Annotated in this window: 120 protein-coding genes and 2 riboswitches (2 of these 122 cut by a window edge); of the genes, 78 read left to right on the forward strand and 42 right to left on the reverse strand. The window is 64.7% G+C overall.

Translation table 11 applies throughout. From position 1 onward, the window contains the following. From clpB to pyrE, 5 genes are all read left to right on the forward strand, one after another. A protein-coding gene (clpB, locus tag CH286_RS12760) for an ATP-dependent chaperone ClpB (RefSeq protein ID WP_032380174.1) crosses the window boundary here: on the forward strand, positions 1 to 2,530 show its 3' portion. 17 nt of this gene lie to the left of the window's left edge; only the last 2,530 of its 2,547 coding nucleotides appear in the window; the start codon falls outside the window, past its left edge; its stop codon occupies positions 2,528 to 2,530. A 91-nt stretch (positions 2,531 to 2,621) separates the two neighbouring features. Continuing rightward, the gene (locus CH286_RS12765) at positions 2,622 to 3,578 is read left to right on the forward strand and encodes a DUF5666 domain-containing protein (RefSeq protein ID WP_094609391.1); all 957 of its coding nucleotides are present in this window, start codon (positions 2,622 to 2,624) and stop codon (positions 3,576 to 3,578) included. Between the two features lie 84 nt (positions 3,579 to 3,662). Continuing rightward, positions 3,663 to 4,679: a hypothetical protein gene (locus CH286_RS12770; protein ID WP_094609392.1), complete on the forward strand. Its 1,017-nt coding sequence runs from the start codon at positions 3,663 to 3,665 to the stop codon at positions 4,677 to 4,679. Between the two features lie 57 nt (positions 4,680 to 4,736). After that, positions 4,737 to 5,315: a LemA family protein gene (locus CH286_RS12775; protein ID WP_032401525.1), complete on the forward strand. Its 579-nt coding sequence runs from the start codon at positions 4,737 to 4,739 to the stop codon at positions 5,313 to 5,315. A 105-nt stretch (positions 5,316 to 5,420) separates the two neighbouring features. Continuing rightward, positions 5,421 to 5,969 carry an orotate phosphoribosyltransferase gene (gene pyrE / locus CH286_RS12780; RefSeq protein ID WP_032401526.1) on the forward strand — a complete coding sequence of 183 codons (549 nt, stop codon included), beginning with the start codon at positions 5,421 to 5,423 and terminating at the stop codon, positions 5,967 to 5,969. A 20-nt stretch (positions 5,970 to 5,989) separates the two neighbouring features. Here pyrE and CH286_RS12785 read toward each other — a convergent pair whose 3' ends face one another. From CH286_RS12785 to CH286_RS12805, 5 genes are all read right to left on the reverse strand, one after another. Then, a complete protein-coding gene (locus tag CH286_RS12785) occupies positions 5,990 to 6,598 on the reverse strand; it encodes a class F sortase (RefSeq protein WP_037148961.1) in 609 nt (202 codons plus the stop codon). Next, a complete protein-coding gene (locus CH286_RS12790; protein ID WP_094609393.1) occupies positions 6,585 to 8,435 on the reverse strand; it encodes a hypothetical protein in 1,851 nt (616 codons plus the stop codon). The genes CH286_RS12785 and CH286_RS12790 overlap by 14 nt, the downstream gene beginning before the upstream one ends. 274 nt (positions 8,436 to 8,709) lie before the next feature. Beyond that, on the reverse strand, positions 8,710 to 9,936 hold the full coding sequence (locus tag CH286_RS12795; protein WP_094609394.1) for an MFS transporter: 1,227 nt from the start codon (positions 9,934 to 9,936) through the stop codon (positions 8,710 to 8,712). Continuing rightward, positions 9,933 to 10,394, reverse strand: a complete 462-nt coding sequence (locus CH286_RS12800) for a MarR family winged helix-turn-helix transcriptional regulator (protein ID WP_052058227.1) — start codon at positions 10,392 to 10,394, stop codon at positions 9,933 to 9,935. The genes CH286_RS12795 and CH286_RS12800 overlap by 4 nt, the downstream gene beginning before the upstream one ends. Before the next feature lie 80 nt (positions 10,395 to 10,474). After that, the gene (locus CH286_RS12805) at positions 10,475 to 11,074 is read right to left on the reverse strand and encodes an Rv1733c family protein (RefSeq protein WP_094609395.1); all 600 of its coding nucleotides are present in this window, start codon (positions 11,072 to 11,074) and stop codon (positions 10,475 to 10,477) included. Between the two features lie 131 nt (positions 11,075 to 11,205). Between CH286_RS12805 and CH286_RS12810 the strand changes: the two genes are divergently transcribed. Continuing rightward, complete coding sequence (locus CH286_RS12810; protein ID WP_094609396.1) at positions 11,206 to 11,844, forward strand: lysoplasmalogenase family protein; 639 nt, start codon at positions 11,206 to 11,208, stop codon at positions 11,842 to 11,844. Here CH286_RS12810 and CH286_RS12815 read toward each other — a convergent pair. Further along, on the reverse strand, positions 11,812 to 12,264 hold the full coding sequence (locus CH286_RS12815; protein WP_032380183.1) for a hypothetical protein: 453 nt from the start codon (positions 12,262 to 12,264) through the stop codon (positions 11,812 to 11,814). The genes CH286_RS12810 and CH286_RS12815 overlap by 33 nt on opposite strands. Positions 12,265 to 12,353: 89 nt before the next feature. Between CH286_RS12815 and CH286_RS12820 the strand changes: the two genes are divergently transcribed. From CH286_RS12820 to CH286_RS12835, 4 genes are all read left to right on the forward strand, one after another. Beyond that, positions 12,354 to 13,142, forward strand: a complete 789-nt coding sequence (locus CH286_RS12820; RefSeq protein ID WP_032380733.1) for an SDR family oxidoreductase — start codon at positions 12,354 to 12,356, stop codon at positions 13,140 to 13,142. A gap of 158 nt (positions 13,143 to 13,300) precedes the next feature. Continuing rightward, positions 13,301 to 13,888, forward strand: coding sequence for a DUF6636 domain-containing protein (locus CH286_RS12825; protein ID WP_176458250.1), 588 nt, complete (start codon positions 13,301 to 13,303; stop codon positions 13,886 to 13,888). Beyond that, complete coding sequence (locus tag CH286_RS12830; protein ID WP_032401532.1) at positions 13,885 to 14,565, forward strand: TrmH family RNA methyltransferase; 681 nt, start codon at positions 13,885 to 13,887, stop codon at positions 14,563 to 14,565. The genes CH286_RS12825 and CH286_RS12830 overlap by 4 nt, the downstream gene beginning before the upstream one ends. A gap of 61 nt (positions 14,566 to 14,626) precedes the next feature. Beyond that, positions 14,627 to 15,763 (forward strand): glycoside hydrolase family 76 protein, encoded by a 1,137-nt coding sequence (locus CH286_RS12835; RefSeq protein ID WP_032401533.1) that lies wholly within the window; start codon positions 14,627 to 14,629, stop codon positions 15,761 to 15,763. A 3-nt stretch (positions 15,764 to 15,766) separates the two neighbouring features. Here CH286_RS12835 and CH286_RS12840 read toward each other — a convergent pair whose 3' ends face one another. Further along, positions 15,767 to 16,432 carry a DedA family protein gene (locus CH286_RS12840; protein ID WP_032380735.1) on the reverse strand — a complete coding sequence of 222 codons (666 nt, stop codon included), beginning with the start codon at positions 16,430 to 16,432 and terminating at the stop codon, positions 15,767 to 15,769. Between the two features lie 73 nt (positions 16,433 to 16,505). Then, positions 16,506 to 17,246 carry a VTT domain-containing protein gene (locus tag CH286_RS12845; protein WP_371828239.1) on the reverse strand — a complete coding sequence of 247 codons (741 nt, stop codon included), beginning with the start codon at positions 17,244 to 17,246 and terminating at the stop codon, positions 16,506 to 16,508. A 152-nt stretch (positions 17,247 to 17,398) separates the two neighbouring features. Here CH286_RS12845 and fbaA point away from each other — a divergent pair, with 152 nt between their 5' ends. Continuing rightward, a complete protein-coding gene (fbaA, locus tag CH286_RS12850) occupies positions 17,399 to 18,439 on the forward strand; it encodes a class II fructose-bisphosphate aldolase (RefSeq protein WP_032380186.1) in 1,041 nt (346 codons plus the stop codon). A gap of 88 nt (positions 18,440 to 18,527) precedes the next feature. On the opposite strand, the gene CH286_RS12855 is transcribed toward fbaA, so the two are convergent. Continuing rightward, a complete protein-coding gene (locus CH286_RS12855) occupies positions 18,528 to 19,349 on the reverse strand; it encodes an Rv0361 family membrane protein (RefSeq protein WP_141215842.1) in 822 nt (273 codons plus the stop codon). Between the two features lie 148 nt (positions 19,350 to 19,497). On the opposite strand from CH286_RS12855, the gene CH286_RS12860 reads away from it, so the two are divergent. From CH286_RS12860 to CH286_RS12870, 3 genes are all read left to right on the forward strand, one after another. Further along, a complete protein-coding gene (locus CH286_RS12860) occupies positions 19,498 to 19,914 on the forward strand; it encodes a DUF3151 domain-containing protein (RefSeq protein WP_032402003.1) in 417 nt (138 codons plus the stop codon). 64 nt (positions 19,915 to 19,978) lie between these two features. Beyond that, positions 19,979 to 21,046, forward strand: coding sequence for an FUSC family protein (locus CH286_RS12865; RefSeq protein WP_170944738.1), 1,068 nt, complete (start codon positions 19,979 to 19,981; stop codon positions 21,044 to 21,046). A 95-nt stretch (positions 21,047 to 21,141) separates the two neighbouring features. Continuing rightward, positions 21,142 to 22,065: a cation diffusion facilitator family transporter gene (locus CH286_RS12870; RefSeq protein ID WP_032380187.1), complete on the forward strand. Its 924-nt coding sequence runs from the start codon at positions 21,142 to 21,144 to the stop codon at positions 22,063 to 22,065. Here CH286_RS12870 and CH286_RS12875 read toward each other — a convergent pair. Further along, a complete protein-coding gene (locus tag CH286_RS12875; protein WP_176458225.1) occupies positions 22,055 to 22,522 on the reverse strand; it encodes a pyridoxamine 5'-phosphate oxidase family protein in 468 nt (155 codons plus the stop codon). The genes CH286_RS12870 and CH286_RS12875 overlap by 11 nt on opposite strands. Positions 22,523 to 22,575: 53 nt before the next feature. Here CH286_RS12875 and CH286_RS12880 point away from each other — a divergent pair, with 53 nt between their 5' ends. Next, positions 22,576 to 23,517: a helix-turn-helix transcriptional regulator gene (locus tag CH286_RS12880; protein ID WP_037148950.1), complete on the forward strand. Its 942-nt coding sequence runs from the start codon at positions 22,576 to 22,578 to the stop codon at positions 23,515 to 23,517. 1 nt (position 23,518) lies between these two features. On the opposite strand, the gene CH286_RS12885 is transcribed toward CH286_RS12880, so the two are convergent. Beyond that, a complete protein-coding gene (locus CH286_RS12885) occupies positions 23,519 to 24,292 on the reverse strand; it encodes a site-2 protease family protein (protein ID WP_094609399.1) in 774 nt (257 codons plus the stop codon). 16 nt (positions 24,293 to 24,308) lie between these two features. After that, positions 24,309 to 25,013, reverse strand: coding sequence for a hypothetical protein (locus tag CH286_RS12890; protein ID WP_094609400.1), 705 nt, complete (start codon positions 25,011 to 25,013; stop codon positions 24,309 to 24,311). A gap of 163 nt (positions 25,014 to 25,176) precedes the next feature. On the opposite strand from CH286_RS12890, the gene CH286_RS12895 reads away from it, so the two are divergent. The 8 genes from CH286_RS12895 to CH286_RS12930 all read left to right on the forward strand — a co-directional run bounded on the left by CH286_RS12895 (position 25,177) and on the right by CH286_RS12930 (position 31,866). Further along, the gene (locus tag CH286_RS12895; RefSeq protein ID WP_032380192.1) at positions 25,177 to 26,466 is read left to right on the forward strand and encodes an adenylosuccinate synthase; all 1,290 of its coding nucleotides are present in this window, start codon (positions 25,177 to 25,179) and stop codon (positions 26,464 to 26,466) included. A gap of 415 nt (positions 26,467 to 26,881) precedes the next feature. Beyond that, the gene (locus tag CH286_RS12900) at positions 26,882 to 27,430 is read left to right on the forward strand and encodes an alternate-type signal peptide domain-containing protein (RefSeq protein WP_032401539.1); all 549 of its coding nucleotides are present in this window, start codon (positions 26,882 to 26,884) and stop codon (positions 27,428 to 27,430) included. A gap of 9 nt (positions 27,431 to 27,439) precedes the next feature. Further along, a complete protein-coding gene (locus tag CH286_RS12905) occupies positions 27,440 to 27,991 on the forward strand; it encodes a hypothetical protein (RefSeq protein WP_032401540.1) in 552 nt (183 codons plus the stop codon). Then, positions 27,988 to 28,590: a signal peptidase I gene (locus tag CH286_RS12910; protein ID WP_094609401.1), complete on the forward strand. Its 603-nt coding sequence runs from the start codon at positions 27,988 to 27,990 to the stop codon at positions 28,588 to 28,590. Before CH286_RS12905 ends, CH286_RS12910 begins: the two co-directional genes overlap by 4 nt. Then, positions 28,587 to 29,096: a hypothetical protein gene (locus CH286_RS12915; RefSeq protein WP_032401542.1), complete on the forward strand. Its 510-nt coding sequence runs from the start codon at positions 28,587 to 28,589 to the stop codon at positions 29,094 to 29,096. The genes CH286_RS12910 and CH286_RS12915 overlap by 4 nt, the downstream gene beginning before the upstream one ends. Next, positions 29,096 to 29,701 (forward strand): SipW-dependent-type signal peptide-containing protein, encoded by a 606-nt coding sequence (locus CH286_RS12920; RefSeq protein ID WP_032401543.1) that lies wholly within the window; start codon positions 29,096 to 29,098, stop codon positions 29,699 to 29,701. Before CH286_RS12915 ends, CH286_RS12920 begins: the two co-directional genes overlap by 1 nt. A gap of 3 nt (positions 29,702 to 29,704) precedes the next feature. Beyond that, on the forward strand, positions 29,705 to 31,336 hold the full coding sequence (locus CH286_RS12925) for a signal peptidase I (RefSeq protein ID WP_094609402.1): 1,632 nt from the start codon (positions 29,705 to 29,707) through the stop codon (positions 31,334 to 31,336). A gap of 56 nt (positions 31,337 to 31,392) precedes the next feature. Continuing rightward, entirely contained in the window at positions 31,393 to 31,866 is a 474-nt protein-coding gene (locus tag CH286_RS12930) for an LGFP repeat-containing protein (protein ID WP_230592296.1), read from the forward strand. A gap of 68 nt (positions 31,867 to 31,934) precedes the next feature. Here CH286_RS12930 and CH286_RS12935 read toward each other — a convergent pair whose 3' ends face one another. Then, the gene (locus CH286_RS12935; protein WP_094609602.1) at positions 31,935 to 32,459 is read right to left on the reverse strand and encodes a methylated-DNA--[protein]-cysteine S-methyltransferase; all 525 of its coding nucleotides are present in this window, start codon (positions 32,457 to 32,459) and stop codon (positions 31,935 to 31,937) included. 91 nt (positions 32,460 to 32,550) lie between these two features. On the opposite strand from CH286_RS12935, the gene yczR reads away from it, so the two are divergent. Then, positions 32,551 to 34,032 (forward strand): MocR-like transcription factor YczR, encoded by a 1,482-nt coding sequence (gene yczR / locus CH286_RS12940; RefSeq protein WP_094609603.1) that lies wholly within the window; start codon positions 32,551 to 32,553, stop codon positions 34,030 to 34,032. An 81-nt stretch (positions 34,033 to 34,113) separates the two neighbouring features. Here the strand turns inward: yczR and CH286_RS12945 are convergent, their stop codons facing one another. Next, positions 34,114 to 35,190, reverse strand: a complete 1,077-nt coding sequence (locus CH286_RS12945; RefSeq protein WP_032402006.1) for a CaiB/BaiF CoA transferase family protein — start codon at positions 35,188 to 35,190, stop codon at positions 34,114 to 34,116. Between the two features lie 96 nt (positions 35,191 to 35,286). Here CH286_RS12945 and purT point away from each other — a divergent pair, with 96 nt between their 5' ends. Further along, on the forward strand, positions 35,287 to 36,483 hold the full coding sequence (gene purT / locus CH286_RS12950) for a formate-dependent phosphoribosylglycinamide formyltransferase (protein ID WP_032401546.1): 1,197 nt from the start codon (positions 35,287 to 35,289) through the stop codon (positions 36,481 to 36,483). Positions 36,484 to 36,507: 24 nt separating this feature from the next. After that, the gene (locus tag CH286_RS12955; RefSeq protein ID WP_094609403.1) at positions 36,508 to 36,990 is read left to right on the forward strand and encodes a DUF456 domain-containing protein; all 483 of its coding nucleotides are present in this window, start codon (positions 36,508 to 36,510) and stop codon (positions 36,988 to 36,990) included. Positions 36,991 to 36,994: 4 nt separating this feature from the next. Here the strand turns inward: CH286_RS12955 and CH286_RS12960 are convergent, their stop codons facing one another. Beyond that, positions 36,995 to 37,741: an amidohydrolase family protein gene (locus tag CH286_RS12960; protein WP_032402007.1), complete on the reverse strand. Its 747-nt coding sequence runs from the start codon at positions 37,739 to 37,741 to the stop codon at positions 36,995 to 36,997. A gap of 55 nt (positions 37,742 to 37,796) precedes the next feature. On the opposite strand from CH286_RS12960, the gene CH286_RS12965 reads away from it, so the two are divergent. Beyond that, on the forward strand, positions 37,797 to 38,666 hold the full coding sequence (locus CH286_RS12965) for an SMP-30/gluconolactonase/LRE family protein (RefSeq protein WP_255182647.1): 870 nt from the start codon (positions 37,797 to 37,799) through the stop codon (positions 38,664 to 38,666). A 100-nt stretch (positions 38,667 to 38,766) separates the two neighbouring features. On the opposite strand, the gene CH286_RS12970 is transcribed toward CH286_RS12965, so the two are convergent. After that, positions 38,767 to 40,152 (reverse strand): FAD-dependent oxidoreductase, encoded by a 1,386-nt coding sequence (locus CH286_RS12970; RefSeq protein ID WP_094609405.1) that lies wholly within the window; start codon positions 40,150 to 40,152, stop codon positions 38,767 to 38,769. Between the two features lie 307 nt (positions 40,153 to 40,459). On the opposite strand from CH286_RS12970, the gene CH286_RS12975 reads away from it, so the two are divergent. From CH286_RS12975 to CH286_RS12990, 4 genes are read left to right on the forward strand one after another with little or no spacing between them, the layout of a single operon-like run. After that, positions 40,460 to 41,320 carry a TauD/TfdA dioxygenase family protein gene (locus CH286_RS12975; protein WP_037148919.1) on the forward strand — a complete coding sequence of 287 codons (861 nt, stop codon included), beginning with the start codon at positions 40,460 to 40,462 and terminating at the stop codon, positions 41,318 to 41,320. A 34-nt stretch (positions 41,321 to 41,354) separates the two neighbouring features. Next, positions 41,355 to 41,882, forward strand: a complete 528-nt coding sequence (locus CH286_RS12980; RefSeq protein ID WP_094609406.1) for an Rv0361 family membrane protein — start codon at positions 41,355 to 41,357, stop codon at positions 41,880 to 41,882. A 45-nt stretch (positions 41,883 to 41,927) separates the two neighbouring features. Beyond that, positions 41,928 to 42,341, forward strand: coding sequence for a rhodanese-like domain-containing protein (locus CH286_RS12985; protein WP_037148903.1), 414 nt, complete (start codon positions 41,928 to 41,930; stop codon positions 42,339 to 42,341). A gap of 41 nt (positions 42,342 to 42,382) precedes the next feature. Further along, positions 42,383 to 43,597 (forward strand): O-succinylhomoserine sulfhydrylase, encoded by a 1,215-nt coding sequence (locus tag CH286_RS12990; RefSeq protein WP_032402008.1) that lies wholly within the window; start codon positions 42,383 to 42,385, stop codon positions 43,595 to 43,597. A gap of 5 nt (positions 43,598 to 43,602) precedes the next feature. Here CH286_RS12990 and CH286_RS12995 read toward each other — a convergent pair whose 3' ends face one another. The 4 genes from CH286_RS12995 to CH286_RS13010 all read right to left on the reverse strand — a co-directional run bounded on the left by CH286_RS12995 (position 43,603) and on the right by CH286_RS13010 (position 46,987). Next, entirely contained in the window at positions 43,603 to 44,544 is a 942-nt protein-coding gene (locus CH286_RS12995) for a TauD/TfdA dioxygenase family protein (protein ID WP_176458227.1), read from the reverse strand. Between the two features lie 152 nt (positions 44,545 to 44,696). Beyond that, positions 44,697 to 45,770: an isochorismate synthase gene (locus CH286_RS13000; protein ID WP_094609407.1), complete on the reverse strand. Its 1,074-nt coding sequence runs from the start codon at positions 45,768 to 45,770 to the stop codon at positions 44,697 to 44,699. Then, positions 45,770 to 46,528 (reverse strand): HAD-IIA family hydrolase, encoded by a 759-nt coding sequence (locus tag CH286_RS13005; RefSeq protein WP_068053998.1) that lies wholly within the window; start codon positions 46,526 to 46,528, stop codon positions 45,770 to 45,772. The genes CH286_RS13000 and CH286_RS13005 overlap by 1 nt, the downstream gene beginning before the upstream one ends. A 120-nt stretch (positions 46,529 to 46,648) precedes the next feature. Next, on the reverse strand, positions 46,649 to 46,987 hold the full coding sequence (locus CH286_RS13010; RefSeq protein ID WP_369597539.1) for a WhiB family transcriptional regulator: 339 nt from the start codon (positions 46,985 to 46,987) through the stop codon (positions 46,649 to 46,651). Between the two features lie 192 nt (positions 46,988 to 47,179). Between CH286_RS13010 and CH286_RS13015 the strand changes: the two genes are divergently transcribed. From CH286_RS13015 to CH286_RS13040, 6 genes are all read left to right on the forward strand, one after another. Then, entirely contained in the window at positions 47,180 to 48,544 is a 1,365-nt protein-coding gene (locus tag CH286_RS13015; protein WP_094609408.1) for an LLM class flavin-dependent oxidoreductase, read from the forward strand. Positions 48,545 to 48,627: 83 nt separating this feature from the next. Then, a riboswitch (SAM riboswitch) is annotated at positions 48,628 to 48,725 on the forward strand. A gap of 188 nt (positions 48,726 to 48,913) precedes the next feature. Then, positions 48,914 to 49,807, forward strand: coding sequence for an amino acid ABC transporter permease (locus CH286_RS13020; RefSeq protein ID WP_242640385.1), 894 nt, complete (start codon positions 48,914 to 48,916; stop codon positions 49,805 to 49,807). Next, a complete protein-coding gene (locus CH286_RS13025; RefSeq protein WP_037148888.1) occupies positions 49,804 to 50,595 on the forward strand; it encodes an amino acid ABC transporter ATP-binding protein in 792 nt (263 codons plus the stop codon). The genes CH286_RS13020 and CH286_RS13025 overlap by 4 nt, the downstream gene beginning before the upstream one ends. A gap of 34 nt (positions 50,596 to 50,629) precedes the next feature. After that, the gene (locus CH286_RS13030) at positions 50,630 to 51,607 is read left to right on the forward strand and encodes an ABC transporter substrate-binding protein (RefSeq protein WP_037148887.1); all 978 of its coding nucleotides are present in this window, start codon (positions 50,630 to 50,632) and stop codon (positions 51,605 to 51,607) included. A 7-nt stretch (positions 51,608 to 51,614) separates the two neighbouring features. Next, on the forward strand, positions 51,615 to 52,643 hold the full coding sequence (locus tag CH286_RS13035; RefSeq protein ID WP_094609410.1) for an FAD-dependent oxidoreductase: 1,029 nt from the start codon (positions 51,615 to 51,617) through the stop codon (positions 52,641 to 52,643). Positions 52,644 to 52,659: 16 nt separating this feature from the next. Then, positions 52,660 to 53,184: a GNAT family N-acetyltransferase gene (locus tag CH286_RS13040; protein ID WP_094609411.1), complete on the forward strand. Its 525-nt coding sequence runs from the start codon at positions 52,660 to 52,662 to the stop codon at positions 53,182 to 53,184. Between the two features lie 71 nt (positions 53,185 to 53,255). Here CH286_RS13040 and CH286_RS13045 read toward each other — a convergent pair whose 3' ends face one another. Next, positions 53,256 to 53,594, reverse strand: a complete 339-nt coding sequence (locus CH286_RS13045) for a TfoX/Sxy family protein (RefSeq protein ID WP_094609412.1) — start codon at positions 53,592 to 53,594, stop codon at positions 53,256 to 53,258. A gap of 150 nt (positions 53,595 to 53,744) precedes the next feature. Beyond that, the gene (locus tag CH286_RS13050) at positions 53,745 to 55,577 is read right to left on the reverse strand and encodes an HNH endonuclease signature motif containing protein (RefSeq protein WP_094609413.1); all 1,833 of its coding nucleotides are present in this window, start codon (positions 55,575 to 55,577) and stop codon (positions 53,745 to 53,747) included. Between the two features lie 311 nt (positions 55,578 to 55,888). Here CH286_RS13050 and CH286_RS13055 point away from each other — a divergent pair, with 311 nt between their 5' ends. Further along, complete coding sequence (locus tag CH286_RS13055; RefSeq protein ID WP_094609414.1) at positions 55,889 to 56,443, forward strand: hypothetical protein; 555 nt, start codon at positions 55,889 to 55,891, stop codon at positions 56,441 to 56,443. Between the two features lie 90 nt (positions 56,444 to 56,533). On the opposite strand, the gene CH286_RS13060 is transcribed toward CH286_RS13055, so the two are convergent. Further along, entirely contained in the window at positions 56,534 to 57,334 is an 801-nt protein-coding gene (locus tag CH286_RS13060; protein WP_094609415.1) for a phosphotransferase, read from the reverse strand. A gap of 78 nt (positions 57,335 to 57,412) precedes the next feature. Further along, positions 57,413 to 57,506, forward strand: a riboswitch (SAM riboswitch). A gap of 243 nt (positions 57,507 to 57,749) precedes the next feature. On the opposite strand from CH286_RS13060, the gene CH286_RS13065 reads away from it, so the two are divergent. The 11 genes from CH286_RS13065 to CH286_RS13120 all read left to right on the forward strand — a co-directional run bounded on the left by CH286_RS13065 (position 57,750) and on the right by CH286_RS13120 (position 68,934). After that, positions 57,750 to 59,342 (forward strand): ABC transporter substrate-binding protein, encoded by a 1,593-nt coding sequence (locus CH286_RS13065; RefSeq protein WP_441347122.1) that lies wholly within the window; start codon positions 57,750 to 57,752, stop codon positions 59,340 to 59,342. A gap of 4 nt (positions 59,343 to 59,346) precedes the next feature. After that, positions 59,347 to 60,327, forward strand: coding sequence for an ABC transporter permease (locus CH286_RS13070; RefSeq protein WP_094609417.1), 981 nt, complete (start codon positions 59,347 to 59,349; stop codon positions 60,325 to 60,327). After that, positions 60,320 to 61,213, forward strand: coding sequence for an ABC transporter permease (locus CH286_RS13075; protein ID WP_094609418.1), 894 nt, complete (start codon positions 60,320 to 60,322; stop codon positions 61,211 to 61,213). The genes CH286_RS13070 and CH286_RS13075 overlap by 8 nt, the downstream gene beginning before the upstream one ends. Continuing rightward, positions 61,210 to 62,808 carry a dipeptide ABC transporter ATP-binding protein gene (locus CH286_RS13080; RefSeq protein ID WP_094609419.1) on the forward strand — a complete coding sequence of 533 codons (1,599 nt, stop codon included), beginning with the start codon at positions 61,210 to 61,212 and terminating at the stop codon, positions 62,806 to 62,808. Before CH286_RS13075 ends, CH286_RS13080 begins: the two co-directional genes overlap by 4 nt. Next, the gene (locus CH286_RS13085) at positions 62,801 to 63,877 is read left to right on the forward strand and encodes an LLM class flavin-dependent oxidoreductase (protein WP_032401703.1); all 1,077 of its coding nucleotides are present in this window, start codon (positions 62,801 to 62,803) and stop codon (positions 63,875 to 63,877) included. The genes CH286_RS13080 and CH286_RS13085 overlap by 8 nt, the downstream gene beginning before the upstream one ends. After that, on the forward strand, positions 63,874 to 65,229 hold the full coding sequence (locus CH286_RS13090; RefSeq protein WP_094609420.1) for an NtaA/DmoA family FMN-dependent monooxygenase: 1,356 nt from the start codon (positions 63,874 to 63,876) through the stop codon (positions 65,227 to 65,229). Before CH286_RS13085 ends, CH286_RS13090 begins: the two co-directional genes overlap by 4 nt. Then, positions 65,226 to 65,966 carry a DUF1684 domain-containing protein gene (locus CH286_RS13095; RefSeq protein ID WP_094609421.1) on the forward strand — a complete coding sequence of 247 codons (741 nt, stop codon included), beginning with the start codon at positions 65,226 to 65,228 and terminating at the stop codon, positions 65,964 to 65,966. The genes CH286_RS13090 and CH286_RS13095 overlap by 4 nt, the downstream gene beginning before the upstream one ends. Further along, a complete protein-coding gene (locus CH286_RS13100; RefSeq protein WP_094609422.1) occupies positions 65,963 to 67,087 on the forward strand; it encodes an LLM class flavin-dependent oxidoreductase in 1,125 nt (374 codons plus the stop codon). The genes CH286_RS13095 and CH286_RS13100 overlap by 4 nt, the downstream gene beginning before the upstream one ends. A gap of 38 nt (positions 67,088 to 67,125) precedes the next feature. After that, complete coding sequence (locus tag CH286_RS13105; RefSeq protein WP_094609423.1) at positions 67,126 to 68,067, forward strand: NADP-dependent oxidoreductase; 942 nt, start codon at positions 67,126 to 67,128, stop codon at positions 68,065 to 68,067. Beyond that, a complete protein-coding gene (locus CH286_RS13110) occupies positions 68,064 to 68,207 on the forward strand; it encodes a nuclear transport factor 2 family protein (protein WP_094609424.1) in 144 nt (47 codons plus the stop codon). The genes CH286_RS13105 and CH286_RS13110 overlap by 4 nt, the downstream gene beginning before the upstream one ends. Before the next feature lie 280 nt (positions 68,208 to 68,487). After that, the gene (locus CH286_RS13120) at positions 68,488 to 68,934 is read left to right on the forward strand and encodes a nuclear transport factor 2 family protein (protein ID WP_176458228.1); all 447 of its coding nucleotides are present in this window, start codon (positions 68,488 to 68,490) and stop codon (positions 68,932 to 68,934) included. A gap of 47 nt (positions 68,935 to 68,981) precedes the next feature. Here CH286_RS13120 and CH286_RS13125 read toward each other — a convergent pair whose 3' ends face one another. From CH286_RS13125 to CH286_RS13145, 5 genes are read right to left on the reverse strand one after another with little or no spacing between them, the layout of a single operon-like run. Next, a complete protein-coding gene (locus CH286_RS13125; protein ID WP_094609427.1) occupies positions 68,982 to 70,310 on the reverse strand; it encodes an LLM class flavin-dependent oxidoreductase in 1,329 nt (442 codons plus the stop codon). Further along, positions 70,307 to 71,065, reverse strand: a complete 759-nt coding sequence (locus CH286_RS13130) for an ABC transporter ATP-binding protein (RefSeq protein WP_441347118.1) — start codon at positions 71,063 to 71,065, stop codon at positions 70,307 to 70,309. Before CH286_RS13130 ends, CH286_RS13125 begins: the two co-directional genes overlap by 4 nt. Next, on the reverse strand, positions 71,041 to 71,898 hold the full coding sequence (locus CH286_RS13135; protein ID WP_094609428.1) for an ABC transporter permease: 858 nt from the start codon (positions 71,896 to 71,898) through the stop codon (positions 71,041 to 71,043). The genes CH286_RS13130 and CH286_RS13135 overlap by 25 nt, the downstream gene beginning before the upstream one ends. Continuing rightward, positions 71,898 to 72,986, reverse strand: a complete 1,089-nt coding sequence (locus tag CH286_RS13140; RefSeq protein ID WP_255182648.1) for an ABC transporter substrate-binding protein — start codon at positions 72,984 to 72,986, stop codon at positions 71,898 to 71,900. Before CH286_RS13140 ends, CH286_RS13135 begins: the two co-directional genes overlap by 1 nt. Positions 72,987 to 73,030: 44 nt before the next feature. Then, a complete protein-coding gene (locus tag CH286_RS13145) occupies positions 73,031 to 74,872 on the reverse strand; it encodes an FAD/NAD(P)-binding protein (protein WP_094609429.1) in 1,842 nt (613 codons plus the stop codon). 166 nt (positions 74,873 to 75,038) lie between these two features. Between CH286_RS13145 and CH286_RS13150 the strand changes: the two genes are divergently transcribed. Next, positions 75,039 to 76,337 (forward strand): NtaA/DmoA family FMN-dependent monooxygenase, encoded by a 1,299-nt coding sequence (locus tag CH286_RS13150; RefSeq protein WP_094609430.1) that lies wholly within the window; start codon positions 75,039 to 75,041, stop codon positions 76,335 to 76,337. A gap of 214 nt (positions 76,338 to 76,551) precedes the next feature. Here CH286_RS13150 and CH286_RS13155 read toward each other — a convergent pair whose 3' ends face one another. After that, positions 76,552 to 77,517, reverse strand: a complete 966-nt coding sequence (locus CH286_RS13155) for a squalene cyclase (RefSeq protein WP_094609431.1) — start codon at positions 77,515 to 77,517, stop codon at positions 76,552 to 76,554. Positions 77,518 to 77,680: 163 nt separating this feature from the next. On the opposite strand from CH286_RS13155, the gene CH286_RS28215 reads away from it, so the two are divergent. The 3 genes from CH286_RS28215 to CH286_RS13165 are packed head-to-tail and all read left to right on the forward strand — an operon-like array spanning position 77,681 to position 80,035. Beyond that, positions 77,681 to 77,809, forward strand: coding sequence for a hypothetical protein (locus tag CH286_RS28215; protein ID WP_255182649.1), 129 nt, complete (start codon positions 77,681 to 77,683; stop codon positions 77,807 to 77,809). Beyond that, positions 77,802 to 78,674: an LLM class flavin-dependent oxidoreductase gene (locus tag CH286_RS13160; protein ID WP_094609432.1), complete on the forward strand. Its 873-nt coding sequence runs from the start codon at positions 77,802 to 77,804 to the stop codon at positions 78,672 to 78,674. Before CH286_RS28215 ends, CH286_RS13160 begins: the two co-directional genes overlap by 8 nt. A 14-nt stretch (positions 78,675 to 78,688) precedes the next feature. Next, on the forward strand, positions 78,689 to 80,035 hold the full coding sequence (locus tag CH286_RS13165; protein WP_094609433.1) for an LLM class flavin-dependent oxidoreductase: 1,347 nt from the start codon (positions 78,689 to 78,691) through the stop codon (positions 80,033 to 80,035). A 45-nt stretch (positions 80,036 to 80,080) separates the two neighbouring features. Here the strand turns inward: CH286_RS13165 and CH286_RS13170 are convergent, their stop codons facing one another. Then, positions 80,081 to 80,557, reverse strand: coding sequence for an OsmC family protein (locus CH286_RS13170; protein ID WP_094609608.1), 477 nt, complete (start codon positions 80,555 to 80,557; stop codon positions 80,081 to 80,083). A 165-nt stretch (positions 80,558 to 80,722) separates the two neighbouring features. On the opposite strand from CH286_RS13170, the gene CH286_RS13175 reads away from it, so the two are divergent. After that, positions 80,723 to 81,247 carry a permease gene (locus CH286_RS13175; protein WP_094609434.1) on the forward strand — a complete coding sequence of 175 codons (525 nt, stop codon included), beginning with the start codon at positions 80,723 to 80,725 and terminating at the stop codon, positions 81,245 to 81,247. A 3-nt stretch (positions 81,248 to 81,250) separates the two neighbouring features. On the opposite strand, the gene CH286_RS13180 is transcribed toward CH286_RS13175, so the two are convergent. Then, complete coding sequence (locus tag CH286_RS13180; protein ID WP_032380229.1) at positions 81,251 to 81,730, reverse strand: winged helix-turn-helix domain-containing protein; 480 nt, start codon at positions 81,728 to 81,730, stop codon at positions 81,251 to 81,253. A gap of 149 nt (positions 81,731 to 81,879) precedes the next feature. Here CH286_RS13180 and CH286_RS13185 point away from each other — a divergent pair, with 149 nt between their 5' ends. Beyond that, positions 81,880 to 82,407 carry a GNAT family N-acetyltransferase gene (locus CH286_RS13185; RefSeq protein ID WP_052058270.1) on the forward strand — a complete coding sequence of 176 codons (528 nt, stop codon included), beginning with the start codon at positions 81,880 to 81,882 and terminating at the stop codon, positions 82,405 to 82,407. Here CH286_RS13185 and map read toward each other — a convergent pair whose 3' ends face one another. Then, positions 82,408 to 83,175, reverse strand: coding sequence for a type I methionyl aminopeptidase (gene map, locus CH286_RS13190; protein ID WP_032401746.1), 768 nt, complete (start codon positions 83,173 to 83,175; stop codon positions 82,408 to 82,410). A gap of 102 nt (positions 83,176 to 83,277) precedes the next feature. Between map and CH286_RS13195 the strand changes: the two genes are divergently transcribed. From CH286_RS13195 to fgd, 4 genes are all read left to right on the forward strand, one after another. Then, positions 83,278 to 83,979: a GNAT family N-acetyltransferase gene (locus tag CH286_RS13195; RefSeq protein WP_094609435.1), complete on the forward strand. Its 702-nt coding sequence runs from the start codon at positions 83,278 to 83,280 to the stop codon at positions 83,977 to 83,979. 8 nt (positions 83,980 to 83,987) lie between these two features. Beyond that, on the forward strand, positions 83,988 to 84,140 hold the full coding sequence (locus tag CH286_RS27840; protein ID WP_176458229.1) for a hypothetical protein: 153 nt from the start codon (positions 83,988 to 83,990) through the stop codon (positions 84,138 to 84,140). Then, a complete protein-coding gene (locus tag CH286_RS13200; protein WP_032380237.1) occupies positions 84,137 to 84,469 on the forward strand; it encodes a YidH family protein in 333 nt (110 codons plus the stop codon). The genes CH286_RS27840 and CH286_RS13200 overlap by 4 nt, the downstream gene beginning before the upstream one ends. 64 nt (positions 84,470 to 84,533) lie before the next feature. Then, positions 84,534 to 85,547 carry a glucose-6-phosphate dehydrogenase (coenzyme-F420) gene (fgd, locus tag CH286_RS13205; RefSeq protein ID WP_094609436.1) on the forward strand — a complete coding sequence of 338 codons (1,014 nt, stop codon included), beginning with the start codon at positions 84,534 to 84,536 and terminating at the stop codon, positions 85,545 to 85,547. Here the strand turns inward: fgd and CH286_RS13210 are convergent, their stop codons facing one another. Next, complete coding sequence (locus CH286_RS13210; protein WP_094609437.1) at positions 85,548 to 86,072, reverse strand: nitroreductase/quinone reductase family protein; 525 nt, start codon at positions 86,070 to 86,072, stop codon at positions 85,548 to 85,550. A gap of 94 nt (positions 86,073 to 86,166) precedes the next feature. Here CH286_RS13210 and pta point away from each other — a divergent pair, with 94 nt between their 5' ends. Both pta and CH286_RS13220 read left to right on the forward strand, forming a co-directional pair. Continuing rightward, positions 86,167 to 88,293, forward strand: coding sequence for a phosphate acetyltransferase (pta, locus tag CH286_RS13215; protein WP_176458230.1), 2,127 nt, complete (start codon positions 86,167 to 86,169; stop codon positions 88,291 to 88,293). Then, positions 88,290 to 89,480: an acetate kinase gene (locus tag CH286_RS13220; protein WP_094609438.1), complete on the forward strand. Its 1,191-nt coding sequence runs from the start codon at positions 88,290 to 88,292 to the stop codon at positions 89,478 to 89,480. Before pta ends, CH286_RS13220 begins: the two co-directional genes overlap by 4 nt. On the opposite strand, the gene CH286_RS13225 is transcribed toward CH286_RS13220, so the two are convergent. From CH286_RS13225 to CH286_RS13235, 3 genes are read right to left on the reverse strand one after another with little or no spacing between them, the layout of a single operon-like run. Next, the gene (locus tag CH286_RS13225; protein ID WP_176458231.1) at positions 89,477 to 91,915 is read right to left on the reverse strand and encodes a serine/threonine-protein kinase; all 2,439 of its coding nucleotides are present in this window, start codon (positions 91,913 to 91,915) and stop codon (positions 89,477 to 89,479) included. The genes CH286_RS13220 and CH286_RS13225 overlap by 4 nt on opposite strands. 7 nt (positions 91,916 to 91,922) lie before the next feature. Beyond that, positions 91,923 to 92,894 carry a glutamate ABC transporter substrate-binding protein gene (locus tag CH286_RS13230; RefSeq protein ID WP_037148850.1) on the reverse strand — a complete coding sequence of 324 codons (972 nt, stop codon included), beginning with the start codon at positions 92,892 to 92,894 and terminating at the stop codon, positions 91,923 to 91,925. Then, entirely contained in the window at positions 92,891 to 94,195 is a 1,305-nt protein-coding gene (locus tag CH286_RS13235) for a hypothetical protein (RefSeq protein ID WP_255182650.1), read from the reverse strand. The genes CH286_RS13230 and CH286_RS13235 overlap by 4 nt, the downstream gene beginning before the upstream one ends. Before the next feature lie 86 nt (positions 94,196 to 94,281). Here CH286_RS13235 and CH286_RS13240 point away from each other — a divergent pair, with 86 nt between their 5' ends. Genes CH286_RS13240 through CH286_RS13255 form a run of 4 tightly spaced genes read left to right on the forward strand, consistent with a single transcriptional unit; the run spans position 94,282 to position 98,038 of the window. Then, positions 94,282 to 95,118, forward strand: a complete 837-nt coding sequence (locus CH286_RS13240; protein WP_094609440.1) for an NUDIX hydrolase — start codon at positions 94,282 to 94,284, stop codon at positions 95,116 to 95,118. 36 nt (positions 95,119 to 95,154) lie between these two features. After that, entirely contained in the window at positions 95,155 to 96,282 is a 1,128-nt protein-coding gene (locus tag CH286_RS13245) for a LolA family protein (protein ID WP_094609441.1), read from the forward strand. Beyond that, positions 96,279 to 97,229, forward strand: a complete 951-nt coding sequence (locus CH286_RS13250) for an ABC transporter ATP-binding protein (protein ID WP_032401756.1) — start codon at positions 96,279 to 96,281, stop codon at positions 97,227 to 97,229. Before CH286_RS13245 ends, CH286_RS13250 begins: the two co-directional genes overlap by 4 nt. Further along, on the forward strand, positions 97,226 to 98,038 hold the full coding sequence (locus CH286_RS13255; protein WP_032401757.1) for an ABC transporter permease: 813 nt from the start codon (positions 97,226 to 97,228) through the stop codon (positions 98,036 to 98,038). The genes CH286_RS13250 and CH286_RS13255 overlap by 4 nt, the downstream gene beginning before the upstream one ends. On the opposite strand, the gene CH286_RS13260 is transcribed toward CH286_RS13255, so the two are convergent. Together CH286_RS13260 and thiE are read right to left on the reverse strand one after the other, a co-directional pair. After that, complete coding sequence (locus CH286_RS13260) at positions 98,031 to 98,837, reverse strand: lipase family alpha/beta hydrolase (protein ID WP_080737136.1); 807 nt, start codon at positions 98,835 to 98,837, stop codon at positions 98,031 to 98,033. The two genes, CH286_RS13255 and CH286_RS13260, sit on opposite strands and share 8 nt — an antisense overlap. Positions 98,838 to 98,856: 19 nt before the next feature. Continuing rightward, positions 98,857 to 99,549: a thiamine phosphate synthase gene (thiE, locus tag CH286_RS13265; protein WP_032401758.1), complete on the reverse strand. Its 693-nt coding sequence runs from the start codon at positions 99,547 to 99,549 to the stop codon at positions 98,857 to 98,859. 158 nt (positions 99,550 to 99,707) lie between these two features. Between thiE and thiO the strand changes: the two genes are divergently transcribed. From thiO to CH286_RS13300, 7 genes are all read left to right on the forward strand, one after another. Further along, positions 99,708 to 100,748, forward strand: a complete 1,041-nt coding sequence (gene thiO, locus CH286_RS13270; protein WP_255182664.1) for a glycine oxidase ThiO — start codon at positions 99,708 to 99,710, stop codon at positions 100,746 to 100,748. A gap of 23 nt (positions 100,749 to 100,771) precedes the next feature. Then, the gene (gene thiS / locus CH286_RS13275; RefSeq protein ID WP_032401759.1) at positions 100,772 to 100,987 is read left to right on the forward strand and encodes a sulfur carrier protein ThiS; all 216 of its coding nucleotides are present in this window, start codon (positions 100,772 to 100,774) and stop codon (positions 100,985 to 100,987) included. 4 nt (positions 100,988 to 100,991) lie between these two features. Beyond that, positions 100,992 to 101,741 carry a thiazole synthase gene (locus CH286_RS13280; RefSeq protein WP_032401760.1) on the forward strand — a complete coding sequence of 250 codons (750 nt, stop codon included), beginning with the start codon at positions 100,992 to 100,994 and terminating at the stop codon, positions 101,739 to 101,741. Between the two features lie 266 nt (positions 101,742 to 102,007). Next, entirely contained in the window at positions 102,008 to 102,970 is a 963-nt protein-coding gene (locus tag CH286_RS13285; protein ID WP_032401761.1) for an ABC transporter ATP-binding protein, read from the forward strand. Beyond that, complete coding sequence (locus CH286_RS13290; RefSeq protein ID WP_032401762.1) at positions 102,970 to 103,740, forward strand: ABC transporter permease; 771 nt, start codon at positions 102,970 to 102,972, stop codon at positions 103,738 to 103,740. The genes CH286_RS13285 and CH286_RS13290 overlap by 1 nt, the downstream gene beginning before the upstream one ends. A 33-nt stretch (positions 103,741 to 103,773) precedes the next feature. Further along, positions 103,774 to 105,231: a M28 family peptidase gene (locus tag CH286_RS13295; RefSeq protein ID WP_032401763.1), complete on the forward strand. Its 1,458-nt coding sequence runs from the start codon at positions 103,774 to 103,776 to the stop codon at positions 105,229 to 105,231. A 37-nt stretch (positions 105,232 to 105,268) separates the two neighbouring features. Continuing rightward, complete coding sequence (locus tag CH286_RS13300; protein ID WP_037148841.1) at positions 105,269 to 106,090, forward strand: adenylate/guanylate cyclase domain-containing protein; 822 nt, start codon at positions 105,269 to 105,271, stop codon at positions 106,088 to 106,090. On the opposite strand, the gene thiD is transcribed toward CH286_RS13300, so the two are convergent. Further along, positions 106,052 to 106,906, reverse strand: a complete 855-nt coding sequence (gene thiD, locus CH286_RS13305) for a bifunctional hydroxymethylpyrimidine kinase/phosphomethylpyrimidine kinase (protein WP_032380254.1) — start codon at positions 106,904 to 106,906, stop codon at positions 106,052 to 106,054. The genes CH286_RS13300 and thiD overlap by 39 nt on opposite strands. 291 nt (positions 106,907 to 107,197) lie before the next feature. Between thiD and CH286_RS13310 the strand changes: the two genes are divergently transcribed. The 3 genes from CH286_RS13310 to CH286_RS13320 all read left to right on the forward strand — a co-directional run bounded on the left by CH286_RS13310 (position 107,198) and on the right by CH286_RS13320 (position 108,671). Then, positions 107,198 to 107,524 (forward strand): GNAT family N-acetyltransferase, encoded by a 327-nt coding sequence (locus tag CH286_RS13310; RefSeq protein ID WP_094609442.1) that lies wholly within the window; start codon positions 107,198 to 107,200, stop codon positions 107,522 to 107,524. A 115-nt stretch (positions 107,525 to 107,639) separates the two neighbouring features. Beyond that, complete coding sequence (locus CH286_RS13315; protein ID WP_094609443.1) at positions 107,640 to 107,990, forward strand: GNAT family N-acetyltransferase; 351 nt, start codon at positions 107,640 to 107,642, stop codon at positions 107,988 to 107,990. Positions 107,991 to 108,074: 84 nt separating this feature from the next. Then, positions 108,075 to 108,671: a hypothetical protein gene (locus CH286_RS13320; RefSeq protein ID WP_094609444.1), complete on the forward strand. Its 597-nt coding sequence runs from the start codon at positions 108,075 to 108,077 to the stop codon at positions 108,669 to 108,671. On the opposite strand, the gene CH286_RS13325 is transcribed toward CH286_RS13320, so the two are convergent. The 3 genes from CH286_RS13325 to CH286_RS13335 are packed head-to-tail and all read right to left on the reverse strand — an operon-like array spanning position 108,641 to position 111,063. After that, entirely contained in the window at positions 108,641 to 109,441 is an 801-nt protein-coding gene (locus tag CH286_RS13325; RefSeq protein WP_094609445.1) for an exodeoxyribonuclease III, read from the reverse strand. The genes CH286_RS13320 and CH286_RS13325 overlap by 31 nt on opposite strands. Positions 109,442 to 109,493: 52 nt before the next feature. Further along, complete coding sequence (locus tag CH286_RS13330; RefSeq protein ID WP_094609612.1) at positions 109,494 to 110,411, reverse strand: N-acetylglutamate synthase, CG3035 family; 918 nt, start codon at positions 110,409 to 110,411, stop codon at positions 109,494 to 109,496. Positions 110,412 to 110,460: 49 nt separating this feature from the next. Next, complete coding sequence (locus CH286_RS13335; protein WP_032401768.1) at positions 110,461 to 111,063, reverse strand: peptide deformylase; 603 nt, start codon at positions 111,061 to 111,063, stop codon at positions 110,461 to 110,463. A gap of 258 nt (positions 111,064 to 111,321) precedes the next feature. Between CH286_RS13335 and CH286_RS13340 the strand changes: the two genes are divergently transcribed. The 3 genes from CH286_RS13340 to sodC all read left to right on the forward strand — a co-directional run. After that, a complete protein-coding gene (locus CH286_RS13340; RefSeq protein ID WP_032380761.1) occupies positions 111,322 to 111,660 on the forward strand; it encodes a DUF3263 domain-containing protein in 339 nt (112 codons plus the stop codon). A 59-nt stretch (positions 111,661 to 111,719) separates the two neighbouring features. Continuing rightward, the gene (locus CH286_RS13345) at positions 111,720 to 112,253 is read left to right on the forward strand and encodes a LytR C-terminal domain-containing protein (RefSeq protein ID WP_242640212.1); all 534 of its coding nucleotides are present in this window, start codon (positions 111,720 to 111,722) and stop codon (positions 112,251 to 112,253) included. A 114-nt stretch (positions 112,254 to 112,367) separates the two neighbouring features. Next, a protein-coding gene (sodC, locus tag CH286_RS13350) for a superoxide dismutase[Cu-Zn] (RefSeq protein ID WP_037171999.1) crosses the window boundary here: on the forward strand, positions 112,368 to 112,372 show its beginning. It continues 712 nt past the right edge of the window; only the first 5 of its 717 coding nucleotides appear in the window; the start codon lies at positions 112,368 to 112,370; its stop codon lies off the right edge, out of view.

Consider the following 112,372-nt stretch of genomic DNA (forward strand, 5'->3'; position numbering starts at 1 on the left):
CACCACGAAGTCGCAGGCAGCGCTCTCTGCTGCTCTGCAGGCCGCATCCGCGGCCGGTAACCCGGATATCCGTCCGGCACATTTGTTGGTGGCGTTGCTCGATCAGACCGACGGCATCGCCACTCCACTGCTGAAGGCCGTCGGCGTCGACCCTGCAACGGTGCGTCGAGAAGCGCAGAACCTCGTCGACCGCCTGCCCTCGGCATCCGGCTCGACCACCACTCCGCAACTCGGCCGTGAAACCCTCGCCGCGATCACCGCAGCGCAGCACCTGGCCACCGAACTCGACGACGAGTTCGTCTCCACCGAGCATCTGATGGTCGGGCTCGCGACTGGTGACTCCGACGTCGCCAAGCTCCTGACCGGCCACGGAGCCGGACCCAACGATTTGCGCGACGCCTTCCAGGCCGTACGGGGCAGCGCTCGGGTGACCAGCGCGGATCCGGAGAACACCTATCAGGCGCTGGAGAAGTACAGCACCGACCTGACCGCGCTGGCCCGAGAAGGCAAGCTCGATCCCGTCATCGGTCGCGATACCGAGATCAGGCGCGTCGTGCAGGTTCTTTCACGCCGCACCAAGAACAACCCGGTGCTCATCGGCGAACCCGGCGTCGGCAAGACGGCCATCGTCGAAGGACTCGCGCAGCGCGTCATCGCCGGCGATGTACCGGAAAGCCTGCGCGGCAAGACCGTCGTCTCGCTCGATCTCGGTTCGATGGTCGCGGGCGCGAAGTTCCGCGGTGAGTTCGAGGAGCGGCTCAAGGCCGTGCTCGACGACATCAAGAACTCCGCAGGCCAGGTCATCACGTTCATCGATGAGCTGCACACCATCGTCGGAGCCGGCGCGACCGGCGAATCCGCCATGGACGCGGGCAACATGATCAAGCCGATGCTCGCCCGCGGCGAACTGCGACTCGTCGGTGCGACGACCCTCGAGGAGTACCGCAAGTACATCGAGAAGGACGCTGCCCTCGAACGCCGCTTTCAGCAGGTCTACGTCGGTGAACCGTCGGTCGAGGACACCGTCGGCATCCTGCGCGGGCTCAAGGAGCGCTACGAGGTGCACCACGGTGTCCGGATCACGGACTCTGCCCTGGTCGCCGCGGCAACCCTGAGTGACCGGTACATCACGGCCAGGTTCCTGCCCGACAAGGCGATCGACCTCGTCGACGAGGCCGCGTCGCGGCTGCGCATGGAGATCGACTCGCGGCCCGTCGAGATCGACGAGGTCGAACGCGCCGTGCGTCGCCTCGAGATCGAGGAGATGGCGCTGGCCAAGGAGACCGACGACGCGTCGAAGGCTCGCCTGGACAAGCTGCGTCAGGAACTCGCCGACCTGCAGGAGAAGCTGGCCGGGCTCAGCACCCGTTGGCAGAACGAGAAGAACGCCATCGACTCGGTGCGAGTGCTCAAGGAAGAGCTCGAGAATCTGCGTGGCGAATCCGACCGCGCCGAACGCGACGGCGATCTCGGCAAGGCAGCCGAGCTTCGATACGGACGCATCCCGACGCTCGAGAAGGAACTCGCCGTCAAGACCGAGGCGTCACCCGCGCAGGGTGACGTGATGCTCAAGGAGGAGGTGGGGCCGGACGACGTCGCCGACGTGGTGGCGGCTTGGACCGGAATCCCGGCAGGCCGGATGCTCGAAGGCGAGACCGCCAAACTGCTCCGCATGGAAGACGAACTCGGCAAGCGAGTCGTCGGACAGAAGGATGCGGTGCAGGCGGTGTCCGATGCCGTCCGTCGAGCGCGCGCAGGTGTGGCCGACCCCAACCGTCCGACGGGATCGTTCCTGTTCCTCGGGCCCACCGGCGTGGGTAAGACCGAGCTCGCGAAAGCGTTGGCGGAGTTCCTCTTCGACGACGAACGCGCGATGGTGCGGATCGACATGAGCGAGTACAGCGAGAAGCATGCCGTCGCTCGCCTGGTCGGGGCACCTCCGGGCTACGTGGGCTACGAGGCAGGCGGACAGCTGACCGAGGCGGTGCGCAGGCGGCCGTACACCGTGGTGCTCTTCGACGAGGTCGAAAAAGCGCACCCCGATGTGTTCGACATCCTGCTCGCAGTGTTGGACGAAGGCCGCCTCACCGACGGCCAGGGCCGGACCGTCGACTTCCGCAACACGATCCTGATCCTCACCTCGAACCTCGGTGCCGGCGGTACCAAGGAGCAGGTCATGGACGCGGTGCGACGCTCGTTCAAGCCCGAGTTCGTCAACCGACTCGACGACGTCGTGGTGTTCGACGCCCTGTCCGAGGACCAGCTCGAGTCGATCGTCGACATCCAGCTCGGCTTCCTCACCAAGCGTCTTGCCGCTCGTCGTCTGACGCTCGAGGTGTCTTCGCCGGCGAAGATGTGGCTCGCGGCCAGAGGCTACGACCCGCTCTACGGCGCTCGGCCGCTGCGGCGACTGATCCAGCAGGCCATCGGCGATCAACTGGCGAAGCTGCTGCTTGCCGGGGACGTCCACGACGGCGACGTGGTGTCGGTCAATGCAAGCCCGGACGGCGAACGCCTCATCCTGGGTTAGCAGGTCTGCGAGACGGGCCCGCACGAGCACTGCTCGTGCGGGCCCGTTCTGTGTCGCCACCTGCGTTCTGCCGGGTAGGTACCCTCGTGGAATGACGAATCCGGACGACCCACGGTCACCGCGGGAGCGCGACCAGGATGCGGCCGAGCGCAACCGACCCGACGACGCTCATCCCACCGAGGCGTATCCGACTCAGGCGTACGGAAGTCCTGGGTACCAGAACCCGGGGTATCAGGACCCGGCCCAGCAGAACCCGGCCCAGCAGAACCCGGCCCAGCAGAACCAAGACCCACAGGCGTATCCGCCGGGGTATCAGCCCACGCAGGCGCTGCCGCCGTACGACCCCGATCAACAGGCAGCAGCAAATCAGGCCTACGGCCAGACCCAGCAGTACGGCCAACCGCAGTACGGCCAACCGCAGTACGGCCAGACTCAGCAGTACGGCCAACCGCAGTACGGCCAGGCCCCGGGTTACGAGACTCAGCAGTTCGGCCAACCCCAGCAGTTCGGCCAACCCCAGCAGTTCGGCGGGCCACCCGCCGAGGAACCCGCCGCCGATTCGGGTGGCAAGGGTCCTCGCCCCTGGGTTCTGGCCCTGATCGGTTTCGTCGTCCTCGCGATCGTCGTAGTTTTCGGAATTTCCTTCCTGAGCGGTGGATCGGACGACTCGAACACCACGGCTGCTGCGCCGTCGACGTCCATTCGGCCCTCGCCGTCGAGTACGCCCACGACCACGCCGCGTCCCGCGGAATCGGGTGCGACGACCACGCCGGAGCTGATCCCCGGTGGAATTCCGGAGATCCTCGGTCAGCTCGGTTCGTCGGTGGGAACGATCAGCGCCAACGATGGTTCGAGTCTGACGATCGACGGACTCGATGGTGCGCCGGTCACGGTGCAGACCACGCCGCAAACCCAGATAATCTCGTTGTCCGGCACCGATGTGGCGTCGCTGAAGGTCGGCGCTTTCGTCGTGGTGCAGGGAGAAGCCGTCGAGGACGGGACCATTCGCGCGAACGTCATCATCGAGACCCCGAATCTCGGCGGTTAGCAACCAGCATTGTCGTAGGGATCGTTCACAGGACCCGGCGGTGGTGGGCGGAGACGGTGTGGATGTCGATTAAGGTGGTTCGCGATGACGGCAATGTGGTTCGGCCTGGCGGCGATTGCACTGGTAGGTGCAGTGGCCCTGCTCTACATCGACAGGTCCAAGCGAGATCAATCCGGGCGGCTGCGGCAGATGTGGGCCAAGGCGCAGGGATACGAGTACCGACCGCACGATGAAGAACTGGTCACCCGGTTCTCCCGTGCGGCCCTGTCCAAGCCCGAGTTCGACGTGGCTCTCGGCGTGGTGACCGGTGTTCGACGGGGTGAGGAGTTCGTTCTCTTCGACGTCGAGGAAACGGGCACCATCGTGGCCGTGCAGCGCTCTGTCGGTTCCGATGTCGACATAGACCTACGGCCTCGCTCGACGCCACCGCCGCGCGACGGGGACATGGAACTGCTCGGGTCCATCGGCCCGCGCGTGGTGTTCGCCACCGATGTCGATATCGCTCGCCGGGTCTGCGATCAGCGAATGGCCGCTTTCACCGAATCCGTTCCCGAAAATCTTCAGTTGCTGTGGAGCGAGAAGGACTGGACACTCGGATCGCTGCCGCTGGGCAGCTCCGGGCGCGATTGGGACGCGGCTATCGATGCGGTCGCACGACTGTCCGGCATGCTGCACGTGCTTCCCCCCGTGCGCGGTAGCGCGGTCTACGGCGCCCGCGCTGGCGAGCCCGGCCGTGATCGAGGCGATCCGGGCCGGCCGTTGGTCAAGGAAGCTCTCCCCCAGCAAGCCCAGCCGCAGCCGCGAGTTGCCGAGCCCACCAGGTCCGAGCCGCGGGTTCGACCTCCCCAGGCGGCTCGTCCCCAGGTAGCGCGTCCCGAGATATCCCGCCCTCAGGAGCCCCGTCCTCAGGAACCCCGTCCTCAGGAACCCCGCGACCACGAGCCGCGTCCTCAGGAACCGGGTCGCAGGCCGCGTCCACCCAGGCCCGATGCGGCGGGTCCGCAGGCCGTACGTTCGGCGAATCCGTCGCGTTCGGTGCCGCGTCCGCCTGCGTCGCGTCCGATTCCCTTCGATTCGGAGCGTCGGCGCAATCAGCCCTGATTTCTTTCGGGCGTGTTTACGGGCTCGGAAGCTCGGACGCGGCTAAATTCGTACCTCGTGACGGTTTTTGTGGTTGTGGCCATCGTGGTTGTCGTAGTCCTGTTGCTGGTCGGTTACGTCGCGAGCACGGTGCGTCGGCTGGGTCGGTACAGCGAGCAGACCGAGCAGAGTCTGCGGCTGGTCGACGTGGAGCTCGAGCGGCGGCACCAGCAATTGGTGCCGTTCATCGAGGCCGCAGACGCTTCCGGGTTGTCCGCCGATGCAGTGCGCCAGCTCGGCGGTGCTCGCTCGTGGTCCAGGGCCGTGCGTGATCGCGACCTGGGACCGTCGGCACAGGCGGCTGCCGAGAATGCGTTGTCCGCCGCCTTTCACGCCGTTCTCGCCGAGGCGGACGCGGGCCGGAACGTGTTGGGCAACTGGGCGTTTCAAGGGCCGGCCGGGGAGCTGGCCGTGACCGAACGCCGAATCGCGGGGGCGGTGCGGGTGTACAACGACACCGCCTACCGACTGTCGCAGGCGATCGGCACCTTCCCGTCGTCCATCGTCGCCAAGTCTCGTTCCCTGACGGCGCCCGAACCGTTCGTGGAGACGAGGGACGTACTCGACGAGCAGTTGTCGGACCAGGTCGCAGCGTAGGGGCGGAGCGGCCGGAGTGGCGAGCCGCCAGGAACGACCCGCTTTGTTGTGGGTAAGTTCGTAGCGACCTTCGAAGATCCGTGGTGCGACGAGAGGAACCCCGACATGGCCGAGAGTGCCGCGAATTCGGACCGGCAGGAACTGGCCGACTTGGTGAAAGAGCTTGCCGTGGTGCACGGGAAGGTCACGTTGTCCTCCGGCAAGGAAGCCGATTATTACGTGGATCTGCGTCGGGCGACGCTGCATCATCGGGCGGGCGCGTTGATCGGCTCGCTGATGCGTGACTTGGTTTCCGATTGGGATTTCGTGTCGGTCGGCGGGCTGACCATGGGCGCAGATCCGGTGGCGATGTCGATCATGCATGCCCAGGGTCGTCCGATCGACGCGTTCGTGGTACGCAAGGCTGCGAAGGCGCACGGCATGCAGCGTCAGATCGAGGGACCGGACATCGTCGGCAAACGCGTTCTGGTAGTGGAAGATACGACAACGACCGGTAACTCACCGCTCACTGCCGTCAAAGCTCTGCGGGACGCGGGCGCGACGGTCGTCGGGGTGGCCACGGTGGTGGACCGGGCGACCGGGGCGGACGAGGTCATTGCTGCAGAGGGGCTCGAATATCGATCCCTGCTCGGCTTGGCAGACCTCGGCCTGTAACCCCGGCCCGAATCGGCTTGCTAGCGAACCAATTGCGCGACGACCACAAAGTTGTCGTCGGTCGGTTCGCCGCCCTGGACGTCGCAGTTGGCCAGGATCAATCGTCCCGGTACCGAACGCCTGAGTTCGTTGTCGGCCAACAGGGATCCCTTCGGCAGGGGACCGACCGATTCGACGGCGTACTCCAGAGTGCCGCTTGCCGTACGCAGCACGACCGTGTCGCCAGGGGTCACCACCCGCAACGCCTTGAACGGAGCGTCCCGCTTCGAATAGTTGTGTCCGGCAACCACTACCGTCTGCTCGGTCGAGGTACCCGGCATGCCGCTCTCGGCCCACCAGGCCGGTAGTTCGTCCACTGGGTTCAGCACCTGGCCGCTCTCGCCGCCGCGGTAGAGCGGATCGGGGTGGATGGGGCTGCTCAGATAGGTGGTGCCGTCCGAAGATCGGAGCTCGATGTACTCGGGCTGGGCAGGAGCGACGTCGCCCGCAGGCGCAGCCACCGAAATCTGTGACTGCACCGGCGAGCGATCGGGTGCGGCGATCCCGACTTCGTCACTCGCACAACCGGATACGAGTAGAACGAAGGTCAGGATCGCCGTCCACAGCCAGCGGGTACTACGAGGTGGCATCGGAAGAGTTGCGGCGACGCAGGTAGAACGCTCCACCCGCTGCCGCTACTACGACCACGCCCACTCCGGCGAGAATCACCGGGGTGTTGGACGAGCTGTCCGATCCGCCCGACGCCTCGTTCGAGGAGTCGCCGAGTGCGAGATCGACCGGCGGCAGATCGCCGGCAACGCTGACGACACCGTTCTCGTCGGTGGTGAAGTAATCCGCGACGGTGAACGATCCGTCCTCGTTCTTGACCCCGACCAGCGAGACGCCGGTCTTGTCGACGACGACGGTGTTCTCGTCGACCTCGGTGACCGGAACATCTTCGCGGACAACACTTCCGAGGTTGATGGTCCAACTGAACTTCGGTCCGCTGGCGGCCAATTCGGCTGCTTCGGCCTTGAGGTCGGCCTCGGCCTTGGCCTTGGCGTCGGAGTTGGCCTTGGCCGTTGCTGCTGCGTCCTGAGCGACCTTCAGCTGTGCCGCGGCATCGGTGGCCTTGGCCTTCGCACTGGCTGCCGCGTCGGCCTTGAGCTGTGCCTCGGCCGCCGTAGTTGTCACGGCGGCCTCAGCGTCCAGCACTGCCTGCGCGGCCTTGTCTGCCTCGGCCTGCAACGCTGCGATGTCGGCACCGGACGGCGCTTCGTCGAGTGCTGCCTGAGCAGCTGCTGCCGCCGCGGCCTTCGCGTCCGAATCGACCTTCGCCGCATCGGCCTTGTCGCGAGCATCTGCCGCTGCCTTGCCTGCCTCGGTGTCTTCACCCGCAGCCGCATCGGCTGCGGCCTTCAGATTCACCGCGTTCTGCTCGGCCATTGCGGCCACTGCAGCGGCGCTCTGGGCCTCGATGTGCAGAGCCAGCGACTTCGCCGCCGTGGCGGCTGCGGCCTGCACCGCTGCCGTCACCTTGGCGAGGTTGAAATTCTTGAACGAATCCTGAACGGCCTGGACCGAGGCTTCGAGCGCCTTCGTCGACGCATCGGCCTCGACCTTGGCTTCGGCGGCAAGCTGGGCCTTTGCATCGGCATCGATGCGGGCTTCAGCCGCTGCCGCCGCAGCTTCGGGGTCGCCCGCTGCGGCCTTGGCTTCCAAATCTTTGGCCGTGGCTTCGGCGGTCGCTGCCGCGGTGGCTGCGCTGTCCGCGGCCGCTTTGGTCTCGTTTGCCTTGGTCTGCAGTTCGGCAGCAGTGTTCTTGGCTGTGGTGACTGCCGCACTGGCAGCCTGGCTCTGGACTTTCGCGGCAGCGGCAGCGGTCACGGCGGCCTTTGCCTTGACGTCGGCCTCGGCGGCAGCAACCTCGGCCTTGGTGGCGTCGGTGCTCGCTGCGGTGTTGTCGGCATTGGCCTTGTCGAGACGTACCTGGGCTGCGGCCGATGCTTCGGCGGCTACCTTGCTTGCCGCCTCGGCGTCGGCGATGGCCTTCTTCTCGGCGTCCGAGAGCTGCGGGATGATATCGAGACTGACCGTCGCGGTGCCGTCGTCGTTCATGACGATGCCGGGCACGATCTGTGGGAGCGGACGGATGTCGGAGGGGGCCGCGGGGGGTGGGACAGCTGCGGCTGCGGCTGCGGCTGCCGCCGCTGCATCCTCGGGGGTGACGGCCGGAGCGGGTGCTTGGATCTGCCCCTCGACCGAGGCTGTGCCCGATCCGTCGACGGTCGCACCCTCTTCGGCTGTGGGGGCTCCGGATTCGGTGCTGCCTTCGGTGGCCGGCTGCTCGACAGCGGAGCTTTCGGGGGTAGTCGGCTCCTGTGCACTGGCAATTCCCGGTGCGGCGATGGAGAGGGACAGTGCCATGGCGGCCCCGGCAGCGGCGAGGCGCGCCTTCTTGGACCTGGCGATCGACTTCTGCGACATGGAGATTGTGGCCCTTCGGTCAGTGGCAGCATCGTGCTGCGCGCACCCGTCCTCCCACGCGGAACGAGTGTTGTTGGTGAGTCACACGAACAACCGTGATGGGGGAACCGTAAACCAACCGTCCGGTCCAGCAAACAGAAAAGGGCTTTACCAGTGGTTTGGTTATAAAAGTGTTACGGATGAGGCTCATGTGACGAAAGGGGCCGCAGATACGACGCGACGGTCGAGATCCGTGATCTCGACCGTCGCGAAAAGGCTTTCGGATGAACGTAATTCAGTCGCCCACCGTCACAGCCCGGGCCTCGTCGATGCTGTGAGGTGCAGGTTCGTGGTCGTCGACGTGAGCGAGCACCTTGCGTCCGGTGGCAAGGACGACGATCGCCAGCGCGGTGCACGCGGCACCCACCCAGAACGGCACGTGCATGTTGGTCTCGCCCAGCTTGCCTGCCAGGTACGGCGCCGCTGCTCCGCCGGTGAAGCGAACGAAGCTGTAGGCAGCCGATGCCGTCGACCGCTCGACCGGTGCAGAGATCATGACCGTCTCGGTGATCAGGGTGTTGTTGACGCCGAGGAACAACCCGGCCACGACGGTGCCCACGATCAGGACCGTCTTGTTCTCGGTGAACATCGCCATGACGGTCAGGTCGACGGCGAACAGCAGGAGCGCGAGCATCATCATGTTCAGCGTTCCGAAGGCCCGCTGCAGCTTCGGTGCGATGAACACCGACGCCACGGCCAGGCACAGGCCCCAGCCGAAGAAGATGAATCCGATCGAGTAGGTGCCCATGTCCAGCGGGAACGGCGTGTAGGCCAGCAAGGTGAAGAAGCCGTAGTTGTAGAGCAGAGCAGTGATCCCGACGGTCAACAGTCCGCGGTGCCGAAGCGCGCGAAAAGGATCGAGGATCGACGTGGTGTGCGCGGGCTTGGGGGTGTCCGGGAGCATGACGATGAGCAGGATGAACGCGACGGCCATCAGTGCCGCGACGCCGAAGAACGGTCCACGCCAGCTGAATCCACCCAGGACGCCGCCGACGAGGGGACCGGTCGCGATGCCGATACCCAGCGCGGCCTCGTAGAGGATGATCGCGCGCGCGACTCCACCCGACGCGGCACCGACGATGGTCGACAGCGCCGTGGCGATGAAGAGCGCGTTGCCCAGTCCCCAGCCGGCGCGGAAGCCGATGATCTCGCCGACCGATCCGGACGTGCCGGCCAGCGCGGCGAAGACGACGATGATCGCCAGGCCCACCAGCAATGTCCGCTTCGGGCCGAAGCGGCTGGACACCACTCCGGTGATCAGCATCGCGACGCCGGTGACGAGCATGTAGCTGGTGAACAGCAGTGACACCTGGGACGGCGAGGCATCGAGTTGCTCACCGATGGGCTTGAGAATGGGATCGACGAGGCCGATGCCCATGAAGGCGATGACGCTGGCGAATGCGACTGCCCATACCGCGCGCGGCTGCTTCAGCAGGCTGTCGGGGGAGGTGCTGGTGGTCACGAAAGAGTTCCTCTCATTCCGTGATCGACGGGCTCGAGGATGCTACGAAGCTCGCCCAAGCCGTCGGTCAGTTTCTGGATCTGTTCTGGGTCGAGGTCGGACAGGTAGGGGACCAGTCCGTCGACGAGGTGACGTCGACCGTCGGCGAGCCAACGGTGGCCGGCCTCGGTCATCTCGACGAGCACGGCGCGCGAGTCGTCGGGGTCGGATCGTCTGGTGACGAGGTCGGCGTTGCTCAGCTTGGCGAGCAACGCCGTCGCCGATGGTTGGGAGCATCGATCCAGCTCGGCGAAGGTGCTGATGCGCAGTGGCTGATACTCCTCGAGCAACGACAGGGCCCGCATCCATGCTCGCGGCCATTCGTCGCTGCCGAACCGGGCGGCCAGTCGGACGAAGCGCGACGAACTGGTGACCAGCTGCGAGAGGAGGTCCCGGATGTCTTCGTCGGAGTGGCTCACCGATTTATTGTTACATACACTAACTATCTATCGCAACGCGGGGCTGACCCCGGGGATAACGGGGGAGCCAGGGGGGCGAGTCAGTGTCGGCTCAGGAGATCGGCGATGTCGCGATCCCACTCGGCATTCCGCCGACCGTCGTACCGGAAGCACATCACGTGGTAGAAGCCGATGAGAACTACCGCGACCAGCACCCAGCTACCGACTGCTTTGAAGATGGATGCGGCGACGACGTCCGCCGACGTCAGTGGTCGCAAGCTCAGGTTGCCGCTGTTGTCGACCCAGATCTCGGTGGTGGTGCCCGCCGGAGAACCGGTGTCGACGCTGACGCGCCCGGTGTGCTCGACGCCCCGATAGACCCAGCGCGAGTCGACGGCAGTGGCAGCGGCGGCCCCGGACGAGCCGAACTCGGTCGAGGCAACGGACGTCGTCTCCGCGGTTGCCGTAGTGGTTGCGGTGACCTGGTGGATCGAGCTGCTCTGATTCTCGAGGCGTTGTTGCTGATCGGCGTGGGCGCTCAGCCCGAGCCACAGCGACACCGGAATCATGACGATCAGCAACGCGGTGACCCAGTGCTTGATGCGGGCCTGACGGACGTCGCAGTCCCGGAGCAACGGGTTGGGGTAGCCGGAGAAGTCGGTGTGTGCCGAGCGGGCCTGCCCGGTGAGTTTACGGCGCATGATGGTCCCCACTACTTCGAAATGATTCCGACCGACTTTTCCACGATGACGAGCCGACCTGCGAGTATCAAGCAGGAGGGGTCAGCGTCACATGTGATGTCCGTTGTGATGGGCTCGGTGAAAGGAGTGGAATGACTGTCGACCGGGTGCGTCGTGCCCGCGGTGCTGCTCTGGTTGCCGGGGCCGTGACGGTGGTCGGAGCCTGGACCGGCTCGACGCCGTTGCAACGCATCGCCAAGCCGCTGATCGTGCCTGCGCTGGCGACCGGGCTCGATCCGGCTCGCGATCGAGTGCTGTTGGCCGGTCTCGCCGCGGCGACGGCGGGTGATGTTCTGTTGATCGATCCCGACGACGATTCCGCGCTGGAATGGGGCGCGCGTGCATTCGCGGTGATGCAAGGAAGTTATGCGTGTCTGCTTCTTCGCCGGGGTGCACGACCGGCACCGATCGACGCGATTCCGAGGTACGCCGGATGGGCGGCCGCGGCGGTACTGCTGGCCCGACGGCAGCCGGCGGTGGCGTCGACCCTGTCGGCGTACGGAGCGGTGCTGGCGACCACGTCGACGCTCTCTGCCGTTTCCCCGGCGCGCGGCGGCGATCGACGGCTGATGATCGGCGGCGCGCTGTTCACCGCATCCGATGCGCTGATCGTGTTCCGGCGACTGTTCCTGTCCGAGGAACGTCATCGCAGGACGGCGGAGGCGATCATCCTGTCGACGTACGTAACGGCGCAGGTGCTACTCGTCGAGGCTCTGCGGTCGGGGCAATAGCAGCACCCGTTCACGATGGGCCGGGTCGACGCGGACCGCGATCACCGTCCCCGGCTCGAACCGGGCGGTATCGGATTCTGGGATGTCGTAGACGATCTTGCCGAAGTAGCTGCTCGAGCCCGGCACGGTGAATTCCAGGTCCAGCTCGGCTGTGTCGTGGTCGATCCGGCGGATGGCATCCACCGTCGCCCAGCCTTCGACGCCGTGCTCGATCAGTTCCTTCTGCTCACGCGTCGGGCGGCCGGCGATCATCATCGCCAGTCCGAGAGCCGCGCCGAATCCGGCGACCAGGGCGGCGAGCTGGTACGGAAGCGTTCCGGGCGGCGTTCGAGGGTTCAGCCAGCCGATCCAGATCGCCAGCACGACCGCGTACACGACCGTCACGACGACGACGGCACGCACGATTCTCGTGTTGTTCACTTCGACACTCCTGGGCCGCCTGCAGCGGTGCTTCGATATTCGACGATAGGGGGTTACCGGTAAGTAGGGTTACATGTACGGTGTTCGATGTGACTCGACCAACTGTCTTCATCTCAGGCGCGGCAGCAGGTATCGGCCGCGCAACTGCTCTCAAGTTCGCGGCCGGTGGCTACCTCGTCGGTGCGTACGACATCGACGAGACCGGCTTGGCATCACTCGGCAAGGAAGCTGCCTCGCTCAGCGGCCGTGTAGTTACCGGCGTCTTGGATGTAACCAACTCCGACCAGTGGGAAACCCGGTTGAAGGAGTTCGTCGGGGAGGGCGACGGTCGACTCGACATTCTGATCAACAACGCCGGAATCCTTGCCGCGGGTGCCTTCGAGGACATGCCGCTGTCGGTGCATCGTCGTCAGATCGACATCAACGTCAACGGGGTCATCTACGGCACCCTCGCGGCCTTTCCCTACCTCAAGGACACCCCAGGCGCGCAGGTCGTCAACCTGTGCTCCGCGTCGGCCATCTACGGTCAGCCCGAGTTGGTGACCTACGGTGCGTCCAAGTTCGCGGTGCGCGGCATCACCGAGGCGTTGGATCTCGAGTGGAGCAAGTACGACATCTCGGTCAAGGCCATGTGGCCGCTGTTCGTCCAGACGGCGATGACCCAGGGCGTCTCGACGGGCACAACCAGTTCGTTGGGAATCAAGCTCACAGTGAAAGACGTGTCCGACGCGATCTTCGCCGCGACCCGTCCGGTGAAGCGGCGGTTGCACAAGGTGCATTTCCCGGTCGGCTTGCCGTCCAAGGCGCTCTCGCTCGGGTCACGCTTCTCGCCCGCATGGCTCACTCGTGAGGTCAACCGGCGCCTGAGCCACACCTAGGACTTCTCACCGAACGATGCCGGCGGCACGCCGGTATCGTCGGTCTTTCGAGCAATCGGTGTCGAAAGGTGGGTCGGGGTTTTTTCATGCTGAGCACGTGTGGTTCGAGCAAGTTGGGTTCGAGCAGGGCCGGGAGAATTCGTTCGGTGCGAGGTTGGCTGGTCGGGATCGGGGCGGCCACGGCCCTCGTTCTCTCCGGTTGCAGCGGTGAGTCGGCCGCTCAGCCCCCACCGCCGACGTCGACCACAACGCCTGCCCCGACGACGACCGCGCCCACCACCACCGTCGCTCCGGTGCCGACAACCGAGGTGCCGCTCCCTCCGCCTCCGCCGCCGGTCGAACCGCCGCCCACCGCCGAACCGCAGACGACGTACGCCGCCATCGGTGGTGCGTACTACTTCAGTTCTCCCGACGGTCTGTTCCAGTGCGGCATCGTGCCGTTGTCCAGCCGTACCGAGGCCGGGTGTCAGGGCACCACCAACCCGGTTCCGCCACGGCCTGACGATTGTATGATCAACTGGGGCAACGGAATTCGAGTCACCAACGAGGGTCCTGCGGCATTCATGTGCTCGGGCGGAGTGGTGTACACCTCGGGCGGGGAAACGATCGATCCACCGTTGGCTGTGGGCGCGACCATCGCGGAGGCCGGCTTCACCTGTACATCGGCCGAGAACGGCATCTCGTGCGTCGACGACGCAACCGGCCACGGATTCCGCATCGCACCGGACAGCAACGAAGTCTATTGAGCGGCGACAGCGCAACTCCGTCGGAGGACATCGGACCCACCGAGTGGGGCGACAACCCCAACGGCGTCGGCCCCTGGGCCGATTCCCACTCCGAACCGCCACCCGACGATCCGCGGTTGGATCCCGAGCTTCTCGCCGGTGGTGACCGTCGAAACGTCGTCGACGCCTACCGCTATTGGCGGCGCGAGGCCATCGTCGAAGACATCGACACTCGACGCCACTCGCTGCACGTCGCTATCGAGAACTTCACCAACGACGCGAACATCGGCACGGTGGTGCGCACTGCGAACGCCTTCGCCGCCCAGGCTGTGCACATCGTCGGGCGACGTCGATGGAATCGCCGCGGCGCCATGGTCACCGACCGCTACCAGCATCTCCATCACCACGATTCGGTGGAGGCGTTGATGGCGTTCGCCGCCGAGCAGGGCCTGGTGGTCGTCGCCGTCGACAACACCCCGGGATCGGTACCGATCGAGACGGCCGAGCTGCCGCGAGAGTGCCTGCTGCTGTTCGGCCAAGAGGGACCGGGCGTCACCGACGGAGCCCGCGAATCGTCGTCGATGACGGTATCGATCGCCCAGTTCGGCTCCACACGCAGCATCAATGCAGGTGTCGCCGCTGGGATCGCCATGCATGCATGGATTCGGCAGCATGCCGACCTCGACACTGCCTGGTAACAGCGCGCTGATCCGGGGCGGGATGTAACGAATCAGCAACGGTAGTGGCAGGATCTTCGATATGCAGGAGTTGTGGTCGCAGCGTGCGGACGCTGCGGAGGGGGCCGTGGTCGCGCGGCACATGCGTCGGCTGTGGGGGCTGCCGGGCACGACGCTCGGGGTCGTCGCCTGGCCTCCGGTCCGCCGTGAGCGGCTGTTCCTGCGTTGGCACTACTGGTGGCAGGCCCATCTGCTCGACTGCGCAGTCGACGCCGCAGATCGCGAACTCACTCCCAAGCGCCGTCGCAGACTGAACAAGATCACCCGAGCGCATCGCACCCGCAACATCAGCGGATGGACCAACAGCTACTACGACGACATGGCCTGGCTCGGGCTGGCACTCGAACGCGCGCAGCGGCAGCACTTCGTCGGCAATCGCGGTGGCATTCAGCAGATCGAGATGGAGCTGTTCGACGCCTGGGCTCCGGCCGAGGGTGGCGGCATTCCGTGGCGCAAGAAGGACGACTTCTACAACGCCCCGGCCAACGGTCCGGCCGCGATCATGCTCGCGCGTACCGGTCGACTGTGGCGTGCCCAGGAGATGTCGGACTGGATGAATCGGACTCTCCGGGACCCGCGAACCGGCTTGATCATCGACGGAGTGCACTCCACTCGCGCGATCGTCGACGCGGGTGAACAGGCCGAGCTGGAACGTGCGATCTACAGCTACTGTCAGGGAGTCACGCTCGGCCTCGAGACCGAACTCGCGGTCCGACTCGGCGAGCCCCGGCATGCGAAGCGAGTCCACACACTGGTCGACGCCGTGGAGAACCACCTGACCCGCAACCTCGTCATCACCGGCGGCGGCGGGGGAGACGGTGGACTGTTCAACTCCATCCTGGCGCGTTACCTGGCCGTGGTCGCGGTGGAGCTCCCCGGAGACTCCGACGCCGACGATCGTGCCCGCGAACTCGCCGCGGCAATCGTGCTGAACTCGGCCGAGGCCGCGTGGGAAAACCGACTCGAAGTGGAAGACAACCCGCTGTTCGGAGCCGACTGGACCCGCGAAGCGCGATTCCCGGGCCAGGGACTGCACATCGCCACCTTCGCCGAAGGCACCGTCCGACCGTCCGACGTACCCGAGCGAGATCTGTCGGTCCAACTCGGCGGCTGGATGCTGATGGAAGCGGCCTACCGCGTCAGCGCAGCAGGTTTTTAGGGCCTACTCGACGACCTCTTCGACCTCGATGGTCTCCTCGGGCCGTGCCATTTCCTTGCGGTATTGCCAGATTCCCAAGCCGGTTCCGACCACGAGCAGCACGATCATGCTGATGAGAACCGCGGGCAGCAGCCACGGGATCTTCTCCAGGAACGACCCGAAGTAGAAACCGATCAGCAACAGCACCGGTGCCCAGATGATCGCGCCGAGGGTGCTGGCGATGGTGTAGCGGCGGTGATCCATCTTCGCCGCGCCTGCGACGAGCGGGCACAGCGTGCGCACCCAAGGGATCCATCGTGCGACCAGCACCGCCCAGAATCCGTGCTTCTCGAGCAGGAGATTCACCTTGTGCAGGTTCTTGGTGTTGAGGTATTTGCCGTTCTTGCGAGCCACCAGCGTCGAGCCGGTTCGGTGGCCGATCATGTACCCCACCTGATTACCGGCAATGGCGGCAACCATCGCACCGACCGACAGTGCCCAGATGTGACCGGTGCCCGACGCGTGCGTCGCCATGACGATTCCTGCTGTGATCAGCATCGAGTCCCCGGGGAGGAACAGGCCGATGATGACGGCGCATTCGATGAACACGAAAGTCATCACGACGACCCAGACGACGAGGGGGCCCGCAGTCTGCAGTGGGCCGAAGCTACCGGCTGCTTGCGTGGACACGTCCTGCAGCGCCGTTGCGCTCAGAGCGGTGGTAATCGAATGCACAGGCTCGATCACTTTCGGAAGATCACTATCAGGACTTGGTGTCCGGGGCGTCGGCTTCGATCGCGTCGGTTGCCTCGCCGAGCGGAGTCTTACGGGCCTTGATCATTCGCTTGCCGACCTCGATCACGATGGGCAGTACGGAGACGGCCACGATGATCAGGAAGATGATGTCGACGTGCTCGCGGATGAACGCGATCTGCCCTAGTAGGTACCCCAACACCGTCACGCCCGCGCCCCAGAGGATGCCGCCGACGACGTTGTAGGTGAGGAACAACGAGTACTTCATGTGCGACGCACCGGCGACGACCGGCGCGAACGTCCGCACGATCGGAACGAAGCGCGCGAGGATGATGGTGATCGGACCGTGCTTCTCGAAGAACAGGTGCGACTCGTCGATGTATTTCTTCTTGAAGAATCGAGCGTCGTTGCTCTTGAAGAGAGCGGCACCGCCCTTGGTTCCGATGAGGAAGCCGACCTGGTCGCCGAGAATCGCCGCGATCGGAATGAGGATCACGAGCGTCCAGATCGATGCGAACGGCTCGATCTCGGTGGACTTCGACGCTGCGATCAACCCGGCCGTGAAGAGCAAGGAATCGCCGGGTAGCAGCGGGAACAGCAGGCCCGACTCGATGAACACCACCAGCAGGAGCCCGATGAGCACCCAGTGTCCGAAAGAGTTGAGCAGGTTCACCGGGTCGAGGAATCCGGGCAACAGGGCCAGATTGGTCGTCACCGATTCCGAGGCAGCTAGAAGACTCACCGCGCCCACACTACCGGCCGAAACTGGTAACTCCTGAACAGTCGGTGAGCGGAAGTGAAGCCTGCGGAATGACCGGGGTGATGCGGGTATGCACGACACCGAGCCCGGTAGTTGCCATACTGCACGGGACACAATCGAACTTTCAATGGAGGAATGACGCCGTGCCTATCGCAACTCCCGAGGTCTACGCCGAGATGCTGGGCCGGGCGAAGGAACACAAGTTCGCTTTTCCGGCAATCAACTGTGTGGGTTCCGAGTCCATCAACGCCGCTATCAAGGGCTTCGCCGACGCTGGTAGCGACGGCATCATCCAGTTCTCGACCGGTGGCGCCGAGTTCGGCTCCGGACTCGGTATCAAGGACATGGTCGTCGGCGCCGTGGCGCTCGCTGAGTTCGCGCACGTGATCGCCGCCAAGTACGACGTCACCATCGCTCTGCACACCGACCACTGCCCCAAGGACAAGCTGGACACGTACGTGCGTCCGCTGATCGCGATCTCGCAGGAACGCGTCGACGCAGGCAAGAACCCGCTGTTCCAGTCGCACATGTGGGACGGCTCGGCCATCCCGATCGACGAGAACCTCGAGATCGCCAAGGATCTGCTCGCCCGCGCTGCAGCAGCGAACATCATTCTCGAGGTCGAGATCGGTGTTGTCGGCGGCGAGGAGGACGGCGTCGAGGCCGAGATCAACGACAAGCTCTACACCTCGAACGAAGACTTCCTCAAGACCGTCGAGGCGCTCGGTGCAGGCGATGCGGGCTCGCGGTACCTGCTGGCGGCCACTTTCGGCAACGTGCACGGCGTGTACAAGCCGGGCAACGTCAAGCTCAAGCCTTCCGTGCTCGCCGACGGGCAGAAGGTCGCGACGGAGAAGCTCGGTCTGGCTTCGGGTTCCAAGCCGTTCGATTTCGTCTTCCACGGCGGATCGGGCTCGGCGAAGAGCGAGATCGAAGAGGCTCTCGAGTACGGCGTCGTGAAGATGAACGTCGACACCGACACCCAGTACGCGTTCAGCCGTCCCATCGCCGGACACTTCTTCTCCAACTACGACGGTGTGCTCAAGATCGACGGCGAGGTCGGCAACAAGAAGGCCTACGACCCGCGCAGCTACCTCAAGAAGGCCGAGGCCGGCATGACGGCCCGTGTCGTCGAGGCGTGCAACGACCTCAAGTCCGCCGGTCGCAGCGTGAGTGCCGGCTAGCCGGCAGTGGCGTGGATAAGTGCCCCCTGGGGCACATAGGAGCGGAGCCTGCGGAGCGACCCGCAGGCTCCCTCGCGCCACTGCAGCGTCAGCTGCACACCTTCCACTGATCGCCTTCCAGGCTCAGGTCGAAGGTGCGCGGCGACCGATCGTTCGGATTGGCATCGGTGTGCGCGATCACCTGCGCGATCGCGGTGGTGGCGTCGGTGACCTGAATGGCGTCGATGCTGTCGACGGTCGGAATGCTGCCCTGCTCCACGGAGACACGGTGGACGTCGGCGAACTCGGTGTCCGGGATATCGCGGTAGAAGGTCGCCAGATCCCCGCACGAGGTGCTGCGAAGCGTGGCCAGGTCACCGCTGGCCAGCGCCCTCGTGAACGATTCGACGGTCGACCGGATCTGCGCTTCCGGTGAGTTGTCCTCGCTCGTGCGGTCGATCAGCAGGTACGCCCCAGCGGCAACCACTGCGATCACGACCACCGCGGACACCAGTGCCGCCCACCACTTCTTGTGGCTCGGCTTCCTCGGCTCCGCCGGCGGCGGTCCGACGCGCTGGGGAACTGCTTGTTTGGCACCGGCACCGACCTGTTTGGCACCGACCTGCTGCGGCTCGATCTTGCGGGGCCCGACCGGTTGCGGCACCACTGCCGGTGCTTTCTTTTCTGCCGCAACAGCTTTCGAGGAAACAGCAGCGGTGTCTCGTGGCGGAATACGACGCGGTGCTGCGGTCGGTTTTGCGACGGGCTTGGCTGCCGGTACCTCGGCTGGATCAGTGGTGATCTTCTCGGTCGGAGTGTCGGCGGGCTCGTCGACCGGCTTCTTCTTGCCCAGATCGATTTTCTCGGTGGCGGCGTCGTTCTCGGTGGCGGCGTCGGCCTCGGAGGGTGCATTCTTCTTCTCGTCCGGCATGCGTTCTCCCTCGTTCACCGAATTCTTGCAAGAGCGGTATGTCTGAAATTTCGTCAGCTGGCAGCCTATCGACCGCATCTGCGGTCCGGCACGAGCGATGCGGGGGTGTTCGGACACGATTCGGTGACGTAGGGGCACAATGAGCGCCATGACTTCTTTCGGTGATCTGCTCGGACCCCAACCCACACTGTTGCCCGGCGACGACGAGGCCGAATCCGCACTGCTGAATCACGAGGCCCCCGAGACGGTCGCAGCTGCGCATCCGACCGCGTCCATCGCGTGGGCATATCTTGCCGAGGCCGCGCTCGAATCGGGTGCCACCATCACCGCATACGCCTATGCGCGTACCGGATATCACCGAGGTCTGGACCAGTTGCGTCGTAATGGATGGAAGGGATTCGGGCCGGTCCCGTACAGCCATGAGCCCAACCGCGGATTCCTCCGATGCGTCGCAGTCCTCGCCAAAGCCGCCCGCGACATCAACGAGAACGACGAGTACGCGCGCTGCCTCGACCTCCTCGAAGACTGTGACCCCAAGGCAGCAGAAGCGCTCGGCCTGGGCTGATCGAGCCCGCGCCAGCCGCTCGCGGGGGCGCACCCGGCTGAAATCGGGCAGTGCTCGGCTGAAGTTGTCGCTGCTGCCCATCATTCAGTGCGCGTTGGCGGCAGGTGTGGCGTGGTTCGTCGCGACGGACATCGTCGGTCACGAGAGCCCATTTTTCGCGCCGATCGCCGCTGTCGTCTCGCTGGGCGTCTCGCTCGGCGCTCGCCTGCGCCGATCGGCGGAGCTCGTCGTCGGAGTGACGGTGGGTATCGGCATCGGCGATCTGTTGATCTCGCTGATCGGTAGCGGGCCGTGGCAGATCGCGTTGGTGGTCGTGTTGGCGATGTCGGCCGCGGTGTTCCTCGACGGTGGTCCGATCATCGCGATGCAGGCCGGATCGTCCGCCGTGCTGGTGGCGACCCTGATCCCGCCGGGCAACATGGGTGGCCCCAACCGCATGGTCGACGCGTTGGTCGGCGGTCTGGTCGGCATCGCGATCGTGGCGTTGATTCCGACGCATCCGGTGTGGCGGGCCCGCAAGGATGCGGCGAACGTCCTGGCTACGGCTGCGAGTGTGTTGCAGAAGGTGGCCGACGGTTTGGTGGCGAACGATCCCAAACCGATCGAGGAGGCGCTGCGTAAGGCGCGTGCAACGCAGTCGGGTATCGATGCGCTCCGAACCGACCTCAAGGGCGGCCGGGAAATTGCCCGGATCTCGCCGATGTACTGGAATCACCGCAATCGTCTGGCCGCGCTCGCGGCGACGGCCGATCCCATCGACAATGCCGTCCGCAACATTCGGGTGCTCGCTCGGCGGTCGTTGACACTGGTGCGAGACGACGAGATTCTCGATCCACGTGTCGTCGACGAGGTGGAGAAGCTGGCGCACGCCGTGGAAGTTCTACGCCAGATGATTCTGGCCGATCCGGGACAGAAGCCGGATGCGGCGGAGGCTGCGCGGGTGTTGCGTTCGGTTGCGGCCGGTGCCAAACCGGAGTTGATCTCGAATGCCGGTCTGTCGGCAACGGTGGTGCTGGCGCAGTTGCGGTCGATCATCGTCGACTTGCTGCAGGTCGCCGGGCTCAAGCGCATTTCTGCGTTGGCGACGCTTCCGCCGACGGTGAAGCATCCGCACGTCCCGCCGGAGTTGTGAACCGGAGCCTGTAGGCCGCACGACACCATTGCATATATGCGTATGTACGCATATGGTGACTGCCGGAAGCAGATACAGGCACGCAAGGGGGAGTCATGGGCGCCGGTCACGGGCACAGTCACGGTGTGGGCGGTCATTCGCCCGCAGGGCCACCCAAGTCCCGCGTACGCAAGATGGTTGTCGCTCTCGCCATTCTGGTGGTGTTCCTCGTCGTCGAGGCAACCGTGGCGCTGGCGATCGGCTCGCTCGGACTGCTCGCCGACGCCGGCCACATGCTGACCGACGTACTCGGTATGTCCATGGGTTTGATTGCACTTCTGTTGGCACGTAAGGGAAGCGCAGCCGCGGCAAGAACTTTCGGTTGGCACCGCGCTGAGGTGTTGACCGCCATCGCCAATGCTGTTCTGCTGCTGGGTGTTGCGGCCTTCATCATGTACGAGGCAGTATCGCGGATCGGTGACGCTCCCGAAATCCCGGGCCTACCACTCATTCTCACTGCGGCCGCCGGTCTCGCGGCCAACATCGTTGTCATGCTGCTCATTCGCGGAGACGCCAAGGACTCGCTCGCGGTCCGCGGCGCATACATGGAAGTCCTGGCCGATGCGGTCGGCAGTGTGGGGGTGCTCGTCGGCGGTGTGCTGATGCTGCTGTTCCAGTGGACCTGGGTGGACATCGTCGTGGGTGTGTTGATTTCCCTGTGGGTGATCCCGCGAGCGATCAAGCTGGCCGGCTCTGCGCTACGCATTCTCACCCAGGCCAGTCCGGCGGACGTCGACGTGGACGCGTTGACCGGGGACCTGAGCGCACTTCCCGGAGTGACCGGGGTGCACGACCTGCACGTGTGGACGCTCACCACCGGAATGGATGTGGCCACAGTGCATCTCGAGTGCGAGGGTTCGTCGTCGATGGTGCTCGATCGTGCCAAGTCGTTGTTGTCCACCTACGGACTCGACCACGCCACGGTGCAGGTCGAGCCGGCGGCACACGGCCGAACGTGCAAGGAAGAGATCACCTGGTGACGGTGCGAACCTCGCTGCCCGGACGCCAGACGTCGATCTGCATGTGATCGTCCACCAGGGACGTCAGCACGATCTCGGCGATGTCGAGGTCGAACACGTGGTACGGCACCAGTTCGCCCGGCGCGGCGTCGAATATCGGTTGCAGCACAGCGGGATCGGTGATCTCTACGGCCACTCCGCCGATCTTCGCATCACCGCCCTCCATGGAATGGTGCCCCGGATTGCTGTGCAGCGCGAACCGTCCGTCGCGTTGGAGGTCCCGCGCCTTGACCGCACCGAGCATCGACCCGAGGCGCACTACGCCGCTCGCGTCGAATTCCACCTCGGTTCCGCTCACGCGCGGCGAGCCGTCTGCTCGTAGCGTCGCAAGAACATGGTGCTTGTGAGCGGTGAATCTGGCCCGCACCGCCGAGGCCAGGTTCGGTGCTGCTGTCGAGAACTCGTTCCACGTCGTCATGGTGACGAGTATTCGCCACCATTACTGACACCTTGTGTCAGTAATATCGAGACATGCGTTCCGCGCGGTTGCTCCGCATCATGCTGCTGCTCCAGCAGGGGCGATCGGCGACTGCACAGTCCCTGGCCGACCAGGTCGAGGTATCCGTCCGAACCATCTACCGCGACATCGGCGCACTCGGTGCGGCCGGAGTGCCACTGTGGACCGAAACCGGCCCCGGCGGCGGCATCCGGCTGCTCGACGGGTGGCAGTCCGCACTGACCGGTATGACCGGGACCGAAACGTCGGCGCTGATGCTTCTCGGGATGCCGTCGATCGCTGCCGACCTGGGTCTGTCCGATGTCACCGCTGCGGCCGAGAGCAAGCTTCTCGGCGCATTGCCGGTTCCGTTGCGGGCGAGCGCGCAACTGTGGCGTGAGCGTGTGCACGTGGACGTCCCCGGGTGGTTCACCGTGCCCGCCGCGAACGATGTCGTGCCGGTGCTGGCTCGTGCTGTGCTCGGTGGTCGGGAGATCGAGATGGCTTACCGCGGTGGGAGACGGGTCGTCGGGCCGCTCGGTCTCGTGGTGAAGGCGTCGGTCTGGTACCTGGTGGCCACGCGTGGCGAGCGCGTCCTGTCGTTTCGGGTCGACCGGATCGGCAGCGTCACGGAGTCGAAAACTCCGGTCGTTCGGCCCGAGGGATTCGACCTCGCGCAGTGGTGGAACGCGTCGATGGCGGAGTTCGATCGGTCGCTGCTGACGTATGCATGTCGTGTGCGTCTGTCCGACTCCGCAATTCGCGCTCTGCCCCGGGTGATCGGTGCCACGGCGATGCCGGCGACTGCGCCGCCCGACGACGACGGCTGGACCACCGTGGACCTGATGCTCGAGAGCGAGGAGGTGGCGCTCGGACAGCTGATCGCGCTCGGTGGGGGAGTCCGGGTGCTCGAGCCGACCTCTCTGCGTATATCTCTGCGCGACCTCGCGTCGAACATCGCACTCGACAACGGTTGAGCTACACCCAGAATAGCATCAGGTAGTTGCCGTTACCGGCGAAGAACTCGGGAACACCGGACAGCCCGAACAGGGTGTAGATCGCTCCGAAGAATGCAGAGTTGACTGCGGGCACGAACAGCAAGGCCACGAGTACGAGCAGACCGTACGTCTTGAACTGCGCCAGCGATGCCCTCGTCGCGGGTGAGAGCGAGGGCTCCAGCGCGGCGTATCCGTCGAGTCCCGGTACCGGAATCAGGTTGAGGATGGTGGCCATGATCTGCAGGAACGCCAGGAAGCTGAGCCCGTACCAGAACGCGGGGTGAGTACCGTCCGTGCCGAACAGTCTGATGACGACCAGAAGTGCTACGGCGACAACGGCATTGGCGAACGGACCGGCCAGGGCGATGCGCCGTTGCGTCGACGCCGAGAACTGGCCGGTGCGCAGGTACACGGCGCCGCCCGGCAGTCCGATTCCGCCGATCGCGATGAACACCACCGGCAGGATGATCGAGAGCAACGGGTGGGTGTACTTCAGCGGGTTGAGCGTCAGATAGCCGCGGAGCTCGACTTCGCGGTCGCCGGCGCGAAATGCGGTGAAGGCGTGGCCGAACTCGTGCAGGCAGACCGAGGCGATCCAGCCGGCGAGGACCAGAACGAATACCCCCAGCCGCGCCGTGAACGACGTGACGTCCTCGGCCGTCCAGGCCAGCGCGCCGCCCACTCCTGCGACAGCCAGAACGGCGACGAACACCGGGCTCGGCAGAACGGGACTGCGCCGCAGCGGAACGGTCATCGGATCAGTGGGACGGTCATCGGACCAGCAACCACTCCTGATCGTGGCGGTAGAACGTGGATCTCTTCACCGTTCTGTCGCCGGCGATGCCGTCGCGCAGCAGTTGAGCTGCGGGGGAGCCGAGTTGCATCGCCCGCCCGCTCACCCAGCGGCGGGGAAGCAGACGTCGACGGCCGATGACTCGCGCGCGCAGGCCCGGCAGCTCCGGGGTGGGTGCCACCTCGACGCCGGGTACGACGCCGGAGAACAGGCGAGTGTCGTCGACGTACGCCTCGCCCTCGAGTTCTGCTCCGTCGGCACCGCCGAGGAGCGCCCGACCGACGACGGCTTTGCCTGCGTCGTCGCGAATCAGGGGTGTGCTCGACGCCGTCCCGGTGAGCGCCACTTTGGCGGCGCGCGATCCGGTACCGAGCTTGTAGATGTGAGCTGCGTTGGTCGCGGTCTCCGGTACGAAGGCGACTTCGACGTGCAGGCGGTCGGTGCGCATCAACCGGGTCAGTACTGCGGCCAGGGAGGCGTCGTCGCCCAGGACGATGATGCGGGGTGCAGGAGCCGATTCGATGTCGGAGAAGAGGGCGCTGCAGTCGTCGTCGGTCGGTACGGCATCGGCGCTGCGCAGCGGGACGTCGGTCAGCGCGATCGGCAGCAGCGGACTTCCGCAGTGCAGAACGAACGGTGTCACGGCGCTCCTCGGTCTTCGGTCGAACCTCGTCACGACCATAGTGCCCTCGTTTCCGCTCCACCGTAGCGGCATGCGGGCCAGCTCACCGGCTCGGCTAGACTGTTCTCCCGGCCACTGTCGCGCCTGCGACAAATGGTGACTGCTGCATTCGTTCGAGCAAATCTGCAGCACGTCCTCGCACGAAAGCAACGTAGGAGAGCACATGCCGGCGATAGTCCTGATCGGCGCCCAGTGGGGCGACGAGGGCAAAGGCAAAGCCACCGACCTTTTCGGCGAACGCCTCCAGTGGGTCGTTCGTTACCAGGGCGGCAACAACGCCGGGCACACCGTTGTGCTTCCGAACGGCGACAAGTTCGCGCTACATCTCATTCCGTCGGGAATCCTCACTCCGGGCGTGAAGAACGTCATCGGTAACGGCGTCGTCGTCGATCCGGGTGTGTTGCTGACCGAGCTCGACGGTCTCGAGAAGCGCGATGTCGACACGTCGAACCTGCTGCTCAGCGCCGATGCGCACCTGATCATGCCGTACCACGTGGCCATCGACAAGGTGACCGAGCGCTTCCTCGGTGCCAAGAAGATCGGCACCACAGGACGCGGAATCGGGCCCTGCTACCAGGACAAGATCGCCCGCGTCGGAGTCCGAGCGGCCGATGTGCTCGACGAGAAAATTCTGACCCAAAAGGTCGAGGCTGCACTGGAATTCAAGAATCAGGTGCTCTCGAAGATCTACAACCGGCGGGCGTTGGATTCGCAGCAGGTTGTCGACGAGGTGCTCGAGCAGGCAGAGGGCTTCAAGCACCGCATCACCGACACCAGGCTGCAGCTGAACCTGGCGCTCGAGCGCGGCGAGACAATATTGCTCGAAGGCTCGCAGGGCACGCTGCTCGACGTCGATCACGGCACGTACCCCTACGTCACGTCCTCGAATCCGACGGCGGGAGGCGCATCGGTCGGCTCCGGCATCGGCCCCAACAAGATCGGGACCGTGCTCGGCATCCTGAAGGCCTACACGACGCGTGTCGGCTCGGGCCCGTTCCCGACGGAGCTGTTCGACAACCACGGCGAGTACCTGGCCAAGCAGGGCGGCGAGGTGGGCGTCACCACCGGTCGCGCCAGGCGCACCGGTTGGTTCGATGCCGTCATCGCGCGATACGCCACCCGCGTCAACGGCATCACGGACTACTTCCTGACCAAGCTGGACGTGCTGTCCAGCTTGGACACCGTGCCGATCTGCGTTGCCTACGACGTGGACGGTGTGCGGCACGACGAAATGCCGATGACTCAGACCGGCTTCCATCACGCGAAGCCGATCTACGAAGAGATGCCCGGTTGGTGGGAAGACATCTCCGGTGCCCGCACATTCGAGGAACTGCCGATCAATGCGCAGAACTACGTCCTGCGTCTCGAAGAGCTGTCGGGTGCGTACATGTCGTGCATCGGTGTCGGACCGGGTCGCGACGAAACCATCGTTCGCCGGGACATCCTGCGGTAGGTATTTCGATCGAGACCGAAGCCCCGAGGCATTGAGCCTCGGGGCTTTTTCGTGCGCTCCGGACGACGCACCCACGCTGATCTCCGCGGCTCTACGAACAGCGGGCAGTGTTGGGAAATTGCGTCAAGTGATGACGCATCCGCTGTTGAGTGCGGTCTCACCAGCAGCGTCGTCCAGCGGAGCAGGCAATCTTACGTTCTCTGATGCTTTACAACAAAGAATAATGTGTAAACGTAGAGTTCGAAATAACCGACCAAAAAGTCTTCTGGACTTTTACCTTCACTTGGGTAACGGGCCACGTAGTCGTGGCGAAACAATGAGCATCGCACCAGTTGCGGAGGCCTCTTCGGATGGCCGACGACCCGACCGGGTCACCCCCCTCGGCCTTGCAAGGCCACCGAAGAAAGTAGAACGAATGAACAAGGCAACCAAAGGCGCCATAGCCGCGGGGGCGGCAGCTGTACTGCTGCTCGGCGGTTTGGGATCCTATGCATTGTGGCAGGACGAGCGAACCATCGCGGGCGGCGAGATCAACTCCGGTGAACTACAATTCGTGTCGAACGCGCCGGGTGCGTGGACCGAAACCACATCCGGAACTGCCATTGGGTCAGATCCGTCCGGCTTCCTGATCGTCCCGGGCGACATCCTGACATACAGCAGCTCGTACACCATCGAGTCTGCCGGCCCGAATATTCGGGCAACGTTGACGGCCGATTTCGACGAGGTCTTCGCGGATGACACGAGCGATCTGGCGGCGGCGCTCGACCCTGAAATAACCGTAACGGGGGCGGGTGGAACGGTCACGTCCGGTCAGATTGTGCCGCTGACCCTGACAGCTGGCAGCCAGGTTGTAAACGTCACGGTGAAGTTGACCTTCGACGCGGATACCACAGACTTGATCGCACAGAACGAGAGCGTCGACCTCAACGCCATGACCCTCACGCTCGACCAGGTTCGTCCCTGATCTGTTGCAGTGACGAACAAGTACGGCCGGTATTGGGCATTGGCAGCCGCGTCCGTCGCCGTGGTGGTCTTCGGATCAGCACAGGCGACGGGCGCGCTGTGGCGTGACCAGCAGACCATCGCCGGCGGGACCATCAATTCCGGCACCCTGGATATCAAAGTCGGTCAAAACGGAGCAGAAGTGAACGATTACGTGCTCGCTGCGCTCGGTTCGGCGAACCTGGGTCCCAACGGCTTCTCCCAAGCTCCACTGTCGATTCGCAACGCCGGTAACGTGCCGTTCAACTTTCGGCTGCAAGGGACCACATCGACCGGAACGGTTCCTCTCGCCCTGACCGTCACAACTGTTGTCGCCGAATCGAACTGCCCGGCTACGGGTGCGCCGACAGGGCCCGCGACGGTCCTCTACACCGGAAACGCCGCTGGAGCTCAAACTTCTGCCACCGGGCCCCTGGCTGCAGGTGCGCGTGAGCTGTGGTGTTTTCGTCTCGCTGCCGGTGTCACCCCGCCGCAGAGTGCGTCGTCGACGGTGACGTTTTCGTTCAGGGCTGATCAGACATGAACGCCGACGACGATACAGATGTGATCGACACTGTGGCAGCCGTTTCCGATGGCGAACGGACTGGCCTCCAGTGGTGGGTGAGCCGGATCGTGTCGTATACGCTGCTGGTGGCAATGTTGTTCGTTCTCGCTGTGACCGTTGTGATTCCGAGGGTCACCGGTTCGACGCCCTACACGATTCTCACCAATTCGATGAAACCGACGTACCCGCCCGGAAGTCTGGTCGTGGTCAAGCCGGTCGATGCAGTCGAGCTTGCAGTCGGGACGGCCGTCACCTACCAGATCCGTTCCGGGGAGCCCGATGTGGTGACGCACCGCATCGTGGCGACTCGGCAGAGTGGCGCGGGGGAGCTGACGTTCATCACTCGCGGCGACAACAACGGTTCCGACGACGAGAATCCTGTGCAGCTCGGGCAGATTCGCGGAAAAGTCTGGTACTCGGTCCCATACATGGGATATGTCAACAACTGGCTCAACGGTGAACAGCGAAAGATCACAGTGACTGTCATCGTCATCGGATTGGCCGGGTATGCACTGTTCATGTTCGCCGGTGCCGCCGTCGATCATCGAAAGAAGCGGAAGGAGTCCACGCCGCCATGACGAACAATGCGGCTGTGGTGACCGCCGCTGGAGGTGCACTGCTCGCGATCGTCGTGCTGATCGGGGCCGGAACTGCGCGTCCGGTTCAGTCCGTAAGCTACAGCACCGACGGTCGGCTGTGGCTGCAGAGCTTGGCCGAGCCTCTGTTGGACAAGGACATCCGGTGGGTTCCGGGTGACAGCCGGACATCGGAGTTTCACATTCACAACGGCACCGACAGAGACGGCCGACTTCAGGTGATCGTGAACAGCGATAATTCGGCTTTCGTTCGCGCACTGAGCGTGTCCATTGCCGGCGGGTCATTCGGTGCCTGCGCGCCGGTGGAGGTGCCCGCCGGTGAGAAGAAGCGAATCGACGCAACGGTCACCATGTCCGATGTGGCCGGAAACGATACTCGAAACTCCTCTGCCGAAGTGGATCTCGTTCTGCAGTGGAGCGACAACACCAGCTCTGTGTGTCCGGAATTCGCGGGCCGAGAACTCGAACAGGAAGGGGCGCAGCCCTGATGGCGCGTCATGAAGACGCCGTCGGATTCGCGACGGTTCTCCGCCGGATCGGTACTGCGCTGATCAGTGCCCGCGCCCGGGCCATCATGTCGATCGGTATAGTTCTCGGCCTCGGAGCGGTGGGAACGCTTGCAGCATGGTCGGATACGGCAACGGCGACGTCAGGCACCTTCACGACCGGCAGGCTCGATATCAAGGTCGGCAACCCCGCCGTGGACAACGATCCGACTGCGTTCTCGACGACCCTGGCCAATCCCGCAATTTTTCCCGGCGATACCGTCGCGGCCGGACTGCTCGTGTCCAATGCGGCCGGGTCCGTAGCCAACACGTACACGATCTCAGTGGTGGCCAGTAACGCCGCTCTGGGAAACAGGCTCAACTCTTCGGTGCACACCGGTCTCCCATCCGGCGCGGCGTGCGCGGGTCCGACAATCAGTACAGTCACCGGCCTGGAAACCTCGAAGCCGTTTCCAGCTCTGAGTCGGCCTCTCGTCGTGAACGGATCCGATCAGCTGTGTATCAGCGTGACGATGACAGCGGGGGCTCAGCCGAGCCCCGCGCTGTCCGGCACCGTCACTTACACAATCACCGCGACGTCGAGCTAGATCATGTCCGACGCCCACACCGCCCCCAGCACCCGCGTGCGATCCGGCCCGCGTCTGCTTCGCGAGATCGCGCTGACCGCAGGCGCTGTCGCCGGGCTCGTCTGTGTGCTGTTCGCGCTCGCAGCCGTGTTCTTCGGTATCACCCCGTTGGTCTTTCGGTCCGGGTCGATGGCCCCCGCGATCGATACCGGCGCATTGGCTTTGAGCAAGTCGACCGCGGCCGCGGACATCGAGGTCGGCGACATCGTGAAGGTGACGAACGCGTCGGGTACCGGAATCACCCACCGCGTCGTGCAGATCGGGGCGGTCGGAACCGATAGCGCACAGCTGTTCCTTCAGGGTGACGCGAACGCTGAGCCCGATGCCGAGAGCTATGTGGTGTCCGAGGCCGATCGTGTGTTTTTCAGCGTCGGGAAGCTCGGTTACGCGGTCACCTGGCTCAGTGGCCCGGTCGCAGTGTTCATCGGCGGCATCGCTGTCGGCGCACTTCTCATGACCGCGTTCGGATTTCGTAGGTACACCCAGGAGTCTCCTGCGCAGCCCGACGACGACGATCGACGTCAGGAACGGTCCAGTGGGCGGCACAGCGCCCAGGGACGCGGGACGCCCACCCTCGGTGTGGTGCTCGCGCTTGCGGCCATCTCGGCGGTTGGCATCAGTGCCTCGAACACTCCGACAACCCTTGCGGCTGGACAAGATACGGCGACGGCCCTCAGTGGCACCATCACCACGGCGTTGCCGATTCCGGTACCGCAATCGGTATTGTGTACCAACCGTGCTGGAATTGCTGGACTCCTCGGAAATTATGTGACTCTGTCCTGGACGTCCGCGGGAGCGGGATTCACCTACAAGTGGACCATCCGTCAAGCCGGTCAAACGGATGTCACAGGCAACGTCTCGGTGAACTCGGTCGACCTTCAGAACGGACTTCTGCTCGGTGGCACCCGGACCGGTACCTGGATCTTTTCGGTCCAGACCGTATCCGGTGCTCGATCATCTACTGCTAGCGCTACCCAGAATGTGATTATGAACGGGGGACTGCTGCCCAGCTCTCGTTGTGAGACGCCAGGCACCGCCGCCCGCAGCGCCCCGCGAGCGATCGTTCCCGAAGCCACAACGCCGTCCCCTACAGTGACGTCCCCGCTCGTTCCGGAGTCGACACTCGTACCGGTCCCGACAACAACGGATCCTTCGCTGACCGATGAGGCTCCGGCTCCGCCGCCAGTCGAGGTTCCGTCGACCACGTCGACAGCGACGACCACGACAGTTCCGCCGATCACGACGACAACCACAGTTCCCGCACCACCACCACCGACCACCACGACGGCACCCGCAGCTCTTGCGTCTCCGCAGACTTCGCCTTCGGGTGCGTCGACTGCCCGGGTCGTAGATGTCGACGGCGCTCCGACGCTGCAGATCGTCGACTCCGCCGGCACCGTTCAGTACAGCGCTCCCGCCACGTCCAGTGAGGCCTACGGCTACGGCGTGCAATGGTCGACGGGAGATCAGCTGTGGATACTCGGCCCCGATCAGCTGGTTCGTCTCGACAGCACCGGCGGTTCATGGTCCCGGACGCTGATCGATCCGACGGCCACCGATCAGATTCCACCGGACATTCTTGCGCTGTTGAACTAGTTATTCATACATATATGTCCGAATCGAACTGCGCATCTGCTCAACGGAGTGGATAATTGCCGTCAGGTAAAGCGACGGAAGGTCGGGCGATGACTGAGAATTACAATGGATTGGAAGTTTTCAGCTACCAATTCGATCGCTTCGCTTACGAACATCCCTGGATCGGCGCGCAGACCGGTGAATTCATGCTCGGGCCCGAAGGCGGGGGAATGCTCGATTTCACGCACGCCACCGTGTTCGCGCTACCCGAAGGTGGTGCGCACGAAGTGCACGGACCCATCCTGGACTGGTACCTGGGACATGGGGGACCCTATGGCGCACTTGGCTATCCGATCAGCAACGAGCGCCCGACACCCACCGGTTCAGGTAGATACAACCTGTTTCAGCGTGGAGCCATCGGCTGGTTGCCGGAAGTGGGTGCGTTCACCATCGGTGGTCGATCGGATGAATCGGACGTCAGCCCCGGGCCGGACGCTGTATTGGTATCGGCAGTCGACGGCCCTCTTTCTTCGCTGGAAGTTTCTGCCTGAAAACTATTCCTCTTCCCTGTTTCACGCCTTTTATCCGGTCGTGGAGTCCGAATTACGACCGCGGTAATTCAGAACAGTGTCGGCTCGTCGAACCCCGGTACTCCCTCGATGCCGAGAATTCGTTGTTTGGTGTTCGCTCCGCCCGGTGCCGAGAAGCCTCCGACTTCCGTGCCCGCGCCGAGTACTCGATGGCACGGAACGATGATCGGCACGGGATTGCGGCCGAGTGCTCCGCCTACCGCTTGGGCCGCACCCGGGTGGCCGAGTCGGCGGGCTATGTCGCCGTAGGTGAGGGTCGAGCCCCGGGGAATCTCGCTGCACACGGTATATACCGAGGCGTCGAACTCGGAGACGTCGAGAACCAGCGGAATCGGCCTCATATCGACGGTACGTCCGCCCAGCAGGCCGACAATTCGGTCGATCGCATCGGCCGCAAGTGCGTCTACCTGCCCGTGCGCAGCGCCGAAGCCGGCCAGGTAATCCTCCATTGCCTCGTCCGACGGTTCGGGCAACGCAACGGCGACTATTCCGTCCTCGGTCCACGCGATACCGCAGCGTCCGATGGCGGTATCGAAGAGCGTGCTGCTCGGCATGGCTCCAGTATCCACCCATTGCCGCGGAGCAGTCCAGTTCATCGTTGAATGGACTTGAATGTTCGATGCCAGTGCGCGAATACTGGGGAGCATGGCCTCAAGAGTTCTCAATGCAACGTCACTGGCCCGCGATCTGGGTAGCTGGCGCGCCGACGCGACCGCGGATGGATCCGGTAAGCGCAAGGCCTCGCGTCCGACGTATCGGGCGTTGGCAGACGGCGTCCGGCTGCTCATTCACGACGGCCGAATTCCGCTCGGCGTGGGGCTGCCGAGCGAACGCGATCTGTCGGCGGCACTCGATCTGAGTCGCACGACGATCACCTCCTCGTATTCGGTGTTGCGCGACGAGGGATATCTGATCAGCAAACAGGGCTCGCGCAGTACGGTGGCGTTGCCTTCCGCGCCGACGCCCAATGGCATGTTGATCCAGTCGACGTCGTCCTCGGGTCCTGTGGTGGACATGTCTCATGCGGCGATGTCGGCCGCGGACGGGACGATGACGGCCGCGTACGAGTCTGCGCTGCAGGCACTTCCGGCATATCTGCCGACGCACGGTATGGAGCCCATCGGTCTGGCTGTATTGCGCGAGGCGATCGCACAGCGCTTCGTCGAACGTGGTCTACCGACAACCGCGGACCAGATCATGGTGACGTCCGGTGCGCAGCAAGCAGTTCGACTACTGCTGGGCACATTGACCTCGCCAGGCGATCGCGTGCTGATCGATCATCCGACCTATCCCAACGCCCTCGAGGCCATCAGGCGGGTGGGTGCCCGGCCCGTGCCCGTGCCGGTGCGCCCCGCGGACGGCGACTGGGACCTAGACGGGATCCGAAGCGCTGCAAGGCAAACAGCAGCCAAGGTGGCATACCTGATTCCGGACTTTCACAACCCAACCGGGCAGGTGCTGGGTGCCGAGGGGAGAGCCGAACTCGCGCGCATCACCCGTGATACCAGGATGACGCTCATCGTCGACGAGACGATGGTGGATCTGTGGCTCGACGCGCCGCCGCCGCCCCCGGTCGCATCCTTCGGGCGGGTCTCCGGTTCGGATATCGTCACGATCGGTTCGGCGTCCAAGTCGTTCTGGGGTGGCCTGCGCATCGGGTGGATCAGGGCACACCCGTCGCTGGTCTCACAGCTCGCAGGTTCGCGGGCAGCACACGACCTGGGTACGTCGATCATGGACCAGTTGGCGTCGTCATTTCTGCTTCAGGACGCGGAACCGGCCCTCGACCTGCGTAGGTCTCAACTGCGTGAGCGTCGAGACGTTCTCGAAGATGCTCTGGCCGAACATGTTCCGGACTGGCGCTATCGCCGTTCCGAGGGCGGCATGTCGCTGTGGTTGCAGCTGCCCGCTCCGGTATCGAGTGCATTGGCCGCCACGGCTCCCGCATTCGGAGCGGTGCTGGCCGCGGGGCCGCGATTCGGCGTGGAGGGTGCCTTCGAGCGCTACCTCAGGTTGCCGTACACCCGTGAGCCGCAGGAGCTTCGGGCCGCGGTGATGGCCACGGCTGCTGCGTACCGAGCCCTTGCCCCCAGCTCCGAATCGGAACAGCCGGCACTGGTGTTCTGAGCGGCTGTGTGCTGACGGCGAACTCGAAGTTACGGACGGAAGTCAGCCGAAAATTGTCCACAACTTCGAGTTCGGCACACGTCAGCTCCAGACCGACGCGATGTCGGTTGCGGTGGACGGCGGTGGCGTCGGGACTCCGTTTTCGGTGCGCGAGAACCGCGGTGCCGGACGGTGTTGCGTGACGCCGCCGACGTCGATGAGCGAGTCTCGATCCTTCATGTGCGGGTGGTTCGGGGCCTCGGCGAAGGTGAGGACCGGCGACACGCACGCGTCGGTGCCGTCGAAGATCGTGGCCCATTCGTCGCGGGTTTTGGTCAGGAATGTCGAGGTGAACTTCTCGCGCAATTCCGGCCAGCGCGACTTGTCCATCTGCGACGGTAGGTCCGTATCGGAGAGGCCGAGTCCGGTGAGCAGCTGCGCGTAGAATTGCGGCTCGAGTGAGCCGACTGCCATGTACTGGCCGTCGGAGGTCTCGTAGGTGTCGTAGAACGGTGCGCCGGTATCGAGAAGGTTGGTGCCGCGGTCGTCGCTCCAGGCTCCGACTCCGCGCCACGACCAGATCATGTGCGAGAGTGCGGCGGTGCCGTCGACCATGGCGGCGTCCACCACCTGGCCCTGCCCGGAGTTCTGTCGCTCGTAGAGCGCCGCCATGATGCCGAAGACGAGGAACATCGAGCCGCCGCCGAAGTCGCCGACCATGTTCAGCGGCGGCACCGGGCGTTCGCCCGCACGGCCGATCGCGTTGAGCACCCCGGTGACGGAGATGTAGTTGATGTCGTGGCCTGCGGTCTGGGCCCAGGGGCCTTCCTGACCCCAGCCGGTCATGCGGCCGTAGACCAGGCGCGGGTTGCGGGCCAGGGCGTCGTCGGGTCCCAGGCCGAGTCGCTCGGTGACACCGGGGCGGAATCCCTCGATCAGCACGTCGGCGCGCTCGACGAGGCCGAGAACCTTCTCGATGTCGGCGGGGTCCTTGAGGTTCGCCTCGACGATGGTGCGGCTGCGCAGCTGGTGGTCGTGGGGGGAGATCTGTCCGGCGCGTTGTACGCGCACGACGTCTGCGCCGAGGTCTGCCAGCAGCAGTGCCGCGTGCGGGCCGGGCCCGATCCCTGCGAGTTCGACGACGCGGAGCCCTGCGAGCGGTCCACCAGTGTTCGACACGTTGATTGCCTCGTTCCGACGTTGTGCGCTGCGATTGTGCATGGAGACTAACTTGTACTAGGTCGTCCAAGTAATGTGGGTGTGGATAATAGGGCTGTGACTGCCCCAGATCCCGTCCGCATCGGTACTCCACTGACTCCCGGCGCGACCCGGGTCATGCTGCTCGGCTCAGGTGAGCTGGGCAAAGAAGTCATCATCGCGTTCCAACGCCTCGGTGTCGAGGTGATCGCCGTCGATCGCTACGACAATGCTCCCGGCCATCAGGTGGCCCACCACGCATTCACCATCGATATGAGCGACCCGGAACAGCTTCTGGCACTGATCGATTCGCAGCAGCCGGACTTCGTGGTTCCGGAGATCGAGGCCATTGCCACCGACGCCCTCGCCGAGGTGGAAGCCCGAGGCCGAAGCGTGGTGATTCCCACGGCTCGGGCGACGCAGTTGACGATGAACCGCGAGGGCATCAGGCGATTGGCAGCCGAGGAACTCGGGCTGCCGACCTCGCCCTACGCTTTCGCCGATTCGCTGGACGACGTTCGACAAGCATTGTCCACCATAGGTTTTCCGGCCGTCATCAAGCCGGTCATGTCGTCGTCGGGCAAGGGTCAGTCCGTTGTTCGCAGCGACGCCGATGTCGTGGCGGCCTGGGAGTACGCCCTGAAGGGTGGTCGCGTCGACCTCGGCCGCGTCATCGTCGAGGGATTTGTCGACTTCGATTACGAGATAACACTTCTCACCGTGCGAGCCGTCGACGGAACCTTCTTCTGCGAGCCTGTCGGCCACCTGCAGGAATCCGGCGACTACATCGAATCCTGGCAGCCGCAGCCGATGTCCGACGCGGCCCTCGCCGGTGCCCGCGACGTCGCCGAGCGCATCACGACGGCGCTCGGTGGGCGCGGGCTGTTCGGTGTCGAGTTGTTCGTTCAGGGCGACACCGTGTACTTCTCCGAGGTCAGCCCCAGGCCGCACGATACGGGTCTGGTAACGCTTCGGACGCAACGGTTCTCGGAGTTCGAGCTGCATGCCCGCGCCGTGCTCGGTTTGCCGATCGACACGACGCTGCTCTCGCCCGGCGCGTCGGCCGTGATCTACGGCGGTGTCGATGCGGACGGCATTTCCTTCGAAGGCGTCGCCGATGCGTTGGCGGTTCCCGAGACCGACCTGCGCCTGTTCGGTAAGCCGACGAGTTTCGTCCGGCGCCGGATGGGTGTCGCGGTGTCGACCGCGTCGGACATCGAGACGGCGCGGAGCCGGGCCCGCGAGGCGGCAGGCAAGGTTCGTCCTGTCGTCTGACCCGGCACAGGGCACACTGAGCTCATGAGCACGCTCGGAGAGGTCCTGGTCGGCCTGGTGATTCTGGTCGGCCTCGTCGGCATCGTCGTCCCGATTCTGCCCGGCACCATCTTGATCTTCGCGGCGGTCGCGGTGTGGGCGTGGCTCACCGGCGGAGCAGCCGCGTGGACGGTGTTCGCGATCGGGACGATATTGCTGGTGCTGAGCGGCGTCGTGAAATACACCTGGCCGGGCCGTCGCATGCGGGAGGCGGGCGTGCCGATGCGGTCGTTGATGGTCGGCGGCCTACTCGGCATCGTCGGATTTTTCGTCATCCCCGTCGTCGGGCTCTTCATCGGTTTCATCGCAGGCGTCTACGTGGCCGAAGTGCCCAGGCACCGAAACCATTCCGAGGCCTGGCGATCGACGGTGCACGCCACCAAGGCCGCGGGGTTGTCGATCCTGGTGGAACTGTTCGGCGCGCTGCTCGCCTCAGCGGTGTGGCTCGGGGGAGCCGTACTCGTCTGAGGGCCTAGGGGACCCGATACCAAGCCCGGGCATTACCGTCGAGCACGGCGGGTAGGTCGCCGCCGACAGCATGGGTGATGATGTCGATGTCGTTCTCCGAGAACGGGCGTGGGGCACGGGTGCCCGGCAGATCGGTGCCGAACATCAACGCCGCGGGGTTGACTCGATGGATCTGCTGGAGCGTGTCGGCGATGTCGAGATCCACTCGGCCGAATCCCGTTGCCTTGACGCGTACTCCGCGGTCGACGAGATTCAAAAGGTACGGCAGACCCTGGGTCGACAGCCCCAGGTGGTCGATGCTCACGGCCGGCAGCTTCGCGAGAATGGGTTCGAGCGAGAGCAGCAGGGACGCGTCGACGTACAGCTCGGCGTGCCATCCGACCAGTTCGTGCACACGACGTGCCTGGGTGGTGAGCATCTCGACATCCGTCTCGCCGCGTTTGAGGTTGAACCGCATACCGCGCACGCCCGCCTCGTCGAGCGCGACGATGTCCTCGTCGGAGCAGTCCGGATCGATCTGGGTGACGCCCACCCAGCCGCGCCCGAGGGTCTCCAGAGCGGCCAGCAGATAGCTCTGGTCGGTGCCCTGGAACGATCCCGAGATCACCGCACCGCCGGTGATGCCGAGCCCGTCCACGTCGTACAGATAATTCGAGACGGTGTAGGGATCGGGCAAGAATCCGTGGTTCTCGATCAGCGGAAACCGGGGGTCGATGATGTGCAAGTGGGCGTCGAACACGGGTCTCAGCATGCCAGCTCGCTGATTCGCCGTCGCGGCCCGGTGTCGCGGTGTTTGAATGCGAAACATGAAACCGGAGACCACTGTCGTTCTCGACGGCTACACCTATTTCGAATGTCCGCGCTGGCACGAAGGGAGGATCTGGGTATCTGACTTCTATTCGCACCGCGTCGTCTCTGCCCTCGAGGACGGATCCGACGTGCGAGTCGAAGCCGAGGTGCCCAATCAGCCGTCGGGCCTGGGGTGGTTGCCCGACGGCCGGTTGCTGATCGTGTCGATGCGCGACTACAAACTGCTGCTGCGCGAGCACGACGGTTCGCTGACCGTCCACGCCGACCTGTCGACGTACGTGACGGCGAACCTCAACGACATGCTCGTGGACGCCCAGGGCCGCGCCTACATCGGGAATTTCGGGTTCGACCTGATGAACTTCGCTCCCGTCGAGACGGCCGATCTGATTCGCGTCGACCCGGACGGTTCTGCACACGTCGTGGCATCGGATCTGTACTTCCCCAACGGGATGGCGTTCACGGGTTCGGGTGAACTGCTCGTCGACGAGACGGTCGGTAACCGAATCAGTGCGTTCGACATCGCCGAGGACGGTTCACTGGGGGAGCGGCGTGACTGGGCGACGTTCGGTGAGCTGCCGTCGTCGACGGACATGGCGACGGCTCTGGGCGAGGTGAAAGTGGCTGCCGACGGATGTTGCATCGACACCGACGGCACGATGTGGATCGCCGATGCGTTGGGTCAGCGGGTGCTGCACGTCGCGCAGGGTGGAGAGGTACTCGATCAGCTCGATTTCGATCTCGGAGTATTCGCCTGCGGACTCGGCGGATCCGACGGCCGCACGCTGTTCGTCTGCGCTGCACCGGATTTCAACGAGCATCAGCGCAAGATCGAGACCGAGGGAAAGCTGCTGGCGGTTCGGGTGTAGAGCGCTTCGCGCAGTGGTGTGGTCATGTGCCGCAGAGGGCACACGGGAGTGGAGCCTGCGGAACGACCCGCAGGCGCAACCACACCACTGCCGCAGGCACTCAGGCCTTGTCGGGCTCGGAGGCCTTCAGCATGTCCTCACGCTCGACGACCTTCACGCGCTCGCGGCCCTCGGGCTCACCGAGTGAACGCTCGTGGGCGTCGAGGCGGTACCAGCCGTCCCAGGTGGTGAAGGGAACCTGCTTGCCTTCGAGGAACGACGTGACGGCATCGAGATCCGGTTCGGCCGCACCGGCGAAGTTCGGCGCATCCTCGAGCAGGTTCGCGACGGTTTCGTTGGCGTCGCCCTTGGTGTGACCGATGAGGCCGACAGGTCCGCGCTTGATCCAGCCCGTGACGTACGTGGCGGGGACGGGCGTGGTGGAGTGCGGTGACTCGACGACGCGTCCGGCCTCGTTGGGGATGGTGCCTGCCTGCTCGTCGAACGGGAGCTGGCTGATGTTCTGGCTGAGGTAGCCGACGGCGCGGTAGACGGCTTGGACGTCCCAGTCGTTGTACTTGCCGGTGCCCTTGACGTTGCCGGTGCCGTCGAGCTCGGTGCGTTCGGTACGCAGTCCGACGACCTTGCCGTCCTCGCCGAGTACCTCGCTGGGCGACTCGAAGAAGTGCAGGAACAGCTTGTGCGGGCGGTTGCCGACGTCGCGGATGGCCCAGTCCTGCAGGGTATTGGCGACCATGTCGATCTGCTTGGAGCTACGCCGGGCCTGCTCGGAGCCCTCGTCGTAGTCGATGTCCTCGGGGGAGACGATGACCTCGATGTTCGGTGAGTGGTCGAGCTCGCGCAGCTCCAACGGGGTGAACTTGGCCTGAGCCGGTCCGCGACGTCCGAAGACATGCACCTCGATGGCTTTGTTGGCCTTGAGACCTTCGTAGACGTTAGCTGGGATCTCGGTGGGGAGCAGTTCGTCGCCGGTCTTGGCGAGGACGCGTGCGACGTCGAGGGCGACGTTTCCGACGCCGAGGACGGCGACCTTCTCGGCCTCGAGCGGCCAGGTGCGCGGCACGTCCGGGTGGCCGTCGTACCAGGAGACGAAGTCGGCGGCGCCGTAGCTGCCCTCGAGATCGATACCGGGGATGTCCAGTGCGCGGTCTGCGTTGGCACCGGTGGAGAAGATGACGGCGTCGTAGAAGCGACGCAGGTCGTCGAGGTTGATGTCGGTGCCGTAGTCGATGTTGCCGAGCAGGCGGACCTGTGGCTTGTCGAGCACCTTGTGCAGGGCGGTGATGATGCCCTTGATGCGCGGGTGGTCGGGGGCCACGCCGTAGCGAATGAGCCCGAACGGTGCAGGCATCCGCTCGAAGAGATCGATGCTCACGCCCGGTCCGCTGACATTGTGGTCGGACTTCATGAGCGCGTCGGCGGCATAGATGCCGGCCGGTCCGGCACCGACGATGGCGACGCGGAGTGGACGAGTCTGATCAGTCATGTGCAGCGAGCTACCTTCTTCGAGGGAAGTGCGGACACCCCAGCATAAATTAAGCATCACCTGAGCTGGGGCAGTGGGCAACTTGCCGTATTTCCCGGTTTCCGGTAGGAATTGACCCGTGGAGACGACATACCTGGTCCGACGGTTCACCGTCGACTTCTGTCGTACCTGCACCAACATGTGTTGTCGGTGACCTGACCCGACGCCCTTCCTCTCCTTCCGGACGAGATCCGCTGGGACGGGATCCCTCTTTCGACGGCAGCGCTGCCTGAATCAGCCCTTTCGCCGTGCACAGATTCGAGGACACATGACCACTCTGGAACAGACCGCCACCCTCACGCTCGACAAGCTCGGCCCGTCGTTCGGGGCCGAGGTCATCGGCCTCGACGTCGCATCGGCGTCCGATGCGCAGATCCACGCCGTGCGCCGAGCCCTCGTCGAATACAAGGTTCTGGTGCTGCGCGGGCAAACGCTCGACGACGCGGCACACGTCGAATTCGGCCGCCGTCTCGGTGACCTCACCGCCGGTCACCCGGTACACGACAGTGGCCACGTCGCCCCCGAGGTGTACGCGCTCGACAGTCAGGACAACGGGTTCGCCGACGTCTGGCATACCGACGTCACCTTCATGGAACGTCCGCCGATGGGGTCGATCCTGCGCCCCGTCGTCCTGCCCCCACACGGCGGCGACACCAACTGGGCCGACAGCCAGCTCGCCTACGAGTCCCTCTCGGCACCGGTACGCCGAATGATCGACGGGCTCACCGCGATTCACGACGGCAACCGCGAATTCGGCTACTACCTCGCGCAGAAGCGCGGCGGTAAGGGCAACGTGTGGGACGGCAAGGAAGTCACCGCGCTGGTCCCCGTCGAACATCCCGTCGTGCGGGTGCATCCGGAAACCGGCCGCAAGGGGCTGTTCGTCAATCCTGGTTTCACCTCCCACATCGTGGGCGTGTCGGAGGCGGAGAGCCGCGGAATTCTTGACCTGCTCTACGCGCACCTCACCAAGCCCGAGCACATCGTGCGACACCGCTGGCGTCTCGGTGATCTGGTGCTGTGGGACAACCGGAGCACCTCGCACTACGCCAACCGCGACTACGGCACCGAGCACCGCAAGATGCACCGCATCACGTTGCGCGGAGACATTCCCGTCGGACCCCGGTAGTTCCGGGCCCGTTGGATCGAGGAAGATTGCCTACATGGCGTCGTGGAGTGAACGTAGGCAGCAGTGGGTCGACAGTCGTGAGGAAGCGCGTAACAACGCGTCCGAAGCGGCCGCCGACTCCGGTGAGCAGCGTCCGCCCAACGCGTGGCCGTTCATCATCGCCGCGGGCATCGTCGTCGTTCTGCTCGTCGGTATCTTCGCGGCGTCGAAGTTCGCTCCCGCCGAGAACAACGTGACGCAGGCGCAGCTGCTCACCGACGCCGTCGACGGATTCCTCGAAGCACAGAACACCGGCGACGCGGATCTGTTGCGCGAGAACACCTGCTTCGACCAGGTTGCGCTCCTCGTTCCCGGCGACGACGCGCAGTACCGAACCGATCGAGCAGGCGAGGTCGAGCGCAACGGCGAGACGTCGATCGACGGGGTGCCGTCGGAGTACGAGGTCAACGGCGACCGCGGCAGGGTGACCGTCCTGCTGAAGGAAGAGAAATCCGGAGTGCAGACCGACGACGAGTGGAAGTTCGTCCGCGTCGACGACAAGTGGCTGGTCTGCAATGTCTGATCTCGGTATGTGTGATGTAACGGCAAGTGACGGAAGGCTGATCCAGTGACCTACGCAGGTGACATAACCCCGGAAGCGGCGTGGGAGTTGTTGCAGAGCAACCCCGAGGCTGTGCTCGTGGACGTTCGGACGCGCGCCGAGTGGCAGTACGTCGGTGTTCCGGACACCTCCGGTATCGACCGTCCGACGCACCTGATCGAGTGGGTCAGCTACCCCGACGGTGCGCGCAACACCGATTTTGTCGAAGACCTGAAAGCCGCAGGCGTGGACGGCGATCGGCCGGTGGTCTTCCTGTGCCGCTCCGGTCAGCGGTCCATCGGTGCCGCCGAAGCCGCGACGGCAGCGGGCATCGGCCCGTCCTACAACGTGCTCGACGGTTTCGAGGGTGCCACCGACGCCGACGGCCACCGCGGAGCCACGGGTTGGCGTGCGGTCGGGTTGCCCTGGAGGCAGTCGTGAGCGGGAATCCAGGCGGCGGGCAGGAGCGCAGCGACAAGGGGATTCCCAAAGGCGGCGGATTCGACAAGCCCTTGCCCGAGGGTGTGGGTCAGGGAACGCTGGGAGTTCGCGGCGGCCTGATGCGATCCGGGTTCGACGAGAACGCCGAAGCGCTGTATCTCTCTTCGGGTTTCGTGTACGAGAGTGCCGGCGCGGCCGAGCAGGCCTTCACCGGCGACATCGATCACTTCGTGTACTCGCGGTACGGCAACCCGACAGTGAAGATGTTCGAGGAGCGACTGCGGTTGATCGAGGGTGCCGAGGCATGCTTCGGGACGTCCAGCGGCATGTCCGCGGTGTTCACCGCGCTCGGTGCGCTGCTGAAGGCCGGCGACCGATTGGTCGCTGCGCGTAGCCTTTTCGGGTCGTGCTTCGTGGTGTGCAACGAGATTCTGCCGCGCTGGGGCGTCGAGACCGTCTTCGTCGACGGCGAAGACCTCGAGCAGTGGGAGCAGGCGCTGTCGGTGCCGACGACGGCGGTGTTCTTCGAGACCCCGTCCAACCCGATGCAGTCGTTGGTCGATGTCAGGCACGTCTCCAAGCTGGCGCATGCTGCCGGCGCAACGGTGGTGTTGGACAACGTGTTCGCGACGCCACTGCTGCAGCGCAGCCTCGAACTCGGGGCCGACGTGGTCGTGTACTCGGGCACCAAACACATCGACGGCCAGGGCCGGGTACTCGGCGGGGCGATCCTGGGCTCGAAGGAATACATCGAAGGCCCGGTGCAGACTCTGATGCGGCACACCGGCCCTGCACTGAGCCCGTTCAACGCCTGGACCCTGCTCAAGGGGCTCGAGACGATGCCGGTGCGGGTGCGGCATTCGGTGAACTCCGCGCTGCAGATTGCCGAGTTCCTCGAAGCTCACCCTGCGGTGCGCTGGGTGAAATATCCTTTCCTGCAATCACATCCGCAGTACGAGCTGGCGAAGTCGCAGATGTCGGGCGGCGGAACCGTCGTGACCTTCGAGCTCGAAGCACCTGAGGGTGAAGGCAAGAAGCGCGCCTTCGAGGTGCTCGACGCGTTGCGTATCGTCGACATCTCCAACAATCTCGGCGACTCGAAGACACTGATCACCCATCCGGCCACCACCACGCACCGCGCGATGGGGCCGGAAGGTCGTGCGGCAGTGGGCATCACCGACGGCGTCGTGCGCATCTCGATCGGCCTCGAAGACACCGAGGACCTGATCGGAGACCTGGACCAGGCGCTGAAGTAGCTGGGTCAGAGTGTCACCGGTACCGGCTTGTCGATGAGGGAGTAGTGCGCGGCATCGCCGGCGACCACTCGGCTCTTCTCTCCGTTGGGGTGTACCGGCACGTCGCCCGCCAGGGTGATGCGTTCGAGGCGGCGGTACTGATCGTCCCAGTCTGCGACGGCGTAGTGCTGGGTGGCGCGGTTGTCCCAGATGGCGACGTCGCCGAGGCTCCAGGTCCAGCGAACAGTGTTCTCCAGCTTGGTCACTCGATTCTGTAGGAGATCGAACAGCGTCTGCGACTCTTTGGTCGACAACCCGATGAAGTTCTTCACGAAGTGGCCCAGAACCAGAGTCTTCTCACCGGTCTCGGGGTGTACTCGCACCACTGGATGCTCGGTCTCGAAGTAGGTGGACTGGAATTCCTTCCGGTACTCCTCGGTCTTCGAGTTCTGAATTTTCTCTGCCGCTGTCGCCGCATAGTCGTAGGTGTTCGAGTGGGTGGCCCAGAGGTTGTCGACCAACGCCTTCAACGAATCCGGCAGCTGCGCGTAGGCGGCAGTCTGTGACGCCCACGTGGTGTTCCCGCCGTATTCCGGGAGGCTGACCGCACGCAGGATCGAGGCCTTCGGGATGCGGTCGACGAAGGTCACATCCGAGTGCCAGCTGTTGGCCTTGCCGTAATCGGAGTCGATGGCCAGCGTTCTGGTGCCGCGAGAAGTGACCGTGGGGTGCGGAGTGGTCGGCGATCCGAGTAACTCCGCGAACGCATACTGGCTTTCGTCGTCGAGGTGGTGCTGGCCGCTGAAGAAGATCACCTTGTGTTCGAGCAGAGCGCGCCGAACGAACTCGACGGTGTTCGCATCCAGGTGGCCACCGAGTCGTACTCCCTCGATGCGGGCACCGAGATTGCCGCCGATCTTGATCGCACGCAGAGCTGTGTCATTCTCGACAAGAGTGTCCACCGACATGTCGGTACCTTTCGCTGGTTGAAGAACTGCCCGAATTGCGCCGGTGCAGTGCGGAATTCAACAAGCTGACCATTGTCGATCGTCGATGTACACAGTTCGATTCACCGTGATCTCAACGCGACGGGCGATCGGTAGCGGTGTCCGGAGCGACGTCAGTGCTCGAAAACGCTGAGTACCGTGCGGAACTTGGCCGTGGTTTCGTTCAGTTCGGCGTCGGGGTCGGAATCTGCGACGATGCCGCCGCCCGCTGTGGCCGTTCCAGAAAGTCCGTCCGCAGCGAGTTCGATGCAGCGGATCGTGACCATCCACTCGCCGTCGCCGCTGCCGTCGGTCCACCCGACGGCTCCGGCGTAGAAGCCGCGGGAGCCCTCGACGTCTGCGATCGCAGCCATGGCCGCGGCTCGGGGTACGCCCGCGACGGCAGCGGTGGGATGTAGCGCCAGCGCGAGGTCGAGCGCCGAGGTCGCGGGATCGGCCAAGGTGCCGACGATGGGTGTCGACAGGTGCCACAGCTGCGGAGTGCTGCTGAGTTGAGGTGACTCGGGCACATCGAGCGTCTCGCAGTACGGCTCCAACGCAGCACGGATCTCTTCGACGACAAATCGGTGCTCGGCCTGATCCTTGGCGCTGGCCGCCAACGCTGCGGAGATGCGCGCTTCTTCGTCTGGATCGGTGGAACGCGCAGCCGTTCCGGCAAACGGATGGCAGGTGACGACGTTGCCGCGCTTGCGAACCAACAGTTCCGGGCTCGCGCCGACGATGTGCCTGCCGGTCTTACCTGCGGGCGACAGATCCGCCAGAAAGCCGTTGCCCATCGGATCTCGGGTGACCAGCGCGCTCAACACGGAGGCGGGATCGATCTGTGCATCTGCGGTCACTTCGATGGCCCGAGCGAGCACGATCTTCTCGGCCACACCGGCTTTCAGCTGCTCGACGACATCGCGCACTCGCTGCACATGGACGTCAGGATCGGGAATCTGGCGCGCGACGGTCATCGCCGGTAACGGCGGTTGAGCATCGACCGTCGACCAAGGCCCGTCGAGTCGGTAGAACTCCTCCGGCTCGATGAGGGCGGTGGCGTCGGACATGTCGAAAGGAATTGCGCCGACGACGTTTCGGCCCTCCCGCACCGCGGCCACCGCGTCGGCGACATCGGGAAAAGCGTGCCGGACGCCAAGTCCGACGACGTGGTGATCCTGCCGGGACAGGACGAATTCGAGTGTCATCAGAACGGGTTCTGAGTGCGGCCCACCAGGTCTGCGACGGAATCGAGGACCTTGGTCGGTCGGTACGGATACTGCTCGACGGACTGGACCGTCGAGATTCCGGTGAGAACCAGGATGGTCTGCAGTCCGGCTTCGAGACCGGAGAGCACGTCGGTGTCCATCCGGTCGCCGATCATCAGTGTGTTCTCGGAATGGCCGCCGATCGCACGCAGAGCCGACCGCATCATCAACGCGTTGGGCTTGCCCACGTAGTAGGGCTCTTTGCCGGTGGCCTTGGTGATGAGCGCGGCGACCGAACCGGTCGCCGGCAGCGAGCCCTCACGGGACGGGCCGGTGGCGTCGGGGTTGGTGGCGATGAAGCGCGAACCCTTCTCGACGAGACGAATGGCGGTGGTGATGGCCTCGAACGAGTACGTCCGGGTCTCGCCGAGTACCACGTAATCCGGGCTCGAGTCGGTGAGGGTGTAGCCGATGTCGTGCAGGGCCGTGGTCAGGCCCGACTCGCCGACGACGTACGCGCTGCCGCCGGGACGCTGATTGCCGAGGAACGTCGCGGTGGCCAGAGCGGAGGTCCAGATCGACTTCTCCGGAATGTCCAGACCGGTGAATGCGAGACGTGCGCGCAGGTCACGGGGGGTACGAATCGAATTGTTGGTCAGCACGATGAACGGGATCTCGTTGGCCTGCAGCTCGGCGAGGAACGTGTCGGCACCGGGAATCAGGTGATCCTCGTGCACGAGAACACCGTCCATGTCCATCAGATACGTCCACTGCTGGGGCTTCTCGGTTTCGCTCACCCCTCCATTGTGAACTACCGGGTCGAGCCGCAAGGTCGACTGCCGAACTATCGGGTCGTTCCGCCGGCTTGACTCCTGCTACTAGCTTGCCTGCCGTTCGTCGGCACGTCGGGAGCTGGCTCGGTGCTGTTGTCGCTCGCGGGCAGTCGTTCCGCCCCACACTCCGAACGGTTCGTTGGCTGCCAGCGCGAACCGTTTGCATGCGTCGAGCACTCCACAGCCGGCGCACACCTGCTTGGCGCGATCCTCGCGTTGGCGACGCGCCGTTCGCCCCTCACCCGACGGGGAGAAGAAGATCTCCGAGTCCTGACCTCGGCACAGTGCGTCGACCTGCCAGTCCCAGGATTCGGTGGTGGAGGAGATTCTGCGTTCGATCATGGCGATTGCGGTGTTCTTCGACGTGGCAGAGCTGTTCGGCATCGTGGCGACCCATTCCTTTCGTCGACGCTGCGCGAGACCCAGCCCGCACAGAACGATTCGCTACCGGCAAGGCTCGCCGCGTCGGGGGCGCGACGCAATGGTTGAAATCAGGCTGATTCGAGGGGCTGTGCTCGGTGCGCTGCCGACGTCTGCGCGGTGTTCCGGCATGTGTCTTCGTGGCATGGTGGCGGTATGACTCGGCCGCTCAGGTTTTCCGCATTCGTCATGAACACCACGTCTCATATCGTGCACGGTGCGTGGCGCAGGCCGGAAGCAGAGCAGACGAATTTCGCGTCCCTCGAACACTGGGTCTCGCTGGCCCGACTGCTCGAGCAGGGGAAGTTCGACTTCATCTTCTTCGCGGACGTCGTCGGCCTGTACAACGACCACCGAGGCTCGTCGCGCAAGTTCGTCGAGTCCGGATTGCAGATCCCGAGCCACGATCCATCCGTAGTTGCGTCGGCGATCGCCTATGCGACAGAACATCTGGGCATTGCGATCACGTCGTCGATCCTGCAGGAGCATCCCTTCAACTTCGCTCGCAAGATGTCCACCCTCGATCACGCGTCGGAGGGTCGGATTGCCTGGAACATCGTGACGAGTATGTCGGCCAACGCGTGGCGCAACTTCGGCTTCGGTGATCTGGCCCTGCACGAGGACCGATACGCCTGGGCGGACGAGTACGTCGAGGTGGTCTACAAGCTCTGGGAAGGTTCCTGGGACGACGGAGCTCTGGTGCAGGACAAAGAGACCGGGGTGCACGCGGACTTCTCCAAAGTGCACACGATCGATCACGTGGGCAAGCGCTACCGAGTCGAAGGGCCGCATCTGTCTGCGCCGTCGCCGCAGCGCACGCCGGTGCTGTTTCAGGCAGGTTCCTCGCCGACGGGTCGACGCTTCGCGGCCCGAAATGCCGAAGCGCAGTTCATCGCGTCCCCGTCACCCGAAGCCGCCCAGGCGCTGATTGCCGACACGCGACGGCTGGTGGTCGACAATGGCAGAGCAGCACACGATCTCGAGTTCTATCAGGGGCTGTCGTTCGTCATCGGGAGCACCGATGACGAAGCGCGACGCAAGGAAGCAGAGTTGGACGAGTTCGTCGACGACGAGGCGATGATCGCGCATGCCGCCGGCGGAATCGGCATCGATCTCGGCTTCTACGATCTGGACACCCCGATCGGCGAAGTGCAGGGGGAGGGGTCGCAGAGCACGTTGGCGTGGCTTCGCGAAGCGATCACCGACAGAGAACCCACCGTTCGCGATCTCGCGCACATGCGGACTCGGAGCGGCCGTGTGGTGGGAACGCCCGAGTCCATCGCCGAGCGTCTCGAACAGTGGCGAGACGCCGGTGTCGACGGCATCAACGTCATCAACTCCACCCTTCCCGGAAGTTACGTCGAGTTCGTGGACCACGTACTGCCGGTCCTGCGGCAGCGGGGGTTGGCCAAGCGTGAATACGAGACCGGCACCGTCAGGCGCAAGCTGACCGGTGTCGATCGCTTGCCCGACGCGCATCCCGCCGCCCGCTTTCGGGGAGCATTCGGCCGATCGCTCTGACGGCAAGGGTTGAAATCAGCGTGATTTCAACCCGAAGTGACACTCGCACTTGACTTTTCAATCCGAAGTTCTATACATTCCTGTCACCATCCAGAGCGACCGAGAGACCTTGGCTCGATGACGTCGCAGCAACCCCCTTCCTCGCCGAAGGTGTGGGTGCTACCGCCAGGACCGATGGAGGCACTGCTGATGAACATCTGTACCTGTACGCACGTTTGACGATTCGCGTACTCACAGCTCGAATTCCTCGAAAGGCAACACAGCGATGATCGCTGCCCATCCGGCCCGGCGGTTCCGGTGACTCAACTACAAGCTCGACCGGCGGCCTCGAACCCAGGTGATGACGCACAGGTCCCCGACGAGCAACTCGTGCTGGCCAGAAAATGGCATCCGTGGCGTTGGGTGATCAGCATCGCCACCCTGGTCGTGGTTGCCCAGTTCCTGCACGGCTTCGCTACCAATCCGGGTTGGGACTGGGGCACGTTCGCCCAGTACTTCACCGCGCAATCGGTGCTCTCGGCCCTGTGGCTCACCATCCAGCTCACGTTCTGGGGCACCCTGATCGGCTTCGCGCTCGGTATCGCTTTGGCGGTCGCGAGATTGTCGAACAACCCTGTCCTACAGGTGATTGCGTGGTTCTACATCTGGGCGTTCCGATCCATTCCTCTGATCGTGCAGCTGCTGTTCTGGTTCAACATCGCGTATCTCTACCAAACCCTGTCGGTGGGAATTCCGTTCGGACCCAGCTTCTTCGAGTTCGACGTCAACAACGTCATCAGCGGGTCGACGGCTGCGATCGTCGGACTCGCTCTGCATCAGGCTGCATACTCCGCCGAGATCGTCCGCGCAGGTATTATCTCCGTGGACCAGGGGCAGCTGGAAGCATCTGCAGCACTGGGTATTCCGAAAAGGCGAGAGTTCTTCAAGATCATTCTTCCGCAGGCGATGCGAGGCATTCTCCCCAACGCGGCCAACGAGGTGATCAGCCTGTTCAAGGGCACCTCGATCGTCTCCGTCATGGCCATCGCCGAGCTGTTCTACCAGGTTCAGGTCATCTACGGCCGAAGCGGCCGAGTGGTACCGCTGCTCATGGTGGCCACCGTCTGGTACATCATTCTCACCTCGATTCTGTCGGTGGTGCAGTACTACGTGGAGCGGCACTACGCCAAGGGAGCGGTGCGCACTATCGAACTCACTCCCGTCCAGAAGCTGCGAAAGAAGTTGGCCGAGATCACTCTCGCCCCGCGAGGAGCGACACGATGACCACACTCGATGCCGCCACGTCCGCGAAGACCTATGCCGTCGAGGTGCGCGGGGTGCACAAGTCCTACGGTGCCCTCGAAGTTCTCAAGGGCGTCGACCTCGTCGTCCGGCCCGGGGAGGTCACCGCCGTCATCGGCCCGTCCGGATCGGGTAAATCGACTCTGCTGCGCATCATCAACCACCTCGAGAAAGTCGACCAGGGGACTGTCCGGGTCGACGGCGATCTGGTCGGCTATAAACGCAAGGGTGCCAAGCTGCACGAGCTGAGCAACCGTGAGATTCTGCGTCAGCGTTCGCAGATCGGGTTCGTATTCCAGAACTTCAACCTCTTCCCGCACCTGACCGTGCTCGAGAACGTCGTCGAGGCTCCCATCTCGGCGCAGAAGCGTAAGCGCGTCGACGTCGAGCCCGAGGCGCTTGCGCTGCTCGAGCGGGTGGGTGTCGGCGCGAAAGCGCACGACTACCCGCGTCGGCTTTCCGGGGGCCAGCAGCAGCGAGTGGCCATCGCGAGGGCACTGGCGCTGCGCCCCAAAGTGATTCTGTTCGACGAGCCCACCTCGGCGCTCGATCCGGAGCTCGTCGGCGAGGTACTGGAAGTCATCCGCGGACTTGCCCGCGATGGAGCCACGCTGGTGATCGTCACCCACGAAGTCGCCTTCGCCCGCGACATCGCCGACACCATTGTATTCATGGACGCCGGCGTCATCGTCGAACAGGGAACTCCTGCAGCGCTTCTCGACTCCCCGCAGCACGAGCGGACCAAAGCTTTCCTCTCCCACGTTCTGTAAACCACGTCACTTCAGCGAAAGACGGACAACACTCATGTCGAAACCATCACGCAGGCTGACGGTCATAGCCGCAGCAATGGCCATCGTGGCGCTCACCGCGACCGCCTGCAGCGAACCCGAGGCCGAGTCGCAGGTCGTGACCGAGGGCGGGCAAAGCTTCGACCTCACGCCCGAGCAGACCGAAAGAGTCCGAGTCGACAAGGTAGACGAAATCGCCGCAAAAGTGCCACAGGCCATTCGAGACCGAGGAACGCTGATCGTCACCGGCTCGGGCGGAACTGCGCCCCCGCTGCGGTTCTACGCCACCGACGACACCACCATCGTCGGATCCGAAGTCGATTTCTCCTACCTCGTCGGAGATATTCTCGGGCTGGACGTCGATCTGCAAGTTGCCGACTGGTCGCAGAACTTCGTCAAGATCGACTCCGGTGAGAACGACGTGTTCATCTCCAACGTCACGGTCACCGAGGAGCGAAAAGACAAGTACGACTTCGCCACCTACCGGCTCGACAATCTTGCATTCGAGACCCAGAAAGACACCGACTGGAAGGTGGAGAAGCGTCAGGACATCGCCGGCAAGAAGATCGGCGTCGGGTCCGGCACCAACCAGGAACAGCTGTTGGTGGACTGGAACGAGGCGAACGTGGCCGAGGGTCTCGCGCCGGCTGAGCTGGCCTACTACCAGAACACCTCCGACTACTACTTGGCATTGGGATCCAAGCGCATCGACGGTTATCTCGGGCCGAACCCCTCTGCCGTCTACCACGCCGCGACCAGTGGCGAATCGAAGGTTGTCGGCACCTTCTCCGGGGCCGGTGACGCGCTGCAGGGTGAGATCGCGGTGCTGACGAAGAAGGACAACGGTCTCATCGAGGCCGTCCGTGAGGCGCTCCAACATGCCATCGACGACGGCAGCTACCAGAAGGTGATCGATCGCTGGGGTCTGCAGTCCGAGGCTGTGTCCGAGTCCGTCATCAACCCGCCCGGGCTGCCCCGCAAGCCCGCAGCGTAGACAGACGGTGAAAGTAGTAGTCGTCGGCGGCGGCATCATCGGAGCGTCGTCCGCCTGGCAGATCGCCGAACGTGGGCACGATGTCACTCTGCTCGAGCAATTCGAGCCGGGGCACAAGAACGGTGCCTCACATGGAAGTTCTCGGATATATCGACACGCGTACGCCGACGACTACTACGTGGCACTGGCCGCCAGGGCGCACACACTTTGGCGTGAGCTCGAAACCGATACCGACACAGGGTTGTTGGATATCACGGGAGCCGTCGATCATGGAGATCCGAACACGGTGAATCCGAGGATCGGCGCACTTGAGCGGGCGGGTCTGGAGTTCGAAGTGTTGGAACCCATTGCTGCGCAGCGGCGGTGGCCCGGTCTACGATTCGACACCACAGTGCTGTTCCATGCTGCGGCCGGGCGACTTCACGCCGATCACAGCGTCGCCGCAGCTGTAGCGGCAGCTCGCTCACGCGGTGCGACGATCGAATACGAGACGCCCGTGCGTGAGATCTTCGGCTCCGACGTGGTGACGGACACCCGCACCTACGTGGCCGATGTGGTCGTTCTCGCGGCGGGAGCATGGACGGCCGAGTTCGCGCCGCGAGGTGCAACTCCGCCGCTGGTCACCACCCAGGAACAACCGGCGCATTTCGCGCCATTGCTTGTCGATGACCTGTGGCCGAGCTTCATCCACCATCCCGGTGCGCTTCTCGGTACTGCCGGCATCTACGGGTTGTCGTCGCCCGACGGCGTCAAGATCGGCGAGCATGCCACCGGACCGGTCGTCGATCCGCACACCCGCGACTTCGTGGCCGATCCCGCGGGAGTCGATCGCCTGATCGAATACGCACGCACGTGGCTCCCGGGAGTTAACGCCGATACGGCCGACCCGCTGACGTGTCTGTACACCAGTACTCCCGATTCCAACTTCGCTATCGGGCGCAGTGGCAACACCGTTGTCGCTGCGGGATTCTCGGGCCACGGATTCAAGTTCGCCCCTGCGGTCGGGGAATTGGTCGCAGATCTGGTCGACGGATAGTCGAGACAGGAAGCTCATGAGCGCAACGTTCGATCTGAACACTCGCACTGGCGACACCGGTCCAGTTCGGCTGAACTTCGTCGAAGTCGATCAGAACGATCCACTTGCGACGCCTCTGCTGCAAGAGCTGGCGGCCGAGTATGCGTCCAGGTACGGCCGCAGTCCCGGCGTTCAATATCAAGAACTGAAGTCCTATCCCGCTCGGGAATTCGCCCCTCCGGGCGGTGTGCTGGTGATGGCGTTGACCGACGGCGTTCCGGTTGCCGGCGGCGCGTACCGGCAGTACGACTCGACTACCGCCGAGCTCAAGCGAATCTGGACCTCGAAAGCGCACCGAGGCAGGGGGTTCGGCAAACTCGTTGTGGCCGAGCTGGAACGCAGCGCACGCGATCGCGGATATCGCCGGGTGTACCTGACAACCGGCTGGAATCAGCCCGAGGCCGTGGCCCTGTACCTGTCAGCCGGATACACCCCATTGTTCGACCGGAGCTTGCCGTCCAAGACTGTCGGATCACATCCCTTCGAGAAGAGTCTCGAATGAATCCGCGGCAGTGAGTTCCCGGCTTACTCCGTAGGTGGGTGCGGCACAGCCGAGGAGCGTTTCGGTGCCGGTCAGCCGGCCGCGGTGGTGTTGTGTTCGAGCGCCGCGGCGATCCAGAATTCCAGCGCTGTTTCGCCCGTCAGTGCGTTCGCATCGACGGTGATCCACCCCTGGCCCATCGACCGGTCGCGACCCATCACAGCGTGGTGGGCTCCGTCGCGCTGGAGGTATTCGGGTTCACGGACCCCATCCACACGAACCAGCAGCGCACGATTCCCGGTGCCGACACACACCACCATCTTGTCTCGCACCATGAAGGCCAGACCGCCGAACATCTTCTGCTCGCGCAGACTTTCCTGATCGGAGAGGATGTCGCGAACGCGGTCTGCAAGTAGCTCGTCGTACGCCATGTGCTTGCGCCCCTTCGATGGTCGTTGCCCTTATCGAAGACCTGATCGGTAGTGGGCGCAAGAGTAGATCACTCGCCGTGTGGCATGCCCTTGGCTTCAGCGCATGTCTGTGCAGCAAGCAGAGCTGTGCCCTGAGGCTGGTGTGGGTCGTCACGCGGGTTGTCGTGGTTCCTCGTCGCCAGTGTCGTCGTGGTGTTCGGGTGGATACAGGACTTCCTCTGGGTGGTGTGCGTGATTGATCAGCCCACGGCGCTTGGGGTCCATCCCTGTTGGTGGATGCCACAGGGTGCGGCCTGGGTAGCGATGTCCTGCTCCGGTTTTGGTGGTTGCCCACTTGCCGGGGCCGGTGCCGACGAGGGCGTGGTGCATGTCGCAACCGAAGGTGAGGGAGTCGATGTCGGTGTAGCCGCCGTCGACCCAGTCGTCGACGTGGTGGGCTTGGCACCAGGTAGCCGGCCGGGTGCAGGAGGGGAAGCTGCAACCCCGGTCTCGGGCGATGAGCACGATGCGCTGGTCTGCGGAAGCGATCCGCTTGGATCGGCCGAGGTACAGCGCGCGTCCGTTGTCGTCGAAGATGGTCAGGTAGTGGTGGGCGTGGGACGCCATACGGATCGCATCGCGGATCGACACTCGGGATCCGGTGCCGGTCATCGCGTAACCACAACCGGCGTTGAGGTCTTTGAGGGTCATGGTGACGATGGCGGTGACGGGCAGGCCGCGGTGGGTGCCGAGGGTCCCGGAGGCGAGTGTGTGCCGCAGTGCCATCTTCAGCGCGTCGTGACGACGTTCGTTCTGGGTGCGCGTATCCCGCGCGGCGGCAGCGTCCCGCAATGCGGTGTCCGGTGCGTCATCGTCAAGGTCATCGTCACCGCCGGCGTCGGACTCGGAGTGACCGCCGGGGTCGGCAGCGCCTGCAGTGTCGTCGGAGCCGTCGTACTCGTCGGAGTCGAGCATGTCTTCGGGCTCTGTGCCGCAACCACAGTCGGCACCGACTCCGCAGTCGCCGTCGCAGCATTCGTCGTCACCGCAGTCGCAATCACCGCAGTTGTCGTCACTGCAGTCGCTGGCCTCGTTGCAGTCCGTTCCATCCCACAGACCCGCATCGCTCGACCCTGCATCACCGGACGTCGGCTCGGGCCGTGATGCAGTGGACTTGCTGTCGCCTTCGCCCCCGTGGACGACCGACGTCGGGTCTGCCGGATTGTTCACTCCCGGCTTCGCGGCTTTGGAGAACAAAGCCTCGAGATAGGCCCGTAGTTCGGAATCGACGCAGAAGCTTCCTTCCGACATCCCGTCGGCACCCTGCTCACCGAGATAGAAGAACGCATCGCGTCGTTTGCGCGGCTTGGGCTTACCGTCCTCGTCCTCGTCGTAGTCGCCGTCGGGGTCGAGGATCGAGTCCAAGTGCGCCACCAATGGTGCGAAGTCGTCGGGGAGTCTGGTCGAGGCGTAGCCCACCAACTGCTGTTCTGCGAGATCACGGGTCTGCGGGTCCACACTGGGCGGCAAGTGCTTGAAGAACTCGCGGATCATCTGCACATGCTTGGCATCGAGCAACCCCGCCCGTAGTGCTGCCGCGGTATGCGGCAACAACGGAGGCAGGACTTCACCGGACAGTGCGATGCGATCACCCAACTCCGCAGCCAGACGCACCCGTGCACCGGCTGCTCGTGGGGTGATCCGCAGCATCCACGCCACCGAACACGGCACCGACCCCGGATACACATCGAGGCCGTGCTGAGCGATCAACTCGTTGAGCCAGGTGTACGAGTACGCGGTGACAGACCTGGTGAGAGTTTCCATGCGTTGGATCACCGCACGCCGGTCGGCATTCGTCCACGACACCGACCCCTGCCCGGCCAGTTCGGCGACCGCGGACTCGACGCGGTCCACCAACACCGACAACTCGGGATCGGACACGACAGGGGCAGGCGGCACCGTCTCGATGCCGTCCACCCCTGATCCGCCGTCCCCCGAAAGCATGAACAGAATCTATCGCGACCCACCGACAAGTATTCGAACACACGTTCCCAGTCGTATTTGTCTGTCGAAGCGGCGGAGCATCGCACTATGTGGGGGATTGCACATCGATCGAAAGTGTGACGTTGTCGATCTCGCGTAACGAGGGGTCGCGTAGATGCTGGTGGCGGGGTTCAATATCCCCCAAGGCGGACGTAACGACCTCAGCAGCGTTGCTTGTTTCGGTGACGAAAGCCGCTGCTTGTCAGTACCTCCGAACTCGACTGTCGGGTCGGTGTCCAATGTTGTGTGTTGACCCAGTGGGGACGATCGACATGAACGACGCATTTCGTTTCGCCGCTTCGTGCAGTTCACCGAAGGAACTGATCACTCGACTTCAGTTCGGTACGACGGACCTGTGGCCAGAGGACGTCGCCCTTCCGACCCGTTGGCGCTACATGGCCGATCTGATCGATTCCGATCGAGGCATGCTCGTCGAACTCGACGGTGCACTGTCGACACCGGTTGTGGACGCGCTCGTTGCGACGGCGGAATTGTGCAGGCAATCGGCCACCGAGTCTGTGCCCGCGGCCGACTGGGAGTATCTCCGGCGGGCGTTGGGATGGCTCGAGCGCGGTAGTTCCGGTGTCGATCGCGCTCTCATCGCCGTGGGCGACGAGTTGGCACTCATGGGCCTCGACGGGGCGGAACAGGATTTCTCGGTTGCGACCTGGCTGTGCATGGACGTGCTGGATCGGTTTGCCTCGGCCGACGAAACGGTCGGGTATTGGGTGCATCGTGTGAACGCTCGGGTATCGAATTTGGCTGAGCAGCAGCTTGATTCGGTCCCAATCGAAAGCGAGAACGCTGAGCTGACAGTGGCCGTCTGATTGGTAGGAGTGGCCCCGTGGCTGCTTGATTTCTCGCGGGAACGACGACTGCGATAGGGGCGAAAAGCCCTCTGCAGGAGATCGATTCGGTCAGTCCGAGAGTGATGCTGTGCTGTCGTAACCTGCGACAGCTTTGTTCGCGGAGCAGACGGCTTCGACAATGTTGTTTCGGTTCTGATCGATGAACAGTTGATCTCGCGTGTAGAGGGCACCATGCTCGTGCGTGAGCCCTCCGTCGATTGCGTTCTTCATTGCCGCGAGTCTGCCAATGACGATGTCTGGGAGTTCGGCAGCCCGAGGGTCGGGATAGATCGTGAAGATTCGGCGCAGCCTGTCCCATCGATCGGTGTCCGCGGACCATCCTCCGTCGGAGAAGTTGTCGGCACTGCAGAGGGGCGCGAATCGATAGGCGAAATAGGCCAGGTCGTCGATGCGTCGCCCCGGTCCAGCTTCGTCGAAATCGATCAAGCCGACGGCTGCGGAACCCTCGAAGACGAAGTTGTATGGAGCTGCATCCCAGTGGCAGATCACCTCGGGGTCGACGCCGTCGGGTAGGTGTAGGGCATGGCCGTCCGACAACTGCAGACCGATGGTGAGGTCGTGTAATCGCCGTAAGATCCGTGCAGCGCTCTCGAGAGCTTCGACGCTGCGAATGGCGGCCGACATCGGGTAGTTGCCGGCGGTCCCATGCCGATACGTGAGTATTTCTCGGCCCTGAACATCCACTCCCAGAAAGCGCGGAGCGTAGGGATAACCCTTGTGCTCCAGCACCTTCAGGAGATCGTGTACGGCAGCCGAGTGGTCTCCCGTTGCTCGACGTACCGTCTCGCCTACCCGATGCACGACGGTCCTGTTCCCTCCGGGCAACGGGATCTCCGTCTCGTCGTTCATGCTTCTACGGTCTCACGTCGTGCGAATTCCTACCCCGGTTGGCAAGTGCGCCGACCCTCTCGTAGTATCGGACACGTAGGACCATCCAGAGCGACCGAGAGACCTGGCTCGTTGACGTCGCAGCAACCCCCCGCTCGTCGGGTGAGGGTGCTACCGCCGGGACCGATGGAGGAATACACGTGAACACTCGAGTCGCCTCAGGTTTCGTCGACGGATGCCGTCGGATTCATGTCGATCTGTGCCGTCTGAACGGTTCGACCTGTCTTAGCTGACATTTCGGCACCGCACTTTTCGACACCACACCTCATCATCTGCACGAACTCCTTCCTGGGCGCACCTGGCTCGGACGCGGGAGCTCTCGTGCGATCGACCAGATACCGGAGACACCCACGTGTCCACTCGCCCTGTTCTTCTGGTGGCCGGAGTAATCGCCGCCACCGCCACACTGCTCGCCGGGTGCGCAGGTAGCGGCAACACCTCGGCCGCCGACGCGGGCCCACCGCAGTCCGGAGGGACGCTGCGTTACGGCCTGTCCGGGGCTCCTACCTGCTCCGACCCGGCTCAGGCGGGTACAAATCAAACCATCTACGTCACCCGGCAGGTGGTCGATTCGCTCACCGACCAGAACCCTGAAACCGGAGAAGTCGAGCCATGGTTGGCCGAGAGTTGGGAGGTCGGTGCCGACGCGAAGTCCTTCACCTTCCAGCTGAAAGACGGTGTGACGTTCAGTGACGGCACCCCGCTCGACGCCACCGCCGTCAAGGACAATTTCGACGCCATCACCGGCACCCTCGGTGCCGCCAAGGCACCGCTGGCTGCGAGTTACCTGACCGGATATCAAGGTGCCACGGTCGTCGACCCGCTCACCATCCGCATCGACTTCTCGGCACCCAATGCGCAGTTCCTGCAAGCGAGTTCGACGCCTCAGCTCGGAATTCAGTCCACCGCGACATCGGCGCAGTCGGCAGAGTCGCGGTGCTTGGGCACCAACATCGGATCGGGACCGTTCACCTACGCGGACTACCAGCAGGACCGTTCCGTCACTTTGGCGAAGCGAAGCGGATACGACTGGGGCTCTGCGGTATTCGGTCACGAGGGCGAGGCATACCTGGACCGCATCGAGTTCACCATCGTGCCCGAATCGGGTGTACGTACCGGCAGTCTTTCCTCTGACCAGCTCGACGCCGTCAGCGACGCGCTACCGCAGGACGCTCCGCAGATCGAGGCGACCGGTGGCCGGATCCTGACGGCATCCAACCCGGGCGTTCCGTTCGGCATTCAGCCCAACGTCACTCGCGGTGCGCTACAGAACCCCGCCGTCCGGACGGCCCTTGTACCGGCGATCAACCGTCAGGAACTGGTCGACACGGTCCTGGGACCGGACTTCCGGACGGCGACAAGCACGTTGGCCAGCGCCACGCCGGGGTACGTCGAGCTCGCCGACGTCACCTACGATCCCGAGAAGTCGAAGTCGCTGCTCGACGCCGCAGGCTGGGTTCCCGGTGGAGACGGCATCCGTGAAAAGGACGGGCAGAGGCTGAGTTTCAAGGTCATGTATTCAGCGGTGTTCGCCGGCAACCAGGCGATTCTGGAGCTGACCCAGCAACAATTGCGCGCGGTGGGTGTCGACCTACAGCTCGAGCTGGTCTCCAATTCGGAGGCGACGGCACGGCAAGGCACAAAGGACTACGACGCGACGTACTACAACAGCACACGCGCCGACGGGGACATTCTGCGCACCTCGTTTGCCGTGGACGGTCGGAACTTGAACGCGCGCGGCCCGATTCCGGATCTGGATGCATCGTTGTCCGAGCAGCTCTCGACCACCGATGTGGCGGCGCGCAACGAGATCCTCGCAACCGCACAGCAGCAGGTGCTCGACAACGGATTGTGGATTCCCACGATCGAGCTGTCGCAGGCAGTCGGCGCGGCGTCGACAGTGCAGGATCTGAAGTTCGAGGCCTCCGCTCGCCTGCAGTTCTTCGACACCTGGCTGAGCGGGCAGTAGAGCGATGACCCGCTACATCGGACAGCGAGTATTGCAGGCACTGGCAGTGCTGTGGGCTGCGTTCACCATCTCGTTCATCGTGCTCTTCCTCCTTCCCTCGGACCCGGTCAGTCTTGCCGTGGACTCGGCCGGCTCGGGCACCCCGGCAGATGCTGCGGCGATCGCTGAACTGCAGGCTCGTTACGGTCTCGATCAGCCGGTGCTGGTGCAGTACTGGCACTCACTGGTCGGGGCCGCGCAGGGCGACTTCGGATTGTCCATCGCCACCGGCCAGCCGGTGACGACGGCCATTCTCGACGCGGTGCCCAGCACACTCGGCTTGGCGGGGACAGCCCTGGTGCTGGCGGTCGTGTTCGGATCCGCGGTGGCTTACGCCGCCACGTACACCCAGATCGTATGGCTGAAGAACCTGCTGCTGGCGCTTCCACCGCTCGGGGTGGCGGTGCCGACGTTCTGGGTAGGACTACTGCTGCTGCAACTGTTCTCGTTCCGACTGCGCTGGTTCCCGGCGTTCGGTGACGACGGGGCAGCGTCGTTGGTGCTGCCTGCGGTGACGCTCGCTATGCCGACCGGTGCCGTCATCGCGCAGGTCCTGGCTACCAGCATGGCCACCACGTGGAAGCAGCCGTTCGTGGATGTGGCTCGCGCCAAGGGGGTCTCACGCATTCGGGTGCAGACGCGACACGTTCTGCGACTGTCCTCGATCCCGGCCTTCACGATTGCCGGAGTCTTGGTGGGCACCCTGCTGGCCGGATCGGTGGTGGTCGAGACGGTGTTCTCGCGCGCCGGAGTCGGACGGCTGACCCAGACATCGGTTTTGGCCCAGGACACTCCGGTGGTGCAGGGCATCGTCGTTCTGACTTCGCTGGTCTTCGTCCTTGTCAATCTCGCAGTCGACCTGCTCTATCCGCTGATCGATCCACGCATCGTGCGCGAATACCGGCCCGCGCAGGCCAGTGCAGAACCGGAGAAAGCCCATGTCTGACATATTGATTCGTGAACCGGCCGTCCATTCGCCAATTCCCGCGGCAACCGAAGAAGCACCGGCACCCACGCGGCGACGCGGTCCGCGGGATGTGTTGAAACACATCTGGCTCGGTGCCTCCGTGATCGTGCTGCTGCTTGCTCTCGGGTTCGCGCTGTTCCCGTCCGTCTTCGCGAGCGGCGATCCGCTGGTGGGTACACCGGCCGACAAGCTGCAGGCACCCAGCGCGGCGCATTGGTTCGGCACCGACAACATCGGCCGTGACGTCTTCACCCGAGTGGTCCACGGTTCCGGATTGTCGCTGACGGCAACGCTGTTGGCAGTCGGCATCGCCCTGGTGGTCGGCTCGATCATCGGTCTGGTCTCGGGGGCCGTCGGCGGAGTAGTCGACGCGGTGCTGATGCGCATCGTCGATGTGCTGCTGTCGATTCCGACGCTGTTGCTCTCGCTGGCGCTGGTGACCGCTCTGGGCTTCGGCACCGTCAACGTTGCTATCGCCGTCGGTGTCACATTGATCGCGAATTTCGCCAGAGTGATGCGCTCGGAGGTGCTGCGGGTGCGCAGATCGCTGTACGTCGAAGCGGCTTACGCCTCGGGTGTGCGGTGGTTCGATGTCTTCCGCAGGCACATCCTCAGAAACTCGTACGGCCCCGTGATCGCGCTCGCTGCAGTCGAATTCGGTATGGCAGTTCTCGCGGTATCGGCGCTGAGCTTCCTCGGCTTCGGCGCTGCTCCGCCCACCCCGGAGTGGGGATCGCTGATTTCCGAGGGCCGCAACTTCCTGGCCACCGCCTGGTGGATGACCACACTGCCGGGATTGGTGATCGTGGCCGTCGTCGTGTCCGCGCACCGCCTGGGGCACGCACTCGAGAGGCGATCACAATGAGCCCCATTCTCGAAGTAGAGAATCTGCACGTCAATTACGGTGAGACGACCGCCGTCTCCGGCATCGGGTTCACCGTCGACCGCGGTGAAGTGGTGGCCGTGGTCGGTGAATCGGGCTCCGGAAAGTCGACGACTGCCCACGCCGTCATCGGTCTGCTCTCGGGTTCCGGCCGCATCGTGGGCGGATCGGTGACGTTCGACGGGCAGCGGCTCGACACAGCCTCGGACAAGACGTTGAACCGGTTGCGCGGCCGTCATATCGGGCTCGTCCCGCAGGATCCGACCACCTCGCTGAACCCGGTGGTTCGCGTCGGCGACCAGGTTGCCGAGGTGCTGCGGGTGCACGGCCTCGCAGATCGCCGGTCCGCGAAGGTCGAGGCAATTCGCATCCTCACCGAAGCAGGTCTGGACAACCCCGAGGTGCGGGCGCGGCAGTATCCGCAGGACCTGTCGGGTGGGCAGCGTCAGCGCGTACTGATCGGAATCGCTCTCGCGTGCCGCCCGGAACTGGTGATCGCCGACGAGCCGACCAGCGCCCTCGACGTCACCGTGCAGCGACGCATCCTCGACCATCTCGACGCCCGAATCGCCGAAACCGGTGCCGCAGTCCTGCTGATCACTCACGACTTGGGCGTTGCTGCGGACAGAGCCGATCGCCTGATCGTCATGAGCGCGGGTCGAATTGTCGAAACCGGCCCCACCGCAGAGGTACTGGCGAACCCGACGCACGCGTACACCCGTCAACTGTTGGCCGCTGCGCCGTCGCTGAATACGACCGTACGACCCGCGCGCACCACGGCAGCCGATCCGATCCTGACGGTCGGCGACGTCTCGAAGCGGTTCACCATAGGCCGAGGCGTCCACCTCGATGCGGTCAAGGGAGCCACGTTGACCGTCGAACGTGGGCGCACCGTTTCGCTCGTCGGCGAGTCCGGGTCCGGCAAGTCCACGTTGGCGCGCATCGCGATCGGCCTGGAGACCGCGTCGTCGGGTTCGGTCACGTTCGACGGTGTGGACATCACCGGTCTGCGTGGCAAGGCCAGGCGTGAACTGCGGCGGCGTGTTCAGATCGTCTATCAGAACCCGTACGCGTCACTGAACCCGAAGCTGCGCGTCGGCGAGATCGTGCGAGAACCGTTGGACGCGTTCAAGGTCGGTTCCTCGCGTGAGCGTTCCGAGCGTGCCCGGACGTTGCTGGATCAGGTGGCACTCACCAGCGACTACCTGGCCCGACGGCCGGCCGAGCTCTCGGGTGGGCAGCGCCAGCGCGTCGCCATCGCCCGAGCGTTGGCTCTCGCACCGGAACTGGTGGTGCTCGACGAGCCGGTCTCGGCCCTCGACGTATCGGTGCAAGCACAGATCCTGACGCTGCTCGACGACTTGCAGTCCGAGCTGGGTCTGAGCTACCTCTTCATCTCGCACGATCTGGCCGTGGTCCGTCAGATCAGCGACACCGTGGCCGTCATGCAATCCGGCGTCATCGTGGAATACGGCGACACCGCAGCACTGTTCGACAATCCACAGCAGGACTACACCCGCGAGCTACTCGGGGCCATTCCCGGAAGCGCGCACGAGAAAGCGAGCACCAGTGTCTGACAAGCTGTTCCTGACCGCGATAGAGCTGAAAGGCACCGGCGCACATCCGCAGGCCTGGCGTCGTCCCGATTCTCGCGCGGAAGAGGTGTTCACCGCAGGGTTCTGGATCGACCAGCTGCAGGCTGCAGACCGAGCGGGTATCGATCTCGCGTTCCTGGGCGATTCGTTTGCCAGTCGGACGCTCGAGGCCGCAGCCATCGCGGCACGGGCAGCCGCCGTCACCGAGAAGATCGGGCTGGTGCCCACGATCACCGTCACGCACACCGAGCCGTTCCACATCTCGAAGCAGATCGCGAGCCTCGATTTCGCTTCCCACGGCCGGGCCGGATGGCAGGTCGAGGTGAGTCCGGGTGCCGAGCAGGCAGCGCTGTTCGGTCGGAAAGCGGAGCAGGACAACGGCAGCCTGTGGCGCGAGGCGGACGAGGCAATCGAGGTCGTCACCAGGCTCTGGGACAGCTGGGAGGACGACGCGGAGATCCGTGATGTCGAGTCGGGGCGGTTCATCGACCGAGACAAGCTGCACTACATCGACTTCGAGGGTGAGAACTTCTCGGTCAAGGGTCCGTCGATCACTCCGAGGTCTCCTCAAGGACAGTCGCTGGTCGTGATTCGCGGTGACTCCACGGAGTCCGTGTCGGTGGCCGCTGCGCGTGCCGACATCGTCCGAATCGTCGCCGACACGGTCGAGGATGCGGCAACGACCGCCGCCCGCATTCGACGGGCGGTCGTTGCCGAAGGCCGTGACCCGGCCGAGGTGTTCGTCCTGTTGGACGTGGAGACCTTGGTATCCGATTCTGCCGCTGAGGAACTCGCTCAGCTCGACAACTGGGCGGGGCACGTCAGAGCCGCTGAGAGCGTGTCGCATGTCGGCGATCTGGCAGGCTTGCATCTCCTGCTCGGTTCCATCGAAGCGGCCGGGCTGGACGGGGTCACCCTGGTACCGCTCGCCCTGCCGTCTGGAGTGGCGGCACTACCGGCCACCGACACCCGCAGCGGATCGACTCTGCGCGAGCGTCTCGGCCTGACACGCCCCGTCAATCGCTATGCACTCGAAGGGAAGAGCCTGTGACGAAGAAGCAGATACATCTGGGTGCCCATTTCCCCGGCGTCAACAACACCACCGTCTGGGCCGATCCGGAATCGAAGAGCCAGATCGAGTTCGATTCGTTCGTACACCTCGCCGAATCGGCCGAACGCGGTCTGTTCGACTTCTTCTTCCTCGCCGAGGGACTGCGACTTCGGGAGCACCGCAACCGGATTCACGATCTCGACGTGGTCGGTCGACCGGATACGCTCACCGTCCTCAATGCGCTTGCGTCGGTGACGACCAAGCTCGGACTTGCCGGGACGATCAACACCACGTTCAACGAACCGTTCGAGCTCGCCAAACAATTCTCGTCGCTGGATCACCTGTCCGACGGTAGGGCGGCATGGAACATGGTGACGTCCTCGGACGCGTTCACCGGCGAGAATTTTCGGCGGGGCGGCTATCTCGATCGTGCCGACCGTTACGTGCGGGCCAACGAGATCATCGACGTCGCGCGAAAGCTCTGGGACTCCTGGCAGACCGACGCGTTCGTCGTCGATCGCGAGCGCGGGATCTTCGGTCGCCAATCCGAGATCCGCGCAGTCTCGCATTCCGGACCGCAATTCGATGTGCAGGGTCGCTTCACACTGCCGCGCAGTCCGCAGGGACATCCGGTTCTGCTGCAGGCGGGCGATTCCGACGAGGGCCGCGAGTTCGGTGCGGCCAAGGCCGACGCCATCTTCACCATCCACGGCACGCTCGAGGACGGACAGAGGTTCTACTCCGACGTCAAGGGTCGGCTCGCCAAGTACGGTCGCGAGCACGACGACCTGAAGGTGCTGCCCGCGGCGACGTTCGTGCTCGGCGATTCTGCGCAGGACGCGGTCGACAAGGCGGACCACATCCGGCATCAGCAGGTCAGCGGTAAGACAGCTATTTCGTTCCTCGAACAGGTGTGGGGACAGGACTTGTCCGCGTACGACCCGGACGGTCCGTTGCCGGATATCGAACCCAGCGGCGATGTGTCCATCACCCGTGGTCGTGCGCGACACGGCGACCCCAGAACCATTGCCCAGCAGTACCGCGAGCGCGCCGAAGCAGACAACCTGAGCATTCGTGAACTGATCATCGCGATGACGACGCGGCAGCAGTTCGTCGGAACCCCTGCGCAGGTGGCCGAGGAAATCGACAGCTACGTGCAGAAGAACGCGAGCGACGGCTTCATCCTCGTCCCGCACATCACCCCAGCAGGCCTCGATGAATTCGTCGACAAGGTGATTCCGGAACTTCAGGACCGCGGCAGCTTTCGCACCGAATACGCCGGAACCACCTTGCGTGACCACCTCGGTTTGCGTCACCCGTACGAACAGCGTGAAGGAGTGCGAGCATCATGAGCGATTTCGGGCAGGACTGGAAGCAATGGCATGCCGACCGAGAGGCGTCCTACGGTGATCCTCTGGGTTGGGTCTCCTTGACCGGTTTGTATTGGCTGACAAATGAATTCGAGACCGTCGCGGACCTTCCCGGCCGGTGGAAGGCGGACGCCGATTCGGTGACTGTCGAAGGGTTCGACGGCGTGACGACTCTGAATCCGGTGGAGGGCGCACCGGGCATCCTGGTCGAGGACGGAGATCGACGTATCGAGGTGATCCGTCGGACCGGTTCTGTCGCGCTGCGGGTACACGACCCGAAAGCTCAGACCCTCCAGTCCTACAACGGTATCCCGGCCTACGAGCCGAGCGAGAAGTTCGTCGCCACCGGGAAGTTCACCCCGTACGACTCGCCGGTGACCGTCACGACCGGAGCCGTGGTGGAAGGACTCGAACACCATCACACGGCTGTGGGCACTCTCGACTTCGAGGTGGCCGGTACCGCTGCGCAACTGATTGCGTTCGGCGGCATCGGCAACGGTCTGAAGGTCCTGTTCACCGATGCCACGAGCGGGGTGACGACCTATCCGGCTGCGCGGATCCTGGCAGTGCCCGCTCCCGTAGACGGCACCGTCGTTCTCGATTTCAACCGCGCTTCCAACCTTCCGTGTGCGTTCACCGACTACGCGACGTGCCCCGTCGCGCCTGCTGAGAACAGGCTGACTTTCGCCGTCGAGGCAGGGGAGAAGAACCCGAGATGACGCGAGTTCCGTTGTCGGTTCTCGATCTGTCCCCGATCAGCGAGGGGTCGACCGTCGCGCAGGCGCTGCGAAACACGGTTGACCTTGCGCGCCAGACCGAGGAGTGGGGTTACGAGCGTTATTGGGTGGCCGAGCACCACTTCGTGGCGGCGGCTAGTTCTTCACCCGCAGTGTTGATCGGTCTGATTGCCGCTGCCACCAACCGGATTCGCGTCGGCTCGGCAGCGGTCCAGCTCGGTTTCACGACAGCTGCTGCCGTTGTGGAGTCCTTCGGAACGGTGGACGCGTTGTATCCGGGTCGTATCGATCTGGGTGTGGGTCGATCCGGGCAGCGGCGTGCCGAAGTGTTGTCCGGTGCCCCGGTACCCGAGCGGCCTCGCGCTGCGAGAACGATCGACGGGGTACTGTTTCCAGTTCCGTATTCACCGGTTGCACTGCTGAAGTCGGCCCGATTGGCAGCCTCGCTGGGTGCCCTCCAGCAGCCCGAGGCGATCTCACCGGACTTCGGTGATCAGCTCGACGATATCGTGGCGCTGCTGTCCGATACCTATGAGCGAAACGGCGTGCCCTTGTCGGCCCGTCCCGGTGCGGGTGCCCAGGTGCAAGTGTGGTTGTTCGGAAGCAGTGCAGGGCCCAGTGCTCGAGAGGCGGGTGCCCGTGGACTACCGTTCGTTGCGAATTACCACGTCAGTCCCGGAACGACACTCGACGCGATCGACGAGTATCGGGGTGCATTCGTGCCATCCGATACGTTGTCCCATCCGTATGTGGCAGTGTCCGCTGATGTGGTTGTGGGAGATTCGGATTCCAGAGCGCACGAGTTGGCGGCGTCGTTCCCCCAGTGGGTGTACAGCATTCGGAGCGGTCACGGTGCCGTCGAATATCCGGATCCCGGGAGTGTTGCGCCGCTGTCCGACGAGCAGTACGCACTGGTGGCCGATCGCGTGGACACTCAGATCACCGGGTCGGCGGCGACAGTGTGCGAGAAGCTCGACGGTTTGCAGAAAGCAACAGGCGCAGACGAATTGGTCGTTACCTCGATGACCCACGACCACGCCGACCGGCTGCTCTCGTACGAACTGCTGGGTAAGGAATGGGGACTACCGCGATTACGCGTGTAGTCGGGAACAAACGATGTGAGAGAACGGTTGAGGGCGGCATGACTCGAGTAGCGGTAGCAACATCATTCGGTGGACCAGAGGTCGTCGAGATCGTCGATCGGGCTCTGCCCAAGCCCGCAGCAGGGCAGGTTCTGGTGGAGGTGAAGGCCATCGGGGTCAATCCGATCGATTACAAGCTCTACAGCGGCGCGTTCGGCTCCGACGAGTCGACGCTTCCGCTGCCGCTCGGTAGCGAAGCGGCCGGCGTCGTCGTTGCTGTCGGTAACGCGGCCGAAGGTCCGGGCGGGCCGATCTCTGTCGGCGACGAAGTGATCGTGTCCGGTGCGAAGGGTGCATACGCCGAGAAGGTTCTCGTTCCTGCGGACGCGGTACTGCCGAAGCCCGCCTCTCTGGACTGGAATGTCGCTGCCGGCCTGCTTGTCGTCGCCGGTACCGCATACGACACGCTCGAAACGGTCGCTGTGTCGACCGGCGATACCGTGCTCGTACACGGCGGGGCCGGGGGAGTCGGATCCATCGTCGTGCAGTTGGCCAAGGCCCGTGGTGCGACAGTGATCGCCACAGCGCGTGCGGAGAACCATGACGCTCTGCAGAAGTACGGTGCCGTGCCGATCGAGTACGGCGAGGGATTGCTCGATCGTGTGCGGGCCGTGGCACCCGACGGCATCGATGCGGCGATCGACACGGTCGGCACCGACGAGGCCGTGGATGTATCCCTCGAATTGTTGACGAACAAAGCCCGTTTGGTGACTATCGCTGCCTTCGAGAGGGCCGCCAACGAAGGTTTCCCTTCGGTGGGTGGCGGTAACCCGGAGAGCGCGGAACGGCGTAAGAAGGCAGCCCTGTCACTCGTGCGACAAGCAGGTGAGGGTGATTACGAAGTTGTCGTCGCCAAGACGTTCCCGTTGGCCGATGTAGCCACAGCGCACTCGGAACTGAAAAGGGATCACCCGCGCGGAAAGTTCGTGTTGATTCCGTGACGGAAGAAGTTGACGTTCTGAACAACTGGGCCGTCGCGGAGGTACTCGCGCGCTACGCGCACGTGGTGGATAATCAGGAGTGGGAAGAGTTGGCATCGGTCTTCACTCCCGATGCAACCCTGGAGGCAGAGAAAACCTGATCGTCGGACTCGACGGTATCCGGGGTTATCTGCAGTCGTTCGATCCGAAGCGATCTCATCACACACTCAACACCATCACCGATATCGACGGTGATGTAGCGCGGGTGTGGAGCCGATTCATCGTGGTCGAGTTCGACGCCACCTCTTTGACAGGTGACTACGTCGATCAGGTGATCGCGACCGGAGACGGTACCCGAATCTCGAAGAGGCGCATCACTGTTCGCAATCGACCGGATATTATCCAGCACGAGGCGGAATCGTTCGTGAGCTGGGCTCGGTCGTGACCACGGAAGTTCGCGTCGATCCCGACACTGCGGCCGAGATCCTGGGCGTCCTCTCCCGCTACGCCCAGGTGATAGACAACCGGGACTGGGATCAGGCCCGCACGGTGTTCACCGACGATGTGGTCTTCGGGGCCGGAGAGGCGGCACTGCAGGGCATTTCGGCCGTGCGAGAGATGGTCGAGAACGTTCGGCCGTATCACCCAGACCACACGTCCGATACCATCCTCACCCGCCGCCCGGACGGAACCATCCGGGCGTGGAGCAAGTTCGTCATCGTTCGAACCGACGGCACCGCGGGCAGCGGCGACTACCAGGACACGCTGGTGCACACCGTCCGTGGCTGGAGAATCGCGCACCGAGTCGCGAGCCGGGGAAACCGTAGACGCGACGACCCCGGTGGTCCGTCGAGCAGGACATTCACTTTCGCGTCCTGGAGGGGATGACGGGAACTGCGGCTGGTGGACGGTGACCGAGGCCCACCAGCCGCCGATCAGACAGTCACCAAACCGAATTGGTTCACCGGCCGCGGCAGGCCGTAGTGCTCACGCAACGTCGATCCGGTGTACTCGGTTCGGAACAGTCCCCGTGCCCGCAGAATCGGGACCACCTCGTCGACGAACACCTCGAGCCCGGAGGGAAGCGCCGGCGGCATGATGTTGAAGCCGTCTGCGGCTCCGCCGAGGAACCACTGTTCGATGGCGTCGGCCACCTGCAGCGGCGTACCGGTGAACGTGTGGTGCCCGCGTCCACCACCGAGGCGTCCGATCAGCTCGCGCACCGTGAGCTGTTCGCGTCGAGCTAGTTCCACGATGAGGGTGTAGCGGCTCTTGGCCTCTTCGATAGCGTCCTCGGGCAGTAGCTGCTCAGGAAGCTGTTCATCGAGGTGCAGCGTGGACGGATCCACTTTCAATGTTTTCGCGAGCTGAACAAGCGCGTATTCCGGCACGATGAGCCGGTCCAGCTCCAGTTCGAGTGCGTGAGCCTCGGCCTCGGTCGAGCCGATGACCGGGACGATGCCGGGCAGAATCTTGATGTGGTCGGGATTTCGACCGACAGCAGCAGCGCGCGCCTTCAAGTCTGCGTAGAACGCACGAGCATCGTCGATGGTCTGCTGCGCGGTGAACACTGCCTCGGCGTACCGGGCCGCAAGATCCTTACCGCCCTCGGACGAGCCCGCCTGGACCAGAAGTGGATACCCTTGGATCGGTCGCGGGACATTCAACGGCCCTCGGACCGAGAAGAATTCGCCTCGATGATCGACAGTTCTCACCCTGTCGTTGTGCCCCCACACTCCGGACTCCTTGTCCGCTGAGATCGCATCGTCGTCCCAGCTGTCCCACAACTTCTGAGCCACGTCGACGAATTCCGCCGCGCGGGCATACCGAACGTCGTGCTTGGGCAGCTCGTCGAGGTTGAAGTTCTGTGCCGCCTCCAGGCCGGCCGTGGTGACGATGTTCCAGCCGGCACGGCCGCCCGAAATGTGGTCGAGGGAGGCGAATGCACGCGCGAGGTTGAACGGTTCGTTGTAACTCGTTGTGGCCGTGGCAATCAAGCCGATACGTTCGGTCACCGTCGATACAGCCGTCAGAATCTGCAAGGGCTCCAGGTTCCCGGACGGTCGGCGCGCAACGTTGGCCATCAGTTGAGGGCTGTCGGCGAAGAAGATCGAATCGAACGTGCCTCGCTCGGCGATCTGGGCCAGTCGCTGGTAATGCTTGATGTCGGTGCCGGACCGCGCATCGGATTCCGGTAGACGCCAGGACGACTCGTGATGGCCGGTGGACATCAGAAATGCGTTGAAGTGCAGGGTCCGGGTCATGCGTGTGCTCCTTCCTCGACACCGAGAGCCGCGAGCAAGGCGTTGCGGTGCGAGACGAATCGGGGGTCGCCGTGACGACGAGGTGACGGTAGATCGATCTGGCGATCGGCGACGAAGCGGCCCCTGTCGAGTACGAGGACTCGATCGGCGAGCAGTACTGCCTCGTCGACGTCGTGCGTGACCAACAGGACGGCCGGGTTGTGGCGCGCGCAGAGATCCTGCAACAGGACGTGCATGCGGATGCGGGTCAGTGCGTCGAGTGCACCGAAGGGTTCGTCGGCAAGCAATAGCTCCGGCTCGCGAACCAACGAGCGGGCCAACGCAACTCGCTGCTGTTCGCCGCCGGACAGTTCCTTGGGCCAGGCCCTCTCGCGGCCCTCCAGGCCCACCTCGGCCAGGGCGGCGCGGCCACGAGCCGAGGCGTCGCGTCCGGTGAGGCCGAGGATGACGTTGTCGAGCACCCGTGCCCACGGCAGCAAACGCGAGTCCTGAAACACGACGGCACGAGCTCGCGGCACGCGCAGGTCACCAGAACCGAGCACGCCGTCGTCCAATTCGGCGAATGCGCGCAGTAGCGTGCTCTTGCCTGAGCCGCTTCGTCCGAGCAGGGCAACGAACTCACCCTTGTGAATGTCGAGGTCGATGCTGTCCAACACGAGTCGATCGCCGAAACCTCTGCTGAGACCGCGAGCTTCGACCACTCGCGTATCGTTCGGCGTCATGGTGGTGTTCAGCCTCCCAGTGTCTGTCGCCATGCCAGTGCCTTTCTCTCGGCCGCCCGAACGAGGGCGTCCCCGATCAATCCGAACAGCGCGTACACCACCAACCCGACGACGATGATGTCGATCTGTCCGTAGGTGCGTGCCTGCGTCATCAGGTAGCCGATGCCGCTGGTGGCATTGACCTGTTCCACGACGACGAGCGCAAGCCACGAGATCGTGACCGCCATCCGTAGGCCGGTGAAGAAACCGGGGAGTGCGCCTGGGAGAGCGATCTTCCGGATGAACTGCCAACGGGACAGGTCGACGGTCTCGGCCAGCTCGACGAAGCGTTTGTCGACTCCGCGCAGTTGGGCATGGGTGTTGATGTAGACGGGGATGAGCACACTGGTGGTGATGACGATGATCTTCATCGACTCGCCGATTCCGAACCAGACGATGAACAAGGGGATCAGGGCCAGGGTGGGAATGGCGCGTTTGATCTGCACCGGCCCGTCGACGACAGCTTCACCGAGTCTGCTGAGGCCGGCGACGAGGGCGAGTACGATCCCGATGGCGACGCCCAGTACGAGTGAAATCCCTGCGCGCTGAACGGACGTGAGCAGATTGCTCTTCAGGCGACCGTCGGCGATCAGTTCGGCCCCGGCCTGGTAGATGGTCCAAGGAGCCGGGAGGGTCTGCGGGTCAAGCCATCCGGCGGCGGACGAGATCACCCAGAGAAGTAGGAGAAGCACTGGGCCGACCGCCAACCCGTACGGAATTGCCTTTCCCGGCCCCAGGCGCCGGGTCGAGGTACGCCGGGGCGCGAGCTTGCCGGTCGTATCGACCGCCCTTTCGGTGTCCTCGCGGCGCAGTGTCGGTGTGGCCATCAGCTGTCCTCTCGCGAACGGGTGGCGCCGACCTCGGTGACCGTCTCCGCGATGATCGGCTCGAACCGCAGGTCGAATCCGTCGGATGCGGTGACCTTCTCGGGCAGTTCGCCTGCGTCGTCGATGACGTCGATGGTGTCCTGCTGACGCTGTACCAGAGCCTCGTCGAGGACAGGGAATGTCGACGGCCCGAGCGATTCCACGATGCGTCGACCGTCCGCCTCGGTGAGCCCCTGGTTGTCCACGTAGTACGCCTGGATCCACTCGTCCGGATTGTCGTTGGACCAGTCGACCGCGCGAATGTAGGACGCGACGTAGGCGCGCAGGGCTGCGGCCTTTGCGGGGTCCTGCAGTGCTTCACGACGCGCGTACAGGTAGCTCAGCCCTGTGGACGTCCCGTCGGACTCGCTGACGTCGATCAACGTCGTGCCCGGATTGGCAAGGAAGCGAGTCAGATTGGGCTCGCCGAGCGGCGCTACATCCACCTGACCGGTCCGGATGGCGTCCGGAAATTCCGAGAGCTGCAACCGGACGAGTTCGACGTCATCGGTGGTCAGGTCGGCAGCGGCCAACGCCCGCAACACGATTGCCTGCTGCGCCGTGCCTTCGGCGTAGGCGATCTTGGTGCCGCGCAGATCGGCGAGAGTGGTGATGTCTCGGCCCGCAGCCACTGCGAGCCGGGTGTTGTTCGGATCCGACTGCCGTGCAGCGATGATGGGCACATCTTGTCCGGCGATGAGAGCCTGGATGGGCGGGGTGTCGCCGACGATGGCGACGTCGGCGGCACCGGCCCGGAAGGCCTCCAGAATCGCGGGCCCGCCCACGAAGTTCGCGAACTCGTAGTCGAACGGCAGAGCATCTGCTTCGCCCGATGCGGCAAGAACGGTCTGCTGAGCCTCCGATTGGTCCGCAATGACCAGCTTGGTTCCTCCAGGAACCTCGGTGGGCAACGCCGCGTCGGCAGCGAGAGCGTTGTCCGGCGAATCGTCCGACGCACAACCGGACAGTGCCACGGCCACGGTGCACAGAGCGACCAGGGCAGTGGTGGCGGTTCGGAACGGTCGTCGTCTGGCCATGAAGGTTCGCATGGGACCAGTGAAACGTGAGACCGATTGTTGAACAACAGTTTACGTTAGCGTGATTCTAAGTGCGCTTCTCGATCATGTCGGTGGCCGAGCAGCTCGGCGGCGAGCTGATCGTTGTGCCGAAAGAACCCGGCGTTTGTGCGCGGCCGCGGGAAGGCGCTCGACCACGTGTGTCCGGCAACCCACGGACCCACCGCATACCGGTTCCCAGCGATCTCCCCCGACGCGGTAATCAATCGAGAGTGCCCGTCCACGGCTACTTTCGCGGCGCTGTGTTCGGTCGCGCGAATATCGGTCACGTCACCGCGGGCATGCAGGGTGCGCAGCAGTTCGTCACCTGCCCTCGCGATCGACGCCACGGGGAGCCGCGCATCGATCAGGGTGTCGGCATGGATCACCACGTCGTGAGCGGCGCTGCTGGCGACGAACCGGTCGCCCTCGGTAGCGAAGGTGACCTCGGGGCCGAGGAACTGCACGATGCCGGCGCGGCTGAGGGCCAACAGCTGTTCGAGACGAAGCGGCGGCGGTCCGCTGGCGACGAAGCTGAAGAACGAATGCAACCAGCCTTCGACGTCCGTTGCAACGGAGTGGGCCGGAATCCGGCCGCGGCGCAACAACTCTCCGATCGTCATGTACACCGACAGCAACGCGGAGAAGACTGCTGCGTCGGAGCTGTAGTGAGGGTCGGCACGACGGCGTAGATCGGTCTCGATGTACTCGTCCAGGTGTGTCCGCACCTCTTCGAGGCTCTCGAATCGCACTCCGGCGAAGGGCTTGTCCATGCGCGCGAGATCGATACGGTCGTCGTCCTTCGGAACGAACTCTTCGACGAACCGGCCGAGTTCCTCTGACTCCCAATCGATCTCGGTCAACCCGGTCTCGAAGTCCGTCCAGGATCCGGACGTGCGCTCGGGATGAGCTGCGAACAGTTCGTAATAGTGGGCCCAGGCGAGTTCTTTGGACGCCAGTGGCCAGATCTCGTCGCGGAAGTGCAGCGGTCCGTCGCCGGGGAACGCGTCGGCGGTGAAGTACTTCGGCAGAGGTGGCCGCGCGGCCGCGATGTCGTAGGAGAGCTTCGCGTGATACGGCACCCCGCGTCGCGAGCCTGCGTAGAGCACCGGCTCTCGGCCCGAAGGTGTGTACTCGAGTGTGCCGTTCTCGCTCCGTGCGAAGGTGCCACCGCGACTCTCCGCGAGCAACACCATCCAGTCGATGAATGCCAGGCCGAGTCCGGCAACCAACACCGGCTCACGCGCAGGTACCGGGCTCGGGTCCATATCTGCGGTGTATCCGGGGCCGATGTACGTCAACCGGTGGGCATTCGCGAAGTCTGCTAATTCTGTCTCCCGTTGTGAAGCAAGCGCATCGGGATGGCCTTGCGCGAGCAGAACGACGTCGGCGTGGATGTTCGACCCGTCGTCGAGGGTGAGGACTTGCTCGGTCGACACATCGACGACCCGCGCCCGGTGCACCTGCACGTGCGCGCTGGACCCAGCGATGGCGCGCTCGAACACCCAACCGAGGTAGCGACTCTGAAGGGTGCGTGAGGCGAACGATCCGGGCGTGAACCGCTCGAGCTCGTCCTGAAGTTCGGGGTCCGCGCGCAGTGTGTCTACGTTGTCGAGTACCCACTCGGCCAGCGTCGGACCCGTTCGTATGGGTCCGTCCACGACGGTGGTGTCGTCGGTGAACATGGTGACATCGGCCGCTACTGAATTCATCCACAGCAGTGGTGGTTGGCTGCCCCGCCAAATTCTGCCTGCTCCGGGTGGGAAGGGATCGATCACGTGGACGTGGATATCCGCGGAGGACTGTCGTGCCAGTAGCCGTTCCAGCACGCCGGTACCGCGGGGGCCTGCGCCGACTATCGCAATGGTGAACGCGGTCACTGGCTTCCTTCCCGAGTAGGCAGGCGTATCGAAATCAAGTATGCACGTGCCGAAATCGGGGATTGCAGGTGTAAAAAATCACGCTGAGTCGAAGTCTTCCCTTTGCGGCCGGCGGCACTTTACCGTCGTTCCACATGACACTCGCAACAGTTCGGCACGAGGGCGCATGAGCGAGCGTCGTCGCACACTCAAGACCGTCACCGGCGTCAGCGGTGGAACCGATATCTACGACGCGGCAGTCGATTCCACCAAGTCCACTCTCGATCAGGCGCTCGAGGTTGCCAGAATTGCGGAGGCCAACAAGATCGATGCGCTCTTCGCGGCCGACCTGCTGAGCTTCGGGTCGCAAGGTGCTATCGGCGCCCAGGAACCGTTGATCTATCTGGCCGCGCTGGCCGCGGTCACCTCGGATGTCGGTTTGATCGCGACCGTCACCACGACGTTCCATCATCCGTTCAACCTGGCGAGGCTCTTCGGGACGCTCGACCACGTCAGCAACGGTCGCGCGGCGTGGAATGCCGTCACCTCGTCGCTGGGGGAGGAGAACTACAGCGACCTGGACCTGCCGAGCCCGGAGGAGCGGTATGACCGCGCCACCGAGTCGCTCGAGGTGGTGAACAAGTTGTTCGACAGCTGGAAGCCCGGCTCATTGACGCCGGGGCCGAACGGTGCCGAGTTGGATGCCACGCTGGTGCAGCGCATCGATCATCGGGGCAAGTACTTCACCGTTCAGGGTCCGCTCAACATTCCAGCGTTGCCGCAGCGTCGACCGGTGCAATTCCAGGCCGGGCAGTCCGCAGGTGGGATCGAGTTGGGTGCCCGGTTCGCGGAGGTGGTGTTCACCTCGCTCGCGACCCTCGAAGACGCCGTCACCTATACCAAGGCCGTGAGAACCCGGGCCGCCGAACTGGGCCGCGGCGACCAACTGCCCCTGATTTTCAGTTCCTTCCATGCCACCTACGGAGCCTCGGAAGCAGAGGTGGCGCAGATCGTTCGCGAGGCCGAGGATGATACCGACTTCGACGCCGGTAGGTTGCGGCTCGAAGACATGCTCGGCGGTGGCGTCGACCTGTCGGAATTGCCGCTGGACCAGCCGATCCCGGAGTCGGTGTTGCCCGACCCGGCCTCGGTCAACCGTCGACGAGGTCGAGTGGAGATCTTCGGCAAACTGGCGGCGCAAGGAAAGACGCTGCGTGAGTTGATCATCACATCGAAGGACACCGGCCACTGGGCCGCAGCGGGAACCCCCGAGCAACTGGCCGACGCCATCCAGGAACGCTACGACGCGGGGGTTCTCGACGTCATCTCGGTCGGCGGACTGACCGACCCACGGACCGGGGACTTCGTGCTCAACGGACTGTTCCCGGAATTGCGCAAACGGGGCATTCTCGGCACCGACTACATCGGCGGAACCTTCCGCGAAAATCTCGAGCTTCCTCCCTTGCCGCCATTCGAATCAGCGTGATCGGAACGGGTGACGAATCTGGGCGGCGAGCCTACCGTCACGTCCATGACCTGGCTCAAAGCGCGAGTAGCGGCTCTCATCGACCGCCTTGGATCGCAGCCTGCATGCACCCACGCTGCCGTCGACTTCGGCATCCGCGGCTGACATCGCAAGCGTTGCTTCGGGTAGACCGTTTTCGAGGTAAACCGTTACTGCATGCCCCACGCAGGCACGATCAGCCGTAGTAGGAATCCCACCACGTCAGCACTCGGGTTCCGATCAGTGTCAGCCACTTCGAGCGTTCACCCTCTGGTACGTCGGTCGCGAACCACACCTCACCTGGATGAGGGTGACCCTGCAACCACGTTCCATCGTTCTGGCGGGCGGCTCTGATGATTCCTATCGCCTCCTCCATGCGGGGATCCGGCGCTGTCCCATCGAGCAGGGAGGCCTGCCGAAAGTAGTCGGCGGCATTGAGGGCGTTGTACGTCCAACGGGATGGGTAGAAGAATTGATCCACCCATGTCCCGACTTTCTCAGCCGTGGACAACGTGTACAGGAGCTTTCGCGTCAGCAAGTACTTTTCACCGGCGCGCCGGGCAGCTCGAGTTTCGTCCGTGCCGCCGAGGGCTGTGTCGTACTCCAGCAATCCTTTCAACGAGTTCAGTGTCGAGTGAAATGACGAGCGGGTCGATCCCTCGACCCACTCGCAGTTCCAACCACCGTCCGGCAGTTGGTGTTCGAGAAACCACTGAGCGATGCCCTCGACGTCTGCACCCAGCCACACCCCGTTGGCGACCGTCCACGCGTTGATGCAGCAGTCCACCTCGCCGCCCCAGTACGGCAGGTTGTCGTACTCCCACCGACTGTTCTTGTCGAGCAACTCGACCGTGCGGCGCGCTCGCAGGACCGCGGGGTCGAGACCCCACTCGCGCAGCGAATTCAGCGACCAAGTGGTCGCAGTCCAGGGTTGCCCCGGAGCCGCGGAACTATCGAAATTCGCAGGGAAGAATGCGCCGCCGGCCCATTGCCCGTCCGGATCCTGCAGCGCAAGAAGCCTTGCACCGAAACCTTCGGTGGCAACTCGGGCGCGAGTTGCTTCCCAAACTTCGGACGGTTCGTCCAAGAGATCGCGCTCCACCTGCCAACGCAGCGCTGGGTCCGAGTCGACAAGCCAGTTGCGCAGGAAATCGGCGACCATGATCAGGCAGCCTATCGTCGTTCGGCCATTCGTCCTGAGTGTTCACATCTGTATTCCTCGGTTTTCCTCATGCTGATTCGAACCCTTCATTCTCGAGCGCATCTGCGGCAACGTGGGCTGTTGCGCAGGTATCGATGCATGCCCCGGAGAAAGCAGGATCACGATGAGTTCGGAGTTGATCAGCCTCAGCGAAGCCGTGGCGGGCGAGGCCACGTTGATGGATGTGCGATGCGCGCCATCGAGGGTCGAATTCGGCACGGTGGCAGGTGCGATCGTGGTCGACAATGGCTGACACCTTGTACTTTGCCCTCGAACTCGACGGCTACGACGAGTCACCCGAGCGACTTCGCAGCGACGTCGCGGACGCCGAACGCGCAGGTTTCACAGTCGTCACCTTCGGTGATTCTCTGGTCTCGGCCCGGAATCGACTCGATGCAGGCACGCGCGCTGCGTTCGTCGCCTCGACCACATCGACCATCGGGCTGGCTCCCACCGTCCACACCGTGACGACCGAACCGTTCTTTCTCGCAACACAACTCGCCAGTCTCGACCATGCATCCCACGGCCGAGGAGCCTGGGTGATCGGCGCAGACAATTCGCCGGCCGCTCATGCAGCAGTGGGATCGGAGGTGCGGTCGAGCGTGACCGCTGAGATCCGTGACGTCATCGACGTGTCTCGGCGGCTGTGGGATTCGTGGGAGGACGACGCGGTTATCCGTGACGCGGCGACCGGTCGATATCTCGACCCAGCCAAGGTGCATCACGTGCGGTTCGAGGGCGAGTTCTTCGATGTCGTCGGGCCCTTGATCACTCCACGTTCGCCGCAGGGTCAGGTGGTCGTCATCGGAGATGTAGATCTGGGCGTCACCGATCTGCTGGATGTGGCGTTGGTGCGCGGCGACGATGTCGCGGATCGGGCGGCAGCGGCGCGCGCCGATGGAGCAGCCCTGGTGTTCGCCGACATCGACGATCTGTCCGACGCCCAATCGCTGGCCGGCGTGGTCGACGGCATCCGGTTACATCTCGGGACTGACGCCGTGAAAGACCTTGCCGTCCCGGCGCATCTGCTTCGCAGGCCGACCCCTGGACTCTCGCTGCGCGAGAATTTGGGACTGGTGCGTCCGGTCAGCCGCTACGCCGCTTCGGCTCGGAAATAGGGAGAAGAATCATCGTGAGCACCAACGACCAGCACCCGGACACCGGCGCACCGTTCGACCCGAATGCACAGATCCATCTGGGCGTGTTCTATCCGGGAATCGGTGCCCAGACGGTCTGGGAGGATCCGAAGGCACCCGATCAGGTTGCGACGGACACCTTCGTCGAGGTGGCAACCAAGCTCGAACGCGGTCTGTTCGATGCATTCTTCCTCGGCGACGGTCAGCGGGTTCGGGAGAACCGCGGTGCGATCCTCTCCACCGACATCGCCGGCAGGCCGGACGCGATCACACAGCTCGCTGCGTTGGCGTCGGTGACCGAGCGCATCGGACTGGTCGCCACGCAGAACACCACCTACAGCATCCCCGTCGAGCTCGCGCGGCGGTTGGCGAGCCTCGACGTCCTGTCCGACGGGCGCGCCGGATGGAACATCGTCACGACCGACAACGCATGGACGGGTGAGAATTTCCGTCGCGGAGGTTGGCTGGACCACGAACGACGCTACGAGCGGGCAACCCAGGTAGTCGAACTGGCGAAACAGTATTGGGCGGGTTCGGAAATCGACGCCGATACCGATCTGCTGAAAGCCCGTGCAACACCCAATGTTCGGTCCAGTTCGCAGGCCAGGCCCGTGCTCTTTCAGGCCGGGGATTCTTCGGGTGGACGCGATCTGGCAGCGAGGCATGCCGACGTCGTATTCTCTGCCAACAACGCCTACGACGCGGCGGTGGCGTACGCGCGAGATCTCCGCGCGCGAACGGCTGCGTACGGTCGCGCCGCCGATGCGGTCAAGATTCTGCCGGGTGTCACCGTGGTACTCGGTGACACCGAGGCGGAGGCGGAAGAGAAGGTTCGCTGGCTACGGTCCAACGCCTACAACGGAGTTCGCGCCATCGCGTTCCTCGAGCACTATTGGGGTAAGGATCTCTCGAGCTACGACCCGGAAGGTCCGCTGCCCGACATCGAACCGGTAGAGGACGAGCTCGATCCGTCCCGTGGCACCCTCGCGGTCGACGCGCGGACCGGCAAGCTCGATCAGATTGCCCAGTGGCGCGCGTTGTCCGAGGAGAAGGGCCTGTCGATCCGCGAACTGGTACTCGAGATCTCGCCTGCGTCTCGGTTCCATTCCGGCACGCCTGCGGCTTTGGCTGATCGATGGGCCGATCTGGTGCGGCACCGGGTGGTCGACGGATTCAACATCAACCCCTATCACTTGGCTGATGCCATCGACGACCTCGTGGACAAACTGGTCCCTGCCCTACAAGAGCGCGGGGTGTATCGAACCGAGTACACGAGCACCACGCTGCGCGGGCACCTCGGTCTCGACGAGCAGACCGCGTCGGAGCGGGAGCAGGCCTCGTAGGGCGCTTCGGAGCGCCCTACGAGTCGGGTCGAGGGACGAGCTCGGTCAGCTCAACTCTGCGCGCGACCATTCGTTCACGAACTCCAGGCCACTGCGCACGAAGAGCTGGGTCACCGGGCAACGGCGAGCGACCTCGGAGACGAACTTGTCGAAGGTCTCCTGGTCGGCGTCGGTCTGTACCGTCGCCTCGACTGTCACGGCGTCGAAGTTCGCATTTCCTTCGTCACCGTTCACGAGCACTGCGGTGTCGAGGTCGCCTTGGATGCGAAACGTGAACTCGCCGAGCGTGATTCCCATGTCTTTGGCGACGAGGGCGGCCGTTACCTGGTTGCACGAGGTCAACGCACCGAGCGCGTAGAACAACGGGCTGGGTGCCTCGTCCTTACCGCCGAATGCAGGATAGGCATCGGTGTCGAATTGGTGGCCTGCATCGCCGTCTGCGACAAGGTGCTGGGCGACCCCGGTACCGCTGGCGTTGAGAACGAAGGGAACGACGGACGTTCGAATAGTGCTGGTTGTCATGAATTCCGACGATGGCCCTCCGACGACCGAAGCGGAATGGTTCGGCTCACAGTGATTCGAACTCGGCACGAGCACGGGCTGTACGGGACGCGCGTCGACGATGGAAGCTAACGATCAGGTCTCGACTCGAGTGGGGTACTGCTCTGCACGATCTACGATGTCCTCATGACTGCCGATCCGACCACGCCCGCACCGTCGACCAGCTCGGCGAACTGGAAGAGGCGGGGCATCCTCGTCGGAGCCGGCATCGTCCTGTTGTTGATCGCGTACTTCATCCTGGCGGCGTTTCTTCCGCGCTGGTGGAGTCTTCGGGTCGAAGAACTGGCCGACCGTACGTTCACCAAGGGCATTCTGTGGGGCCTGTTGTTCGGCATCGTCTGCACGTTCGCGCCGCTGGTGTTCTTCTGGAGCGCCTGGACGGTCCGCAAGGGTAGGGCGGGCAAGCAATTGGCTATCGGCTCGGTGATCCTCGCCGTCGTCACTGCGATTCCGAACCTGTTGACCCTCACCATCGTCCTCGGTACCAGCAATGCCGCCCATGCCGGTGAACGCACCCTCGACACCAGCGCGCCGGGTTTCCGCGGCGCAACGGCACTCGGTGCAGTGATCGCCGTGGTTCTGGTTGCTCTGCTCGTGTTCGTGGTGGTCCGGCGAAACCGCCGACGCAGAACTACTGCTCTGTCGCAGTAACGTTCAGGCGCTACGCAATACCGTCGGTTGGGTGACGACGCGGATTCCCGGTTCCGGGTCGAAGCGGTACCCGGTTCCTCTGACCGTGGTGATCAGTCGACCGAATTGGCCTAGTTTGGTGCGCACCCTCGACAGGTGGACGTCGACGCTGCGTCCGCCGTCGGATGTGTTGAGCTCGGATCTCGCAACGACGACGCGTGGATGCTGAGCCAGATACGCGAAGATCTCGAACTCGGTGTGACTGAGTCGAATGCTCTTTCCGCCGAGGATCACGTCTCGGGCAGGGATGTCGATGACCAGGGGAGCGTTCAGATCGTTGACCCGAACATCGAATCGCGTCAGGATCTTCGCATGCGGCGCATAGCTTTTGGCGGCACTGCGAAGCGCGTCGGCGAGTGCGTGCAACTGCGGTCGGGTCAATCCCTGCAGGGACGATGTGCCGGAATCGGAGATGTGGACAACGACGGTGGCTTCGGTGGTCATGCTGGAGAGCTCCTGAGACAAGGGTGTGCTGCGGATACCGGGCAGTTGGTCAGCGTGGGCAGCGACAGTTCTTGTTCACCGTCACAGAGTGATCGACGGCGGGCTCGTGCGCCAGAGATGCGCTCACCGTGATCGCAATTGTTGACCCCATGACCGTCGACGTGTTGCGATCGGGCGTGACCGATGTATGCCGATCCCGCGCCGCCCTGTTCACCCGAGCCGTCGACTGGGATCACCCCGACGCCGAAACCCTGCGCGCGGCGATGGCCGCCGAGGTGGGTCCCCGCTACGCAGACCGGGCCGCTCTGATGTCGAAGACCCAGGCCAACGCCGTCGACGAGAGCACTGTGCACCGGACGTTCGTCGTGTATCGCCGTGAAGCGGAGGGGGATGAGCATGCCGTCGGGCATGCAGCGCTGCGTTGGAACGGGGCGGACCTCGAGCTCAAGCGCATGTTCGTGCACCCCGACCATCGCGGCACGGGTGTATCGGCTGCCCTGCTGGAGGCGTCGGAGAATGCCGCCCGCGACCAAGGGCTGCCGCGGCTGATATTGCAGACGGGAGACCGTCAGCCCGACGCGGTTCGACTGTACGAGAAGAGCGGTTACACCCGAATCCCGGTGTTTCCTCCCTACGAGGTCCTGCCGTTCTCGAACACCTTCGAGAAGCGCCTGTAGTCAGGCCCGCAAGGTCATGATTTCGGCACCGTCGTCGGTGATGACCACCGTGTGCTCGCTGTGCGCGGTACGGCATCCCGTCGTACTGCGCAGGGTCCAGCCGTCGTCGTCGGTGACGAGCTCGTCGGTGTCTTCCATGATCCACGGCTCGAGTGCCAACATCAGGCCGGGACGAAGTCCGTAGCCGCGGCCCGGCCGCCCGTTGTTCGACACATGTGGGTCCTGATGCATGGTGGACCCGATGCCGTGACCGCCGAACTGCATGTTGATCGGGTAGCCCGCCTCGCCGAGGACGGTGCCGATGGCATGCGAGATGTCACCGATCTTGTTTCCCGGACGTGCCGCTGCGATCCCCGCAGCCAGAGCCCGTTCGGTGGCGTCGATCATGGCGGTGTCTTCTTTTCGGGGCTCGCCGATTGCGAAGCTGATGGCAGAGTCCGCTGCGACGCCGTCGAGGACCACAGCGAGATCGAGAGTCAGCAGATCGCCGTCAGTCAATGCGTAGTCGTGTGGAAGGCCATGCAGCACAGCATCATTGACGGAGGTGCAGATGTAGTGACCGAACGGGCCGCGACCGAAGGACGGCGCGTAGTCGACGTAGCAGGACGTTGCCCCGGCTCCGAGGATGATGTCTTTGGTCCACTCGTCGATCTCGAGCAGGTTGGTGCCGACGGTGGCACGCTCGCGGACGGTCTCGAGGATTTCGGCGACCAGAGCGCCGGATTTGCGTGCGAGGGGGATCTTGCTGGGTGGGAGAATCTCGATCATGTGATGCCTTTCGTCGTGTGACGAATAACTATACCGGTATAAGTATTGGTGTCGATATTGACGGTGCGTTGACCGTCGACCGTTCGTGCGACTCTATTTGCTGTGTCTGCTCATCCTCTCGACGACCCCGTCCGCAATTCCCTCGACGGCGCACTCTCGCGCTTTGCGGTCCGGCGCGGACGGGTCGTGCGGGCGGATCCCGAAGTGTCTCCGTTCCTGGTGCATCCTGACGTTCTCGATCCGCAGGACTGGGACGACATCGCGGCCTTGTTCGGACCGCGAACGGTGGTGGCGCTGAACGGACCGGAACGCGCACTGCCCGAGGGGTGGTCGCATGTGGAGACCTTCGGTTTGGTGCAACTCGTGGGCACGCACCTCGAGACGAGGCCATTCGCTGACGCCGTCGAGCTCACGGCAGCAGACGTCCCCGAGATGCTCGAATTGGTTCGCCGCACCGAGCCCGGGCCGTTCCTGCCCCGGACCATCGAGCTCGGCACGTACCTCGGAGTCCGACGCGACGGTGCGCTGATCGCGATGGCCGGTGAGCGCATGCACCCTCCGGGGTGGACGGAAATCAGCGCGGTGTGCACCGACCCGGCATTCCGAGGGCAGGGTCTGGCGACGGACCTGGTGCGAGCGGTCGGTCACGGTATCCGCGCCCGCGGAGAGGAGCCGTTCCTGCATGCATCGGCCGCGAACGTGCGCGCCATCGACCTGTACCTGTCCATCGGATTCGAGTTGCGTCGCACCTCCCACCTGACGTTGGTGAGAACGCCCGCACCGAACGCGGAGCACGTCGACTGACGAGTGCGATGGTCGGTCGGTGGCTTCCGCTGGACGTGATGCGTCCCAAGAAGGACACTGCAGTGGTGCTGACTATCCGCCGCATCTCGCCGGTTTTCACCCCCGACGATCCTGAACTGGTTGCCCATCTGATTCGCGAGCGCATGGCCGCACGTCAGTGACGCGCCCCGACGAGCGGTTCACGCTCGCCAGCGAACGCACTTTTCTCGCGTGGCTGCGGACGTCGCTCGGGCTCCTGGCCGGCGGAATTGCGATCGTTCACCTCGTTCCCGATTTCAGTACGGGATGGGTGCGGACGGCACTCGGTCTGATTCTGATCGGACTCGCCGCCGCGGCACCGATCATCGGCCTGCGGCGGTGGATGCGGGTGCGCGCTGCCCTGGAACGCGGTGCACCGATGCCGGAGTCCCGGGACCTGTGGATCTTCGCGGTCGGAATAGCAATTGTCGCGGTCATGGCTGCAGTGGTCACCGTTCTGGGGATCCAGTAGTACTCAGCCGACCACCGCGGGTGCACAATCGAAGAACTAGGACGACCAACGACAGGAGTTCGGCGTGGCGCAGGGTCTCAAACTCGGTTACAAGGCATCGGCGGAGCAGTTCGGGCCGCGTGAGTTGGTCGAGCTCGGTGTTCTCGCCGAGCAGCACGGAATGGACTCCGCGACGGTCAGCGACCATTTCCAGCCGTGGCGGCACGAGGGCGGGCATGCGCCGTTCTCGCTCGCGTGGATGACTGCCGTCGGTGAGCGGACGAACACGATCCAGCTCGGTACCTCGGTGCTCACCCCGACGTTCCGCTACAACCCGTCGGTCATCGCCCAGGCGTTCGCGACGATGGGCTGCCTGTACCCGGGACGCATCATGCTGGGTGTCGGTACCGGCGAGGCGCTCAACGAGATCGCTACCGGATTCACCGGCGAATGGCCGGAGTTCAAGGAACGATTCGCGCGCCTGCGTGAGTCCGTGCGCTTGATGCGCGAGCTGTGGCTCGGTGACCGTGTCGATTTCGAGGGCGAGTACTACACCACCAAGGGTGCGTCGATCTACGACGTCCCCGAGGGCGGCATCCCGGTGTACATCGCGGCCGGCGGACCCGTCGTGGCGCGGTATGCAGGACGCGCGGGCGATGGTTTCATCTGCACCTCGGGCAAGGGCATGGAGCTCTACACCGACAAGCTGCTTCCGGCTGTGGAAGAGGGCGCAAGTAAGGCCGAGCGCGACGCCGGTGAGATCGACAAGATGATCGAGATCAAGATCAGCTACGACACCGATCCCGAACTGGCACTGGAGAATTGCCGCTTCTGGGCCCCTCTGTCGCTGACGCCCGAGCAGAAGCATTCGATCGACGATCCGATCGAGATGGAGAAGGCCGCAGACGAGCTGCCGATCGAGCAGGTCGCCAAGCGCTGGATCGTGGCATCGGATCCGGACGAGGCAGTGGAGAAGGTCAAGCAGTACACCGACGCCGGCCTGAACCACCTGGTGTTCCACGCGCCGGGTCACGATCAGAAACGGTTCCTCGAACTCTTCGAGAAGGACCTCGCGCCGCGCCTGCGGAAGCTCGGTTAGTTACGACGAACCACCGAGATCGGCCGCGAGTGCGAACAATCGCATGTCGCGGTCGGTCCTGGTTTCGTACTCGCCGTACACCTCGACCATCGCGTCGAACTGCCGGTAGATGCGGGCCTTCTCGTCGCCGGTGATGCGGGTGGCCGTCACCGGAATCTTCTTGCCGCCGATGGCCACCACGGCCTTCGGATCGGCGAGGAGGTTGGACGTCCACGCCGGGTGATGTTGCTGACCGAAATTGGAGCCCACGACGAAGATCTTGTCGCCCTCGCGGTAGTAGAGCAGCGGGCTCGTCCTCGGCTTGCCGGATTTGCGGCCGGTGGTGGTCAGCAACACCACCGGTGCCGCGATAGGGCCGAGGACGGTGAACCGGCCGTCGGATTTGGTCAACAACCAGCGGTCGACGCCCGCGAGGTTCCTGATCACCCACGAGCCGGGCTTGGTCGACGCGAACTTGACGGCGGGCTTGCGGATGAACGAGGTCTCGCTGCCCCAGCGCACGTCCGGGAACGGTGAATCGGCCATGGTTCATAGGACAGCCCGACCGCGCCCGGTGTCAACACCCCACCCACTGGGCAGGAGTGGAGCCTGCGGAACGACCCGCACTAAGCTGGCGGGCATGGCTGAGCCCAGCGGCACCGACGCGTCGGACATGTATCCCTCGAGCATCTACATCGCGTCACCGGAAGGCGACTCCGGCAAGTCCACCATTGCGTTGGGTGTGCTGCAGATGCTCGCCGCGACGGCTGCCCGGGTCGGTGTGTTTCGGCCCATCGCGCGCTCCACGGACGAGCCCGATTACATTCTGGAACTTCTCGTCGAGCACACCACCGCAGATCTGACGTACGAACAGTCGCTCGGCGTCACGTACGAGCAGGTGCACACCGACCAGGATGCCGCGCTCAGCGAGATCGTCAATCGCTATCACGAGGTTGCTGCTCAGTGCGACGCCGTGGTGATCGTGGGAAGCGACTACACCGATGTCGGCAGCCCGAGTGAGCTCGGCTTCAACGCCCGGATCGCCGTCAATCTCGGTGCCCCGGTGCTGCTCGCACTGCGTGGATCGGATCGCGCACCCGACGAGATCGCGCAGTTGGCTGCTCTGTGCCAGGCCGAACTACGCCAACATCACGCTCATCTGGCCGCCATCGTGGCAAACCGCTGTGCCCCCGACGATCTCGATGCGGTCACCGATGCGTTGGCGTCGGTCGGGGTGCCTGCGTGGAGCTTGCCGGAGATCCCCCTCCTCGTGGCCCCGACCATGGCCGAGCTGCTCGACGCCGTCGACGGCACCCTCTACAGTGGTGACTCGTCGCTGCTGCAGCGAGAAGCGTTGCGGGTCATGGTCGGTGGCATGACAGCCGAGCACATCCTCGAACGCCTTACCGAAGGTGTGGTCGTCATCGCGCCTGCGGACCGATCGGACGTACTGCTCGCACTGGTCAATGCCCATGAGGCCGAGGGCTTTCCGTCGCTGGCCGGCATCATCATGAACGGTGGCATCGAGCCCCATCCGGCCATCGCACGTCTGGTGGCGGGACTCGGCCCACGGCTGCCGATCCTCACCACCGATCTCGGCACCTTCGACACCGCCTCTGCCGCGGCGCAGACCCGGGGCCGCGTCGCGGTGGGATCGCAGCGCAAGGTCGACACCGCACTGGGGTTGATGGAACAGCGAGTGGACGCGAAAACCCTTCTGGGACGGCTCGACATCGCCATCCCCACCATCACGACTCCGCAGATGTTCGAGTACCAGCTGATCCACCGGGCCCGCGCCGACCGCAAGCACATCGTCCTGCCCGAGGGCGGCGACGATCGCATCCTTCGGGCTGCCGGCCGACTGCTGCAGCGTCAGGTTGCGGACCTCACGATCCTCGGCGAGGAGGGTCCTGTTCGGCGACGTGCGTCGGAACTGGGTGTCGACCTCGACAAAGCCACTGTGCTCGATCCCAACAACTGCGAGTACACCGAGGACTTCGCGGCCGAATACACCGAACTGCGCAAGCACAAGGGCATGACGATCGAGCGAGCCCGCGAGATCATGGCCGACATCTCGTACTTCGGAACGATGATGGTGCACAAGGGAATCGCCGACGGCATGGTCTCGGGCGCGGCGCACACCACCGCGCACACCATCAAGCCGTCCTTCGAGATCATCAAGACCACCGAGGGAGTGTCGACGGTGTCGTCGATCTTCCTGATGTGCCTGTCCGATCGCGTACTCGCCTACGGTGACTGCGCCGTCGTACCGGACCCGACAGCCGAGCAGCTCGCCGACATCGCCGTGTCCTCGGCGCAGACGGCGGCCCAGTTCGGCATCGAGCCGCGGGTGGCGATGCTCTCCTACTCCACCGGAGAATCCGGTTCCGGCGCCGATGTGGACAAGGTTCGACAGGCCACTGCGATTGTGCGCGAACGAAATCCGGAACTACTCGTGGAAGGCCCGATCCAGTACGACGCGGCGATCGAGCCGTCCGTCGCCGCGTCGAAGCTGCCCGACTCCGAGGTGGCCGGCCGCGCGACGGTGTTCATCTTCCCGGATCTCAACACCGGTAACAACACCTACAAGGCCGTCCAGCGCAGCGCCGGTGCCGTTGCCGTCGGACCGGTTCTGCAGGGCCTGCGCAAACCCGTCAACGATCTGTCCCGCGGCGCACTCGTCGAGGACATCGTCAATACCGTTGCCATCACGGCTATTCAGGCACAGGGCATTGCCGACGCAGCCAAGGAGAACAGCGAATCGTGAGCATCCTCGTCGTCAACTCCGGGTCGTCGTCGGTCAAGTTCCAATTGGTCGACCCTGGCACCGGCGAGTCCGTGGCCAGCGGGCTCGTCGAGCGCATCGGTGAATCCGACGGCCGCGTCGAACTCGACCATCGTGGCGAGAGCGTCGAGCGTACCCAGCACGTCGAGGATCACGGTGCCGGTCTGGCACTGGCGTTCGAGATGCTCGCCGACGCCGGGATCCAATTGGGCTCCGACGTCACCGCCGTCGGGCACCGCGTCGTCCACGGCGGTACGGTGTTCTACCGTCCGACGATCATCGACGACGCCGTCGTGCAGCAGATATCCGATCTCAGTAGCCTTGCACCGCTGCACAATCCGCCGAACGTACTCGGCATCGAGGTCGCCAGGAAGCAGCTGCCGAACGTCCCGCATGTGGCGGTGTTCGACACGGCCTTCTTTCATTCACTGCCCGACGCGGCCGCTACCTACGCCATCGACGCGAGCGTCGCCGCCGAGCACGACATCAGGCGCTACGGCTTTCACGGCACCTCGCACCACTACGTCTCGGACCAGGTGGCGCAGTTCTTGGGACGCGATCTCGCAGAACTGAACCAGATCGTCCTGCATCTGGGCAATGGAGCCTCGGCCTCCGCGGTCTCCGGTGGCAAGGCAGTCGACACCTCGATGGGCCTGACCCCGCTCGAAGGACTGGTCATGGGGACTCGCAGCGGCGACATCGACCCCGGCGTCATCATGCATCTGCGCCGCAGCGCAGGCATGAGCGTCGACGACATCGATGCCTTGCTGAACCGGCGATCCGGACTGATCGGACTGTCCGGGGTCAACGACTTCAGGCAACTGCAACAACGGATCGACGACGGCGACGCCTCCGCGCGGCTGGCGTACGACGTCTACATCCATCGCCTGCGCAAATACATCGGCGCGTACATGCTCGGACTCGGCCGGCTCGACGTCGTCACGTTCACCGCCGGTGTCGGCGAGAACGCGGCCGCCGTGCGTGCCGACGCCCTGGCGAACCTCGAGGGATTCGGCATCGAGATCGACCCGGAGCGTAATGCGGTGCGCAGCAAGCAGGCTCGCGTCATCTCGACCGATTCGTCGACCGTGACCGTGTTGGTGGTGCCGACCAACGAGGAACTGGCGATCGCTCGGGCGACGGACGATCTGGTTCGTGACGGCGACTAGAACAGTGAACGTGGCCGGATAGCGTTCGCCAGGTCCACCAGTGAGAAGCGATGCGCGCGATCGGTGGCGTTGCGGGCCAGCGCGCGCAGCCCCTTCTCGGTGCCACGCCGCAATCCGTCCTCGGTGAACGGGACGCTGAGAATCGGCTCCCGTTCGGCCGTGGCGGCGTGGCCGGAGACGATCCAGTCCAGGGCCATCGCGAGCACCAGCGTCCGCATCTGTAGTGCCCGGCTCTCCGCCTTGGGTAGCAACGCAACTCGGCGTGCGGCGGAACGGAAGTCGGCTTCGGACAGTTCGGCTCGCGAGCGGTCCATCAGCAGCGTCAGCACACTGGTCATGCGCGCCATAGAGTAGTGCCGTGAACTGATCGGTACCTGGTCGAGAGCGGCGATGGCCCCGGTCTGATCACCGCGCCGCTGCAACTGTCGGGCCAAGCCGAACGCCGAGCTCACGATGCCGCGGTTGGTACGCCACACAGCTCGGTAGAGGCCCTCGGCTCGGGCTCGCCACTTCTCGGCTTCGTCGGCTTTGCCCGCGGCGACATGGCCGAGCAATTCCGAGGTGGCACCGAGAGCGAGCTTGGGGGCCAGCTCTCCGGGCATCGCTCCGAGCACGTTGTCGAAACTCGTGAACGCAGAATCGTATTCGTGATGCAGCAGCGCGATCAGGCCTGCGTACCACTGCACCCGCCACGGATCGGCGGCGTCGTCCTCGGACTGCACCTTGGCGAGAATCTCGGTGGCCTCGACGACGTTCCCCAGATCCAGATTGGCTTTGACCTCGGCGAGGGTGATCTCGACCCCCAGGTCGACAGGAGACGAGGAAGTCGTGGAGTCCTTGGGCTTGTCCGCGCCTGCAGTGATGCGTTCGATGCCGTTGCGTTTGGCGTGCTGCAGCGAGTCCAGGGTCTGGCGAGGTTCGACGTGTACGGCCGCCGCGAGTAAGGGCGCGCTCGGATCGTTGGGGTCCACCAGTGGAACGGGGAGCGCCGCAACAACTTCGGCTGCGGTCATGCGTTCGTGGCGTACCGTACCGTCCACGTAGGTGTCGGTCCGGCCCACCGACTGCTCGGTTCCGAAGGTGGTACGGGGCGGGCTGAACACCGTGGACAGGCCGGGGCGCTCGACGCCCGTTCGGATGGCCAGAATCTCGCGTAGCACCCCGGTCGCCTGCCCGGCGAATTCGTCCGCTGATCGAAACCGTCGAGCGGGGTTCTCGTGCGTTGCGCGCAGCAGCAGTCGGTGCAGTGACGGAAATTGCTGCAGCACTTCGGAGTCTTCGACCGACGGCAGGCCGTCGAGATATTTACCGTTCTTCGAGGGCATGTCCAGCGTCAATACCGCGAGTGTGCGGCCCACCGTGAAGATGTCCGACGCCACCGTCGGTCCCGTCCTGACGATCTCCGGTGCCTGGTAGCCCACCGTGCCGTACAGGTAGCCGTAGTCCTCGATACCCGCGACCGCGCCGAGGTCGATGAGTTTGATCTGGTCGTCGGAGACCATGATGTTCTCGGGTTTCAGGTCGTTGTAGACCAGGCCGATCGAATGCAGGTAGCCCAGTGCCGGAAGCACTTCCAGGACGTAGGCGAGTGCCTGCTCGACGGGCATCCTTCCGCCGTCGCACGTACCGAGGATGTCGCGCAACGACCGTCCACCGACGTACTCCATGACGATGAAGCCGACGGTCGACCCGTCGCTGCGGGGTTGCTCGACGAAGTTGTAGATCTTGACGACGCCGGGATGCGCTACCTCGGCCAAGAATTGGCGCTCGGCGACCGCGACCGCGTGGGCCTCCTCGTCGCCGAAGTGCAGTAGTCCCTTGAGTACCACCCAGCGGTCGCTGACGTTGCGGTCGATGGCGAGATAGATCCAGCCGAGTCCGCCGTGCGCGATACAGCCCTGCACGTCGTACTGGCCGACCACTCGATCGCCCGGTTCGAGCAGGGGCGTGAAGTCGAATGTCGTGCCGCAGTGCGGACACACGCCCTTGGCGATGTCGGGCTCGCCCGGCTCGCTGCGGCCGACCTTGGCGTTGCACTTCCAGCAGAACCGCTTGTGCTGCGGCACCGTCGGATCCGACATCACCGCAGTTTCGGGATCGACCGGCTCCACCCGGGGTACGTCGACCAGCCCGCCCCCGAGTCGACGTCGAAGGCCGGTACTGCGCGATCGACCTGATCTGGACCTACCCGTCCTGGAACGGGTGGATGCGGCCCGTGTTGCAGCCGATTTCGCTGTTCCGCGTTCGGTCGAGCCGGCGTCAGGGGAAACGGGGCCCGGCGTCCGTGCGGTCCGGTCGTCGATCGGTGCCCGTGACACCGCTGGGCTTCTCGACACTGCTTGGGTGCGTTCGATTCCGTCGGTTCCCGACTCGGCCCGAAAGACTGCCTGCGTCTTGTCCGCTGGGGCAGTAGTTTGCTGTTCGTCGTCGTCCATGATGCCCCTAGTCGCTGTACGACGCGGTAGGCGGGCCGGGGGAGGGGCCGAGGACCGTCAGCCATCGGTTGTAGATGCGATTCCAGGTTCCGTCGGCGCGAATGCGCGCCAGCGTTCCGTTGACGAACCGCACCAGATCCTCGTTGTCTCGGTTGATCCCCACCCCGTACGGCTCCGGGCTCAGGCTGTCGCCGACGATCTCGAGGTAGGGATCCTGCGCAGCCAGACCGGCGAGAATGGCGTCGTCGGTGCTGATCGCGTCGACCTGTCGTTGTTGCAGCACCACAAGGCAATCCGACCACATCGGCACAGTGACCACGGTCGCTGCGGGTTGCACTCGCTGCAGTCGTCGCAGTGAGGTGGTGCCCTCGACGGCGCACACGCGCTTGTCCGCCAGGTCGCCGACGCCGCGGATACCCGAACCCTGCACCACCAGAATCCTGTGCTGCGCCTGGAAATACACGGTGGAGAACTGGACGTCCTTGCGTCGAGCGCACGTGATGGTCATGGTCTTCACCACGATGTCCACCGAGGAATCCTGCAGGGCCTCCAGCCGTTGTGCCGAGGTCAGAATGCGAAAGTCCAACCTGTTCGGATCGCCGAAGAGGTCCCGCGAGATTTCCCGCGCGATATCGACGTCGAACCCGACCAGCTGCCCGCTCATCGGATCACGGAAGCTGAAAAGGTTGCTGCCCGTGTCGAGTCCGACTACCAGGCGGCCCTTCGCGCGCAGTGCGTCGATGGTCGGTTGCGGTACCGGCGGTGCATCCGTACCGGTCGTGAGTGGGCGCAGGCTGGCGGTGGGGCGGGCGCACTCGTCGTCGGCCGGGGTCTCGGTCGGCCGAGCGGCCACGGATGCGCCGTCCGGTAGCGGCGGTTCGGAGAACGTCGTATCGACTTGTGGCGCAAAGCTTTCCGGCGGAGTACAGCCGACCAGCAGTGCGGTGGTCAGGAGGCCGACGGCGAGCAGACGTTTCACAGGTACTCACGCAGCCTCGGGAACAGGCCGACACCGAACGCGACCGAGGCGACGACGGTGAGCACGTACGCGCCGTTGGACAAGCCGGACAACACCCCGACCGAGCGGTCGATGTTGGACCGTAGTTCGGCTCGCGCGTTCTCTATGCCGTCGACCAGAACACTGTCCAGTGCAGTGAAGGCGGCGGCCGAATCGGATTCCGCGGTTCCGGTGGCGATGGCGACCGCACCGTTGAAGTCGCCGACTTCGAGAGCGGAATCGATGCGCGCATGCGAGCCGGACCATGTGTTCAGCGCGTCGATCACCGCGGTATCACCCTGGAACATCTCCGACATTCGAGAGACGTTGGCGTCGAACGATTGTCCGTAATCCTGACTGCCGCCGCGGCGTGCGAGATCGAGGGTCTCGTCCGCTCTGGCCTGTTGCGCCATGATGAAACCCGTCGTGTACGACTTCAGCGGCGCGACACCGCGATCGAGCGCGCGGTCGGTAGCGATCGAGGAGATCAGTCCTACCACCAACATCCAGCCGAGCAGGCCGACGACAGCGGCTGTGGCACCGAGGAATCCGACGTTCAACGTTCGACGCGTCGTTCGCGAGAGGTACCACTGCGCCAGGCCGGTCATCATCAGCAGGAACACGACCGACCCGATCGCGAAGAACGGCGGGCTGGTGAACCGTTCCTGATCGGCCGACACCCGTGATGCCTGCTCGGTGTACAACTTCTCGGCCAGCGGCAGCAGACTTGTCTGCATCATCGTCGAGGCCTCACCGAGATATGCCGCCCCCACCGGGTTCCCGCTCCGGTTGTTGGCCCTGGCCGTCTCGACCAGACCGCTGTACACCGGCAGTCCGGCGGCGATCTGCGTCAGCACGGCACTGGTGGCCTCGTCGTTCTCGGTCACTCCGGCCGACGCTGCGATCAGTTCGGACGACGCCTCGCCGAGTGCCTGCGAGTAGCGTTCGCGTACCTCGGCCGGTTCGAGACCGCCGGCGATGAATGCGGTTGCGGCAGCGGAATCGGCCACCGACAGTGCCCCGTACAGATTCTGCGCCGAGTTCGCGAACGGCTCGGTCCGGACCAGCAGCGTGCCCAAGGTGTCCACCCGCTCGGTGACCGCCGTGGACGCCAGATTTCCGACCGTCAACGCCAACACCACCAGCGCGGTTCCCATCGCGACCAACCGCGCAGGCGTCGAACGCATCGTGTAGCGAACCGGTGGCTTGCCGGCAACGGTACCGACGGGAGTGGCCGTTGTCGGAGGCACGGCAGCGGAGGGGGTAATGCCGGCCGCGATCACGTCACCGAGCATATAAGCAGGCGGACCGTACTGCAGCCACTACAGCACAGTCACTACAGGCGGACGATTCCCCTAGGGTGGTGAGCATGCGAGGTGACGGGGACGGGTGGGTGATCGGTGCCGACGGTTCTCGGCACTGGGGAAAGCACGGGGCCGCCGGACTGTTGCTCCGCGCACCGTCGAACACCGGAGAACCACTCGTACTGCTGCAGCACCGCGCACTGTGGAGCCACCAGGGCGGAACGTGGGCGCTGCCCGGCGGGGCCCGTGACTCTCACGAGAGCACCGAGCACGCGGCCGTACGCGAGGCTCACGAGGAAGCCGGTATCGCTGCCGAACAGCTGTGCGTGCGGAGCGAACGGGTCACTGCGAGTGTCGCGAGCGGCTGGTCGTACACCACCGTCGTTGCCGATACCGATCATCCACTGACCACCGTGCCCAACGGTGAGAGCACCGAACTGCGCTGGGTACCGGAATCGATCGTCGCCGACCTCCCGTTGCACCCGGGGTTCGCATCGAGCTGGTCGGCGCTGCGCACCGTGCCGCTGCGGGTACTGCTGGACACCGCCAACGTGCTCGGCTCACGACCGAACGGCTGGTGGAAGGACCGCGCCGGATCGACCGGCGCACTGCTCACCTCGCTCGCCGAGACGTTGCCACGCACCGTCGAACTGCCCGGCGGCCAATACGGGTGGCTCACCAGAATCGAGGCCGTCCTCGAAGGCGAGGCCCGCGACGCGGTGGTGAACGACCCGCGCACCAGGACGATTCTCGCGAACGGCAGCGGCGACGACACCTTGGCCGATCAGGCCCGTCTCGACGGGGATCTGACGGCGCTGGTCACCGCCGACCGCGGATTGCGCGACCGGCTGCCCGACTCGGTGCAGGTGTTGACGCCGTCGACCGTCCTCGGCTGGTTGTAGAGAACCTGGCGTTCGACCGCGGTCGGTTCTGCTCACATGCAGCACACCGGGTACGTCCGTACGGTCGAAGAGGTGCGCAAGAAGTGGCGGTGGCTGGCGGTGGTGCTCGGCATCGCCGTGCTTGTCGCCACCCCCTCGGTGATAGCGCGTTGGCCCGTCGAGGCGTCGAACATCACCGCGGCCGAATTGCTCTCCCGAGTCCAGTCCTCCACCGCGACGCCGTACTCGGGCTACGCCCAGGCGGTCGGCGGTGTCACTCTGCCGGTGACCGACGGACTCGGCGGCCTTCCGGATCTACTGGGCGACACCACGACCCTGCGCGCCTGGTATCGCAGCCCGGACAGCTGGCGCGTCGACACCGTGCGCCTCGCCGGGGAGCGTGGCCTCTACCGGAGCCCGGCTCGGCTGTGGAGTTGGGACTACGAACAGAACACGGCAGTGGTGACACCGGTACCCGAGCCGAGCCTGCGCCTGCCTCGTGAAGCCGACCTGCTGCCCCCGGAGCTCGGGCAGCGGTTGCTCAGCGAAGCGAACGCCGATGAGGTCACCCGGCTGCCGGATCGTCGGATCGCCGGCCGGGACGCCCCTGGCCTCCGACTGATCCCCAGCGAGCCGCAGAGCACCGTCACCGAGGTAGACGTGTGGGTCGATCCCGACAGCGGTCTTCCGCTGCAGGTCGACGTGCTGGGCGACGGGGCCACTCGCCCTATCGTCAGCACTGCGTTCCTCGACTTCTCCTCCGCGACCCCGGACGCCGACACCGTCCGCTTCGTCCCGCCGCCAGGAACCGATGTGCAGCAGCAGGACGGTCTCGACATCGCTTCGTTTGCCGACGGGATCGACGCCGCCGGTCTTCCGTCGACGCTGTCCGGACTCGACCTGATGGACCGCGGCGGCCAGGGTGCGGTGGGAATCTACGGCCGCGGGGTGACCGAGTTGATCGCCGCTCCACTGCCGCGTCGCGCTGCGCGCGGGCTCGTCGACCAGCTGCGGGAAGCCCCTGGCGCAGTCGTCACCGGCAACAGCGTCGCGCTGTCGATCGGGCCGCTCAACGTCCTGATCACCGAGCCCACCGCCGACCGGCGTCGCTACCTGCTCTCCGGCACCGTCACCGCAGAAACCCTGGCCACCGCCGCCCTGCAGCTCGAAGGAGCAGCCACATGATCCGCACGACCGGCCTCACCAAGAGCTACGGATCGGTGCGAGCAGTCGACGGCGTCGACCTCGATGTGCGCGCCGGCGACATCTACGGCTTCGTCGGTGCCAACGGCTCCGGCAAGACGACGACCGTGCGGATGCTGCTCGGCCTGGTCCTGGCCACCTCCGGGCAGATGCAGTTGCTCGGCGAGGAGATGCCGCGGCGACGCAGGAGCGTGCTGCCGCGGGTGGGTGCGCTGATCGAGAACCCCGCCGCCTACCCCAATCTCTCGGGACGCCGGAACCTCACGCTGCTCGACGCGGCCGGGCCGGGTGGTGCCCGTCGTACCAGGACCGCCCGTGTCGGCGAGGCCCTCGAACAGGTGGGCCTCGCCGGGGTGGGACGCAGACCGGTCAAGCAGTACTCGCTCGGTATGCGGCAGCGCCTCGGCTTGGCCGCGGCACTCATGCGCACCCCCGAGCTGCTGATACTCGACGAGCCGACCAACGGTCTCGACCCACAGGGAATCCTGGAGATTCGAGAGTTGCTCCTCGGCCTGCATGCGAAGGGCACCACAGTGTTCCTCTCCAGCCACCTGCTGGCCGAGGTGGAGCAACTGTGCGATCGAGTGGGAGTGCTCGATCGGGGTCGCCTCGTTCTGCAGGATCAGCTCTCCGCGTTCCAACAGCCCACCGGCCGAGTGCTCGTGGGCACCCCGGACCCGGCCGAGGCCGTCGCCGTGCTCGCCGGAGTCCAGAACGCCACCGTGCTCCACCGTGAAGGGCAGCAGCTCGTGATCGAACACCCCGACTCGGCCCTGCTCAATCGACTGCTCGTCGAAGGTGGGGTCCGAGTGAGCGAGCTGACGACGCAGCAGATGAGTCTGGAGCAGTCCGTGCTGGCCGCCACCGGCGCCAGCGCCGACCGAGTCGACGGTCCCGTCCGCTCAACCCGGACGGAGGTGACCGCATGATCGGCGTCGAGCTGCGCGCGATGCTGAGTCGACCCCGCACCTGGGTCGTCATCCTCCTGCTGAACCTGCTGCCCACCATCGTCGCGGGCCTGTTGGCACTCACCGACATCGGTCCGCGGCCCGGCGAAGGCCCTGCCTTCCTGTCGGCGGTGACCACCAACGGCCAGCTCTTCCCGCTCGCCGCGCTCGCCATCGTGCTGCCGCTGTTCCTGCCCGTCGCGGTGTCGGTCATCGCCGGCGACGCCGTCGCGGGAGAGGCCCAGGCCGGCACCCTGCGCTACCTGCTGGCCCGCCCGGTGGGAAGGACCCGACTACTGGTGGCAAAGCTGATCTCGGTGGCCGCCTTCGTGTTGCTGGCCGTGGTCATCGTGGCCGCCGTCGCGTATTTCGTCGGTACGACGCTGTTCGACACCACGTCGTTGGCCGGCGTTTCCAGCGTGTCCGGCACGGTGCTGACCGATCAACAGGTCGCCGTGCGCACCGTCATCGCCGTGCTCTACGTGACGCTGTCCATGCTCGGAGTCGCTGCCATGGGGTTGTTTCTCTCGACCCTGACCGACTCCCCGCTCGCCGCGACGCTGGGCGCGTTGGCCTTCCTCATCGCCAGCTCGTTGCTGCTGACCCTGGACGCGGCCGACGCCATCGCGCCCTACTTGCCGACGCGATACTGGCTGGCTTTCGTAGACCTGTTCCGCGATCCGGTGCCGACGCGGGACCTGGTGCGCGGCGTCGGGTTGCAGGGTGCCTACGTCGTGGTGCTCCTGGGTGCGGCGTGGGCGAACTTCACGACCAAGGACATCACTAGCTGAGACGGCTGCAATCAGCTGCGCCGAGCTGGGTGGTGGAGCTGCCCTCCAACTGGGCCGAGACCATCGCCGCGACGAGAGGATCGCGGGGCAGGTTCCCGTGATCGACGGTGGAATCCGCACACACGCTCTGGACGGGGATGTCGATCGCCCCGTCGAGTTCGGCCGAGGTAGGCGGGGTCACCACCTGATCCACGTCGGTCCAGATCGACACCCACTGCGGCCCCTCCGGGGTCTCGTCGCCGGAGTTCAGGGCGGCCAGCACGGAGCTGTCCGGGGCGAGCTGCTGACAGGCCGTCGGGCATCGATCGGGCAGGACTTGGGCCGCCAGCCCCGCCACCTGGGTGCCGTGGTGCGGGGAGCCGAGGGTCACGATGCGCCGGGCCTGCTCGGCGCCGCCCAGGTCGGCGGCCCAGATCCGGGCCACCACGCCGCCTGCGGAATACCCGACGACGTCGACCGACGTCGCTCCCGTCCGAGTCAGAGCTGCGTCGGCAGCGTCACGCAAGGTGCCCGCCTGGGCGGTCAGATCGCCGACGCCACCGTCCGGCAGGGCCACCACGGTGGCGTCGCGACCGTCTTCTCGCAGCGCGGACGCGAGCACATCGAGCGCATCGGTGGAACCGCCGAAACCGGGGACCAGCAGCACCGGGCCGGGCACCGACTGGTCGACGCTCGCGACGGGGTCATCGGTACGGAGCGACGACGCAACAATCGCGGCGACCACGACGACCCCGACTGCAACCAGGACGAGGAGAGCGAGGACCAACCGGCGACGGGCCGGGGCGAGGGAGGAGAACACTCCGTCCAGTGTGCCCCGGCTAGGCCTGCAGAGCCTGGACCAGCGCGCGAGCGGCTGCCTGTGGGTCCCGGGCCTCGGTGATGGCGCGGACCACCACGATGCGGTCGGCACCGGCTGCCCTGACCTGATCCACGTTGGTGGCATCGACGCCGCCGATGGCGAACCACGGCCGCTCCGGCAGCGCGTCCGCGGTGGCCCGCAGAGTCTCGAGCCCGGCGGCCGATCTGTTGGGCTTGGTGGGCGTGGGCCAGACCGGCCCGACGGCGAAGTAGTCGACGCCGTCCTCGATCGCAGCGAGCGAGGACTGGGCCCGGTTCTGCGTCGAGCGGCCGATCACCACGTCCGGACCGAGGATCTGGCGGGCGTAGTGCACCGGCAGATCGCCCTGACCGAGATGCAGCACGTCCGCGCCGGAGGCCAGCGCCAGGTCCGCGCGGTCGTTGACCGCCAGCAGTGCACCGTGCCGCTTGGTCGCGCCGAGCAGAATCGCCAGTGCAGCCAGCTCGTCCTTGGCCTCGAGCGGCCCGAACTGGCGCTCACCGGCGGAGTTCTTGTCGCGCAGCTGAATGATGTCGACGCCACCGGACAACGCGGCCTCGGCGAACTGCGCGAGATCGCCCTTGTCGCGCCTGGCATCGGTACACAGGTACAGGCGAGCGGACGCAAGACGCTCACGGGGAGTCTGATTGCGGGCGGTCTGAGATGGATGCACAAAGCGAACTGTATTCTCATGGTGGCCGCCACCGACGACGGAGTGGCCGAGATATCGCGGGAGTCCCGAGGATCGTGGGGCTGAGAGTGGGTTCGCCGCCCTTACCGTCAATACCTGAACCCGATCATGCGGGCGCAGGGAGTGAGGACGTGAATCGCGTGCACATCGTCGTTATCGGCGGAGGCGTCATCGGGCTGTCGACGGCGCTGCGCCTGAGCCAGGACGGTCACCGAGTGGTCGTGCACGATCCTGCTCTGGGCAAGGGCGCGTCCTGGGTGGCCGGCGGCATGCTGGCCCCGCTGTCCGAGGGGTGGCCGGGCGAACACGAACTCCTGCACCTCGGTGCTGCCTCGCTGGCGCGGTGGCCGGACTTCGCCGAGCGCCTTCCCGGCCCGTCGGTGTTCTCCGCGTCCGGATCGGTGACGGTTGCCCTCGACTCCGCCGATGCCGCAGATCTGCGGACCGTTGCCGAGTGGGTGGGCGAGCAAGGACACGAATTGGAGATTCTCGGCCGCGCGCAGCTGCGTGAGCTCGAACCTGCTCTGGCACAGAACATTCGGCTCGGCCTGCTGGCACCGACCGAGCTGTCCGTCGACAATCGAGCGCTGGTTGCCGCGCTCGAGCAGGGATGCCTGGACGCAGGAGTGGGGTTCGTGACCGCCCCGGTGGAGACCATCCCCGACGCCGATCAGGTGGTCCTGGCCGCCGGGGCACAGTCGGCGGCGCTGTGGCCCTCGCTGCCGGTCCGTGCGGTCAAGGGTGAAATCCTCCGGCTGCGTCGTCGACCGAGCGCGGCACCCCCACCGCACCGCACCGTTCGCGGAACCGTACACGGCAGGCCGATCTACCTGGTGCCACGCGGGGACGGATTGGTCGTCGGCGCAACACAATACGAATCCGGGCAGGACACGCAGGTGACCGTCGCCGGGGTGCGAGACCTGATAGCCGACGCCGAAAGGCTCATGCCGAGTATCGGCGAATACGAGCTGTACGAAACAGCTGCCGGACTGCGGCCCATGAGCCCGGACGGACTACCCATCATCGGCAGGCTGTCTCCCCAGGTGATCGTCGCCACCGGCCACGGCCGCAACGGCATCCTGCTCGCCCCCATCACCGCCGACGCGGTAGCCGCACTCGTCTCCGGCGAAGAGATCTCCGAGGCGAAAGCCGCCAGTCCTGAACGCTTCTCGCACATTTAGAGCCCGCAGATCGAAAGGACACCATGACACAGGTTGCCATCGGCATCACCGTCAACGGCGAGGATCACCTGCTCACCGAGGACATGACCATGACTCGACTCCTCGACAAGCTCGGAATGCCGGAGAAGGGTATCGCTGTCGCCGTCGACGGTGCCGTGCTGCCCAAGAGTCGGTGGGACACCACCAGCATCGAAAAGGGTTGGACCATCGACGTTCTCACCGCTGTGCAGGGTGGCTGAGGGCATGACGGGTCTGACGATCGCCGATCGCACCTTCACCTCCCGGCTCATCACCGGCACCGGGGGAGCGGCCAATCTCGCGGTACTCGAAGAGGCCCTCGTCGCGTCCGGGACCGAACTGACCACTGTTGCGATGCGCCGCGTCGACGCCGCGGGTGGGACGGGAGTGCTGGATCTGCTGCGCCGGTTGAACATCGCGCCGCTGCCGAACACCGCAGGGTGCCGAGGATCGGCCGAGGCAGTGCTCACCGCGCAGCTGGGCCGTGAGGCGCTCGAGACCGATTGGGTGAAACTCGAAGTGATCGCCGACGAGCGAACCCTGCTGCCCGACGCCATCGAATTGGTCAGGGCTGCAGAGCAACTCGTCGACGACGGCTTCCAGGTGCTGCCGTACACCACCGACGACCCGGTTCTGGCCAAGCGCCTGGAGGACATCGGCTGCGTGGCCGTCATGCCGCTCGGCTCGCCCATCGGCACCGGTCTCGGGATCGCCAACCCGCACAACATCGAAATGATCGTCGACGCCGCAACGGTGCCGGTGATCCTGGACGCGGGTATCGGTACCGCCAGCGACGCCACCCTCGCGATGGAACTCGGCTGCGACGCGGTGCTGCTCGCCACCGCCGTGACCCGCGCGAAGGATCCCGCGCTGATGGCGTCGGCAATGAGACATGCGGTAGCGGCTGGTTACCAGGCCCGACACGCAGGACGTATACCGAAACGATTCTGGGCGCAGGCCAGCTCGCCCATGTGAGCGGCTGCGTCGACGGCCCGGCACCTTCCAGGGTGCTGCGTATCCGGCAAACGCGCGCGCATTTGTGAAACGCGCGCAGAACAGTGGCGAATACGAGGACTGTTCCGCTCGCATCTGGCAAACGCGCGCGCGTTTGCGGCTGCGCCTGGTTGGCCGCGGGCTCCCATGTGACCGACTGTCTCAGGGTGTGTGTCATCCGAAAGGATGATGCAATCGGCGACTGTAGGTCGATGTGCGGACGCGTTCGATCGGGGAAGGTTGACCCCATGATCGAAGTGACAGGATTGACCAAGCAATACGGCGCGGTGACGGCGGTCGACAACCTCACCTTCACCATCAAACCCGGCATCGTGACCGGCTTCCTCGGCCCCAACGGCGCAGGCAAGTCGACCACCATGCGGATGATCCTCGGGCTCGACCGACCCACCTCGGGCTCGGCGACCATCGAGGGCAAGAGCTACAGCCACCTGAAGCAACCACTGCGTACCGTCGGCGCCCTGCTCGACGCCAAGTGGGTGCACCCCAACCGTTCGGCACGTGCTCACCTCGAGTGGATGGCCGCGTCCAACGGCATCCCCAAGTCGCGCGTCGAAGAGGTGCTGCGTCTGGTGGGACTGTCCGAGGTCGCGAAGAAGAATGCGGGCGGCTTCTCACTCGGCATGTCGCAGCGGCTCGGTCTCGCGGGCGCTCTGCTGGGCGATCCCAAGGTGTTGCTGTTCGACGAGCCGGTCAACGGCCTCGACCCCGAAGGCATCGTCTGGATCCGAAAGTTCATGCAGCGCTTGGCAGCCGAGGGCCGCACGGTGCTCGTCTCGAGCCACCTGCTCTCGGAGATGGCCCAGACGGCAGAGCACCTCATCGTCATCGGACGCGGCAAGCTGATCTCGGATTCCTCGGTGCAGGAATTCATCGACCACGCCTCCGAGGCGTCGGTGCGCGTGCGCAGCCCACAGCTCGACGGGCTTCGACAGGCACTGACCACAGCTGGTCTCACCGTGCGCGAGCCGGACAAGACCGATGAGCTTCAGCCCTCGCTAGTGGTGCTGAACTCCACGACCGACACGATCGGCGATATCGCCGGACGCGCCGGAATCACCCTGCACGAGTTGGCCTCTCAGCGAGGCTCGCTCGAGGAAGCATTCATGAAACTCACCGGAGACACAGTGCAATACCACGGCGCGGGCGCCGAAGACCAGAACACTCAGCAAGCGATGGGCGGGTCACTCTGATGGGCGTCTTGGCAGCAGAAAGAATCAAGTTCACCTCGACCAAATCGCCGTGGTGGTGCAGCGCGATCGTGGTGGTGTTCGGCCTCGGGTTCGGAGCCATCCTCGGTTGGGCCGCAAAGACGGCCATCGGCCCGGATGCTCCGGAGGGGCTACCGCCGACCACTGCGTACGACGTCGTCGGCAGCGGTGTAGGCGGGCTGGGGATCATGGTGCTGATGATCCTGGCGGCCCTCACCGTCACCAGCGAATACCGCTTCGGCCTGATCCGGACGACATTTCAGGCGGTCACCAACCGGGCCTCGGTGCTCGGTGCCAAGGCGCTGATCGTCGGCGTGTACGGCGCGGTGCTGTCGTTGATCCTGGCGTTCGGTGCATTCTTCCTGGCGAAATCGATCGCGGGTGAAGAAGCGGGCGCGCTCCTGAGCTTCGACGTCGACGGCACGTGGCGAGTCATCTACGGTACTGCCGTCCTGGCGTTCGTGCAGATCGTTCTCGCTGTCGCGGTGGGTGCGCTCATCCGGCAGTCCGCCGGTGCCATCGCCGTCCTACTGCTGTGGCCGTTGCTGATCGAGAGCCTCGTCGGAGTCATCCCGAAGGTCGGCGAGAAGATTCAGCCGTTCCTGCCCTTCAAGAACGCCGACCATTTCCTCGGCGGCTCGACAGGTACGGACTTCCATTGGGGTCCGGTCGGCAGTCTGATCTACTTCGTCGTCTTCACTGCGGTGATCTTCGGCGCAGCAGTGTTCGTGGTCAATCGTCGGGACGCCTGACACCCTGCGATTTGTCTGGGTAGGGTGTCCGCTATGCGGATTTCCTTGCTTGCAGGTAGCGCCGTCACTGTGTTGATTCTGGCCGGTTGCTCGTCCACCTCGGACGAGGAACCGGCCAGAGTTTTCGCGACACCCGACGGGCCGGGGCTGTCGGCCGCGGTCACCGAGGACGCCCTCGTCGGGCACCTCCAGGAATTGGAAACGATCGCCGCCGCGCACGACGGAAACCGTGCCGCCGGTACCGCCGGATACGACGCGAGTGTCGATTACGTTGTCTCGCAACTCGAATCGGCCGGTTTCGAGGTCACCACTCCGGAGTTCGAGTTCGAGACCTTCGAGGCGCAGACTCAGACCCTGTCGCTCGCAGGCACCGAGATTCCGGTGTTCGCGCTCAGCTATTCACCGACCACGCCCGCAGAGGGCATCACAGCGCGCGTCGTCGGGGCTCCCGCCGGTGCAGACGGATGCGAGGCAGCGGATTACGCGGGCCTCGATCTCGCCGGTGCCGTCGCCGTCGTGCCGCGCGGCGTGTGCCCGTTCGGTGCGAAGCAGACCGTCGCCGCCGAACTGGGTGCGGCAGCCACGATCATCGTCAACAACGAACCGGGACCGCTGGATTCGGGGACACTCGGCGATCCCGAGACCGCAAAGATTCCGACCGGCGGCGTCAGCCAGGAGGACGGCGCAGCGGTCCTCGCGGCACCCGAGGTCACGTTGACCCTCGTCACGACGACCGATACGACCACGAGCCGCAACATCATCGCCCAGACCACCACCGGCTCGACCGAGAACGTTGTGGTGGCGGGTGCTCACCTCGACAGCGTGCCCGAAGGCCCCGGCATCAACGACAACGGCACCGGCACATCGGCAGTGCTCGAGACGGCCCTGCAGATGGGTAGTGCGCCCGAGGTGACCAACGCGGTCCGCTTCGCGTTCTGGGGTGCCGAGGAAGACGGGCTCGTCGGTTCCACCAAGTACGTCGAGGGCCTGTCCGACGACGACAAGCGAAACATCGCCCTGTACTTGAACTTCGACATGATCGGCTCGCACAACGCCGGCTACCTCGCGTACGACGGCGACGACTCCGACAAGGTCGGTGAGCCCGCGGGACCGGCCGGATCCGACGCCATCGAGCGCACGTTCGTCGAGCGGCTGGCCGCCGACGGTGTCGCCGCGGACGGCACCGATTTCGACGGTCGATCCGACTACGGCCCGTTCATCGAGGTCGGTATTCCGGCGGGCGGCGTGTTCAGCGGCGCGGACGAGAACAAGACGGCCGAGCAGGCTGCAAAGTGGGGCGGCACTGCCGATCAGACCTTCGACGAGAATTACCACACCGATCAGGACACCCTGGCGAACGTCGACCGCGCCGCACTGGCGAAGAACGGTGCCGCCGTCGCCTACGGAATCGGCGTCTACGCGCAGTCGGTGGAGGGCCCCAACGGAGTTCCGGTCGGTGCTGCGCGCGAGGCCGCACGCGCCGAAGGGTGAGGCTAAGTATGTGTAACCGTGGGTTACGCTCGATGCTGTGAACGCAGTCGTCTCCTCGGTGGTGGAGTGGGTCCGCACCACCAATCGAGCGCCCACGGTGGTCGGGGCGGTTCGACGTGTGCGGCGAGCACTACCCGGCGACCCCACGTTCGGCGATCCGATGTCCATCGACGGCCCGGGACGAGCATTGGCCGTCGCCCGCGTTGCGGATCGGTTTCTGGCCGCCAACGGACTCGACGACGAACCGGGTGCATCCCGTGAAGTCGGCCTCGGTGCCCTGCAGGTGTGGCAGGCGATCCTCGAGCGGGCGGGCCGCGGCCGCGGCGAATCGGACGTCACGATCGTCTTCACCGATCTCGTCGGATTCTCGTCGTGGTCGCTTCGTGCGGGCGATACCGCCACCCTGACTTTGCTTCGCAAGGTCTCGAAAGCCGTCGAACCCGAGGTTGCGTTCCGCGGCGGTCACGTCGTGAAAAGGCTGGGCGACGGCATCATGGCCGTGTTCTCCGATGCGGACAAAGCCGTCGAGGCCGTGTTCGCAGCACGGGATGCCCTCGGCGCCGTGAATGTCGACGGATACACCCCGACGATGCGAGTCGGTATCCACACCGGCAGCCCGCGTCAGGTGGGATCGGACTGGCTCGGCGTCGACGTCACCGTCGCCGCCCGCGTGATGCAGACCGGCGGAAACGGCAACGTCATGATCTCCGCCGCGGCCCTCGAGGCGGTCCCGCCGGAGGTGCTCGACGCCCTACACGTGGTGGCCAAGCCCTATCGCCGCAGCTTCTTCGCTCCCAAGATCAAGGGCGCGCCCGACGACCTACGCATCCTCCGACTCGTGCAGTCGCCACAGCGGTGACACCGGGCCGTGGCCCGCACCCAGGTCGTAGGACGCGGCCAGGCAACGGGTGACCCACTCCTTACCGAAGGCCACCGCGTCGGGCATCGAGTATCCGTGTGCCAGTGCCGACGCGATCGAGGCAGCGAGGGTGTCGCCGCCGCCGTGATCGTTGCCGGTGTCGATGCGGTCACTGGTGAATTCGAGGAACGTGTCGCCGTCGAACAGCAGGTCTGTGCTGTGGGTGGATGTGCGCAGATGACCGCCCTTGACCAGTGCCCACTGCGCGCCCAAGCCGTGCAGGGCTTCCGCGGCGCGGTGCGCGGACGCGTCGTCGACCACCTCGATGCCGGTGATCAACCGGACCTCGTCGAGGTTGGGGGTCACCAGCGAGGCGATGGGAAACAGGGTGTGGCGGATGGCGTCGAGCGCTTCGGCGTGCAGTAGCGGATCGCCGTGCATCGATGCGCACACCGGATCGACGACCAGGGGTACCGGCCGGTCGCGGCCGATGCCCACCTCGGTGCACACGGCGGTGACCGCTTCGATGATGGCGGTGGACGCCAGCATCCCGGTCTTCGCTGCGCCGACGCCGATGTCCGAGACCACCGAGCGAACCTGGGCCGCGACTATCTCGGGCGGGATCTCGTGAAAGCCCGTTACGCCGACGGTGTTCTGGACCGTCACCGCGGCGACGGCAACGCACGCGTGGACGCCCAACATGGCCATCGTGCGGCTGTCCGCCTGGATTCCGGCCCCGCCGCCGGAGTCGGTTCCGGCGATCGTCAGCGCGCGGACGGGAGTCTCGCCGTTGGGCGTGAGCGGTAGGAACTTCACGAGAGACGACAGTACCGGCGGGCCGGAGGCGACCGTCTCGGTGGCCGAATCCGAACCTGTGAATATTCGGTGAAAACGCGACGTGGCTTCGAATGTTGTTGTATCACAACGTCGAACAGGGCAGCTTATGACCGATACCAGCATTCGAGTCGGGATGGACGGACAAACCTACGCATCCGAAGGTTTGTTGGTAGAAAAGGTGACAGAGCCACCGCGCGCATGTTTAATAGTGGTGCACGTCACATTCGATTCACTCGTTCACCACCCCATACACAGCGAAGGAGGCGTCCCATGCTTGCGAGTTCTCCTAGCGCTGATGTCTCGATCAACAAAGATCAGAACCGGTTCGAGCTTCGATTGAACGGCGATCTCGTCGGGATCGTCGGATTCTTCGAGGTGGAGGGAAGCGGCACGCGCGCAACGCGCACGCACGTCGTGTCCTTCATGCATACCGTCGTCACCGAGGACTTCGGTCATCAGGGCTTGGCCGGAATCTTGGTACGGCGCGCGCTGGACAGCGCACGTTCCTACGGTTGGAAGGTCAGGCCGGTCTGCACCTACGTGCAGCGATTCGCCGCGGCGAACCCGGAATACAACGACATGCTCGTCGCCCTCTGACCGCTGCTGGGATCGTTGCCGGTCGCGGTAGGGCTGGTCACATTCGGGACTCGACTCGGCGACGATCGAGGCACTCGCCTCGCGTCACACGAGCAACACTGGTCTCATAAGTGACATGAGTCACATCATCTCTCGTCGCTCGATCCAGGCGGCACCCGTCGAGCGACCCGTCGTCCGCATCGAGGACGACGTCGATCACAGCAGATTCGATCTCTTCGTCGACGACGAGCTCGTCGGCATCCTCGGCTACCGCTTCGGTGACGGGGATGCGGGCGACGGCTGCGTCGTCGCGCTGATGCACACGGTCGTCAAAGAGGAGTACGGCGATCGCGGTTGGGCGGGTGTGCTGGTGCGAGCTTCGCTCAACACTGCGCGCGATCGTCAATGGCGCATCGTCCCGATTTGCACGTACGTCCGGCGCTACCTGGCGCAGCACGAGGAATTCCTGGACCTGATCGCCGAGTAGAGAGCACTGCTCTTGCTTGGAGCGCATCCAAGGTGAATACTGCTTCCTGTAGAGAGCGCCGCTCTCGAAAGGTTGGTACTCCCGATGCGTGCAGCTCTGTACCTCTTCGTCGGCCTCATGTTCGCCCTCTACCCCGCATTGCGGCCCTACTCGGATGAGGTGGGCAGTGCAGGGGCGGACGCCTTCGCATCCACGAGCTGGGTGCTGGCCCACACCTTCGCGATGCTCGGCTTCATTGCGCTCGGACTGGCCGTGCTCTACGGAGGTAGGCGGTCCGATCCCGCAGTGGTCACCACTTGGATCGGCGTCGGGCTGGTTCTGCCGTACTACGGCGCAGAGACATTCGCGCTGCATGCCCTGGGTGTCGACGCCGCAGCGAACTCGAACCCCGGCCTGATCGATCTTGCCGATCCGATTCGCTACTCGCTCGTGCAGTCGACGATGTTCGCTCTCGGGCTCGTCTCGATTGCCGTCGGGCTGGTGCTGTTCGCTCTACGGAACCGCTATGCGATGGTGCTGGCCGCCGGATACGTGCTGTTCCTCCCGCAGTTCTACACCCCGCCGGCCGTGCGGATCGCCCACGGAATCCTGATCGCCGTGGGAGCGATCATCGCCGCGCGAGCAGTGGCCGGCAGTTCGGTCCGGCCTGCTCAGCCGATCTCGACGATCACCGGCGCGTGATCGCTGGCTCCCTTGCCCTTGCGTTCCGCGCGGTCGATCGACGCGCCGGTCACTCGGGCCGACAGTGCAGGCGAGGTCAGCGCCATGTCGATGCGTAGGCCTTGCTTCTTCGGAAACCGCAGCTGCGTGTAATCCCAGTAGGTATACGTTCTGGGCTCGGGGGTGAACTGCCGCGTCACCTCGGTGAATCCGGCGTCGGCGAACGCGGCGAACGCATCGCGCTCGGCCTGGGAGGTGTGGGTCTTGCCCTCGAACAGTGCAGGATCCCAGACGTCGTCGTCGGTGGGCGCGATGTTCCAGTCGCCCACGAGCGCGATCTGGGCCTGCGGATCGGCCGCAACCCACGCCTGAGCGTCGGCCTTCAGTGCGGCGAGCCATTCGAGTTTGTAGGTGTAGTGCGGGTCGGCGAGCTCGCGGCCGTTCGGCACGTAGAGGCTCCAGACGCGGACCCCGTTGCACGTGGCTCCGATGGCGCGGGCTTCCTGCGCGGGATCGATCTCGGGATCCTTGCTGAAGCCGGGCTGATCCTCGAACCCGATCTGAACGTCGTCGAGACCGACCCTGGACGCGATCGCGACGCCGTTCCACTGACTCAGTCCGACGTGGGCCACCTCGTACCCGATATCGGTGAAACGCTCGTACGGAAACTGTGCGTCCTTGCACTTGGTTTCCTGCATTGCCAATACATCGACATCGGATCGCTCCAGCCAATCGACGATTCGATCCTGACGAGAGCGGACGGAGTTCACGTTCCAAGTAGCCAAGCGCACGGGAAGGAACCCTATAGAACCCCTCCGACAGGGTGTTCATCCGATCGCGTCATCACGAATCCGGTCGCGCGTAGCGATAGTGATGATGGTCGACGAAGCCCAGGTCTCGGTACAGGGCGAGCGCGACGGTGTTGTCGACGGCCACCTGCAGGTACGCGTGGGTTGCGCCGCGCTCGCGTCCCCACCGCACCAATTCGCCGCACATCAATGTGCCCAGACCGTTGCGGCGATGCTCGGGAGAGACCCAGAGCGAGGTCAGCCCCACCCAGCGACGACCGTCCGGGGCGGTGGTGACGGCCGCTCGCCCGACTGCGATCGTGCCTGATCCGACTTCGCCGGCCCCGAGCATGCCGAACCCGAGGGTGCCCTCGTGGATCGCCGACGCCACTTCTGCAGCGCCGCGAGGTGCCGCACGGCCCTGGTAGTGCAGTGACGTCAACCAGCCGGCGGTCGGCTCCGCCGTGACGGTGATGGCCGAGTCGCCCTCGCGCAGAACAAGATTCGAGATGTCCGCCGCTATGACGGCACTCTCGTTGTACGACGTCCACCCGGCCGGAGCGGTGCCGAGACGATCGGGTAGCGACAGCGTCGGCGTCAATCCCCGTGCTGTGTATCGATCGCAGATTCTCGCCAGCGTCTCGGGCGTCGTCGACGCACCGGGCTCGAGCGGTGCCGCCGAATTGGCGCGACCGGTGAAACCGTGACCGAAGCGCAGCTGCCAACCGTCGATCCATTCTCGCTCGACGCCCGGCCATCCGTCGGCAGCGGCAGCTTCGAGTGCCCTGATCTCCGACGTCCGAATCGGCTTCGGGCCCAACGGTTTCAAGGCTACGACGCGCTCGGCGGCAACCTGCACCAACGATCCGTCCCGGCCGCGGACCGAGACGGCATCGGCGTCGAGCGTCACCAGCTCACCGATCACGTCCGTCATCGGATGGGTGTGCCCGGGCGGCAGCCGATAACGGAGCATCACCCGGGTACCCACCGGAATGCTCACTGGTCGACGATCATCGGGTCGGTCAGTCTTCGTCTTCGTCGTCGTGCCCGAACGGATCGTCGACGGTGCCGGGCGTCCAGCTCAGCCCCGGCACGCCCCAGCCGGCGCGCTTGATGGCCTTCTTGGCCGCCCGTGCGTGTCGTCCGATGAGTACATCGGTGTAGAGGAAACCGTCGAGATGGCCCACTTCGTGTTGGAGCATCCGAGCGAAGAAGCCTCGGCCCTCGATGTCGACGGGATCGCCCTTCGCGTCGGTGCCGGTCACCCGAGCCCAGTCGGCGCGGCCGGTGGGGTGCTGCTCGCCGGGAACCGACAGGCAGCCCTCGTCGTCGTCATCGGGATCGGGCATCGTCTCGGGAATCTCGGACGTCTCGAGGACGGGGTTGACGACCTCCCCGCGTCGCCGGAAGACCTTGCCGTCCGCACCTTGGTCGGGGCAGTCGTAGATGAACAGACGTTTGCCGACGCCCACCTGGTTGGCCGCGAGACCGACGCCGTTCGCGGCGGCCAGGGTCTCGTACATGTCGGCGATCAGCTCGGCCAGCTCGGCGGGTGACTCGGTGACGGGAGCGGTTGCGGTGTGGAGCACCGGATCGCCGACGATCCGGATGGGAAGAATTGCCATGGTCGACAAGGATAGAGGGTGGTGCGTGTGGTCTCTTGCGCTGCCGGTCTTCGTCGAACACGCCACGCGCCGGTACCTCGCGGGAGCCGTGCCTCGGGCGTCGAGCATGGTTGAATGATTCTCGAAATACAACTGTGTAATTCGGTCGGTGCGCGTACGGGTGCCGGCAGTACTGGGGGAAGCAGATTTCCCCAGGGTCTGTGGTCTCACGAGTTGGTGATCGCACAGGTCCAGGGAGTCGAGAAGTCGAGGAGTGGGATGGACGGCGCAGCAGCGCGTGACTCGAACCAGGCTCAGCAACCGGGAAGTTCGGACGGCTCGCAGGATCCGAACGAAGTCGGTGCAGACGGCCTGAGTCGACGAGAGCACGACATCCTGTCCTTCGAGCGGCAGTGGTGGAAGTACGCCGGTGCGAAGGAAGAGGCCATCAAGGAACTCTTCTCCATGTCGGCCACCCGCTACTACCAGATTTTGAACGCATTGGTCGATCGGCCGGAGTCGCTCGCCGCGGATCCGATGCTGGTCAAGCGCCTGCGCCGCCTGCGGGCGAGCAGGCAGAAGGCTCGCGCGGCACGTCGGCTCGGTTTCGACGTCTGAGCAGGTCCGACTATCGGCGTGTTCCGAGTCGCCGTCGACGGTCGGCTAGGGTCGAGTACGTGAGCAGCCCCAACCCGGAACAGACCGGGCCACCACTCCGCGCTCTGGCCATGGTGTTGATTTCGCTCGCGATCCTGTTCGCGGCGATCGGTGCACTCTCGCTCACCGGTTCCGATTCCGACGAAGCGGCCGCCGAGCCCTCCGCTTCCGAGACGACGAGCGCGCCGGCTGCGGTCGCACCGACCACGCAGGCCCCCGCAGCGCAGGTACCGGCAGGTGACGCGTCGACCAGCTCCGCGGCCCCCACCACCTCGGGTACTTCCGCCGACGTCGAAGTGCGGGTTCTCAACAATTCCAACGTCTCCGGTCTCGCGGCCGGCACAGCGAGCACGTTGACCGCCGGCGGGTGGAACGTCGCCGAGACAGGCAACTTCAGCGAGGCCCAGTTCGCCCAGACGGCGGTGTACTACGGAACTGCTGCAGGTGAGGAACAAGCTGCGCAGTCGATCGCCACGGAACTCGGTGTTCCGGCCGAGCCCAAACCGACCTCGCTCGAATCCACGGTCGGCGTCGTCGTCATCGTGACGCAATAGGTTATTCAGACCCGAGAGTTAACCACATCGACGACGTGCCCGGTTCGGTCGAATCGGGCGGCACGTTATTATTTTCGAGCCCGGCGAAACTGCCTGAAAGAGGAGCGATTTCCGATGGA

It is taken from the genome of Rhodococcus sp. WWJCD1, assembly GCF_002258735.1.
GTDB lineage: Bacteria > Actinomycetota > Actinomycetes > Mycobacteriales > Mycobacteriaceae > Rhodococcoides.

Coding starts and splice junctions, on each gene's coding strand:
- CH286_RS13100 (WP_094609422.1), top strand. CDS start 65,963: ATGACGCGAGTTCCGTTGTCGGTTCTCGATCTGTCCCCGATCAGCGAG.
- pta (WP_176458230.1), top strand. CDS start 86,167: ATGGCTGAGCCCAGCGGCACCGACGCGTCGGACATGTATCCCTCGAGC.
- CH286_RS13010 (WP_369597539.1), bottom strand. CDS start 46,987: ATGCCGAACAGCTCTGCCACGTCGAAGAACACCGCAATCGCCATGATC.
- CH286_RS13185 (WP_052058270.1), top strand. CDS start 81,880: ATGACCGTCGACGTGTTGCGATCGGGCGTGACCGATGTATGCCGATCC.
- CH286_RS12920 (WP_032401543.1), top strand. CDS start 29,096: ATGGCGCGTCATGAAGACGCCGTCGGATTCGCGACGGTTCTCCGCCGG.
- CH286_RS12875 (WP_176458225.1), bottom strand. CDS start 22,522: ATGACGACGTGGAACGAGTTCTCGACAGCAGCACCGAACCTGGCCTCG.
- CH286_RS13095 (WP_094609421.1), top strand. CDS start 65,226: ATGAGCGATTTCGGGCAGGACTGGAAGCAATGGCATGCCGACCGAGAG.
- CH286_RS13340 (WP_032380761.1), top strand. CDS start 111,322: ATGGACGGCGCAGCAGCGCGTGACTCGAACCAGGCTCAGCAACCGGGA.
- CH286_RS13045 (WP_094609412.1), bottom strand. CDS start 53,594: ATGGCGTACGACGAGCTACTTGCAGACCGCGTTCGCGACATCCTCTCC.
- CH286_RS13310 (WP_094609442.1), top strand. CDS start 107,198: ATGCTTGCGAGTTCTCCTAGCGCTGATGTCTCGATCAACAAAGATCAG.
- CH286_RS12890 (WP_094609400.1), bottom strand. CDS start 25,013: ATGGTCGTGACGAGGTTCGACCGAAGACCGAGGAGCGCCGTGACACCG.
- CH286_RS13160 (WP_094609432.1), top strand. CDS start 77,802: ATGGCTGACACCTTGTACTTTGCCCTCGAACTCGACGGCTACGACGAG.
- CH286_RS12965 (WP_255182647.1), top strand. CDS start 37,797: ATGAAACCGGAGACCACTGTCGTTCTCGACGGCTACACCTATTTCGAA.
- CH286_RS12925 (WP_094609402.1), top strand. CDS start 29,705: ATGTCCGACGCCCACACCGCCCCCAGCACCCGCGTGCGATCCGGCCCG.
- CH286_RS13105 (WP_094609423.1), top strand. CDS start 67,126: ATGACTCGAGTAGCGGTAGCAACATCATTCGGTGGACCAGAGGTCGTC.
- CH286_RS13315 (WP_094609443.1), top strand. CDS start 107,640: ATGAGTCACATCATCTCTCGTCGCTCGATCCAGGCGGCACCCGTCGAG.
- CH286_RS13025 (WP_037148888.1), top strand. CDS start 49,804: ATGACCACACTCGATGCCGCCACGTCCGCGAAGACCTATGCCGTCGAG.
- CH286_RS13150 (WP_094609430.1), top strand. CDS start 75,039: ATGAGCGAGCGTCGTCGCACACTCAAGACCGTCACCGGCGTCAGCGGT.
- CH286_RS12885 (WP_094609399.1), bottom strand. CDS start 24,292: ATGACCGTTCCGCTGCGGCGCAGTCCCGTTCTGCCGAGCCCGGTGTTC.
- CH286_RS12900 (WP_032401539.1), top strand. CDS start 26,882: ATGAACAAGGCAACCAAAGGCGCCATAGCCGCGGGGGCGGCAGCTGTA.
- CH286_RS12915 (WP_032401542.1), top strand. CDS start 28,587: ATGACGAACAATGCGGCTGTGGTGACCGCCGCTGGAGGTGCACTGCTC.
- CH286_RS13335 (WP_032401768.1), bottom strand. CDS start 111,063: ATGGCAATTCTTCCCATCCGGATCGTCGGCGATCCGGTGCTCCACACC.
- pyrE (WP_032401526.1), top strand. CDS start 5,421: ATGGCCGAGAGTGCCGCGAATTCGGACCGGCAGGAACTGGCCGACTTG.
- CH286_RS13060 (WP_094609415.1), bottom strand. CDS start 57,334: ATGAACGACGAGACGGAGATCCCGTTGCCCGGAGGGAACAGGACCGTC.
- CH286_RS12935 (WP_094609602.1), bottom strand. CDS start 32,459: ATGCCGAGCAGCACGCTCTTCGATACCGCCATCGGACGCTGCGGTATC.
- CH286_RS13050 (WP_094609413.1), bottom strand. CDS start 55,577: ATGCTTTCGGGGGACGGCGGATCAGGGGTGGACGGCATCGAGACGGTG.
- CH286_RS12785 (WP_037148961.1), bottom strand. CDS start 6,598: ATGCCACCTCGTAGTACCCGCTGGCTGTGGACGGCGATCCTGACCTTC.
- CH286_RS12770 (WP_094609392.1), top strand. CDS start 3,663: ATGACGGCAATGTGGTTCGGCCTGGCGGCGATTGCACTGGTAGGTGCA.
- CH286_RS12895 (WP_032380192.1), top strand. CDS start 25,177: ATGCCGGCGATAGTCCTGATCGGCGCCCAGTGGGGCGACGAGGGCAAA.
- CH286_RS28215 (WP_255182649.1), top strand. CDS start 77,681: ATGAGTTCGGAGTTGATCAGCCTCAGCGAAGCCGTGGCGGGCGAGGCC.
- CH286_RS12970 (WP_094609405.1), bottom strand. CDS start 40,152: ATGACTGATCAGACTCGTCCACTCCGCGTCGCCATCGTCGGTGCCGGA.
- CH286_RS13250 (WP_032401756.1), top strand. CDS start 96,279: ATGATCCGCACGACCGGCCTCACCAAGAGCTACGGATCGGTGCGAGCA.
- CH286_RS13040 (WP_094609411.1), top strand. CDS start 52,660: ATGAGCGCAACGTTCGATCTGAACACTCGCACTGGCGACACCGGTCCA.
- CH286_RS12960 (WP_032402007.1), bottom strand. CDS start 37,741: ATGCTGAGACCCGTGTTCGACGCCCACTTGCACATCATCGACCCCCGG.
- CH286_RS13005 (WP_068053998.1), bottom strand. CDS start 46,528: ATGGACATGGACGGTGTTCTCGTGCACGAGGATCACCTGATTCCCGGT.
- CH286_RS13295 (WP_032401763.1), top strand. CDS start 103,774: ATGCGGATTTCCTTGCTTGCAGGTAGCGCCGTCACTGTGTTGATTCTG.
- CH286_RS13135 (WP_094609428.1), bottom strand. CDS start 71,898: ATGGCCACACCGACACTGCGCCGCGAGGACACCGAAAGGGCGGTCGAT.
- CH286_RS13290 (WP_032401762.1), top strand. CDS start 102,970: ATGGGCGTCTTGGCAGCAGAAAGAATCAAGTTCACCTCGACCAAATCG.
- CH286_RS13130 (WP_441347118.1), bottom strand. CDS start 71,065: ATGGCGACAGACACTGGGAGGCTGAACACCACCATGACGCCGAACGAT.
- CH286_RS12880 (WP_037148950.1), top strand. CDS start 22,576: ATGCGTTCCGCGCGGTTGCTCCGCATCATGCTGCTGCTCCAGCAGGGG.
- CH286_RS12910 (WP_094609401.1), top strand. CDS start 27,988: ATGAACGCCGACGACGATACAGATGTGATCGACACTGTGGCAGCCGTT.
- CH286_RS13015 (WP_094609408.1), top strand. CDS start 47,180: ATGACTCGGCCGCTCAGGTTTTCCGCATTCGTCATGAACACCACGTCT.
- CH286_RS12790 (WP_094609393.1), bottom strand. CDS start 8,435: ATGTCGCAGAAGTCGATCGCCAGGTCCAAGAAGGCGCGCCTCGCCGCT.
- CH286_RS13075 (WP_094609418.1), top strand. CDS start 60,320: ATGTCTGACATATTGATTCGTGAACCGGCCGTCCATTCGCCAATTCCC.
- CH286_RS13285 (WP_032401761.1), top strand. CDS start 102,008: ATGATCGAAGTGACAGGATTGACCAAGCAATACGGCGCGGTGACGGCG.
- CH286_RS13210 (WP_094609437.1), bottom strand. CDS start 86,072: ATGGCCGATTCACCGTTCCCGGACGTGCGCTGGGGCAGCGAGACCTCG.
- yczR (WP_094609603.1), top strand. CDS start 32,551: ATGGCCTCAAGAGTTCTCAATGCAACGTCACTGGCCCGCGATCTGGGT.
- CH286_RS13330 (WP_094609612.1), bottom strand. CDS start 110,411: ATGCTCCGTTATCGGCTGCCGCCCGGGCACACCCATCCGATGACGGAC.
- CH286_RS13180 (WP_032380229.1), bottom strand. CDS start 81,730: ATGACCACCGAAGCCACCGTCGTTGTCCACATCTCCGATTCCGGCACA.
- CH286_RS12955 (WP_094609403.1), top strand. CDS start 36,508: ATGAGCACGCTCGGAGAGGTCCTGGTCGGCCTGGTGATTCTGGTCGGC.
- CH286_RS13280 (WP_032401760.1), top strand. CDS start 100,992: ATGACGGGTCTGACGATCGCCGATCGCACCTTCACCTCCCGGCTCATC.
- CH286_RS12835 (WP_032401533.1), top strand. CDS start 14,627: ATGCAGGAGTTGTGGTCGCAGCGTGCGGACGCTGCGGAGGGGGCCGTG.
- CH286_RS13255 (WP_032401757.1), top strand. CDS start 97,226: ATGATCGGCGTCGAGCTGCGCGCGATGCTGAGTCGACCCCGCACCTGG.
- CH286_RS27840 (WP_176458229.1), top strand. CDS start 83,988: ATGGTCGGTCGGTGGCTTCCGCTGGACGTGATGCGTCCCAAGAAGGAC.
- thiS (WP_032401759.1), top strand. CDS start 100,772: ATGACACAGGTTGCCATCGGCATCACCGTCAACGGCGAGGATCACCTG.
- CH286_RS13140 (WP_255182648.1), bottom strand. CDS start 72,986: ATGCGAACCTTCATGGCCAGACGACGACCGTTCCGAACCGCCACCACT.
- CH286_RS13170 (WP_094609608.1), bottom strand. CDS start 80,557: ATGACAACCAGCACTATTCGAACGTCCGTCGTTCCCTTCGTTCTCAAC.
- CH286_RS13155 (WP_094609431.1), bottom strand. CDS start 77,517: ATGGTCGCCGATTTCCTGCGCAACTGGCTTGTCGACTCGGACCCAGCG.
- CH286_RS12995 (WP_176458227.1), bottom strand. CDS start 44,544: ATGTCGGTGGACACTCTTGTCGAGAATGACACAGCTCTGCGTGCGATC.
- CH286_RS13225 (WP_176458231.1), bottom strand. CDS start 91,915: ATGGACGACGACGAACAGCAAACTACTGCCCCAGCGGACAAGACGCAG.
- CH286_RS13080 (WP_094609419.1), top strand. CDS start 61,210: ATGAGCCCCATTCTCGAAGTAGAGAATCTGCACGTCAATTACGGTGAG.
- CH286_RS13055 (WP_094609414.1), top strand. CDS start 55,889: ATGAACGACGCATTTCGTTTCGCCGCTTCGTGCAGTTCACCGAAGGAA.
- CH286_RS13030 (WP_037148887.1), top strand. CDS start 50,630: ATGTCGAAACCATCACGCAGGCTGACGGTCATAGCCGCAGCAATGGCC.
- CH286_RS12975 (WP_037148919.1), top strand. CDS start 40,460: ATGACCACTCTGGAACAGACCGCCACCCTCACGCTCGACAAGCTCGGC.
- CH286_RS12765 (WP_094609391.1), top strand. CDS start 2,622: ATGACGAATCCGGACGACCCACGGTCACCGCGGGAGCGCGACCAGGAT.
- CH286_RS12805 (WP_094609395.1), bottom strand. CDS start 11,074: ATGCGCCGTAAACTCACCGGGCAGGCCCGCTCGGCACACACCGACTTC.
- CH286_RS13125 (WP_094609427.1), bottom strand. CDS start 70,310: ATGACCCGGACCCTGCACTTCAACGCATTTCTGATGTCCACCGGCCAT.
- CH286_RS13245 (WP_094609441.1), top strand. CDS start 95,155: ATGCAGCACACCGGGTACGTCCGTACGGTCGAAGAGGTGCGCAAGAAG.
- CH286_RS12855 (WP_141215842.1), bottom strand. CDS start 19,349: ATGCCGGACGAGAAGAAGAATGCACCCTCCGAGGCCGACGCCGCCACC.
- map (WP_032401746.1), bottom strand. CDS start 83,175: ATGATCGAGATTCTCCCACCCAGCAAGATCCCCCTCGCACGCAAATCC.
- CH286_RS13000 (WP_094609407.1), bottom strand. CDS start 45,770: ATGACACTCGAATTCGTCCTGTCCCGGCAGGATCACCACGTCGTCGGA.
- CH286_RS12810 (WP_094609396.1), top strand. CDS start 11,206: ATGACTGTCGACCGGGTGCGTCGTGCCCGCGGTGCTGCTCTGGTTGCC.
- CH286_RS13070 (WP_094609417.1), top strand. CDS start 59,347: ATGACCCGCTACATCGGACAGCGAGTATTGCAGGCACTGGCAGTGCTG.
- CH286_RS12860 (WP_032402003.1), top strand. CDS start 19,498: ATGACTTCTTTCGGTGATCTGCTCGGACCCCAACCCACACTGTTGCCC.
- CH286_RS13175 (WP_094609434.1), top strand. CDS start 80,723: ATGACTGCCGATCCGACCACGCCCGCACCGTCGACCAGCTCGGCGAAC.
- CH286_RS12870 (WP_032380187.1), top strand. CDS start 21,142: ATGGGCGCCGGTCACGGGCACAGTCACGGTGTGGGCGGTCATTCGCCC.
- CH286_RS13320 (WP_094609444.1), top strand. CDS start 108,075: ATGCGTGCAGCTCTGTACCTCTTCGTCGGCCTCATGTTCGCCCTCTAC.
- CH286_RS13240 (WP_094609440.1), top strand. CDS start 94,282: ATGCGAGGTGACGGGGACGGGTGGGTGATCGGTGCCGACGGTTCTCGG.
- CH286_RS12980 (WP_094609406.1), top strand. CDS start 41,355: ATGGCGTCGTGGAGTGAACGTAGGCAGCAGTGGGTCGACAGTCGTGAG.